This window comes from Microaerobacter geothermalis, assembly GCF_021608135.1.
In the GTDB taxonomy this organism is placed as follows: domain Bacteria; phylum Bacillota; class Bacilli; order DSM-22679; family DSM-22679; genus Microaerobacter; species Microaerobacter geothermalis.
This window is the reverse complement of record NZ_JAKIHL010000001.1, coordinates 1-115343: the sequence shown is the minus strand read 5'-3', so window position 1 is coordinate 115343 and position 115343 is coordinate 1. Positions and strand designations below refer to the sequence as shown.

The window sequence follows — 115343 nt, the reverse complement described above, 5'->3', positions numbered from 1 at the left end:
CCCAAATGGGAAACCATTCCTCTATATTGACATTTGAGAGGATACCCATATTATACCACCTTTTTAACATTCCCATGAAGAGTGTCAAATGAACTGGTTATGATTTCTCCGTCTTTTTTGACCAACACCCATTCAAGGAAAGGTGCCCTTTCTTTTATATACTTTGTTCCTTCCTGTTCACCTAATATGCAAAAAATTTTTGCCCAAACCTCTGCTTCTGTTACAGAAGAAGCATATACAGTAGCTTGGATTATATCCGTATCTGCAGGCATTCCTGTTCTTGGATCAAGAATATGATGAACCTTCATTCCCTGATGTATCCACTGCCTTTGCAAACAAGAGGAGGTGGCAACCCCTCCATTTGATATTTGAATGACTGCAATGATTTCCTCGGTAGAGTAGGGTGATTTTATTTCTATATGCCAATCTTTACTCTGGTTGTCCCATACCTGAAGATCTCCCCCTGCGTTAATATAGCCAGAGGGAATCTGATAGGTATGCTTTAACATATCAGAAAGTTTCTCACAAGACCATCCTTTGGCCAATCCGCCAAAATCCAACTGGTAGGAAGAGGATAACTTCAATGCTTTCATCTCGGGATAAAGGGTAATGGGAATAGAAGATGACAAGACCGAAGGATTGGTATTTACTCTCACTTCTTCTTGATACGGGTATTCCTTTAACTGTTCAAAACTGCAGTTGTACCCCAAATTCACTAGATGTTTCCCCAGAAATGGACAAAATAGTGAATGGGTCCTTTTCCAATAATATATTCCTTTTTCAGCTACTTCATAAAACAGTTCTGAAACAATCATAGGTTTTGATGGGGAATGATTTAGAAAGGATAGCTCACTTCCCGGTAGGAATCGGGACAACTTTTGCTCTACATATTGAAACCAGTCCCTTCCTAATGAGAAAAGTTCAACCTCTTCTGTATCCAATACAAGCTCCACTTCAGTGTTCATGGCAAAAAAACATATTTTCCTCATTACGAACCCCTAGTTCTTGTGACTCTAGAGTATTTTTCCTTTATCTCCGTTGGTTCTTCCCAATCCCATTGAGCAAAAATCTCCCCTCTGTCACTGGTTTGATTAAAAACTTTCGACTCCCTTGTCCTTTGCCATTCCCAGATTGTTGGATCGATGCTATCCTGTTTCCATTCTCCCTTTGGAACCTTTACTAATTGTTCTGAACCAGGAGTCGTTTGATCTTGTTTCATCCATCCCAGAAATCCTAAAAACATGGCGATTCCCGTTAAACCGACTACCCATTTTAGCCAATGTTTCATATTATTTCACCTTCTTTAACTCCAATATTTTATAATTGTCAGCCCATTTTACTTCCATTTGCATACCCTTCGTAAGAAAAAGAATGGGAACGTAAATATCCCCTTCAAACAAAAGCGACCTTTCAGGCAAGTAGTATTTGATCCGATTCACATAACCAACCGCCCTATCTGCCCTTACTACTAATTGTTGATTGTCTAAATTAATCTCCATAATCTCATATTTCTCAAACCAATTTACCTGGGCATTTACAATCTCTGCTAATTTCTTTGCAGGTGCCAGGATCTGCCCACCAACGACCTTCACCTTCATGGGGTATATGGTATTTTCATACCTAAGATTTATCACTGCTGATTCAATAAATTGACTTCTTTCACTTGTATACTTGCTTTCATTTTCTCCGTCGTCCTTGCTTTCACCCTCACTATACTTTTCATCATCATTTTCTTCATGTTCATCTTTTTCTCCATATTCTTCGTATTGCTCATCCCCTTCAGTCCATTCGTGTTTTTCCTTTCGGTCTTCACTTTCATCAAACGCCCAAACCGAGAAAGAGAGTGCCATGAAAGACAGAAAAAATATCATTGGTACAATAACCCATTTGTTACTACCTAATTTAAATCCTTTTTTCATTTGATCCACCTTCCTTTCATCCATAACATAGCCATATAAAATGAAAGGAAAATGAAAAATAGCGGATTCATGCAATATTCTAAAAAGGCTTGATTTTTTCCCCGGACAACGGTATGATGAGATTAAAATAATTGATTGATCAAGGGGAGTAGCTTTTACGATAAAGTCGTCAGGTCAGGGGAAACCCTCGGCTTTATCGGCAGCTTAAACGTTGTTAGCAAGACCTTAACCAATATTGGGTTAAGGTCTTTTTATATACAATGATAAAACCTGGAGGGGATGAATATGAGAACATTACCGATCTCTGTAAAAAATGAGTTAGTGGAAAAAAACAAGGAAGAAATTTTGCAGAATAAGGACATTCTAAAGGAGATAGAAGAAAAGGTGGAAAACAACATTATGAAGAAAAGTTTTGCGCCTCATCCAAGAAATACGAATAATCACGCATAATGGAGGTGTTTTCTTTGGAATGGTTTTCCGCTGAATTTTTCACTGCGTTGCTATCCATCATCATCATTGACCTGGTTTTGGCAGGAGATAATGCCGTTGTTATTGGTATGGCGGCCAGAAACCTGCCAAAAGAATCCCAGAAAAAAGCCATCTTCTGGGGGACCTTTGGAGCTATTGGAATAAGAGCAGTTGCGACACTGCTTGTAGTTTATTTGTTAAAAATACCTTTTCTGTTATTGGCCGGAGGTCTGGTATTGATATGGATTTCATACAAGCTCCTTGTGGAAGAAAAAAAACATGAGGAAGTTAAAGCAGGAAAAAATCTTGTCGAAGCAATAAAAACCATCATGATCGCCGATGCGATGATGGGATTGGACAATGTTATTGCCGTAGCAGGTGCAGCCAAGGATTCCTACTTCTTGGTTATCTTGGGTCTTTTAATCAGCATCCCTATTGTCGTATGGGGAAGTACTCTAATCCTCAAATGGATGGAGCGATTCCCCTTCATCATTTATTTTGGCGCGGGTGTTCTGGCTTTTACTGCAGCAAAGATGATTACTGATGAGCCCTTCTTAATCAATTTTTTTGAAGGGAATCCCATCATCAAGTGGATGATCATCCTGGTTATTGTTGCAGGGGTGCTTCTTACGGGGAAAGTCGTCAATCAAAAAAGAAAGTTCAAGTCACCTGAATTGACTTGAACCTTTTTCATTACATCCGTACAATTTATCGCCAAACTCGACATGCATACGTGCAAATCCCCTTGTTCCATTCTTAGAGGCACTTAATCATCGGATAAACGGTGAAAAAATGACATCCATGGTGTCCAAAACCATCGGAATAAAGGTCCTGAAAATTGGTTGAATGGTATACTGATCCAGAGGAGTAATCACCAAAAACAAAAAGAGAAATATTCCATAGGCTTCATATTGGGTCATTCTCGCCCTTATGTCTTTTGGAGCCAGGTCCTCAATCATCCGATATCCATCCAAAGGGGGAAAGGGAAGCAAGTTGAAAACAAATAAAACCACATTTAAGTAGATCAGTATGTTAAAAAATTGATACAACACTTCATTCATTTGGGCCGACAAATTGTCTAATACCCCCGTCCCTGCTAAACCATAATAAACCGCCATTCCCAGAGCAGCAACAAACAAATTGCTTACTGGTCCTGCCGCTGATACCAAAAATCCAGCCAAACGGGGATTTTTGAAAAAGAAGCGATTGACCGGAACCGGTTTCGCCCATCCAAACCCGGCAATAAAAATAAACAACGTACCCAATATATCCAAATGGGCCAGTGGAGATAATGTTAATCTCCCCTGATTTTTTGCCGTAGGATCACCAAACTTCCAAGCCACATAGGCATGGGAAAACTCATGTACAGAAAAGGCAACGGCAAGTGCAACAACCACATAGGGAATCTGCTCAAGGGGAAAAGCTAAAAAACGACTGAAATCCATCTCTAATCTCCCATCTCAGTGATTTCCAATCGAAGGAACTTATTTTTTCAATTACTTTTTTAATTTCATTATAACCTTTCTTTTTTCCAATAAGTGATTTACGATTATATTATACCATCAAACGGTTGAAGGAGAAATGTGCAGTGGGAATCCTGATTCGTGTTCTTCTTTTTATCGCTATCATTTATTTTGCCTATCGCTGGATACGCTATCTGTTTGATCCTAAACGGAAGCTTGAAATTGCCCTAGACAAAAAAACTCCTTTTTTTCTTGACGATCCAAATCATGTCCGCAAAAATTTTTCAATTGCATACAAAGGAGTTTTGTTCGAAGGCGAAAAGTATCTCGGAACAACTGAACGGGCTTTTACCGTGGTTTCCGTTTTTGTTTGGGTGAAAAATCCCAATAAATTAAAGGGGTTTGAGAAAGAGGATTTCTATGAAATCGAAAAAATGATTACAGAGCATTACCCCTATGCAGATATTGAATGGAAGAATCCCATAAAAGATTTTTTACATGGAATACACTCATAATCACGACTCACTTTGACTATTATTGACCTTTATGGTTCTTTGGAATATAATAAATACTGGAGATCAATCTATAAGGAGGAGTTTCTATGAGTCGTGATTTTTTCCCCATGCGGCCCTTTCGTTCCGGCTCTTTGCTGGATGAAATGAAAAGGGAGCTGAATGAATTTTTCAATGAGGACTTGATGGGTTTTAAGGGAGCTAAGCAACCCAAGGTTGATGTGTTGGAAAGAAATGACGCCTATGTAGTAAAGGCTGACCTTCCCGGCATGAAGAAGGACCAGCTGGAAATCTCCTTTGATCACGGTATTCTGACCATTAAAGGAAATCACAATGAAGAAACAGAGACCTCCGGCGAAAGATTTCTGTACAAGGAAAGAAAGGCATCCAGCTTTATCCGTCAACTTCCCATCGGAGAAAATGTAGTGGAAGAAAACATCTCCGCCTCCTATAAAGATGGCGTTTTGGAAATTGTCCTCCCAAAATCAAGCAAAAAATCACGGCAACGAATCATCAACATCGACTAAATCTTAGTTTATCTGAAAGAGGAGTGTTGGAAACACTTCTCTTTTTTATTAAAAATTTCCATTTGCATCAACTGACCACCCTTGTATATAATAGAAACAAATGTTCGGTTATCAGGGGTGGTTATTATGGAGCTTTTACCGGAGGATTTGGTCCGGGATCATCTGATATTCCATCTTCTCGTCAAGGTTTTGGATAGAGATTTTCATGTATTGAAACGTTCTGCCGTCAAATTCCCCATTGTTTATCTTCATCTTGCCGATTCTCTCCGAGAGCAACTGATTCATAAAATAAGGTCCACACGTGAACAGATGAGGAAAGTTCAACTCAGAATTTTGCAAGAGGAAAAAAATAAAGATGGATACACCATTCTTTATAAGCATAAAGGATATATCCATCAGGCCAATTATTCTTCCGAATTCTTGCGTTCCCTGTGTGAGGAGACTTTCATGAATTTGCTGCACCTTTCTTATAAAGAAGACTTAGTTTAGATGGAGTTTAGTTGAACTTATCCAGGGAATTTAAAAAAATGAGTCAAAGAAGATGCAACATAAATGATCTTACATTGCATCTTCTTCCAAAAATCGATCACCCTTTCGTTCCAGTTTCTTTTCAAACCCCTTGGATCAGAAGCTATAGATGAACTAATGTTTGTTCTAGCATTGAACAATAAAATTCAATAAATTTTGTGAAAAAAAGATGATGTATTTTTGTTTTTGAATAATGCTTAAACTCCTCTAAATATGGTAGAATATATTTTTCAATTACCTGTTGTTGTAAATTTTTAATTTGTTGAGCCAGCTTCTGATCACCATTTTCAATTGCCTTGATTTCTTCTTGAATCGATGCTGTTAAAAAAGCAGTGAGAATTCCGATATGATCTGGAAACTCCTCTTTTTCTATCGGATAGTAAAATCCTACTTTTTCATAGACTCCAATTAAACAGAGGAGTTCTTGCTTAAATTTCTCCGTGTCTTCATTTAGCTTCTTTGCATAGAAAGAAATATAAGGTGGTACATAGTACTTGCCAGGGATGAGAAAATAATTTTCATACCATAATGAAACTTCCTCTCGCTCATAATGTTTATGGAAAGAAAATTGATCTCGTAGTGAAGCTGGAATTTCCCGAAAAATCGTTTCATACTCTTTCCAATTTCCAAACCAAATTTGAGTGAATAGATTACATATCAACCGTTTACCGTATACTTCCTCTAACTTTTCATTCATAACATGATCCCTTCCTTTGGGTCGTGTGTGCTGAGAGCTGTCTTCATTCCGCTTTGAAAGTAAGTAAATCGAACGTTTTACTGGTCAACTATGCTTTCGATATTTCGACATACAAATCTAGTTGACCTGGTGAACCACCGATTAAGTCAACAATCACACCGTTTTTATAACTAATATCCTGTTTCAACAAATAATTTACGGCAAATCCTTCACCACGGCCACCTGGTATGCCTGATTCTTCATGCATTGGTTCCTTGAAGGCAAATGGCGTGTGATTATAAGTTGGTAAAGGATTCTGCATGACATTGTCGATTGTATTAGGATTAACGCCATATCCTTTTTGTCCGAAATTATATGCTGCCCCGACAACTCCTGGACGGATACCTTCGGTAACAAGCACGGTGCCTTCAGCTTTGTAATCAGGAGCCGTGATAACAATTTTATCTCCATTCTTTAGACCCCTCGATTTAGCATCAATCGGGTTCATCCAGACGTAATTGTCTGATCTAATTTCTCGAAGCCACGCACTGCTAATGGTCCGATAAGTGCCAATATTACGGGACTTCCAGTTTACAAATTGTAGCGGAAACTCAGCCTTTACCAATTCTCCATTGTAATATTTGATTTCCTCATGTTTAGGAATTCCGTCAAAATAGCTACCATCGTAGGAATTTTTTCCTCCTGCTACCCCCTCATCATAAAAGTTCACCTGACCGCCAAATTTATATTTTAAATGTTCCCCTACATAACCTGTATTGCTTGCTTCAAATCTTCCTCCGCGGTTAAGAACATATACTACTTTTGCCCACTCCTCGGGTTTAACTGCTTTTTTCCAACGGTCTAAATCAAAATATTTCCCCAGTCCTAATTGCCGCGCTTTAACAAAGGTGTCCATTTCCTTTTTGGACGCATCTGGAACAGGAGTCTCATCATACGCAATATTTGCTACTCTTTTTAGATAAAAGTCTTCTTCTGAATGAAGTGAACTTCCATCAACAAATGCCCCTTCCCCAACACCAGGAAGCTTCATTGCCTTTGCTAATTCAATCAAACTATTTTCAAATGACCGCACATCGGGAAATACTCTTGTTACTGGCTGATATATTCCGGCAAATTTAGTTGTAATGTTCGGATAAATGGCTTCACGTCCCCAACGCTCCAAATACGTCGTATCAGGTAATATATAATCAGCGTACTGTGAAGAATCGCTTATCGTTACATCTGAGGCAACATATAAAGGAAGAGATTTTTGATCTGCTAACACCTTTGCCTGTATTTCCCCAATTGGATTTGATAACACTGGTGAAAAACGGTTAATAAATAGTGCTTTTAATCCATAAGGATACTTTTCAGCCGCACTTGGAAGCACTTCGTAAACAGTGTGTGAACTAAACGGCAACCAAGGACGTTTTGCCGGATAACCGTCTTTCTTAAATAAAGATGTTTTTTCATACTTCACTTTATAACGGGCTAAAGGAATACCCCATGCTTTGTTTGCATTTGGAACAGACATCAAATCATATCTTCCTTCAAATTCCTTATAAAATGCCCCGGTTGTAAGACTGCCGCCTTTCCAATCATAGTTTCCTATCAGATGGTTCAAGATCGCAATGGCACGCTGACTGTAATACCCGTTTACATGCATGGCAGGCCCACGATATGCGGTAATGGCCGCACGCTTTCCATAGGAAGTAAATTCTTTTGCTAGTTTAATAATTTGCGATTTATCAATCTGCGTAATTGCTGCATATTCTTCTAGTGACTTTTCCATTACCCTCTCTTTATAAAGAGTAAAACTTGATTTCACTTTAATCCCATTGATCGTTGTATCTACCTCTAATTGTCCTTCTTCCGCTTGATCATGAGGGACAGGTATTCCATTTTGAAGAACAACAAACTGTTTATCACTGCCAAGATTTAAGTCGCTTGCTCTAAGCTTCGGACGTCTTGGATCACTCATATTTACAAGGTGTGTTGCATCACTCCAAGTTGGCTCACCATCTTTTTCTGCTGCCTGCTTATTCGGATTAAGCAGATAGTCTTCATCATAACGACGATTTTCTACTATCCAACGCCCAATCGCAAGGGCAAGAGCTCCATCGGTTCCTGGTTTTATTGGTATCCACATGTCTGCTTTTTCGGCTGTCTTGCTTAGCCGAGGGTCAATCACAGCCATTTTCATTCCCCGTTCAAGTGCATTCATAATTTTGGGGGCAAGCCAGGTTGGTCCTTTATTGGCTACCAAGGGATTTGATCCCCATACGATTAGAAATAGTGCATGATCAACATCAGCATACTGTCGCTTCTTTTTCTTACCATTTGAATAAGAGCGAACATTCCCAATTACACTACTAACACCGCAAACTCCTCCATGATGCTCATAGTTAATACTTCCGAAACTATTTAAGATAAGGCGGCTAATGAAATCACGGCGATCCCCCAGCATAAATGCAATTTGATTTGCCTTTGGGCCAAAATCAGGATGTTTCGTATCTATTAAAACATCTTTATATTTTTGATCAAACTCGGAAAATGTCATATCTCCATTTTTTACCTTCTCCCAATCATCCATCACCGGTTTTTGGGGAATATATGCCCAGATATCCTTTAGACCAGGTGTATTCAAATCTTTGCTACCGTTAATAATTTCATCATACGCTTGTTCCCAAGTAATTGTTTTCCATTTCCCGCTTCCCCTAGGGCCAACACGTTTCAATGGTTTACGAACTCGATAAGGATCATATGCCGTCTGAATTCCAGCCTGCCCTTTAAGACATGTACGTCCTCCGCGAAAACCACGTCCCTCTTTTGCAACATCACCTGTCCCTTTAACCGCAACATCTATTGGAGTATCATATGATATTTGGCCATAGGGTTCCATGTTGAGCGGACTATATTGATTCCCTGCAATTTTTCGTACGATTGAACTGTAAGGACCGGAATTAGAACCCTTCATAACATAAGCTTTAATCGTACAGTACGTGTTACACTGCTCACATGAGGTAAATATAACATTTTCAGCCGTATAATCCTGATAAGAAGTTCCCACTCCATGGGGTTCATCAAACCAAACTCCGTTCATGACCTGTTTTACCGGACCAACAAAGGCCGGCCCAACAAAGGCAATGGCTCCAAGGGTTCCCAAAACCTTTAAAAATCCCCTTCGATTCACTTTCTTATTTTCCATGTTCGATCACTCCATTTTCTGAATACTCCACTTCTTCGATTGGTAATAACTTTTCACCTAGCGTATAGAGCAAAAGAAACATCGCAATTAAGCCGAACGTAACAACCCATTCCGATAGGTTAGGATAATAATTTGGCGTCGGCATTCCCTCGAACGGTGGCACTATAAAGACCGGAACAACCATGTTAAAACGAACACCCACAACCCCGAGAATGGTTAGAATCGATGCTGTTAATATCCAGTTAACAGATGTGCGAGTCCTTTTCAAAAATAGGATGCCTAGTGGAATGATCATGGCAAAACCCATTTGAAAGATCCAAAAACTCCACCACCAAGGACCTGTTGTCATATGACCAATCGTTTGCATTTCTTCATATTGCAACCCGTAGGTTCCCACCAAAAATTCGTACCATTCCATAATCAACTCGATTGCTAGAAAGAGTGCCAACAAACTTCCTAAAGATCGGACCATTTCTGTATCTATTGGTTTTTTCAACACCTTGTTTTTAATTACATAAAGCGAAATTGATAAAGCGGTCCCCGAAACAAGTGCAGACATAATAAAGATAATAGGGAACAGACCTGAATTTAAGAACGGGTGAGCCTTTAACACTGCAAAAATAGAACCTGTACCACCATGTACCCCTAAGATTGCCAGCGGAATCCCAATAATTCCTAATATTTTCATGCGTTTTTTATCACGTTGTTCATCTTCTTTTGTCATTTCTTTTTTACCGAAGGTTAAGAATTGGTAAAATTTCGCTAACCGATTCTTCTTTTTTGCAAGTTCAATTAAATCCCCTCGCATGGATAAATACAGTTCCACTATGAGAAAAAGAATGTAAACGATGTAGAAGTGGATTTCCCAAGCCATTGTACTTGTGATATTCCAATAAATAATAGAGTTAAATACGTGATCCGGACGGCCAATATCTAGGAAAATAAACGTAATTGCTGTAATCATACTGACGATTGCTGAAAGCAGTGCTGCGCGCCCTATCTTTTCGTATTTTTTCATCCCAAAGCCATATATGAGAGTCGATAATAAAAAGGATCCCGCACTCATTCCAATAAAGTAGATGTAAAACGCCACCCATGCCCCCCAAGGGACCTCATCTGTCAGGTAAGTAGAAGCCATACCCTCCATAAAAAAGCCTTTAATGATAAAGTAAACGCCGATCAAAAAAACGGGAAGAAGGGTCCCCCACCAAACTCGTTCCATTTTGTTTAGGCGAGACGACGGAACTTTCATTTTTTCTGTATATACAACAGGTTCATTCATTACCCAACTCTCCTTTGTCTCGTAAGTTATTGTTCAAAGATAATCAGACAATTAATACGTTATTTCAAATAAATGACACTCGGCCCAGTGCCTAAATCTTCTTTTAAGCGAAACGCACGTGGACTTGCAGCAAGTTTTGATACTTTGCTGTTTGGATCATTTAAATCACCGAAATATCGAGCATCCCCGATGCAGGTTTCTACACAGGCAGGCTCTTCTCCGCGTTGTAAACGGTGGTAACAGAAACTACACTTTCTCACGGTACCTTCAGGGAGCTTCCCCTTTTTTCTTTCCCCACGGTCTACTCCATATTCAGGACTGGTAACGTCATTAAAACCGATCATTTCATCCTCATAGGATTTTCCGAAATCGAAGGAACGTGCACCGTATGGACACGCTACCATGCAATAACGACAGCCAATACATCGGTCATTGTCAATTACAACAATCCCATTATCTAATTTATAGGTTGCTCTTGTAGGGCAAACCTGTGCACAGGGTGGTTTTTCACATTGCATACAAGGTCTTGGTAAGTTGATCCTCGCTACATTCGGGTATTGACCAACCTCAGTTTCAAGTACGATATTGTAACTCATTCCAGGTGGCGTTCGATTTTCTGCCTTGCACGAGACGGTACAAGTATCACAACCCACACATTTTCGCAAATCAATCACCATTGCCCACTGTGGACCCTTTCCAGTTCTCCTCGGTGGCGTTTCAGAAACATATTCCTTACCAAACTCTTTTACTAAAGAAGAGGAATATTTCTTATGAAAATCCTCAAGACTTAAAGATCCATTAATAACCCTTCTGGCATCCTTTGCCATATTAAAGCCTAATTCGCTATCATAAGGCGATTTGGCCATTTCCTGTTTTGCATCCGGCAAAGCACGATCAAGCAAATGATTCCAATCTTTTTCGGTGAATTCACCCTTTGAGAAAATTCCCATTCCCCTCACCCCTATTTCCTTATCTTTCTTGCGTCATTTTCTGTTTTGTTTGGAAATCATCTGAAATCTCATCTACCACATCACTGGTCAACTCACGAGCTGACTTTTTAAATTCTTTCAACGTTTGTCCAAAGGCTCTCCCAATTTCGGGAAGCTTCTTAGGACCAAAAATAATAAGTGCTAACACCAAAATTAAAATAAGACCCGGAATGCCAATATTAGATAACATGGTTCATCCTCCTTTCGATAAACATAGATATTGCAAATGCCATGCCAAACATCCTGTACGGTTCTTTGAGTCTAACTCTCGGGATATCATGACATGTCGGCATAAAAAAAAGCATGACTTTTTGTCACGCTTATGACATCCTGTCACGCTTCCCCTTCATATTCATTAAGCTTTCGATATAAGTTTCTAACGCTTATTCCTAAAATGTCAGCAGCTTTCTTTTTATTACCTTCCGTATGATCTAGTACCTGCAATATATATTGCCTTTCAATTTCTCGTAATGGAAGGAATAAGTTATCCTTTATTTGATGAGGTAGAGCTTTATTTTTGGAGATTTCGGTATTTGAAAAGATATGATCTTCTTTAATGGTTTTTTCTGGAGCCAAGATACATCCTCTTTCAATCATATGTGACAGTTCCCTTATATTCCCAGGGTAATGATATTGAAGGAGAGCCTTCACCGCTTCTTCGGAAAATACCTTGGATGCATCATATTTAGCTAAGAAATAATGGGCTAAAGGTAGGATATCTTCCCTTCTTTCCCGGAGAGGTGGAATTTCAATTTTAAACACATGAAGACGATAATATAAATCAGAACGAAACTGTTCAAGAGCAACTTTTTCTTCCAAATTGACATTGGTTGCTGCAATGATCCGAACATTTACCTTTAGAACCTGATTCCCTCCAACCCGCCGATATTCTCCTGCTTCCAAGAATCTTAATAATTTGACTTGCAAGGGTAGAGGCATATCTCCAATCTCGTCTAAAAATAACGTTCCCCCATCTGCTAACTCAAAAAGACCTTTTTTTTGGTTCATGGCACCGGTAAATGCACCTTTTTCATGTCCAAACAGTTCACTCTCCAATACAGTTTCCGGTATAGCACCCATATTGATGGGAATAAAGGGTTTGTTATTTCTCAAGCTCTCCTCATATATGAATTGAGCTAAAACCTCTTTTCCTGTTCCGCTTTCACCTAATAAGAGGACAGGTGAATCAGTTTTCGCCACCCTGGTTGCCATGAACAAAATCTCTTTCATGAATGGACTTTCAGCAATAATTCCCCGCTCCCGTACTTTCGTTCTCATCAAATCCTTTAAATGCTGATTCTCAACCGTTAATCTGCTTTTTTCGGATGCTTTTTCAATTAAGGCTTCTAATTCCTTCATGTTATAGGGCTTCGTCAGATAATCATACGCCCCTTTTTTCATCGCTTCAATGGCTGTTTCCACACTGCCATGGCCAGTAAGTACGATGACCTGAACGGATCGTTTATTCTTTTCGAGAAAAGTCATCCCATCCATTTCCGGCATTCGTAGATCCAGTAAAACCACATCAACAGGATGGGCCTCAATGATTTCTAAAGCTTTTCTTCCATCAGCAGCTTCAAAAACGTGATAGCCCTTTCTGGAAAGTCGGGAGCGTAATAAGGTTCGAAATTCTTCTTCATCATCAACAACTAAAATAGTGATGTTATCTTGATTCATCTTTATCCCCCTCCCTCCAATGCGGAAATTCTAATCGAACTAAAGTCCCCTTTTTCCAAGTGCTTTCAAGATAGATATTCCCACCCAGATTTTTAATCAAACCATAGCATACCGATAAGCCTAACCCTGTTCCTTTACCCGGCGGTTTTGTGGTATAAAAGGGTTCAAATACCCTTTTTCTCTCCTCTTCCGTAATTCCTATTCCGTTATCCTTTATTTCAATATAAAGCTTTCCTTTCGCATCATAGGTGGAAATTTGAATGACTCCCTGTTTACCTTCTACAGCATCAATGGCATTAGTAAGAATGTTTAAAATCACTTGATGGATTTCTCCTGACTTTGCTAAAACAAGAGGATCCTTCGATGCGAAATTCTGTTCCAACAATATATGATTCTTTTTAATCTTATGGTGTAAAAGCACCGTTACTTCATTGATTGTTTCATGAACAGAAACTGGCTCTAGTTCCTTTGTGCTTTTTCGTGAAAAGTTTAATAGATTTTGAGTAATTGTTTTACAACGATCAATTTGTTTTTGTATGGTTTCTAAATACCGCTCAATTTCACCTGATTGATAAAGTTGATTAACGTCTTCTTCCTTTAGTCTGTCTTGCAAATCCTCGCTATAAATAGATAAAACTCCTAATGGATTATTGATTTCATGAGCCAATCCGGATGCCAACAACCCGATGGCAGCCAATTTATCCGCCTGATGAACCATTAGCTCCATTTCTCTTTTTTCGGTAATATCTTCAATCACCTCAAGATAAGAGGAATGTTCCTGTTTTGAGGAGTGCAGCACAAATACCTGATGCCTAAAATATCTTGTCTTGCCACGGATGACTCGGGTGGTTACAATCTCCTTGCTGTCTTCAAGGACAATTTCCTTTGTCAAGGCTGGACATGACTCACAAAATCCACAATCACGACCAATGGTTTGCCCACAATGCTTTCCAATTAAATAATCGGGATCACCAAACCAGTTTTCTATTGTTTTATTAACCCATCTTAACTTAAAATCGTGATCAAGAAGAATTAATCCCATACCAAGCCCACTAACAACAGTATCCAGGCGCTTTTTTTCCTCAATTAGCCGATCAGAATTTTCCTTTAATTTTCTCATCATACTGTTAAAGGAATGGGCCAAGCTTCCGATTTCATCACTGGTCTGGATATCTATCTCAGTATTCATATCTCCTTCCGTAACATTTTTTACGCCTTTTTCAATCTTTTCGATGGGCTTACTAAAAAATAATGCAAAGATAATGCTGATGACTGAAACGACCGAAGCAGTGAGAAGTGTATATAAAGTTAAATTCATGACTAATTGACGGCCTGATTGGAAAGCGTCTCTTTCATACTGCTCCAATACAACCATCCAATTGGTTAATGGAACGGTTTGAATGGTTCCAACCACTTCCTTCTCTTCCAAAGAAACATACGATTGAAGAAATACCGGTTGATTCTTGGTGAGATCCTTCTTTTGAAACAAATTTCTATAAAGGCTATCCTCTGAATGATTATCAAAGTAAAGAACTTTGCTAAAATCTTTATGTCCAATGAGACGATAATCTTTATCTAAAATATAAATATAAGCATTTTCCCCTATGGGCTTGGAAACGATTTTAGAGAAAAGACTCTTTAGATTAATGTTTACAATTAATCCCCCATTGCCCTGATTCACACGATGGATGGGTACTGCCAATTGCATGGTTAAACCAGTTTCGGATACCTGAACGTCTCCTAAGTAATCCTTTCCTTCTGCTAACGTGTTTAAAAGTTCCTGATTATTGATCATGTTATTATTTTTAGCCGTTATTACACTTCTTCTTTCTAACCTAAAATTGATTTCTCCATCTTCATTAATCCATATAATGCTGTCTGCCATCGGAACATTTTTTAAAAACCCCCCAAATAAAAAATACAAATCATCATTTTGGTGATGAACTAATCCCGTATCCCTCAACATCTTAAGCTGATTCAAAACATGATAAATTGTCATTTCCAGCTTTTCTACAGAGTTCTGGATAATCACCGAATGTTTGGTTTGCAGGAATTCTTCCATTTTTTCTTGACCGGAATAGATATTAAGAATACCTAAAAGAATAAAAGGGATAATGGACATGGATAGGCCAAAGACGAGTATTTTTACCTTTATCTTGTTCCAGGGTATCACTTGCTGCCAAAAGGATTTCATTCTCATTTTATGATTTCTCCTAAATAAATAATTTCATCAAAGATGGATTGTTTTTTCTCATCCAGCTCCCATCCAATGTCTAACAGGGAATTGTAATTGGCCTTCAATAAATATCTTTCCGGATGTTCTATCGGAATCGATGTAACACTGGAACCCCACAAAACCTTTGAAACAAGATGTGCCGCTTGGACTCCTTGTTCGTAAAAGGAAGATCCGTAAGCCATATACATTCCCTTCTCCACTTGTTCCGGGTAGGCTCCCATAACAAATATTCTTTTTTCTTTTAATAGAGGGAGTTCATTGACTAAAACTTCCTCAAGGACGAAACTGGGTAAAGGAAGTATTGCTTGATAATCAAAATTCTGATCACTTATTAGCTCCCTTACTTCCTGAGAATTTTCTATAGAAACAATATCATAGTTAAGATCTAATAAATGGATTGAAGACAAGGTCTCTGAGATGGCAATTGATGTAGGTGGAGCTTTTTTATCCGTTAAGACCATGATTTTTTTTACTTTCGGATTTATTTTTGCTAATAATTCTAGCCTTTTCCCGATCACATCAATTTGGCCATTATCAATTCCTGTGATATTGGATCCTCCTTTATGTCCCGCCACTAATCCCCATTCTTCAGGAGAGGCTACCCCAATAAAGACTACGGGAACATCAGGATTTAGATTTTTAATAATCAGTGTTTCTACTCCACCTGCGGTAACAATAATATCCAAAGGGTTAGCAAGAAGTGTTGAAGCTTGATATACTATATCCTCTCCGTATTTTGACTGATATTCATGATAAACCGTATTCTCACCTTCATAGAACCCCAAGGTTTCCAGTTCATCCTTTAATCCTCTTACCTTATCATATCTACTATCGTTTGCAATTAATATGCCAATATGATATACCTGTTTCTCCTCTTCCCAATTTACGTAAATAATTAAAGAAATCAGCAATATAAAGACAGCTATTAGAAGAAGTAGGTTTTTGTTCACATATTTCTCCCCATTTCATGTAGCACTCTTTTTACAAACACTCTTTTTACTATTGTAAAGGAATGATCCGGTGTTACATTGAAGGATTCGTGAACTTTTTATGAATTTCGCGAAAAAAAAAGGTTCTGGTAACATTTTCTTCTCCAAAACCTTTTACATAGACATGTGTGTTATTCATGACCCTATTTGTATCCAAGGACGATTAAATTTCCACTCCAACTGCAAAGGCAGCTGAAAAATACGTGATAATATCCCTTCTGTTAATACCTCTTTTTTCTCTCCCGCTGCTGCCACTTTCCCATCTTCAAGCAAAAGAACATGGCTGATCACAGGAAGAATTTCTTCTACGTGGTGAGTGACATAGATAATGGTAGGTCCTTCTGGATCTTCTCCTAAAACCTTTACCATATCCAAAACCATTTCCCTGGATAATATGTCCAAACCAGAGCAGGATTCGTCCAAAATAAGAAGCTGGGGAGAAGCCATTAAGGCTCTGGCGATAAGAACCTTTTGTTTTTCACCCTGGGAAAGAAACCGATAGAATTGGTTTGATAGTTTGATCAGTCCAAACTGTTCCAGAAGATTTTTCACTTTCTCGTGATCCCGCTCATCGGTTTCTTCATATATCCCAATAGAAGCAAATTTTCCGCTTAAAACAACGTCATGGACCAAATCCTGACCATAAATTCGTTCCTGGAAAGAAGAGCTTACCCATCCTATAGATTTACGAAGCTCTCTTACATCACATTTTCCAAATTCCTGCCCCAGTACAGAAACCTTCCCCTTAGTTGGCCATTCATATCCCACGATCATATGGAGCAGAGAGGTCTTTCCGGATCCATTAAGTCCCACTATAGCCCAATGTTCTCCCCGATTCACTTGCCAGTTTACTTGATTCAGTATGGTCTTATCTTCTCTAACCCACGAAATATTCTGAAGTTGAATCACGGACATTATTTCCTCTCCCTATTGATGGTATTTATCGCCATTTCAATCACCTTATGATAGGAATCAGTACAAATCCCATCACTCCCCAACAACTTAAATAATGCATAATTATCGTTATCCGATAAGGTTCTCCTCAAGAAGAAAATTCGTGCTTTCACTATACACTTTAATAAAATACTCCTTTCGGGGAATCTTTGTTTCCACCATCCTGTTATCTCCCCACAGCCAATCTTCCTGCTGAAATTGGGTTAAATGTTTTTTATATGCCAACACCTTCTTAGTCCATGTTTTCTCAATATTTACTGCTACAATACTCTCGGAAGAAATTTCAATCAACTTGGGATCCAGTGCTTCATACTGAAAAAGGGGATAGTACAATTCCTTCGCTGTTTTAGCTTTATAAAAGGCAGCTGTTGCCGCACGAGAAATGGCGCGATGGTCGGGATGGTAAGCAAATCTTCCCATTAACCCGAAGGTAATGACGATTACCGGTTTTATCTCCTGTATGTAAGAGATCAATCGTTCTTCAAGATCCCTCTTCTCCGCTTCCTCCACTTCTTTATCGGGAATATCCAGAAAAATAGGGTTACTCACCCCTAATACCTCACAGGCCTTCTTTAATTCCTGCTCTCTGACAAATGGAAGCTGTTCTCTTGTGGTAAAAGGAGGCTTCCCCATTCGTCTTCCTTTCTCCCCTCGGGTAGCACATATTAATGTTAGATCCCATCCAGACTCTGCTAATAGGGCTAAGGTTCCTGCACATGAAACGGTTTCATCATCAGGATGAGCGAATATGGCCAGGAGTTTGTTTGTTGCCATGCTGTATCCCTTCCTCTAAGTTAGATTGATGTTATTCCACCATAATCCCGTCTTTGAAGTTTCTCTTTATAACGAATCCAAGTATCTTTTGATTCTTTTCACTGCTTCTTGAAGCTGCTCCATGGATGTGGCATAAGAGCAACGAATATGGCCTTCTCCACCCTGTCCAAATACATTACCTGGTACAACGGCCACCTTTTCCTTCATGATCAGTCCTTCCGCAAACTCTTCAGAGGTTAATCCGGTACTTTCAATGGAAGGAAACATATAAAATGCGCCCTCGGGTTCATGGGTAGACAATCCAATCTCTCGCAAGGCCTTTACCATATAATTTCTTCTTTGACGATAACTGTTCACCATTTCATCTTTTTCCCGCATTCCATTTTTCAAGGCTTCTATGGCAGCCATCTGTCCCATAATGGGGGCGCAAAGAATGGTGTACTGATGGATTTTGATCATCGCCTGTATCACATCCGGAGGACCAGCTGCAAATCCGATTCGCCATCCGGTCATGGCAAATGCTTTGGAGAAACCAGAAATTAATATGGTTCTGTCAAACATTCCCTTGATGGCCGCAAAGGAATCATGTTTCCGGTCATAGGTTAATTCTGCATATATTTCATCAGAAATCACCAACAGATCATGTTTAACCACTATTTCCGCTACTCTCTCCAATTCTTTTCCAGTCATAATGGCTCCGGTTGGATTATTGGGGTAACAAAAAATAACGGCTTTAGTCCTTCTGCTGATCTTTTCTTCAAAAGCTTCCGGCGTTAACTTAAATGAACTTGTTTTATCTGTGGCAACCGTTACCGGAATCCCCCCCGCCAAGGAAACCACTGGAGCATATGACACATAACTGGGTTCAACCACGATTACTTCATCCCCCGGGTCTAAGATTGCCCTTAAAGCAATATCAATGGCTTCACTGGCACCGACAGTCACCACAATCTCCTTCTCAGGGTTATAATCTAAACGAAATTCCCGCTGCAGGTATTTACTAATTTCCTTCTTTAATTCGGGAAGTCCGCTATTCGCGGTGTATGTGGTATACCCTCTTTCCAATGCTGAAATGCTGGCTTCTCTCATTTTCCAGGGGGTGACAAAGTCCGGTTCTCCAACCCCTAAAGAAATCACCCCTGCCATGGACGAAGCCAGGTCAAAAAAACGCCGGATACCTGAAGGAGGAATAGATTGAATGGTCTTAGATAACCGCGGATTTAGAATAAATGTGTCTATCTTATTCATGGCGTAACAACCATCCGTTTATCATCTTCACGATCATCAAAGATCACGCCATCATGCTTGTATTTTTTCAGGATAAAATGAGTAGTTGTTGAGATAACCGAATCCAAAGTAGAAAGCTTTTCCGAAACAAACTGGGCTACCTCTTTCATCGTAACCCCTTCGATCACTACGGAGAGATCATAGGCACCGGACATCAAATAAACGGATTTCACTTCTGGAAAACGGTAAATCCTTCTGGCAATGTCGTCGAAGCCCACTTCTCGCTTTGGAGTAACTTTTACGTCAATCATTGCGGTGATATGGTCATTTTCTTCAACTTTATCCCAGTTGATAATGGAAGAATATTTAAGAATAATCCCAGATTGTTCCAATTTTTCAACAGTAAATTTCACCTCATCCAAGGGAAGATCCAGCATCTCGGAAAGAACCTGTGGCTCCAGCCTGCTGTTCTCTTCCAGGATGCGCAGTAATTCCTTTATCTTTCCTTTTTCCATTCTCTCCAACCCCTTAGTTTTTTACCTTAAATTTTATCACAGGAAGGGAAAAACAAAGTATCTTTTTCTAATTTTTTTCTGAAAAATTTCCTGAAAATTATCAATTGCACGATGATCATAGTTGGTCCCAGATTCCAAAACAGATTAACCTGGCATTTTTTTAATATTTTTACTGTGTAAATATGCATTTCTATGTGGATTTTTTCTGAATATTAGAATATTATGAATATAGATGTATGAAGAAGGAGGAAAAAACCTATGTGGAAAGCCATTATTATTGCAGAAACCATATTTGCCATGAGCATATCCCTTGCCACTATATTCATCCCAACCATTTTTAAACGGATAGAAAATAAAAGAAACTGATCTCTACTTAATCCCTATGATCCAGAAGATGGACCAGTGCCTCTTCCAGATTTTCAAATGTAAAGACGAAACCAGCATCCAATAACTTCTTCGGATAAACTCTCTGTCCTTTCAGAAGAATTTCTGACATTTCACCAAAGATCAGCTGCAGTACAAAGCCAGGAACAGGGAGCCAGTGGCGAGTTTTCAGCACTTTTGAGAGAATGCGGCCAAACTGATCATTGGTTACCGGATTGGGAGCAACAGCATTTACGGGTCCTTCGATATTCCTGTCTTCTATGCAAAGCTGAATCAGTCTGATCATATCCAACACGTGAATCCAGGATAACCATTGTCTGCCGGAACCAATCTTTCCGCCAATTCCTAATGTATACGGCAACAGCATTTTCGGAAAAGCACCTCCAGTTAAACCTAGTACAATTCCCGTCCGTAATTTCACCACTCTGGTTCCTTTGATTTTGTCAGCCTCATTTTCCCACTGTTGGACAACCTTTGCCAAAAAATCACATCCATATCTTTGCTGATTTTCATCAAATGTGTCGGTTTCCGAATATCCATAAATACCAATCGCAGATCCGTTTATCACGACCTCTGGTTTTTCAGTCAATCTGGATACTAAGTGGGTGACATTTCTGGTCGCATCAAGCCTGGATTGGAGAATCACCCTTTTTCTTTTTTTAGTCCACCTCCCGGTGCTAATCGATTCACCTGCCAAGTTAACCAAAGCATAAATACCTTCCAATTGATCTAGTTGACGGTCTAATTGCCCCCACGTAACACATTGAACATTAGGAAATTTTTCCTTTGCATAGGAACGGTTGCGCGAAATCAGAACAACCTCAATTTTGCTTTTTAACCATTCCTCAACGAGATAACTGCCTATGAATCCCGTTCCTCCACTTATGGCAATCTTCATTGAAAACCCTCCCGAAACGATTCCTGTCATTACTAATATGTTATCATTTTTTTGGTTATAAAAAAATTTTGGAAAAGCCATGACAAATTGATGACACATCGCCCTGTCAGCGTCAAAAAATAAGGGAGTTTCGTTGATTTTATAAACATGGTAAAGTATATTGAAGAAAAAGCTTGTCAGTACATAGAAATGAGGGAAGAGAAGAATGAATGATCGTTTTTTGCGCGCGTGCAGACGGGAGACCGTTGACACCACTCCCGTATGGTATATGAGACAGGCGGGGAGGTATCAACCGGAATATCGGGAAATTCGCAAAAAATACAGTTTGATTGACATTGTGAAGATTCCTGAACTATGTGTTGAAGTCACCACTTTGCCCGTTCAGCAGTTAAATGTGGATGCCGCTATCTTGTTCTCGGACATTATGGTTCCATTGGATCCCATCGGGATGCCCTTTGAGATTCGCTCAGGGATTGGACCGGTGGTTGACCATCCGATACAAGCCCTGGCTGATGTTGAAAGACTTCATGATCTTGATCCCAACGATTTATCCTTTATGACAGAAACCATAAAAATCCTGTCCAGAGAATTACCTGTTCCTCTCATCGGTTTTTCCGGTGCTCCCTTTACATTGGCCAGTTATATGATTGAAGGAAAACCGTCCCGGGATTATCTGAAAACAAAGGCCATGATGTATAGCGATCCTAAAACATGGTTTGCATTGATGAACCGATTGGAGAAAACAATCATCGATTACTTGGAAATTCAAGTAAATGCGGGAGCAAAAGCCTTGCAGATTTTTGACAGTTGGGCCGGAGCATTATCTCCCGATGATTACCGTGAGTACGTGTTACCTACTGTTCAACGGATATTCCAGGGCATTTCCCATCTTGATGTGCCAAAAATCTATTTTGGAGTAGGTACAGGGGAGCTGTTATTTGATCTGAAACAAACGGGTGCCGATGTGCTTGGGGTGGATTGGCGGGTTCCCCTGAAAGAGGCCTCCCCCAGAATCGGCAATGAGATCGCGATCCAGGGAAACCTTGATCCAGCCTTATTGTTGGCGCCATGGGATGTGCTTAAGCAAAAAGCAATGGAAATTATTGATGCAGGAAGAGAGCATTCCGGTCATGTTTTCAATTTGGGGCATGGCGTATTTCCAACCGCATCGGTTGATACGTTAAAACGTTTGACCGAATTTATACATGAATACGGACAACGAGTGTAAAGGTGGTTAATATTCATGGAGAAACCCATTGGGATTTTATTAATGGCCTATGGCACCCCACGAAGTCTTGATGAAGTGGAAGCTTACTACACGCACATACGCCGTGGGCGAAAACCTACTCAAGAACAACTGAATGAACTCATCAGCCGCTATGAGGCGATTGGCGGGCTTTCCCCTTTGCGAAAAATCACCGAAGCCCAGGCTCAAGGATTAGAAGAACTTCTAAACGAGGCAGGGGGAGGATATCGGGTATATCTTGGAATGAAACACTCTTCTCCTTTCATTGCCGATACCGTGAAAAAAATGGCTGAAGATGGAATAACAAGGGCTGTTGGTCTGGTTCTGGCCCCGCATTATTCGGTGATGAGTGTCGGTACATATATCCAGGCTGCTTTGGAAGCGGCTCAGTCTTATCCGTCTTTACATTTGACTTTTATCAAAAACTGGCATGTCCAACCAAAGTATTTGCAAGCTATTTCAACTCGGATTAAAGGTACCTTGAAAAGATTTCCAACTGATGTACAAGATCAGGTACGGGTGATTTTTTCAGCCCACAGTTTACCGAGGCGAATCTTGGACATGGGAGATCCATATCCGGCACAACTTGAAGAAACAGGGAATGAAGTAGCGAAGATGGTACCATTAAGGCATTGGCTGTATGCCTGGCAAAGTGCAGGCCGTACGCCAGAACCCTGGTTGGGTCCTGATATTTTGGATGTCATAAGAGAAGAGCATTCAAAAGGAAATCGTTACCTTATCAGCTGTCCCGTGGGGTTTGTCAGTGATCATCTTGAAGTCCTTTACGATATTGATATTGAGTGTCAAAAACAAAGTAACGAACTTGGAGTTCATCTTGAACGGACACCCATGTTAAATGCCGACCTGGATTTCTTGCAAGGACTTAAGCATATCATTTTTACCCATTTAACAGGAGAAGAATAATGGAAACAAAACATGTGGCTATCGTTGGTGGCGGTATTGCCGGTCTAAGTGCTGCGTTTTATCTTAAAAAATCTGCACGAGAAAAGGGCTTAAACATCTCCCTTAAGGTGATTGAAAAAGAGAATCACTTTGGCGGGAAGATCAAAACTTCTTATGCAGAGGGACTGATTATCGAAGGAGGTCCCGATTCTTTTCTTGCCCGAAAAACTGCTGCGATTCAATTATGTGAAGACCTGGGGATTGCCGAACAACTGGTGGGAACCAATCCGGCAGCCAAGAAGAATTATATTTTGCACCGGGGAAGATTACGTTCCTTCCCTCCTGTATCCGTGATGGGAATCCCGGCCAAGCTGAGCTCTTTTGCCAAAACTCCTTTAATCTCTCCGATTGGAAAAATAAGGGCAGGATTGGATCTCTTTCTCCCAAAAGGCAACACCAAAGAGGATGAATCTTTGGGTAAATTTTTACGAAGAAGGCTTGGAAACGAGGTTGTGGAACGAATTGTGGAACCCGTTCTGGCTGGGATTTATGCAGGAAGTGTTGATGAGTTAAGCTTGAAGGCTACCTTTCCCCATTTTCATGCCATGATCGAAAAATACGGAAGCCTGATAAAGGGGTCAGCGGCACAAATTGCCATGGGCAAGTCCAAAAAACCTGGACAGACAAATACAACATCCGCTAAGCCTGGTCAAAGAAAACTTCCAAGTAGTATCTTTTTGTCACTGGAAAAGGGGCTCCAAACCCTGCCAGAAGCCCTTGTTGACCGGCTTAACGGTGATGATGTGACGTTAAGAAAAGGAACAGGGGTAGAAGGTTTACACCTGTCCCAAGAAAATAAAAAATATCAACTGCTTCTGACTACCGGAGAAACGATCTTTTGTGATGCCGTTATCCTTGCCACACCAAACTTCGTCACGACCCGATTGCTTCAATTTGATGAGGTTTTGGGTGAAAATCTTGAGATTCCATATGTATCGGTAGCCACAGTTGCCCTCGCATACCGCAAATCAGACATTCAATATCCCCTTGACGGCAGCGGATTCGTGGTTCCAAGGGGTGAAAACCGCTTGATTACGGCTTGCACATGGGTCTCTTCAAAATGGCTGCACACTTCCACCCCTGACCAGGTACTCCTGCGATGTTATGTTGGACGGGCTGGGGACGAGAGGCATTTGAAAATGACAGAAGAAGAAATCATTGAAGGAGTCCAAAAGGATCTGAAAGATATTATGGGAATTGCCGCATCTCCTGTCCATGCAGAAATATTTGAGTGGAAATCTGCCATGCCCCAATATACGGTCGGGCATCTGGAACGAATGAAAAAGGTAGAAGACCGGTTGTCCGAAGCATATCCCGGTCTATTCTTGACAGGTGCAGGATATGACGGGCTCGGAGTACCTGATTGTATCCGTCAAGGAGTAAGCACTGCCGACAATGTCACTCAATATCTCAAAAGAACTTGACTTTCGCCAAGCATGAATTCAAAAAACCTAGCCCATTTTTGGCTAGGTTTTTCTGTATCGTTTATAATGAATATGGATTTTATTTCAAGAATATTGTTTCGGTAATTCCATTCCATTTGATTGTTACTTTCGTGGTTTCGTTATAGGATTCAACGGGGCCGCTTGAGGAACTTCTATGTGAGAATTCTTTTTTATCTGGACTCATAATAAAATTTATTTCACTATTCCCACTACTTATGGAATTATCATACGAAAATTCCAACTTTTTGACAGAAGAAATTTCTGATAGTTCGCCTTTGTAAGTAATCGTTAATTCCCTTTCGAAAAAACTTTTATATCCTGAAACTTGGTATTCCGCTTTCCAGTTTTCACCCTCACCTTTAAATGTTAAATATATAGTCTCTTCGCCATAATTTATCATTACAATACTGACAAAAATCAAGATAAAAATTGTGATAAATATGAATAAAATGTGTTTCGCTTATCTCGCCCCTATTAAATTCCTAATATCATCACCGCAACAATAGAGCATGGTCTACTTTAATACACCTGTTCATCACCACAAGAAGGCCATGTTCTATTGCATATTGTGCTGCTTTCTCATGATATACGCCCTGCTGCATCCATAATGCCTTTGCACCAATCTGGACGGCATCTTTAGCAATGGGTTCTACAAACTCGCTTCTCCGAAAGACATCCACAATGTCAACGGATTCTGGGATATCCGTTAATCTGGGATATGCTTTTTCACCTAAAACCTGAGTAACATTGGGATTTACTGGAATAATCCTGTATCCAGCATGTTGAAGAGCCTCCGCAATCATATAGCTGCTTTTTTCGGGATTATCGGATAAGCCAACGACGGCGATGGTCCTGGCAGATTTCAATAGCTGCCTCCGTTCTTCTTCTGTCGGATTTTGATACATGATCTCACCCTCCCCTTTCGTCACCCTTTATTTTCCCAAAAATCCTGTTCTTCAAACCATTCAATCAATCGGGCTAATGTCTCTGAAGAGAATCATTCCTTCTTAGCTTAAAGGTTCCTCTTGCAGTTGAAGTTGAATGGCTGGAAAGGGAATCTTTTTTACCTCTTCTAGGGAAATGCTGTCTTTTTCAGGGAGGACCGATAAACACTGATCAATAAATTGAATCACTTCATCAACATTGACCCCCCAATAGAAAGGCCTGTAGGGTAAGAGATACTGTTTGCCTGATTCCAACATCAAACGGGCTCCCTTTATATTGCCATATTCAAAATGATAAATGCCTACAGTCATTTGAAGCATCCCCTGAAGATACTTGTTCTGCTTTTGTCCCATCCATATCTCTTCAAGAAGATCATGGCACTCATAGTACTCTCCTTCATTAAATTTCTGAAAAAACAAATAATACTCCTCTGGGAAAGACATGATTCACCACCTATTTTTAATCGTTGTCTTCCATTATTTTACCACCACTTTCCCTATAGCTAACCGCGACCAAGAATGGAACAAAAGAATTGAGTGCAATCGCGATTCATGTGGTAAAATAATGGATGAAATCATTTAGAAAGGAAGACATCCATGTCATTATTCAACAATTATCCCTTATGGGCTTCATTATTGGCTATTTCCCTGGCCCAAGTCGTAAAAATACCAATCCATTATTGGGGAACCAGAGTTTGGAATGTGGGGCTGCTCTTTAGTACAGGGGGAATGCCTAGTTCACATTCCGCTGCTGTTACATCCCTATCTACAGCGATAGGACTTACTGAAGGATTTCAATCCGGACTATTTGCCGTCAGTTTAATTATAGGCCTTATTGTGATGTATGATGCTGCCGGAATTCGACGTCACGCCGGTGAACAAGCAGTCGTGCTTAATAAGTTGGTAGAAGAGTTTAATCATTTGGTAGAAGGCATGAAGACCTGGACCGTAAAGCCCAAAAAGGAAAAAAAGAAAAAATTAAAAGAATTATTGGGTCATCAGCCTGTTGAAGTTCTTATAGGCGGATTGTTAGGGATAATTGTAGCATTAGCTTTATACCCCATTACTTCATAATTCTTATACCCCATTTTTCAATAAACTAAAAAGAAACATAGTTTAGTGGGAATCTTAACTCCAACTGAAACTCTAGTTGTACCGCACAGGACGTGCAAATGTTGACAGTGCAACAGGACAAAGAAAAACCGTGGGATTTCGCCCATGGTTTTAGTTTATCGTCGGTAAAAAAGCCACTTGCCTTTCATTCAATTCTTCCAACATTTGATCCGTTACCTTCCCATTCCCCCGTTGAATAACCCATACGTTTACTTTTCTTTTTCCCCAAAGATTATATACATCTTCCTTGGTTTCAAAATATAGGTCTATCTTATTCCCTTTTATGGCAGATCCGATATCTGTTACAACGCCATATCCATAGTCAGGAATATAAAGAATCGTTCCTAAAGGAAATACAGATAAATCAGCGGCAATCGTTGAGAACTGATCCCTCTTAACCCTGACACCCGAATAAGTAATTCCATATTCAGGATGGGTGGGATCCTTTCCTGTGGATTCTACTCCAGCATAATAACCGGTTGCTACCACCTCAACCACAGGGAATCTCGATAATTCCTCGTCAGTTGGATGGGTTATGATAGGGATTGCCGATGTTTTAACTGACGCGAGACCCACAGGACTTTTGAAATCTTTTTTGTTCTCCTTGACAACGGCTATACTTTTATACGAATTGATTTCTTCTCTTCTTTTCTGTTCTTTTAGGGGTAGTAATTCCTTTTGTTCTACTTCCTTGTCACTTATATTCAGGGTGTACTTTTCTTTTATTATCTGTTTCATCGGAGCTATTTCTATAGGGTTGGCAAAAACATATACCGCATATAACAGTACTCCCCAAAAGATAAAGCTGGAGAAATACTTGAAACGGTATGCAAGATTTGACATTAAAAAAACCTCCTCTCCTTACTTTTCTCTCCAAAAAAGAGAATTTCTATACATAAGGAGAAAAAGGATTTTGTTAAAACATGCGATAACCCCTTACCCGAAGCATTCGAATAGCAATTCCGCTAAATAATGCGCCAAGGAGTCCTGATGATAAAATAATTACATCCACCGTAAGGAATGACCCCTTCTTAATAAATAATCCCAATACGATTGCTGCATAAATGATTAAAGGAAGCCAAGTGGTTTTTACCAGCATATTTAAAATAAATCCGACTCCAAATGCCAAAATAAAAAATAGTGGGATAGAAATAATTAACTGGATCACATTCATGAAATCACCTCACCCGTATCCTTGTTCATTCTCTTCTTCAATAGTGTACTTCATTGTGCAAATATGGTCAATTTCAACATTTCCACAGGGGAATTGTTTGATATCCAGATCATTTTTCGTTAAAATGAATCTGTTAGTATAATTTAAGGAGGTATAGGTGATGCGTCCACAAATGGGCGGAAGACCTGCCATGACCGAAAAGCAGCAGCACGGAAGTCTTCCCACACAATACGTAAATTTCGTTTTTTTCAAAGTTGATCCAGCTTGGCGAAGGCTCCCCACGGAGGAGCAAGAAATGGGAAAAAAAGAATTTGCAGACGTGATCCGTCTCTACCAGCAGCGCGAGGGAATGATGATTTTAAGTTACTCCTTAGTAGGGATACGCGCAGATGCAGATTTCATGCTATGGAGAATTTCCAAAGAGTTGGATCTTTTTCAGGAAATGATGACAAAGCTTTTACATACAGGATTGGGTAAATATGTAACCCTTTCTTATTCATATTTATCTTTAACCAAAAGAAGCGTCTATGTCGATAAAATGGATCCGCAGCACCAAAATCCAAGGGTTTATATTGTTCCGGGAAAGGGGAAATATCTTTTTGTTTATCCCTTCATTAAAACCAGAGATTGGTATCACCTGACATTCCCGACAAGACAAGGGATGATGGATGAACATATTCAAATCGGTGGCAAGTATCCATCTGTCAAGTTAAATACTACCTATTCATTTGGAATCGATGATCAGGAGTTTGTCGTTGCTTTTGAAACGGAGTCACCAAAAGACTTCTTGGAATTAGTACAGGAATTGCGTGAATCAGAAGCCAGCAAGTATACATTGAGAGATACCCCCATGTTTACTTGCATTCACCATCCTGAAGCAATGGATATGTTAAATACCCTGTAATACGAAAAAGAAAACTCGCCAATGGCGAGTTTATTTCTTGATATTATTTTCACATGGTGAATAATTTGTCTTTTTTCCGGTTCCCTGGCAAGAAGCACAAGTTTCTGAACCGCCCAATAATAATTGATAATATCCATTTCCGTTGCAATATTCACAAAATTCTTCGGCCAATCCCTGGTTTTTCATTTTTCTCACCCCTTTGCATCCTAGTATCTATAAATTCGAAACTTATTTCAGGTAATATATCAATTATACTGAAAATATGCAAAATTGTTTTTCGCCCGAAATTAAGCGAAATTTAATGATGTAAGCGAATACATATGCTTTTTTCGCCTATTTTCATTCACTTTCATCAAAAAAATAACCGCTGAAATCAACGGTTATTTGCGCTATTGTTAAAATTTACCTTTCTTTAGCACAAGAGGTATTCCGCCAATCATATATAAATAGCGGTGATCAATTACTTTTTTCATCACATATGCTGTAAATCCGAATAATTTCCTTTTTCCTACCACCCCAACCGCTTCCCCTCTGCCAAGGGATGCGACCGTTCCACGAATATGAGGAATAAATGGAATCAATTTGCCTCCTCTGATCTGAGCCGTTAAGTTCTTCCCACAATTTTCTCCCTGCTGGGTAGCAATTTGGGCTGTTGGCGGATAAGGACGCCCTTCTTCATTAAAAATTAAGGAACAATCCCCTATGATAAATATATTCTCATGTCCTGGAGGACGTAGAAAATCGTCAACCTTTGCCCTTCCCCTTTTGGTTTCAAATCCTGATGTTTCAATCAGTGAGTTTCCCCTAACCCCTCCTGTCCAGATCACCGTTCCCGCTTTGATCTCATCTCCATTTGCCAAAATGACACCTTGATCCGTACACTCTTTTATAGCCGTATTTACTAAGAATGTAACCCCTTTTTTCTCCAAAAGATCAATGGCATATCTCACTAGTTCCTGGTCAAAACCAGGCAATGCAGAAGGAGAGGCTTCAATATTAATGATTTTTACTTTTCCCGGGTCTACATCAAATTCTTCACATAATGCAGGGATTCTGTCTGCCAATTCTCCGACGAATTCTATCCCGGTAAAGCCCGCACCACCTACTACAAAGGTAAGACATTCTTCACAATCAGGTTCATTGTTATATTTAGAAAACATGTACTCAATATGCTCTTTTATCATTCGAACGCTGTCGATGTTTCGAATACTTAAAGCATGTTCCCTTAAACCCTTGATTCCAAAGGTTTCTGGTTCACTTCCCAAAGCAATGACTAAATAATCATAAGAAAGCTCCTGTCCGTCTTCAAGCAATACAAGATTTTGATCGGGCTTAATTTCCTTTACAATCCCTTCAATAAAATTCACTTTTTTTTCATCAATCAATTCTTTAATGTCAATCTTTATTCGTTCATGATGTGCAGTACCTGCTGCCGGTTCATGTAAATGGGTGGTAATATAATGATAATCATGTTTATTTACAAGGGTAATTTCCGCTTCATTATAACTAAGTTCCCTTTGCAAATGAACCATCGTCATAAGTCCGCCATATCCTGCTCCCAAAATCAAAATTTTTGGAACCATCATCTCCATCACTTCCAATCTAAAATTTTTCCCTTCCGATATCTTTACGGGTATTTTTCCATACAAACCGATTAACCAAACTGGTGTCCTTTTTCCTATTCTAATTCCCCAAACTTTTAAGTTTTGCAAATTTTTTCTTGTGAAAATTATCACAATCACGGTAGCAATCTTTCCCGTAATTGGGATAAAAAATATTAAATGTTCACAAAATGTTCATATTCTACTTCTAGTATAGGGGGTTTAACACTATATTGCAAGTGAAAAATAGCACAAATTTGTTTGAAAACATCAATTAAAGGAAAAATCTTTAGAATCATCCTGAAAAATCACCCTTTTATTCCTCGTCCGGTACATTTATAATGATAAAGGATTATCTTAACGGCAGATAAGTTATAGGAGGTGGAGTGATATGTCAACACAGTTGAACCGTGATGAAAAAGTGTATGATATCACCATAATCGGGGGAGGTCCTTCAGGGCTTTTTGCAGCTTTTTATGGAGGAATGCGGCAATGCAGCGTAAAAATCATTGAAAGCATGCCACAATTGGGCGGACAATTATCTGCTCTTTATCCAGAAAAATATATTTACGATGTGGCTGGCTTCCCAAAAGTACGCGCTCAAGAATTAATTAACAATTTAAAGGAACAAGCTCTACAATTTGATCCTGCCGTCGTTCTGGAGGAAAAAGTATTAAATGTGCAAAAAAACGGAGAAATATTTGAGCTTACTACGGATAAAGGAATCCATTTATCGAAAGCCGTTATTATTACTGCAGGATGCGGAGCCTTTGAACCAAGGAGACTGGAACTGCCTGAAGCAGCAAAATATGAAGGCGTAAATCTCCATTATTTTGTTGATGATCTTAATTCCTTCAGCGGCCAAAGGGTTCTTGTTGTCGGCGGCGGAGATTCGGCTGTTGATTGGGCCCTGATGTTGGAGCCTATTGCAAAAGAAGTCCATTTGATCCACAGAAGAGACAAATTCCGTGCCCATGAACACAGTGTTGAACAGCTGATGAAATCAAGAGTAAATATTTTGACCCCATATGAAATTGAATCCTTAGAAGGGGAAGAAAAAATTGAAAAAGTGACTGTCTATCATAATAAAACTAAGGAAAAACAAGTATTAGAACTGGATGCAGTCATTGTGAATTTCGGTTTTATTTCTTCCATAGGTCCGATCAAAGAATGGGGATTAGAGCTGGACAAAGGTTCTATTGTCGTAAACTCCAAGATGGAAACCAACATCCCTGGCATTTATGCAGCCGGAGATATTGCCACTTACCCCGGTAAAATTCACTTGATTGCCGTAGGATTTGGTGAAGCACCAACAGCAGTAAATAATGCCAAGAGCTACATTGATCCAGACGCAAAAGTGCAGCCAGGACACAGCTCAAGCATGAAGATGTAACCATACACCTTTAAAACCCTCTGTTGAATTTAGCAGAGGGTTTATTTTTTTTCATCTTTGACACACTATAGATGTACAGATGGAACTAATGAATTTACACGTCTGCCAGTCGAGTTCGGCGAGAAGTTATTAAGTCCGCTTTGACACTAAAGAACGAACCCCCAAAAACATCCGGGTAACTCGATGATGGAGTCAGTTTGAGGGCTAATTCCCGTTCTTTAGCCTCTCCGCTTAGCACGAACTCGAAGGCTGTCCTTAGTAAATTCATTAGTTCCATCCATCGATATTTTTGGGAGATAAGTAGCAGTTTTGCAGGGCATTGGAAACTTGCTTTTAGGTGGAGGATGATCATTGATGAGAACAGCGATAAACACTTTGTATACAATTGGATTGGTTCTGGTTACCTTTATTGTTCCTGCATCCCTGATTATGGCTTCGGCAGGAACGGACTGGTCCCTTATTGGACTGATATTCGGAATTGCCAGCTTTCTTCTTTTGGGAGGCTATGTGGCGTATACTTTATATTTGGGCAACTTAAACAGTTAGGGTGGGAGGGAATAAACGGTGACTACCTACCTATGTCCTCTTTGCAACGGTCTGATTGAATTACATCATCGCTGTCCCAAATGTCAGAAGGAGATGTTGGATAAGGGGAGATTGGGAGATTTTTTTGGTCCATACAGCGCTTATTTAGAAATAGATACAATAAAAAATTCAAATGGCCATCTTGATCTAATGAATCATCAATGTATTCATATTGCTGCTTGTCCGAACTGCCATTATACTCAGCAAATCGCCATGAATGAACAACTTTTTATATAAACAGCAATCCAAACTCATGGTATACTCTAAAGTATATATCATAATTTTTTGAGGATGGGATTATACCATGACGCGTATTGCTGTGATTGAAGATATTCTTCTTGTTCGTTATTATGTAAAAGAGATTTTGGAAAGTGTTGGATACGAAGTGGACGATTATCCATCAGCAGACATTTTTTTTCTACAAACGTCACCAGAATACTATGACTGTATTATTTGCGATATTTTCATGCCTGGATTATTAGGTTGGGATACAATAAAAAGAATTAAATCAAGCAGCCATTCCCATACTCCAATCATCGTCATGTCTGCGAAATCAGACCGAGAAACAATTCTAAAAGCCATTTCCCTTGGTGCTTCAGATTTTATTGTGAAACCCATTCAAAAGCAGCCATTTCTCCACCGGGTAAAAAAGATTCTGGATCTTTCACACAAATTAAAGAAGAAGATTCCTAGAAGGGTAACCCTAAGCCTCGATCAATTGCTTGAAATGGAAAAATTCAGATGCGATCGCAGCAGTGAACCTTTTTCGCTGATTAATATGGATATTACAACTATAGAAGATAAATTGACTAATGAAGAAATATTTTTATCCAAACAGGAATATTTCGAGAAAATCTATGAACTCATTCAACCTAAACTAAGGAGGATTGATCTTATTCTCCAATTTGAAGATGAATTATTCATCCTGTTACCGATGACCGATCATCAGGGAGCCCAGGTTGTTATAGAGAAATTGTGGCATACGGTTTATGTATTTACCCAGGAACATCCATATTACCTTATGGAAATAGGAGCTGCTTCTTATCCTACTGATTCGAAAGAGATAGATGATTTGGTTAGATTTTCTAAACTTTCAAGAAAAACAAAAAGAGAATGAAAACAAAACGCCGGAATTCGGCGTTTTTAACATTCTGTAGGATTACCTGCTTCTTCTTTTGTTCTAAAGGAACTTCCACAACCGCAAGTAGCAACGGCATTTGGATTATGGATGGTAAAACCCCCACCCATCATGGATTCCTTATAATCGATTTCTACACCTTCTAAATACTTAGCACTGGATGAATCAACTAGAATTTTTACTCCCTGCTGCACAAACTCTTGATCATCATCTTGCTTTTCATGATCAAATCCCATTCCGTATGAAAAACCACTGCATCCTCCAGCCTTCACACCAACTCTTAAAAATAAGTTTTCTCCCTCTTCGGAAGCCATTAATTCCTTAATTTTTCGTCCTGCCTGTTCAGTAACTGTAATCATAACCTTCCCTCCTTCGGGTTATTGTTAGTGTAAAACCCCTCTTATAAAGTATACAAGGAAATTTTTTGTTTCACAAGGTTAAAACCTATTTGTACTATTTATATGCTGTTATTCGTTTTAACTCATAAAAGGAGGGATTTTCCTTTATTTTGTCTGTCCATCGCAAAGAATTTTTGGGTTTAACAACTTTCCGTCTTTGTGAATGTTGTATGTAGAGAAGCATATTGTGAAGCTTATCGATTTGCTTGCTATATTTTAATACTGTTGGATCTGTTAGCCCCTTTTCCTTACCTAAATATTCCATCTTCCGACGCAATATTTCAATTTTCTCCATAATAAATTTCTCCAACTTATTCCCCTTCTATCGATAACCATAATTTTACTAAATCACAGATCATTTGGAAATAGCAAAAATTGGCGAATTTTGTCAACGAATTGCCCATTTCACCATAAGAGTTTTATAATGGGTTTAGACATGGTTGATTTTATATAAATCGCCTGATTTTATTAGGGTTTGAGGAGGAATAATAAAATGAATATCTTCACGAAAGAATGGGCACCCACCAAAGAATTGTCCGCGATCGCTGAAAAGGTGGCAAATGGAGAACGGCTCACCATAGAAGACGGAATGACTCTTTATCAGTCATCTGATTTATTAACTATCGGACAACTGGCTAATCAAATCAACCTGAAAAAAAATGGGGATAAAGTTTATTTTATTCAAAATATGTATATTAATCCGACCAATGTTTGTGAAGCAAGCTGCAAATTCTGCGGATTTAAGAGAAGGCCGGAAGAGGAAGGGGCCTATACCATGTCTCCCGAGGATGTGCTCCATTATGTAAAGGAACGCTGGAACGAACATATCCGAGAGTTTCATATTGTGGGAGGCCATAACCATACCGTCCCCTTTGATTATTACGTGGAAACTATTCGTGTACTGAAACTAAATTATCCAAGTGCAACGATTAAAGCATATACTGCTGCTGAGATTCAATTCTTCTCTAAAATTTCTGGACTAACGATACAAGAGGTTCTTTCTGCACTTATTGACGCAGGATTGGAAACATTGCCTGGAGGAGGGGCAGAAATTTTAACGGAGAACTATCGAAAAAAAATGAGCCCCGATAAAGCAAGTACCCAAGAATGGCTGGATGTTCACAAAACAGCCCATCAAATGGGCTTAAAAACCCATGCCACGATGTTGTATGGGTCTATTGAATCCCTTGAAGAAAGATTGGAGCACATGATCCGATTAAGGGAACTTCAAGATGAGACTGGAGGATTTATGGTTTTCATTCCTCTTGCGGTACAACCCATGAGCAAGTCTGCATCTATTAAAAGAAGAACTTCTGCTGTTGATGATTTGAAAACCATCGCCATCAGCCGTCTCATGCTGGATAATTTCCCTCATATCAAATCTTACTGGATTAACATTGGAACTCAATTAGCCCAATTATCCATGTCATTTGGTGCTTCAGATATCCACGGAACACTTGTTGAAGAAAGAATCAGCCATGCGGTTGGAGCTTTAACTGATTCTGCCCTTACAAGGGATGAATTGATTTGGTTAATCCAAGGTGCAAACAAGATTCCAGTGGAGAGGGATACATTTTATAACGAACTAAAAATTTACGACAAATAATTGGGGGTGCCCATGCAGAAAAATAACTTTATCAATTCGATTCCCTTCTTTGCTGATCTACCCGAAGAAAAAAGGGAGGTGATTCAGCAGCTAGTCGTTGAACAAAAAGTGGAAAAAGGAACGATCATTTTTTCAGAGGACGATCCAGCTGAAGCCATCTACTTCGTTATCGAAGGGAAAGTTCGTTTAACCAAATCCACCCCTGACGGAAAAGAAATTATCCTTAATATTCGTCGCCCAGGAGAGCTATTTGCTGAGGTTGCCTTATTTGCAAAGGATAAGGCAACCTATCCGGCGACTGCCCAAATGATGGAAACCGGTGTCATCTCCTTCATCCGAAATGCCTCCTTAGAAAAATTAGTATACGAAAATCCTGATTTGGCTATTACTCTCATCCAGGTAATGGGAAATCGGCTGCGTACCGCACAAACCATATTACGGGATGTGGCCTTATACGGTAAATTAGGAGCTTTTTCAGCCACTCTCCTTCGTTTGGCAAATGACTATGGAATAACAACAGATGAAGGTCTTCAAATAAACCTCAATTTGACTCATCAGGACTTAGCCAACTTTATTGGGACATCCAGGGAAAATATTAACCGGATGGTGAGCGATTTAAAACGGAATGGTATTCTCGAAATGAAAAAAGGAGTCCTAGTGATTAAGGATATGGAGAAGCTTAAGGCATTTATAGAATAATTGGGTATGGAAGGATCCATGATTAATAAAACCGGGAATTCAACTCATACAGTTGAATTCCCGATTTATTGGAGCATTTAAATGATGCAGCAATTTTTACGCTGCTATCTTTTTTGTCTACATTTCCATAGAGCAACAATTAAAGAGATTACTCCCAATGCAAAGAGATAAGCACCCGTTAAAAATCCCGTATAAGTTACGAAATTTGCAAGTTGGTTCTGTCCAACCATCGGAGGAACAAAGGGCGGGATTTTAATCGGCGCAGTTGGAGCCAGATTGGTTCCAAAGGTTTGCAACCAATGATAAATATCATAAAGTCCATAGATACCAAAGATGGTGATAAGCACCAAAGAAATCATTCCCCAGCGGACTTTTCCTATCAATGAGGTAATCAAAACCATAAAGGCTAAAAGACCTATAAGAATTGGAAGAAACTTAAATTCCGGAAACTGTTCCTCGGTAATTTCTTCCATACCTATATAATGATTTAATGTGTTAATAATATCAATTTGTCCATCCAATTTGGTCGGATATACCAAAATCTTGAGTCCATCGGGATATTGTGGTGCGGTTAGCGTCATTCCCCACCAGGGGAAGAAAATAGACAAAACAAGAAATATGGCACTAACCGCAATTACCCATCTGCCCGTTCCATTCAACCTCTGTTTTAAAAACTCCATTAGAAGTTTTCCTCCCTTCAACCTGCTTATGCATCGTGAATCGACTCATGGATCTGTCAATCTTAAGTTCCGCTTCTATCACCAAGAAGTAAGAATCCTTAAGGTAGTTAGCCACCGGATAAATGGAAAAGAAGAAGGAATCCCATACAAGATTCCTTCTTTCTCCTTCACATCACTTAAAACATTACTTGGGTTCAACCAACAAAAATCCTTGCATTTCTTGATGCAGAGCGGAACAGAAGTTGGTGCAGTAGTAGGGGAATACTCCTGATCTATCTGCTACAAATTCCATGGTCTTGGTTTCGCCAGGCTGAATTTCCATGTTCAGATTATATAACGGAATACCGAAACCATGGGTAATGTCTTCGTCAAGGTCAATGTTAGTGACGTGAACTGTAACTTTATCCCCTTGTTTTACACGAATGACATCTGGTTCTGTTTCACTCTTTCCATTAAATACGAAGCGACTTCTGACAGCATATCCATAGACGTGAACTTCATCACCATTGCGTTCAATCCGTGCATCTTCCTTCTTCCAAACGGAGTTAGGTCGATTCACATCTTTTTCAAATACTTCTATGGTCTTGATCTTATCTGCCTTGATCATCTGAGCATAGTGAGGTTCTGGATCCACTGGAGCACTATAAAGCACTTCCATCTTTTCTCCTCTTAGATCAATCAGTTGCATACTTTCGGGGTGGGAGGGACCCACTGAGAGATAGCTATCTTTGGCAATTTTGTTTAGTGCAACAATATAGTTTCCATCTGGTGATACAGTATCTCCTTCAGCAGCTACTGAATGCCCAGGTGCATACTGTACTTGAACCTTATCCGTTACTTTCCATTCGCCAATTTTCCACTTTGCGATGGCGCTGTCCAAGAACAGAGTGGTAAGAGCAACACCATCAGCGCCAAACTGGGTATGGAGCGGCCCAAGTCCAACTTCTACCTCTGCTTCTTTTACCGTATCGTAGTCAATCACTGGCAACCCTCTGACTTCTCCGGTAAACTTCTTGTTCTTGATAGCTTCAAAGGTCTTTTCAAAACTGTATACGGTAACCGTTGGAGCTAATTTTCCACTTCCAACATAGTATTTTCCATCAGGAGTCACATCAACACCATGGGGGCTCTTAGATACAGGTACCAAAAATACATAACCGGGATTTTTCACCGGATCAAATACTTTGGCCCCGCCAATTTCTTCAAAATTGCCATTGGCAACTTCCTTCTCAATTCCTCTCCAGTTTAAAACAACGATATAGTCACGGTCATTTTGAGATGCGCCCACTTCAATGGTTGTATATGCTTCTTCGGTGTTGTAGGTGGAAAGAACAGCCCATCCATCAGAAGATTTTTTACCGGCATCGGAAATATCATAGGACCATGGGGGCAGCATCACTTCCCAAGCTGTACTCAATTTTTCAGTTTTCTCATCAAAGGAAATGGCAGCAAGGACTCCTTTATATTTCTCTTTAAATTCTTTGACATCAGCATATTGTCCGTCAACTGGAGCCGCAAAACGGGATGGCATAAAGAAATATTCTGTATTCGGTGTTACGAAGGCTGCACAGTGTGGCCCCATTATATTAGGAATCGGACCAAGGATGTCTTTGGTTTGAAAAGTCTTCAAATCGATGACAGCCGCTCTGTTATTGGCATTATCATTGGCAAATAGCCACTTGCCGTCATATTCTCCATCGGTTTCAGAAATAGCGGGGTGATGTAGGTCTCCCCATGTATATCCACCCAACATTTCCTTGCTGTCCTTATCAAAACCATAACCAGTGGCTGATTCTGGAGTAAACACCGGAATAGTTCGAATCCTTCTCATGGAAGGTACGCCATACACATAAAGATTACCCGAATGACCTCCAGAGGCGAAAATATAATATTCATCCAACTGCCCAGGGGGTACATAGGTTTTTTCAGCCGCAGTATTGGCTGCCGTTGTAGAAGATGTAATATTATTCGTCACTTGATTTGGACTAACGAAAAAGATGCTTGCGATCAAAATTCCAACCAGCAACCCGGATACTAATGGGAATATCCAACCCTTTTTCTTTTCCATACTCACTTTTCCCTCCCATTTGGGTTTTTCACTTGCATTTCTACCATTATTTTTCTACTTCACTAAGCAATTTTACAATCGTGTTCTTCTCTTCTTCTGTTAACTGAATAGCTGAACTTAATACAGCAGACATAACCACACTATCGGGTTTATCCAGAAAAGCTTTTAAGTCTTTTCCATAGGCACTTTCCACATGTTCCACAGCACCAGATAAATCAGGTCCCTGTTTTCCTCCAGTTAATCCATATGCATTAACAGAATGGCAGGTCGTGCATCCCTTGTCGGCAAAAATTTGAGCTTCAGGCACCGTAGCTTTTTGTGCCACTTCCGTTGCTGATTCTTTAGCCGGTTCTTCTTTTGCCGGTTCTGTTTTTTCTGCAGGCTGTTCATTTACTACCTGAGTGGTTGTCTGAGTATCCTTACCGATATACTGACCTAACCCCACAGTAACGACTAAGCCTACAATGAGTCCAATGGCAAAAAATCCAAGCCATCTACCCACTCTCTTCACCCCCCCAAAAAAGTAGTATATTAAATTCACTTAAAGTAGCACCAATGTATCATCTTTTCGATACTGTAGCAGTACTACTTCAGTACAAAAAATAGTAGCACCTTAAACAAAAAGTTTAAATATATTTGTATCAATGTTCACAATATATTCATCATTTGAATTAATTACAAATAAAGTATCCTTTTGTTTTTGCATGCATTCACCGGTATTGGATCGTCATCAAAGAAAGCGATATATCAGCTTCAATTCTAATATTAAATACCGGTTTTTAATAAAAGTGTGATATATATCACATTGGTGATGGTGTTCACAATTTGTTCATAAACTATAGAGAAACTATTTTCTTTTCTTAAATAGTGAAAACTCACCCTATCAATAACAAATGGGTATATCCATTGGAATATACCCATTTCCCATTTTGACCTTTTTTTGAACTTTTATGATTTAACTTTATTATAGATCTGGAATTAAAGATTTACACGTCCGCTTGTCGAGTTCTTCAGGAAGTAATTCAGATCCGCTTCAAAGTCTAAAGAACGGAGCCCTCAAAAACATCTGGGTATTTCAAAGGTGGAGTCAGTTTGAGGGCTAATTCCCGTTCTTTAGCTTCTTCGCTTAGAACAAACTCGAAGGCTGTCCGTATAAATTCTTTTATTCCGTCTATATAGCTAATAAGAAAGGGCTCGCCAATCGGCGAGTTTTCTTTATAAGCTATCTTTGTATCCCTTGGGGATGTAAGTGCAGAATGGCTCACTTTCCAAATAATCTCCTGACATGGCATAAGCCCTAGCCCTAGACCCACCGCAGATATTTCTATATTCGCAAACTCCGCATTTTCCTTTAAATCCACTGGGATTTCTTAGTGCCTGAAATACGGGGGAATCCCTGTAAATGGAAGATAAACTTTGTTCCCTTACATTTCCGCAGTTAATAGGAAGTAGGCCACTGGGATAAACATCTCCAATATGGGATATGAAAACAAATCCATTCCCATCATTCACCCCTTTCGGAGCTCTTCCCAGTCCGTCTTTTGTATGCTGTTTACCCGTCATCACTTCAGAAAAGGTACGTTCAACCCCAGGGTTTTCTTCTTTCTTGCGCTGCAATACAACTCGTCTGTAATGTTGAGCCGCCGTTGTTTTAATGTCAAAGGGAACCCGTTTGCTTAAATCGTATAACCAGTTAAAAACCTGTTCATGCTGCACGGGTGAAATCATGTCTCCTTCCTTCCCCCTTCCTGTCGGGACAAGGAAAAAAACACTCCACAACACGGTGCCCATATCTTCCAGTTTTTGAGCAATGTTGTCCAAATCATCAATATTGTATCTGGAAACCGTTGTATTAATTTGTAATGGAATTTCCAATTCTTTCAAATATTGAATCGCTTTCATCGTTAAATCAAAGGAACCGCTCGTCCCGCGAAAACGGTCATGGATTTCGGCAGTGGAGCCATCTAAACTGAAGGCCCATCTTGAAAGTCCCACTTCCTTCGCCCGCTCAATGGCTTTTTTCGTTACCTTGGGAGTGGCACTTGGAGTCATTGACACCCTTAAACCGATGTCGATGGCATATTTGGCCAAATCATAAATATCTTCTCTCATAAGGGGGTCTCCACCGGTAAATACTAGGAGGGGATAATCCATGGCAGCAATTTCGTTCAGCAACTTCTTTCCTTCTTCAAAGGTAAGCTCCCTGGGGTCTCTATTATATTGTGCTTCCGCTCGGCAATGGAGGCATTTGAGGGCACACGCCCTCGTCACTTCCCAAATCGCAATAAAAGGAGACTGATTATAATCTCTGTTTCTATTTACACCCTTTATATCAGGAAACTCTTCTTGACCATCAAAAAAAATATTAGACATATCCAGACGACCTCCTTTTTACACTATTTTAATGTGAAAAAATTCATCAAACTATGACATAAATCACAGATGATTCTCGCAAGTTATTTTACACTATGATTAAACAATGTTTCTATGTTACTTAACTAAGGAACACCCAAGGAGGTGATATTAGCTGGAACCTGTGCTTGATTTTCTGAAAAGATTACCAATTTGTAAAGAATTAAGCCATGAAGACGTGGAGCGCATCGCCCAACTCACCACACCGCAGGAATATAAAAAAAGGCGGCAGGTTTTTTTGGAAGGTGATCCTTGTACCCATCTTTTTTTCGTCCAAACCGGTCTGATCAAAATTTACCGGATTGATGATAAGGGAAGGGAGCAGATTTTATCCTTTATTCCAAAGGGGGACCTATTCCCCCATACCGGTCTTTTCTTCAAGGAAACCTATCCGGCTAATGCCGAGGTTCTGGAAGACGCTGTTCTTTTATCTTTTCCGCTACTATCTTACCAGAAACTGATGGCGGAAATTCCTCAATTATCGGTCAATGTGACAAAAATTTTGGGGAACAAAATTTTGATGCTACAGCGCCGGGTCACAGAACTTACCCACAAAGATGCGGTACAACGAACAATCTCCGCATTTATTCATTTGGCCATTGATCATGGTAAAAGAAACGATAATCAAGTCACTTTACAGCTAAATGTGACCAACCAGGAGATTGCCGACATGATCGGCATATCTCGGGAAACGGTAAGCCGAACCTTAAACCAGCTAAAGAAGATGGGAAAAATCGATATTCGAAACGGTCAATATATTATTTATGATATTGAGGATTTAAAAGAGATCAATTAAAAATGAAACGATCTAACGTATTGGAGGAATGATCATGGAACAAAAGAATGTTGTTGAACTAGATGTGCGTCCGCTATTAAGGGAGAAAAAAGAACCCTTTCAAGTGATTATGGAAACCGTAAGTCAGCTAAAACCAGAAGATACCTTTATCCTGCATGCCATCTTTAATCCGGTCCCCCTTTTGGGAGTGATGAAAAGCAAGGGCTATGATTCTAAGGTAGAGCAACTGGAAGAGGATCACTTTGTAATTACCTTTACAAAGGCAGGGTAAGATGATGGCTCATTATGTTTTGGATAACCGGGGCTTAACCCCACCGGAGCCGATGATTAGGACTTTACAAAAATTGGATGAAATCAATGCAGGAGATACTTTAACCATTATAAATGACAGACAGCCGATGTTTTTGTATCCGGAATTGGATGAAAGAGGCCATACCCATGAAACGGAAAAACAGGAGGATGGCAGCTTTAAAATTACCATTACGAAAAGAGGGTAAATGATGATGTTTCCAGCTGCTTCATCAGCAAATTCCCCAGATATAAAATTGCCGCTTAAGTTTCTGGTGACCGGAGTCATCGCCTTTTTCCTTTTAAATTTTCTGTTCTTCTGGGCAATTCCCGCCTTTGGCACCGGCAATTTTCGAGGGCCTGTGATGTGGACAGTTGCCCACCTTACCCTCCTTGGTTGGGGAACCATGATTGCCATGGGGGCCATGTATCAGTTGGTCACTGTGGCTTTTCAAGTCCCTTTATACAGTGAAAAATTAGGCACAATCCAATATTATATTTATACCATCGGGGTCCTTGGACTTTTATGGGGATTTTTTTCGTTTAACCCTTTCATCCTTAATTTATTTGGTTTCCTCGCCTTTCTAGGGGCACTGTTGTTTATCTACAACATATTTAAAACGATTGGGAAAATGAGCAAGCAGACCTATATTTCCGCCTTTGTTTTGTCGTCAGTCAGCTATCTTTTCCTAACCGTTTTATTAGGGCTGATCCTTGCACTAAATTTAAAATGGTCTTTTTTAGGCTCTTTGTACAATCGGTTATTTCCTATTCATATTCTTCTAGGTCTGATTGGTTGGTTTACCCTTTTGATCATCGGGTTTTCATTTAAGATGGTCCCTATGTTCACCCTATCCCATGGTTTTTCAGAGAAATGGCCCCGCTGGATCCTTACCCTATTCCATGGAGGGATTATTTCCACCTCTATATCCCTTATCTTGGAGGAGAAATTTTTTATCGTGATTGGCCTTATTCTGATTGCAGCAGCATTTTTCTTTTTCGCTGTCCATGTGAAGGGTATCATAAGTAAAAAAATGAAGAAAAAACTTGATATCGGAATAGAAACCTCACTTAAGGCCATCGTGATTGGTTTGATCCTTTTTATCCTCTTTCCTGTTTCATTGATATGGTATGGGGAAAACAAACTGATCCTCACCTTGATTTATTTGTTCATTTATGGATGGATTTCTCTAAGTATATTGGGATATCTGTATAAGATTATTCCCTTTTTATGGTGGACAGCCAAATACAGCACAGAAATCGGGAAGAGCAACGTTCCCCAATTAAAGGATTTGATCAGCGAATCCTTAGGAAAAAAAATCTTTTTATTGGTTATCATAGGAACAATCGGCTTTTCCATTTCAATCCTCACAGGGTATTCGTCCATTCTTTACCTGATGCAGTCCATTACAATGGTCGGTGTCATCCTCTATACCTATTCGGTTCTAAATGTTTTTCGAAAATAGTTTGGATGAAATCCGTTCGTATAGAATTTTTTTTGGGAGGTTATAATATGGTTACAGAAGAAATGGTCCGGGAGAAATTGTATGACGTATATGATCCGGAATTGGGAATTAATGTGGTGGATCTCGGTTTAATCTACGGCATTGATTTAGTTGAAGACGGAAAAAGTGTAAATATCACCATGACCCTTACTACACCCGGATGTCCCCTCCATGATAGTATTAGCAGGGGAGTTCAAAATGCGGTACAGCAAATTCCCGGGGTGGAATTGGTTCATGTCGATCTGGTCTGGTCTCCCCCATGGACGCCAGAGCGAATGTCAGAAAAGGCAAAACAGCAGCTTCAAGGCTGGTAAAAAGATAGCGGAATCACGATTTGTAGAAAAAGCGGTGGTTGTTGGGAATAAGACTGGCACAAAAGAAGACTGCCCCTCAGTAGAATTCATATGCCTATGGGGCAGCCTCTTTTTCTCTATTATGGTTGTAAAGGAGTGTAATCTACATTTTCCGTGTAATTATTCCCTGCATTCCAAATCAGAAACTCTTTAATTCCCGCCTCATTTAAAGCGCGAATCTGAGCCTCTACTTCACGTTTTCCATAGGAAATGTAATTTCCCTGCCCAAGCCAAGAAGCGGTGAAATCTTGAATCCACGGCCTTGAAATCGGCGGATCAGACAATTGACTTAACTTTTCTTTTTCCACCTTCGCATATTCCTGAACCAAACGATAGGGTTCTTTATCAGGTTTAGCAATTCCAAAATAAGAGGTCCAATGGCTTGGATAAATCATGGATGAAATCACATCTACTTGATCACTGATCCTCACAAAGTCTTGGCCAATGCCAGGAGCCCCGGCAGGTAAGGTGGCAGTATAACCAAAGATATCAACGGAAACCTTTACACCCAAAGGCTCGAGCTCCCTTTTGGCATAGGCAACAAAATCAGTAACCGCGTCAACCCTTAGCTGAACCAGACGTTCTTTATTGCTGAAGTTGGGTTCCTTGGGTTTGCTCTTTTCAAGATTTTTTAAATCTTCCTCTGTCTTATCCCACGCTACTTTCGCTTCCTTTATCTTTTGTTCAATTGCTTCAAGTTCATTCTGATCTTTGTTGCTTTCAGTTTCAGCAGACTGATTTCCACTCGGTGTATTATTATGAACGTTTGCATCTTCCGTATTACTTTGATTGTTTGCCTTCGCAGCATTTAATTGACTCACTGCTTCATCATAGATTGCCTTGGCTTTATCCCGTTTTTGAGACAATTGGGCAAACTGCTTCTGGTAAGCCTCCATCTTTTCCTTATACTCAGCTTCCAATTTTACAAACCTTGTAGGGGTCTGATTTTCATAGCTCCCTAGAGAGTATGTAAGAGATTCATCCCGTCTTTCAAATCCTTCAGGAAAACGAACATAATCGAACTGAATTTCTTGGAAGCCCAACTTTGCCGCTTCCTTGGCTATTCCGATATTATAATCCCAAACTTCCTTAAGAAAAGGATTCACAAAGGCTTCACCCCTGCCATTGGTCCATAAAGCTCCATTGGAAGAAATATAGGAAAGGTCCGGTCTCTTCTTGGCCAATACCGTATCCTTGAATACAACAATCCTTGCGATTGGATAGATGTTATTTTCCGAAAGAGTTTTTAACACAGATTCAGGATCTTTGATCAATGGCTTTCCCGCATCAACATAGGGAGTCCCCTCTGGAATATAGGTTACATTTCCCCAATCATCCTTTATATCAATGACCATCGCATTTAAATCTGATGATTTTACCAACTGTACCAACGTGTCAAATCTTGACCCTCCTGCCGAATTGCCAGTTACATAGATCCCCCTTACGGCATCCGGATAAGTAAATTTTAACGATGGATTGGCTGGACCAGCAGGTTCAGAAACAGGTTGTTCATCTAGTGGGTCATTATCCGGGTTGTCAACTGTATCGTTCTCTGCAGATGTTTTGTCTGATCCGTTATTATCCGGATTCTCCTCGGGCTGTTGATTGGCTGGTTCAGAAGGGGAAGCCGGTTCTTTGCCCGCAGAAGGATTTTCTTCTACAGGTTCCGAGGGGGTGTTGGCGCATGCTGCAATGACAGAAAATACCAGAACAAATAGAAGTGGAAATAATAAGGTGGTCCATTTTTTTCTCATTCTGTTCTCTCCCGTTAGTAGATTCCTTTTTATTTTACATGTTTTTCGCAAATAAAAAATATATTTTTACAAAAAGAAAAAAATGGATCTGAAATTTCCACTTACAACCGGTCCCAAAATAGTAATTCCATTTCATTGCTGTACTTCATTCAATCTTTAAAATGCGTTTTTTGTTCCCTGTAATGACTTATATCTCCGTGGAGTAAAATTGAAGAGATTCCATTAATGATCTCGACCTTACTTAAACAAGCTGGGTGAATATAAGGGGGATTCCATAAATCTTTTATGCTTCTCTTTTCAAAATGTGCCATAAGTAACTTTACAACAACTGTATGAGTGGATGCTTTTCCCACTGTTAACTTCCACGATATCAAATAACTTATTCAAGCAGCGATTTCTTATCTCTGTGAACTACTCACCACTTAACGTGTCCACTAATATCTGCATTTATCAGTTGATTTTGATTGGTGCGAAATAGTCCTCTCTCTATTCGTCTGTTTTTGTTGTAATATTCATCTGTACAAAGCGTTGAATTGGAATTTGGACAAAGGTTTTTATTGGATTATGCTGTTTGATCTCTTTGATCTCGCCAATGACGATTTTCCCCACTTGATAGGTTTTTGCTAGCTCGATTATTATTCTGCTTGCTTGATGGAGATAATTCTGAAGGATATGATGTCGTTTGATTCGTAATTTCTGAATATGTTTGTAATCAGTCAGCATTCATCTCCCACTTATAGAAGATGGGAGTCTTCTGCTAAGTATGGAAACATGAGATTAGAAATAAGATAGAAAGAAATATGTTGGCAGCACTAGCGGAGAATTGGCTTTTCCCTATTTAAATAGAGGGTGGATTCATACTGTCCTCCCAAGCGGATATCCTTCTTCTTTCGGTCCATACTCCAATATGAATAACTGATGTCCAATTCTGTCATCGTTTTTATCAAATGAGGCGATTCTTCAAATAATTCCTGTCTCAATGAATGTTCCTTTACCAGATTCATTCTCTTCTCCCTCCCCCTCATATTGATATACTTTCATTATATATTATTTTTTTCAAAACTATCCAATACTTTGCGAGAATTTTGTTAAAATTTTTCGACATTTTTGTGATTGGAAAGTTTTGCTCGAAATAAAAAGGTCCGGATCATCTCCAGACCTTCTTAGGGGAAGGTATATGATGCTAATTTTCAGGATTAACTCCTTAATCCCTAGTATACGGAAAATTTTATATGAGAAAGTGATATATATCACAATGTCGAAAAAATTTTTACACTATACTCACCTTATAAAAGGTATATACCTTGTGCGCGCGCATAACTTTGTGAAAATGAGGACATTAACAAAACTGGAGGGAAAACAAAATAATGGCTCCACATGTTAAAACCATTACTCCTACAACAAAAAAAACACTTTTGAAACAGGTATTGATCGTTACACTGATTCTCTCCTTTACCGTTCTTATCGCCGGAGGACTTTGGATCTTTAAAACCATGGCTCCACAGCCAGGAACCATTCAAACGACAAATGGCCAGGTTGTAAGTACGATTAAAGAAATTAAGGGAGGCCAGGCGGTTTGGCAAAAATATGGATTAATGGACTACGGGTCCGTACTTGGACAAGGCTCCTATTTAGGACCTGATTATACCGCTGAAGCTCTCCATATTCTAACTCAATCCATGCAAAACTATTATGCAAAAAATGATTTTGGAAAAAGCTCCTTTAACGAACTTACAGAAGAACAAAAAATAACGGTAAGAGAAAGGGTGATCGAGGAAATAAAAGAAAACCGTTATAATGAGGAAACCGATGCGTTGGTCATCACCGATGCACAGTTTTATGGTCTTCAAGAAATCAGAAAATATTATGCAGATATATTTACAAATGGGAATGGGAATGGCATTTTACCTGGGCTGATTAATGAAGGGGATATACCTGAAACTGACAGAGCTTGGGTAGCAGAAGGGGACCAGTTAAAGCAGATCTCTGACTTCTTTTTCTGGACTGCTTGGCTTTCTGCAGCAAAAAGACCAAATGACACGATTACTTATACCAATAACTGGCCTTATGACTTGGATGCAGGAAATACCATGCCTTATTCTGCCATCTGGTGGAGTGCGGCAAGTACCGCGCTTCTTATCCTATTAACTGCTGTTATACTATATTTCCATTATCGTTATCACTTTGGAATGCAGGAGGCTTATGAACCGGATAAATTTCCAAAAATTAATCTGCAGAAACTACCCCTTACTCCAAGTCAGGTGAAGTCAGGAAAATACTTTACTATCGTTGCATTACTGTTTTTGATCCAAGCTGGTTTGGGAGGACTTTTAGCCCACTATTATATTGACCCCGATTCATTCTACGGACTTGATTGGATTGTTAATCTGTTACCTTTTAACATAGCTAAAACCTATCACCTGCAGCTAGCTATTTTCTGGATTGCAACGGCTTGGTTAGGAATGGGCGTGTATGTCGCTCCGATCATAGGAGGAAAAGAACCAAAAAAACAGGGGCTATTGGTTAATATTCTCTTTTGGGCCTTAATAGTTCTGGTAGGCGGCAGTGTCATTGGAGAGTGGTTAGGTGCTAAAGGTTATCTTGGGAACTTGTGGTTCCTCCTTGGTCACCAAGGATGGGAATACCTAGAGTTAGGGCGTCTATGGCAAGTGGTTCTCGCTGTCGGTATGTTGATCTGGCTATTCATTGTTTTCCGCGGAATGAGAAGCGGCCTTCGTGCGGAGACTGATAAGGGTGGACTCATTCACCTGCTCTTCTATGCTTCCATTGCTGTCCCAGCCTTTTATGTATTCGCATTCTTTTACAATCCTGGCTCCAACTTTACCTACTCCGATTATTGGCGTTGGTGGATTATCCATCTGTGGGTAGAGGGAATATTTGAAGTATTTGCCGTTGTGGTGATTGGCTTCCTGATGGTCCATCTAGGATTAGTTACCAGAAAATCAACCCTTCGTGCCCTTTATTTCCAGTTAACCATACTTATGGGAAGCGGTGTCATCGGAATCGGTCACCACTACTACTACAATGGATCTGCAGAAATATGGATTGGTTTGGGGGCCGTATTCTCAGCATTGGAAGTGATTCCGTTAACTCTCCTTATTCTTGAAGCCTATGACCAATATAAAATGATGAAGGCCGGGGGCGTTGATTTCCCTTATAGATCAACCTTCTGGTTCCTGATTTCAACTGCCATTTGGAATTTGGTGGGTGCCGGTGTTCTCGGTTTTCTCATTAATTTACCAGCAGTGAATTACTACGAACACGGTTCCTATTTAACACCAGCCCACGGCCATGGATCGATGATGGGTGTATACGGGATGTTTGCGATTGCCGTTCTTCTCTTCTGTCTGCGAAACATCGTGAAGCCGGAAACATGGAATGACAAACTGCTCAAGATCTCATGCTGGGGACTTAACATTGGTTTAGCCGGCATGATTATCGTCACCCTATTGCCTGTGGGTATGATTCAGATGCAAACGGCCTTTGAAAGTGGATTCTGGGCTGCCCGTGCAGCAGACTTTTATAACATACCAATCGTAAATAAACTTCTTTGGATCAGAGTTATCCCAGATACCATCTTCATCTTGTTTGGTGTGGTACCACTCGCCTACTTTGCTGTTAAATCTTTGTTTCACCTTCGTAAGCCCAATAGAAAAGAAGGAGAAAATCTGTAATAGAACAATGATCATACCCACACTTACAATGATCATTCAATGACTCTAATCAGGGATCGTATCAGCGATTCCTGATTTTTTATTTCAGCTTTTTTCCATCTCTTTTTAAACGATTATTATTTTTATTTAATTACCACATTCAAGTAATTTTCTTATTAGAATTGTAACAATCTGTTCACATTTATGCCCTCCCTTTTAGTGGCCGTCTATGTCTATCATCCAATTTTCTTTAATATATTTTTTAATTTTATCCAACAGTTCATCGGGAGTACTGGCAGAAATGAGTTCGCCTTCAACGAGGGCATACGGATTTTGAAAACATTCGCCACAGTTTCCCAAACACCCGTATTCCAAAATGTCCACATCTAGATCGGGATCATTCTCCAAAGCCTCTAATACTTTATACGTCCCTAATGCTAAATTACTTTGGCAAATTTCCACAAGGGGTTTCATGATCTCACCTCAAATTTCGTAACTGCCTAAATCTTCTTTTCTCCAACTACTATTATAGGTGATTTTCCTTATACCCTCAAAACCAAATAATCCCCCGTTGACAATTGAGTAACGTCCCCTTTTAAGGCCTTGGCAATGTCCAGCGTTATATTTTTTTTCTCTTCTTCATCCTTGGCTAAAATACATAATGCCTTTCCATTTAATATCCTATTTTTCTCAGTAGTCACGACCGCCAAAATTTCATAATTGGGAAACACAGAAGATTCACGGCCCATACTACTTCCCTCCAAACAGATTGGTTTTCATAACCCTGTGACTTTTTTTAATGGTTTCCAATAGAGGGGATTTTTTTACCACCTCGATCAATGCATCAATATCCTTCTTTATAGGTACCAAGGTAATAATGATCCTTCCCTGTTCATATTCTTTCCTTGAAAAATGATAACGCTTCACACCCAAAGCCTTAGTCGCCTCAAATAAAATGGCTTGACGCTGCCCGAAATGATCAAGGGCAATGCGAAAATGATCCTCCCTTGGGTTAATAACCACTGCCATCCCTTCTTTTTTAAACATTTCCTGGGCATTATCGGTACCTAATAAATTGCTGACAAATACTCCGTTTACATAAAGTTCGGTTCCTTTTACTTCCACTTTTCCCTCTTCAACATCAGCGATATCTCCAACAGTTTTCCCTTTTGAAAATCTCTTAAGGATATAAACCAGAAGCAATCCTGTCACCACACCCACCGATATGTTGATCCAGTCTTCTTCGCTCGTTGTAAGCTGCATGCTAATCGCCGTACCCAAGGATACCAGTAACGAAAAATAATTTCTTGATTCAAAGGTTTTGGCAATTCCATCAATATATGCATCGCCGCGAAACGTATACTCGGTACTTTCCAGATCTTTTAAACTCTCTTTTTCCATCTTCCGAACGTCCCGGAATTGTTGAATGGCAAGGGTGAGAAAGGTAACCGCCACAAAATTTTTGGTTAATAGTGCCGGGATGGCAACCGCACCCAAGGCCGAAGCAATAAATCCGGTAACTAGATGAATAAGGTATCCATTCGGATAGGTAGGATACTGTCTGTAATCTTCTTTAATCGTCAACCACCTGGCCAGGGTGCCCATGATGATTGCCGTCAAAATAAGAACCAAAGATTCGTGGTCCAGCATCCCCTCTGGCTTCACGAAATATCTCCTCCTTTTTGTTTGACTAAAACGATATGTCCACATATTTAGTATGTCTTCCAAAGATAAAAAAATAAGCCCGATTCATCGGACTTAAGCAAGGGCCTGTTCCAGATCTTCAATGAGGTCTTCTATATCTTCAATCCCAATAGAAACGCGGATTAATCCATCACTGATGCCTAGTTCTGCCCTTCTTTCCGGAGGAATAGAAGCATGGGTCATTTTAGCCGGTACGGAAATGAGACTTTCGACGGCACCCAAGCTTTCAGCAAGGGTGAAATATTTAACCCTTGAGAGAACTTTCTCAGCCCTCTCTCCACTTCCTACATCGAAAGAAATCATACCTCCAAAACCACCGGCCTGTTTCTTGGCAATAGCATGACCGGGATGACTGGAAAGCCCCGGATAGTACACTTTGCCAATATCCTTTCTATTGGAAAGCCAGTATGCTAGATCACGGGCATTTCTTTCGTGCTCTTCCATCCTGACACCAAGGGTTTTTATTCCTCTCATGAGTAACCACGAGTCTTGAGGACCTAGCACAGCACCTACAGAATTTTGCAAAAAGTGAAGTTCATTTCCCAAAGACTCATCCTTTACGGCAACCAATCCTGCGACCACATCGCTATGACCTCCCAAATACTTGGTTGCACTGTGAATCACAATGTCTGCCCCTAATTCCAACGGATTTTGCCAATACGGAGTCATGAACGTATTGTCAACCCCCAGCAGCAGTCCCTGCGAACGGGTAAGTTCAGCAACAGCTGATATATCTGAAATTTTTAGTAAAGGATTACTTGGTGTTTCCAAAAATATGGCCTTCGTATTTGGTGTAATCGCTGACTTCACGGCATCAAGGTCACTGGTGTCCACAAAGGTTGCATTTAAACCTAAACGGGAAAATACTTTGGAAAGTAAACGATAGGTTCCCCCGTAAACATCATCTCCAACCACAAAGTGGTCCCCCTTGTCGAAAAGCATCAGAACCGTGGAGAAGGCCGCCATCCCTGAGGCAAAAGCAAACCCCCTCGTTCCTCCTTCCAGTGCGGCAATATATTCTTCCAAAGCAAATCGGGTCGGATTTCCCGTCCGTGAATATTCATATCCCTTATGCTTTCCGACACCCTCTTGCTTATAGGTGCTTACTTGATAGATGGGAACAGAAACAGCCCCGGTATGGGGGTCCCCCTGAATCCCTCCGTGGATTAATTTTGTTTTCCGTTTCATTTAGATTCCCCCCTGATAAATTTTCTTGCTTAAATATCTTTCACTGCCGTCAGGAAAAATGGTAACAATATGAGTACCTGGTTTCGCCTTTTGAGCCTCCTTTAACGATGCAGCCAGAGCCGCTCCAGAAGAACTACCTACTAAAAGCCCTTCCTTTAGAGCCAATTCCTTCACCAAATCGAAGGCCTCCTCATCAGATATCGTATAAATTTCATCAAAATAAGATGTATCCATATATGGAGGAAGGAATTCCATACCAATCCCTTCTGTTTTATGGGGTCCTGCTTCTCCCCCTCCAATAATTGACCCTTCCGGCTCTACAATGACAGTTTTACAGTCAGGATTCCTTTCCTTTAAATATCTAGCAATACCCATAAAAGTACCACCCGTCCCAGCCCCGGCAACAAAGATATCCACATGGCCATCCAGCTGCATCCATATTTCCGGGCCGGCAGTCTTATAGTAAGCATCCGGATTGGCCGGATTGGCAAACTGCTGGGGAACAAAGCTGTCGGGAATTTCTTTTGCCAGTTCCTTAGCCTTGGCTATGGCTCCGGTCATTCCATCTTCTGTAGGCGTATGGATAATGGTTGCTCCCAAAGCTTTCATTAACTCCTGCTTTTCAAGGGAAAATTTCTCCGGTACGGTAAAAATTACCTTGTATCCTCTGCCAACAGCAGCTAATGCAATACCAATGCCGGTATTTCCTGCGGTCGGTTCAATGATGGTTCCACCTGGCTTTAATTTGCCGGAAGCTTCCGCATCAGCTAACAGTTCCAATCCCAGCCGATCTTTAATACTTCCTCCTGGATTAAAAAATTCCAGTTTGGCAAACAGACGCACCCGATTTTGAAGAGGAAATTGGGTAATTTCCATAAGAGGAGTATTACCAATTAATTCTTTAACATTTGAGTAGATCTTTTTCATCCATCCCAACTCCTATTACTCCCTAAGGTCAATTGATCTTAATATTTTACCATGATTTATCAGTTATCAACAAATGTGTAGTTAGACATGGATTTATTGTAGAAAGGATATTATAATTAGGAAAGAAAGGAGTGTATGAATCATGTCAATGACTGAACAAGTTCAAGAAGTTTTAGACAAACTTCGTCCATATATTCAACGTGACGGCGGAGACGTCGAATTAATGGGTGTGGATGAAGGAATTGTTAAGGTGAGATTGTTAGGTGCATGCGGAAGTTGCCCCAGTTCCACCATTACCCTTAAAGCTGGGATTGAGCGTGCCCTAATGGAAGAAGTCCCAGGAGTCAAAAGTGTGGAACAAGTGTTCTAAGAACAAAAAACCGCGAAAATGTTAGTTCAGGTAGTTCAGAAGTGAGAGGCAAGAGAAAAAACGTGGGATCGTTTTATCCCACGTTTTTCATTAGCCATTCTATTTTGGGAAATGAAAGGGTTCCTTGATCCATGATATAAGAGATCATTCGTTTTAATTTTTTTTCTTTCCTTTCTTCCGATAAGACAAAATCATGCAATCTTCTTTCATCCATCAGTAAAATATCCCTGGGGTAGATGAATTGGGCAATGATCCTCTTCCATTCCGCCTCTGAAAAAGAAACCCCGTATCCCCTTTGATAACTTTCAATAAACAGGGCTACTTCTTCCAATTCATATGATCCGTATAAATAAAAGTCCTTAACAAAGGAAGCGATATCCTCTGTTCGATCTCCTATCCACCAATCCATGGGATGATTTAGGTAATATAGTAGTCCATCCCAACCAATCCTCTTATGTTCAGATAGAATAAGTGCCTTCTCCCCTATCTCTTCCGATTCGCCAACAATCGATATTGCCGTATCTATCAAGGTGGATACATAAGAAAAGTGCTTCACCAAAATGATTTCATTTTCAGATAACCTGTTTTTTAATTCAACTTTATCTCGCCAAGCAAGTAATCTTTTTCGCCTGTTTAGCCAGCTTTCACTTCTTGTTCCATCCTTAACAAAAATCTTTTCCAATCCTGAGTCTTCAGTAAAAATCTCCTGGCTAAAGCGGTGGAACAAAGCTAGCTGTTCTCCCCATTTCTCCGGACAAATATTGTCTGTGTAAGAAGAGTGAGGGATCTTCCATAACATATAATTCAGACCCTGTTTTTTTATCATGGCTTTCCCATTTTTGCTAAAACAAACGGAGGGAATTTGAAATTGAGAAAAAGCCTCGCTGCACTTTTTTACAAAACGAGAGATCAATTGTCCCTTCATCAGCTCTTTTCTCTTTACTCTTTTTAATTCAAAAAAGAAGCCACCATCTTGATGTAGGTACTTACCCTCTTCAATGACTTCCAGTTCAGATACATCAATCCCGTATGCCTGATGAAAAATAGCTTCCTCACGATTTAAGCTAGACATCATCCCAACCTCCTACTTCATTCAAATCTTGCCCGTTAGCAATTAAATTATGCTCCTTTAATAGTCTATGCAGGGTGTTGGGGATCTGCCTATCATTCGTTCCCTTTTTCCATCACCTTTTTCCATAAATACTGAAATACATCATCCTTTACAATAAAACTAAATTTCGGCTCTTCTACTTGGGGTTTATCATGAAATATTTCATATCCCAAGGCTTCGGAATCCGGCGGAAGGGGCATGAAATATTCCACCTGTCCCAAATAAATGGACTTAATAAGCAAACCTTCACCATTTCTTTGATATACTTGATACTGTCCTATCCACTTAATTTCCTCTAAAACAGCCCCTGTTTCTTCGAAGGTTTCACGGATTGCTGCCTGAACAGGGATTTCCCCCTCTTCCATTTTTCCTCCCGGAAGCTCTAATCCTCGGATTTTATGATTTGTCATTACCACCCCACCCAGATACAAGGGAAACACTAACACATGACCTGGCTTTCTAGAAGCATTCTCCTTTAAAAATGTAAGTTTCACCAAATTACCTTTAAAATCAAAAAATTGATACTCCAATCCGTCTCTCCCTTTCAATATTTTATACCGGACTTATGCCAAACCTTTGGTGAAGTCGGTTATTCATAAATCCTGTCTGTGTTTACCCAACACATCTCTACCCCCGGTTACTTCCACCACATTTCCCGTAATGAAATCTGAATCAGGATGGCACAAAAAGGAAATTACCCTGGCAATATCCTCTCCAGTTCCTGGTCTTCCCACCGGTACTTCCCGATCCTCCATTTTGCGAACACGTTGAATGGTTTCTTCTTTGAAAGGATCGATAATATCACCTGGGCAAACCATGTTTACCGTTATCCCATTTTTTGCCTCCTCTAAAGCCAATGTTTTGGTTAATGAGACTAATCCTACCTTGGCCGCTGCATAAATCGAGCGAAATGGCCAGGGAGGTGCCGTTTGGGCACGGTCAAATCCCATTGAGATAATTCTTCCCCATTTTTGGCGCCTCATATGGGGTAGAACTAGTTTAGCTAGATGAAAAAAACTAAAAAGATTACCGTTTATCACCTGATTCCATTCCTCAATGGTATATTCTGTCATTTTTTTCTTTGCAAATATGTATGGTCCGGCATTATGAATCAGGATATCCACCTTTTCAAATCGGTTAAGGACTTGTTTTATTAACTCTTCATTGTCCTTTTCGCTCCCGACATCTCCTTTAATGGCCACAGCAACAATTCCATATTTCTCCAATTGAATGCATATTTGCTGCGCTCTTTCTCTATCATGACGATAATTAACCACAATATTACAGCCATCCTTGGCCATTTGAATGCACGTCATATATCCAAGCCCTTTTGCTCCCCCTGTCACTAAAGCCACAGGATGTTGTCCCATATAAATCTCCTTTCACAATATGCTTATCATTATTTTCCCTCTTTATTTATTAATAAACCCTTTCATCTCGGGAGAGAATATTCGTTGATACACTATACAAGTTGAACTAAACATCCACCGAAGGATCTCAAATTGATATAAAAATGTGGGCTAGAGAACGGGAATTAGCCCTCAAACTGACGCTCCGCGACAAATGAACGGAGCCATCAAACCACGGAAGGGGAAGAATAGATATGGGAATGGTTAAAGAAAAAGATGTAAAAGAAAAAGCATTGGAACTGTTGTCAGAGCGAGGAGTAACCATGGACCATTTGGTAGAACTGGTTCAATTTCTGCAACAGGATTACTTTCCTCAATTAAGTGTCGAAGACTGTATCTATAATATCGATAAAGTCTTAAATAAGCGAGAAGTGCAAAATACGATTATTACTGGAATCCATCTGGATCTGCTGGCTGAAAATAATCACTTGGACGAACCCCTTTTATCAATGGTCAAAAGAGACGAGGGGCTTTATGGAGTGGATGAAACCATGGCACTTTCCATTATTAACATATACGGAAGTATTGGCTTTACCAATTATGGCTACATCGACAAGGTGAAACCAGGAATACTGGAAAGATTAAATGATAAATCCACAGGAAAAGTAAATACCTTTTTAGACGACATTGTCGGAGCGATTGCTGCGGCTGCTTCCAGTCGCCTTGCCCATTCGAAATGGGGGAACCAAGATTAGCCTCGATCCATCTTCTCCATCCATTCACCTAAATGATTGACTATATAATTTGGAACAATTCCATACTTATCAATATCTTCTACTTTGCTGTAACCGGTCAAAACAAACAAAGTATCTATGCCGGCCCGAATTCCTGAGAGAATATCTGTATGAAGATTATCTCCTACCATGAGAGCCTGTTCCTTTATTCCTCCTATTTGCTCAAGCGCATACTTGATCATTGTGGCTTCAGGCTTGCCAATAAAAACAGGTTGAGCATCCGACGCCTTTGCTATGGCTGCTGTTAGCGAACCATTTCCTGGCAACATTCCCCTTTCAGTGGGAAGGACCGCATCCCCATTGGTGGAAATAAATTGGGCTCCCTTTCTGATAGCCAGACAGGCAATGGCCATTTTTTCATAGGTGAAATTCCTGTCAATCCCACAAATTACATAGTCAGGATTTTTCTCATCCCAGATAAATCCCTCTTTACGCAATGCTTCCATCAACCCCTCTTCTCCAATGGCATACACCCGACTTCCCTTCCCTCCAGTTGAAATATAGTGGGCCGTTACCATGCTGCTTGTGATTACTTGCCGGGGCTCACAGGGAATGTGGAAACGATTCAGATCATCTGCTACTTGATCCGGTGTTTTGGATGAATTATTGGTTAAAAAAATGTAATCATATTTTTTTTCAATCAACCAATGAACAAAAAGAGGAGCTTCCGGTATTACATCTTTCCCCCTATACATCGTTCCATCCAAATCAATGATGTACTGTAAATATTGTTTCATCCTCATTGTCCTTTCTCTTTAAGGATTTCATTCTATAGAAGTTGAACATAAAACTTTCTTTTAACTTCTCTATGAACGGAACTAAAGAATTTACTAAGGACAGCCTTCGAGTTCGTGCGAAGCTGCGGGGCTAAAGAACGGGAATTAGTCCTCAAACTTACTCCATCATCGAAATACCCTGATGTTTTTGAGGGCTCCGTTCTTTAGTCTCGAAGCGGACTTTAATCACTTCTTCGCCAAACTCGACTCGCGGACGTGTAAATCTTTAGTTCCGCTATAAACTATACATTTTTTTATAAGAAAAAAGGAAAAAGAATCATTTCCATCGAATAACATTGATTGAAAGAGGCTTGTTTGATATTGCCCGAAGGGAGTGAATGCCGTGGATTGTAATCTAAAATGGCAATCTCTGTACCAAATCGCCAACCGATTGGTTTCACAATATGATCTTCAGGAAATTTTTTCAATGTTTAATCAGGAAATCATACGAATTGGACAATATGATCTATGCGCCGTTTACATGTATGAAGGGGAGAAATTGGTTCTTAAGGATAGGAAAGGAACTCAACAGCGTCAAATTCCTGAAAATCATACGATTCACTTTGGAGAAAGTGTTTTGGATGAAGTGATCCATGAAAAAAGAACCCTTCTCCTAAAAGAAATTACAGATCAGCCAAGTCTCCTTGGTATTGACCAATTAGCTATTTTAAACCTTTTTGCCGCTCCCATCATTATTCATGAGCAGAGCTATGGTGTTGTAATGATTGGATCATCTAAGGAAACCGCATTTCTTCCCGACGAGATTCAATTTCTTACATCTATTGTACAAAGTTTAACGATTGCGGTAAACCATTCCATTCAATTCCGCCACCTTATGATACAAAACAAAATTTCTTCATTAGTTGCTTCCCATCGAAATTTGACGGAAATATATCCTCAACTCGTAAACGAATTGAAAAATCTGGTTCAGTTTGACGGTTTGCTCATTACCATTCCCCATCCATACCGGGAAGAAGAAATTATTTGTTACCCCCTTTATTTAAATCACCAATTATTAGTCCTGAAAAAATCCTTTTTGCCTGCCAAAGGCTCCGCAACGAAAAAATTATTGGAATCGAATTCGTATATGCTTGACAACCAACTAAATGGAAGTATCCATTATTATGAGGAGTCCTTTTTCTGCAATGTTTGCTTTCAATCTGTTCTGCGTCTTCCACTAACATTGCATAACAAACCAGTGGGTGCCATTCACTTATACGCGGAAGATTGTCATCATTTTAACCAAACCCAAGTCAAACAATTAAATAACTTGGCAGTCCAGCTGAGCCCCCTGATTGAACATGTTATCCGTTATAATTTCGAAGAACAGAAAAGAAAAGCGAAAAAGATGGTGAAGTATATCGGTGAGCATTTATTAAGGGACAGGGATATAGAGGAAATTTTAAGGATCTCTTCAAAGGTGATGGAAAGATACCTGGAGCTAGATCACGTTTTCTTCTTTATTATGAATGATGAGGAACTTACGTTAAAAATGATCAACCATCAAACTTATGAAATGCCTCCATTTCCTTTAACGGACCATTCACCTTTGATCACTTCTTTTATTCAAAACAAAACACTAACCTTCCATTCGATTGCTGATCTGGGAGAAGTTCACTCCAATTTAAAACAATTGCAGGTGCAATCAGCAGCGATAATACCCTTGATGGACGCCATCGAAAGGAGAGTGAATGGAATTTTGTTGGTGGCTGACAAGAAAAATAGAAATCGATTTACTCAGAAATCTTGTGAAATTAATTTTCAACTCTTGAGTCAATTGGGAACATACATTAATCGAAAAATAAAACAGAAAGAATTGGAAAGAAGCAATCTGGCCATTGTTAAAGCATTAACCGCTGCTTTGGACAAAAAGGATTCTGAAACAGAAGGGCACTCTGAAAGGGTTGTTGCTTATAGTATGGCCATTGCCGATGCCCTTCATTTAAGTGAAGGTGAAAGAACAAAACTTCGTTGGGGGGCCTTGCTCCATGATATTGGGAAAATTGGTATCCCTGATGCGATCCTCTTAAAACCTGGAAAATTAACCAAAGAAGAGTGGGAAATCATGAAGAAACATCCTGAGATTGGTTTTGACATGATCAAAGGGATTGAATTTTTGGAAGGAGCGACGGATGTTGTCCTTTATCATCATGAACGGATAGATGGAAAAGGTTATCCAATGGGTTTAAAAGGAAATGACATACCCTTGGCGGCCAGAATATTTGCCATTGCCGACGCCTTTGATGCCATTACCAGTGAACGGCCATATAAAAGAGCCCTTCCTGTGGAACATGCCATTGAAGTGATCAAGGAATGTTCCGGTAGCCAATTTTGTCCCAGCTGTGTAAATGGTTTCTTAACCATTCCTTTGGAAATCCTGTATGAAATCAAGGATTCCGGTAGCCAGAATAATCAGTCATCGAAACCCTTTACTAAACTTTACATTTAAGATCCAAAAAATAAGGGGAAACCATGGTTCTTGCCAGATGGTTTACCCCTTTTCAATAATATAAATACAACAGTCCCCACCCTTTGCCAAACACTCTGCTCTGGTTATTTTGGCATCCAGTACCTTTTCAAAGAGCGACAGTTCACTTTCACATGCCTGATTAAATTCCTTAGCCACATGGGATATGGGACAGTTAAATTCACGAAGGATATAGTTTCCTTTTTTATCGCTTTCCCATTCAGCCATATATCCTTTTTCATTTTGAATACGGGTTAATTCATCAATCTTGGTTCCCAAATCTTTCCCCTTTATTTTCGCTGCATATCTTTGCCTTAATTTTTCCTCCCGGCGGGAAAAAAGAGCTTCAATCTTTTCCGGTCCTTCTATCTCCTCTAAATCCATCAGCATATCAAGGGCGAAATCATGGTAGTTCTTTGGAAATAAATGATCTGCCTCATTCGACAGGGAATATAAATGAATGGGGCGACCCATGGCCTGCCTGATTAATTGGGTTTGAATCAATCGATCCCTTTCCAAGGAATGAAGATGACGACGAACCGCCATTTCCGTAATTCCCAGCTCTCCCGCCAATTCACTGACGGATAATTGTCCTTTTGTCTTAAGTAGATGCAAGATGAGACTTCTAGTGGAATCCCCACGTTGTAGAGTCATGTTTCTCACCACCTTTATCACCAGTTTACCCCATTTTCACTAAATAGTAAATTATTAAACATATTTGTTTATAAACCGTGATAAAGTTATTTTCTGCTGTATTTTCCTCTTGGCAAAAATGAGATGCAACATTTCATTCATTCACTTCGTCTTATTCTATAAAGATGAAACAAACTCGACTTGCAGACGTGTAAATCTTTGATATGAAAATAAAATTTTCATCCGAATTTGTGACCCTTCGGGTTATGCGTGTTTAGTTCCACTTCTTTTGAGAAGTGAGAGTCTTAGTCGCACTTAGCTATCGGATAAAGCGGAACTAAAAAATTTAACATTTAAACGTGGGAGGATTGAGGATGAAAGAAATGAAAAATCGGAATCGATTGTCAAAAAAACGACTTATAGCGCTGGGCTTATTTTTAACCTTTGTGTTGATCCTTTCGGCTTGCGGCTCCGATTCGGCCTCTAAAACAAGTGAAAACCAGTCTGCTTCAGAAGGATTCCCTTCTAAATCGTCTATTTCTGAGCAGTCTAAAATGGAGATTGCTGACCAAGCGCAAGGTGCTCCGGCTGAAAAAGCAGAAGAAAGATCGGCTATGGTATTATTCCCCTCTGGATTTGGTGGAGAAAAAAATTAAGGAATAAAACAAACAACATGCCAAATGATCCATCTTAAGATAACAATTAATTCATTTCCTCGATAAGATTGTATGAAATATACAATGAAGTATCACAATATAGATTAGATAAACCAGAATCTATAGAAGCGGAACTTAAATAGTTCCATCCATATAGGAGGATTTATACATGGGAAAAAGAGAGAAGTTTTCAGATGTCCCCGTTGTGGAATCCCAGCATCAAGTATTGATTCCTGAAGAGTTCCCTGATGGGCCGTACGGTCATCCCATTGATCATAAAATCGTTCTAAAGAGCTCTCCATGGGAAGCAGGGCAAAGAAGAGCATCTGCATTTACTTATGAAAATAAACAGCTACATGAGGGAATACCAAGACAGGACCCGGAATCCCACCCACCCCATGATGCTTTAGATTAACTCAAAAAAACGGGAGAATCAATTTCTCCCGTTTCCTCTTTTATCCTTACCCAAAGGACGTATTTTTTTTAGAACAAAATAAGCACATCCAAAGTTACAATATTCCTGAATATATTCATCAACGGCACTAATCCGATTTTCAAAGGGAACACTTTTTTGCTTGTCGTCATAAAAACCCTTTAAACGAAGCTGTCCATATCCCCAATCTCCCACGATATAATCGTATTTATCCAGCACATCACTGTATCTGTCCCGGAAAGCTTCCGCATTCCAGCCATTTTTAAAATCCTTAATGATCTCAAATTGATGGCCTAATAAATGAATCAACTTGTTTCTCCCCTTTAGCTGATTTCACCTGATTGTGTGCATGATAAGAGCTGCGAACCAGTGGTCCGGATTCCACATGCCGAAAACCCCGCTTCATCCCTTCTTTCTTTAATTGATCAAATTCTTCAGGATGATAATATTTCTCCACCTTTAAGTGTTTTCTGGTTGGTTGTAAATATTGTCCTATTGTCAAAATATCACAGTCAATCTCCCTTAGATCATCCATGGTTTGCAAAATTTCATCCCATTTTTCGCCTACACCGATCATGATACTTGATTTTGTAGGAATATCTGGCTGCATTTTTTTTGCATTCCTGAGAACATTCAAAGATCGATCATATTTTGCTTTTGAACGAACCCGGTCAGATAATCGCCTTACGGTCTCGATATTGTGGTTTAATACATCCGGTTTAGCATCCATTACCACCTGAAGAGATTCCTGATTGCCCTCAAAATCTGGGATAAGCACTTCCACGCTGCATAATGGGGTTCTTTTTTTTACGGCTTTAATGGTTTCGGCAAAAATGGAAGCTCCCCCGTCCGATAAATCGTCACGGGCAACAGAAGTAATCACCACATGGGATAAACCCATCTTTTCCACCGTTGCTGCTACTTTTTCAGGTTCCTGTCTATCCAGTTCCGTCGGCAGTCCTGTTTTAACGGCACAAAAGCGGCATGCTCTGGTACATATATCTCCCAATATCATGAAGGTTGCCGTGCGATTTGTCCAACATTCGTAGATATTGGGACATTTTGCTTCTTCGCAAACGGTATGTAGCGTTTTGCTTCTCATCATTTTTTTTATTTCTGTAAAGTTGTCGCCTGTGGTGAGGCGCACCTTTAACCATTCTGGTTTTCTTTGCATGTAAAATACCTCCGGCAGGAAATATGGTTATGATACCTTATTATAAATTTTTCTTTAACAAATAGCCAATCAGAGATGCACATAAAGAAAAAGTGCCCTTTATCCAGTGATCACCAGAACAAGGGCATCTATATATTCCAGGAAATGTAAATGGATTACCGCTTAAAGTGCATTAGATTATATTACCATCTAAAGGTGTGAAACTAACGCTCATGACCCTTCGGGTCATGGATTTTTAGTTCCGTCTATCTAGTATCCTTTTCGAATGGTATTTGTTAATCTTCCCAATTTTTCAATCTCAACGGTCACCACATCACCATCTTTTAACCAGACTCTTTTTTCTTCAGGATAGCCGACAATCACTCCTTCCGGAGTTCCTGTTAGAATAACGTCACCAGGCTGAAGTGTCATATGTTGGGAAATATAGCTGATAATTTCATCACAGTAGAAAATCATATCACTGGTATTGGAATGTTGACGAATCTCACCGTTGACTGTGGAAGTAATCTTTAAATCATTGGGATTGCCCACTTCATCTGCACTTATAAGATAAGGTCCAATCGGACAGAATCCGTCACATGTTTTTCCCAGAAGCCATTGTGAGCTTTTAAACTGAAGGTCCCTCGCTGAAAAATCATTGGCATTGCAATAGCCATAGACATAGGAAAGGGCGTCTTCTTTACTTACATTCTTCGCTTGCTTTCCAATCACGATGGCCAATTCTGCTTCATAGTCTACTTGAGAGGATTTCGCAGGAATAAAGACATCTTCTCCATGACTGGCAAGGGCATTATTAAATTTACTGAATAGAAGGGGCTCTGGAGGATAGGCTAGATTACATTCATCCGCATGCTTTTTATAATTTAAGCCGACGCAGATAATTTTTTGCGGTTCAGGAACACACGGTCCAAAATATAATGATTCTTCTTGTAAAAATAAAGAATCCTCCTGATTAGTTTGATTTATTAATTGCGTTAGTGCCTGTTTGCCTTCTTCGCCTTTCCAAATTAATTCTCCAGCAGAGGTTGGCACTTGCTGAAGTCCCTGCAGATAAGCAACGGCCCTTTCTACATCTAAAATCCCCTTATCCGTTTTTATCCCCAATGCCAGTCGATCACCCTTTTTAAAAGTTAATGAAATCATTTGGTGGACACCTCTTTTGATTAAGATTGTCTAAGGTTTAACAAATACCGTTTTAATCGCTGTAAAAAACTCAATGGCTGCTTGCCCCTGTTCCCGGGAATGGGAGCTGGATTGCTTCATGCCGCCAAATGGGGCTTGCAATTCCACCCCTGCACTTTCCGCATTAATCCTGACAAGTCCAGCATCAATTTCTCTGATAAAGGAGAGCATATTGCCAATATTTTGAGTGAAAATGGAGGCGCTGAGACCAAATCTTACATCATTGGCAATCTCTAAAGCTTCTTCCAGAGTTTCAACCTTAATCAGTGCAAGTACAGGGCCGAAGATCTCTTCCTGGGCAATGGTCATTTCTGAGGTCACGTTTTCAAATACAGTGGGATAAACATAAAATCCATGTTTGAGTTCAGAATCTTCACATCTCTTGCCACCATAGATGAGATCAGCCCCTTCCGCTTTTCCCTTTTCGATATAGGAAAGAACCGTGTTTAACTGGCTTTCGCTGGCACACGGACCCATCCAGGTATCCCCGTGTAAACCGGGGCCAATTTTGATTTCTTTAATCTTATTAAGCAGCTTTTCTTTAAATGGTTCATATACTTCCTTTTGGATAATGACACGGCTGGTTGCTGTACATTTTTGTCCGGTGGAGCGAAGCCCACCGCTGATGGTTGCATCCACAGCCAGGTCAAGATCAGCATCTGCAGCTACAATAACCGGGTTTTTTCCACCCATTTCAAGCTGGTACTTTGCTCCACGAGCAACGGCTCCTTGAGCAACCATTTTTCCCACCTGATCAGAACCGGTAAAAGTAATTCCGTTGATATCAGGGTGATCGATGATTCCCTGACCAATCACAGAACCGGGACCTGTTACCATGTTTACAACTCCTGCAGGTAATTCAGCCTCGGCAAAACATTGGATCACTTTGGCCGCGGTTACCGCAGTTTCCTGGGCAGGTTTTAAGATGACCGCATTCCCATAGACGAGAGCAGGCGCGATTTTCCAAATTGGGATCGCTACAGGAAAATTCCATGGCGTAATGACCCCTACCACCCCAAGGGGCACACGGCTGGTAAACATGAGTGCCTCACTGTCTGTAGAAGGAATGACTTCTCCGATTTTACGCATCCCTTCCCCGGCATAATAACGAAGAATAGCAACTCCCCGGGCCGTTTCTCCCTTTGCTTCCGGCAATGTCTTTCCCATTTCCTTCGTCATCGTTTCTGCAATCTCATCAAGATGGCTTTCTAATATATTCGCAACTTTGTAGAGATATTCTCCCCTTGCTGGGCCTGATAATTTTCTCCACTGGACCTGGGCCTTTTTTGCTGCAGCAACGGCTTGATCCAGATCCTCTTTCGTTGATTTTTGAATATACCCTACCACTTCATTTTTATTTGCGGGATTTATACTGGCATCCACCTGATTTCCCGATGAGGAAACCCACCGACCATTGATATAGTTTTGATAAGTTTTTGGTTCTGTTTGTAAAGTCATTTTAAATCCCCTTCCTTCCTAAGAAGTTTTTATCGAATATAAAAGCGTCAAAAGGTCGGACCAATTCTCCAGATCCCAAAATCGTGCTGTTTAAGTATTTCCGCTTTTGTTAACTTACCTGATGCGACCAATCCAATTTCTTCAAAAATACGCTGGCCCACAGATTCTATGGATTCAGTTCCATCAATAATGGTTCCAGCATTCAGGTCCATGTTATCTTCCATTTTTTCGAAGATAGGTGTATTGGTGGCAATTTTAATCACAGGTGCTATCGGTGAACCGGTTGGTGTACCTCTTCCGCTGGTAAACAAAACGATCTGGGCTCCTCCTGCCACCATACCTGTCAACTGCTCTATATCATGTCCTGGTGTATCCATCCAAACCAATCCTTTTTCTGTAGGAACCTGCGCATAGTCGATCACCTGTTGCAAGGGTCTGGTACCTGCTTTATTAGCCGCTCCCAATGATTTTTCCTCCAAGGAACTTAAACCGCCTTTCATATTCCCTGGACTGGGATTACCCGTACGAATGTCCACTCCCATCATAAATGCCCGGTTCTCCATAGCCTCGATCACTTCATATACACGCTTTCTCACTTTATCGCTGACAGCACGGTTGGCCAGCAAATGCTCAGCTCCAATTAATTCCGTCGTTTCGGCCAAAATAGCTGTTCCTCCCTGATCAACAATCATGTCACTTACTACGCCAACTGCCGGATTAGCGGAAAGACCGGAACAAGCATCAGAGCCTCCGCACTCGGTACCCACAATAAGCTCACTAAAATCATAGGGTTCTCTAAATTGAGCCGATGCATCCCGTACCATTTTGGCGGCAATTTTGGCACCTTCAGCAATAGCCATCAGTGTTCCACCCTCATCCTGTATGGATACCACTTCTACCGGTTTTCCGGTTTTGGCCAATTCCCCTGCTATGATTCTTGCTTGATGGGTTTCACATCCAAGCCCCAATACAATGACACCATAAACGTTCGGATTGGCGCCCATACCAACATATGTTCGGAAGGTTTGATCGTAATCTGCTCCTACTTGGGCACATCCGTGCTGATGGATAAATGTGACCGTCCCCTGAACCAATTCAGTAATCTGTTTCGCTACCTGCACAGCACATGTGATGGTCGGCAGGATCAGTACATGGTTTCGCACTCCCACACGTCCATCAGGACGCCGATATCCCCAAAATTTACCCCTCTGCAGATTTGGCAATCCGATCACCTCTTCCCCTTTTTCCTTCTAAATTATGAATATGAACATGCTCCCCAACCTGTATATCTTTAATGGCAATTCCTATAACTTCCCCATATTTTAAAATATCTTCCCCGCAAGGGATGGGCTTTACCGCAAATTTATGACCAAAATCGATGTCGTTTCTCATTTTTACCATATAGCTTTGACCTTGACACACAACAGTAACTTCCGCTCCAGCCGGTATATGTTCCAAGGCTACGGCAACTTTATCCTGAGGCTTCATCATGACGTTTTTATAGTTTTTTCCCAATTAGGTCACATCCTCAGATACTCTTTATTACACTGGATTGACTTTTTACCACATTAATTAGAGTTCCGATCCCAGATATCTCAATCTCGATTCGATCTCCATCCACCAGAGTAAATTCATTAGGAGGAACAATACATGTACCGGTTAGAAGAACCGTTCCATCAAATATCTCATTGTCTCTTACAAGGTAGGATACTAGTTCATCAAATCTTCTCTTTAACTGACCGGTACTTGCTGTACCTTCTACCACTAATTTTTCATCCCTGTATATACGGCAAGTGATCTGGAATTGATAAGGATCTTCAACGGTTTCTGCTAGGCGAATAGCAGGACCAATTGCACATGAATTCTTCCATATTTTAGCCTGCGGAAGATAAAGGGGATTTTCTCCTTCGATATCCCGGCAGCTCATATCGTTACCTACAATGTATCCCAAAATTTTGCCCACTTTATTAATAACTAATCCAAGTTCCGGCTCAGGAATTTGCCACTTTGAATCACTGCGCAAAAATACTTCCTGATTGGGACCAACAGTACGGGCTGCCGTTGACTTAAAGAAAATTTCAGGTCTAACGGCATTATAAACCTTATCATAAAATGTGGTAGCATCAAGCTTTCCTCCAGTTGCTTCATAGTTTCTGGCATCTCTACTTCTCTCATAAGTTACTCCAGATGCCCATACCTCTGGTGCTTCAATGGGTACAAGCAGATCTAATGATTCACAGCTCTTATCAAGGGGAGCTGAATTGGAAATGATTTCTTCAATCAAACGAAGGGATGTTATTTTTTTTGCATCAGCCTCTTGTACAAGCTGCATAAAATCCTTCTGTGGCAAAACATAAACCATATCATCATCTGTTAATGCCCCAAGAGTCGGAATTGATTGTTGTAAAAAACGTATAATACGCATATTGTCTCATCTCCAAGTTTTATATTATAAAAATAAGTTTTGTTATATAAACATAATTAAGACGAATAGACATTCTAAACCATTCATATCTGCCAACTAAACGATACCGTATCCCATCTGCCTTGATATTTCATTTCCCACTTCCATTAACATGCCAATAAATCCTTCCAATTTTTGATCATCTACACGAGACACGAGAGTAGACATACTAATTGCAGCAATAGGGGCTCCGGAATGGTCCCTTATAGGTACGGCGATACAGCGAACATCCGGTTCATTCTCTTGATTATCGACAGCGTAGCCAACTTGTCGTACTTTTTCCAGTTCATCCAGAAAATCCTTCTCATTACTAATCGTATTTTCCGTAGACTTCTGATAGACATAGTCCTTTAAAATACTTTCGATTTCTTCTTTTTTCCTAAATGCTACTAGAGCTTTCCCTACCGCACTGCAATGAACAGGAATTCTTCGCCCAATGCGAGAGTATAAAACAACGGCTTGTGGGCCTTCTACCTTATCGATGTATACTCCTTCCTTTCCATCTAGAATGACCAAGTGAGTGGTTTGCCCTGTATTCATCGACAGGTCCATCAAATATGGTTTTGCAATTTTTCGTACATCCAATCCATAGATAACAAAGCTGCCCCGTTCAAACAATTTCATGCCCAGCTTGTATTTGCCATTCTCGGGATTTTGCTGAATATAGCCATGAATCTGAAGAGTTTTCAACAAAGAATGAACCGTACTTTTGTGCAGATTTATCCGCTGGCTAATATCCGTGATTTTTAATTCAGTTTCATTTTCATCAAATAAATCTAATATGCGAAGTGCTCGATCTACCGCTTGAATAATTGGCATTTCACTCACCCTTTAATATCAATTCAAATATCTTTTATTTTATCATAATCATAAAATTATTCATTCAGCTTTTTGATCGAGCTACTTGAACGGATGTTACATATTGTTCGGCTATATGGGTAATTTTATTAAAATCGGAGTTGTCAATCGCTTTCCGATCCAACAGATTTCCACCTATCCCCACCGCAGCTACGTCCGCTTCAAAAAACGAGGCGATATTGTTCAAATGAATACCTCCAGTTGGTATCACTGGAATATGGGGAAATGGTGCTTTGATATCTTTAATATATTTCACCCCAAGGGTTGCGGCGGGGAATAATTTAACCAAATCCGCCCCCCATTCGATCGCAGTAATCATTTCCGTTGGAGTCATCACTCCGGGAACAGCAACTTTTCCATAGCGCAGAGCGGTACGGATAACACCCTCATGAAGACTGGGGCTAAAAATAAATTCTGCACCGTGATGGATCGCCAATCGTGCTGATTCACTGTCAATAACTGTACCGGCACCAACAAGGGCACGACCTTTCAATTGTTTGGAAATTCGATGAATGGTTTCAAAAGCCCCTGGGCTATCTACTGTTACTTCAAGGGCAGTTATGCCTCCCACAACAAGGCTTTCCGCAACCTTGTCAACTTTATCTTCAGGGATATGACGGATAACGGCAATGATCCCGCTTTCCACCAATTTTTGTAATAAGACCATCTTTTTAAGCATTCCTTTTCTCTTACCTCCAGATTTTTTTGTAGGATATGTTAACGGTAGATGGTTTGCTGGTCTTTTTCCGGGTTAATCTGTGACCAGAAGGGATACCCTTCTACATCACCAATCACCGTTAATGCATACGCACCAATCCGATTGCCTAGCTCAACAGAATCGCGATAGGACCAGCCGCGAAGAAGTCCTGACAGAAGTCCGGCAGCAAACCCGTCGCCAGCCCCGATGGGATCTACAATTTTTTCAACAGGATAACCAGGAACATATTCCTCTTGTTGGTTTACAGAGTAGTAAGCTCCATGTTCACCCAATTTTATAACCACGGCTTTTGCTCCATTCTGCAGTAATGAGTCTGCTATTTTTTCCGGTGCTGATTCTCCAGTTAAGATTTCTCCTTCTTCCAGTCCTGGAATGACAATATCACATAGGCCGGCAATATCAAAAAGAACTTCTTTTGCCTCTTCCGTTGACCACAATTTAAGACGAATATTGGGGTCAAACATAATCTTTAATCCATGTTTCTTCGCTAATTCTATAGAACGATATACAGCATCCCGACAGCTTTGACTTAATGCAGGAGTTATCCCGGTGATATGCAAATATTTTGCTTGCGATAGATAGGATTCATTTATATCATTCGGACTAAAATAACTGGCTGCAGAACCCTTTCGGTAATAGTAAACCTTCGGTTCCTGCATCACTTGCCTCTCTTTAAAGAAAACCCCGGTTGGATGCTTCTCGTCAAATTGAACCTGCGTTGTATCTACTCCCTCACCTCGGATGAAATTGCGAACAAACAGCCCAAATTCATCATTCCCTAAACGACTCATCCACCCAACCCGATGACCTAAACGAGCCAAGCCAATGGCTACATTTGATTCAGCACCACCGATGGTTTTTTCAAATAAGGTGGTATATCGAAGAGGACCTGTTGAAAGAGGATTTAGAAGCACCATCGTTTCACCAAAAGTTACAACATCCATTTATTATTCTCCTCCAATTGCAACAGGAACACCTAAGCCCGCAGCACCTTTTTCCGATGTTTTAAGATGCGGCGCATATCTTTTAATCATATCAAGCCCAATCCTTGCCCGTCTTACTCGCTCCTTGCATAATGCAATGGATGTGGACTCTAAATGGGTTCCTGAGGGATAAATATTCGGTGAGTTCCTTAATCCGAATTTGATATAAACAGGTGCAGCCACACGAATAATCTCAGGTATATCATAGTGACGAATAAATCCTCCGATATCATCGGGAGCCTCTACATAAATATCTATGGGAATATCCAGTACTTGTCGGATAGCAGCCAAGCGGGCCAAGGTTAAATCCGTTGGGACATTAAAAGTGTTAGCTCCAATCTGCTCCATCAAACGAATGGAAACAGGATTGGATGGCCCCATTTGCACAGAAATTTTTACGACCAAATCATCCGGCAGTTCCCTGTGTTTCTTACATTCATTTACCAGCCATAAAAGACCTTCATCGGCAACTAAAATACCACGAATTCCTTTATCACAGGCCCTTTTAATATCTTCAATGGAATAAACCAGCTGGTCCATCCCTTGAACCCGAAGGCCTGTAATTTTACCTGCACTTGCCCACTGCATTGGAGTGATGTCCCATGTTCCCCGGGGCCCTACAAACAGGCTTACTTCAAGCTTTTCTCTGCGTCCAATATCAGCCATTTGAACCAATTCTTCATCTGTCAGCAGCATGATTCCGCTTCCCTGTGAAACACGGTGGATGGTAACATCATAATGCTTGCAAGCTTCAATTACTGCTTCCAAAGAAGCAGGACCTTCCACACTTGGAATTTCCACACGATATTGCGCCCCATCAGGAAACGTTTTCGAAGAAGTGGGCAAATGGTGGCAGTCCCTGCCGGGGAACCCTAACTTTTCTATGAATTCCCTTGTTTTTTCCATATTATTACCCTCCCAGGTTCATACACTATTTTGTTGAAGGATATATAACATCCCGTTTATAATCGAGCACTGCTTCCTCAAATACGACAACAGGAACCACTCCATGAGCAGCATCTGTATGAGCAATCATTCTGTTACTGGCTGCCACTTGACGCTGCCGCTTTCGAATTGCGGCCATTCGTTCTTCCGCCAATCCTTTTCGTTCTTCCTTTATATGGTCAAACTTAAATTGAATGACGCCCTGCTGGAAATATGCTTCATTTAAAAATTGGATTTGGCGTTCCCTAAGATTGAGATAGAGAAGATCACCTGTTTTCAGATATAGAATACCTCCATGATGGTAAGCCTCAGGAGTCATATGTCCGATGGCGGCTCCATATGTGACTCCCGAATACCGGCCATCGCTGATTAGAGTTACCAGACGTTTCAATTTATGGTTTGCATTGATATGCTGCATCGGGGTGAACATTTCCGGCATTCCAAATGCCGCAGGTCCTTGCCCGGAAACAATAACCGCAATCTTTAAAATCCCCCTATCAACCATAATGTCAAAGAGTTCATCATAGCTTTTTTTCTCTAGTTCTTCATATTGTTCTGGCCCATTCTGTTTCAGCATGGCCAGCAAGTTCTTATAATGAAAACTTTGCTGCTGCTTTAATTCTTCAAGAAGATTGACATTTAGCAAGCTGCGGTTTGCATCATCCTCATTCTCATAGTAAAGAACAAAGGCCGCCTTTTTATCAAACTGATCCAGCTGGTCTGTCGTCATTCCGCTAATTTTTACAACGGCACTTTCAAAAAAGTTTCCCGTTAACACATCAACCCCGCTAAACGGGCGACGAGGTTTGGTGAGTATGATAGGATTATCTACTACATGCTTCGCTGACAAACCTTCGGTACTGATCAGACGATCCCGCCAAGTGGTTCCTGTAACCGTTGGGGCATCAATATCCATAGGAACCCCGTTTTCCATTAATTCAAAGAACAGTGTCTCCATCCCTCTGATCTTCCCGCTGCAGCACTGCATCGCCAAAGCAAAAATATCCCGACCTTGAGTTAAGCTGTAATCAAACAAATCTGGAACAGGCACCTCATGATGAATACGGTCAAGTTCCGTCAAACTAAACTTAAAACCACCATATAACATCGCTGCCACCAAATGCATCATGAGATTAGTTGATCCCCCTGATGCACTGTGAATTCGAATGGCATTTCTTACATTCGCTGCTGTGATATTGGATGCTCCAAATACGGGATCATTAATCATCGTCGCTAGACTATCCAGTGCTTGATTTATTTGCTCTTGAGTTGGAGGACCTGTCAAAAGCTCCAAGGCTGGATGGACAAGCCCCAATCCTGCTACAAGATGACGAGAGCTATTTCCTGTTCCGTTAAAAGCACAAACTCCTCCCTTCCCATCACAGGTTGCAATAGCCAAACGTTTTTCATAATCTTTGTGTTGCTCCTTTGTGATAATACCTCTCTCCCTTGCCCTCTCCAGTACACCTTGAAAAGCCGTATTGGATGAACACTGCAGGATATAAGCCATTGCATCGCGAAGGTCATATGCAATGTCATCATATCCCTGCTCTTCACATTGATTGGCAACTTCCTCTAATTCTTTATAAAGATCCTCCGGTATCGTCCCACCCTGTAATACATGGGCAGGAGCAAAGGTTGCAAAAAATGGAGCCTCTCCACGGTATTGACGGAGCCGGTCAATATGGGCTAGTGCACTGACTACCCCTAATGGCTGCTTATCGCAGCCTTGGATGATGAATGCCCCATGATAGCCATGGGATTCGACCTGGTTGATAATCATTTGGGCCACAGCATTGCGGCTCTGCAGGGAATAGCTCATCCCCTGGGTACTTTGGGCCGTTCCATCACACATCACTGGAGTAGAAAAGTAAAAGGGAACTCCCCCATTCTGCCAAATACGAATGGCGGCTCTGGCTGATGTTAGGTAGTCCATAATATGTGCGGGATGATCAGGTGAGCCGCCAATAATAGCAATACGTGGAGCATTGCTTTCCAATCGATCATAAATGGCATCCAAAGTCCAATCCGGTGATGGCCCTTCATATGAGGACCCAAGTATTTGTTTGGAACGGTCAAGAAATCCGGCCACACAAATCGGTTCATTTGCTTTCCCCTGGACATTGAATTCATACGGGTTTACTGAGTTCATCAAAGGATATTGCGGCATGTACATCTCTCCCATCTTCACTAATACTTACCATTCCGCTACTGTGCCATCTTCATTTCTCCAAACCGGATTTTTCCAATCGTGTCCGATCTTTGCTGCTTCTTTCACCTTTTCTTCATTGATTTGGATACCTAATCCAGGCCCATTTGGAATTTTGACAAACCCATCCGTATATTCAAAAACCGTTGGATCCGCTAGATAGTCCAACAGATCAGTTCCCTGATTATAATGAATACCCAGGCTTTGCTCCTGAATAATTGCATTTGGGGTACAGGCATCCAATTGCAGTGAAGAGGCTAAAGCAATGGGCCCAAGAGGGCAATGGGGAGCTACTGCGATATCAAAGGCTTCGGCCATGGCGGCAATCTTTTTCACCTCTAAAATGCCACCTGCATGGGATAAATCCGGTTGGATAATATCAACATATCCATCCATTAACAGCTGTTTAAAACCCCAACGGGAATATTGTCTTTCCCCGGTTGCTATGGGGATGACTGTATGTCTGGCAATTTCCTGAAGTGCCTCATTATTTTCCGGTAATACGGGCTCCTCGATAAACATGGGACGGTAAGGTTCCAATTCCTTCACCAGAATCTTGGCCATTGCTTTATGTACCCGACCATGAAAATCAATACCAATACCTACATCCTTGCCCACAGCCCCTCTCACCATTGCAATTCTTTCAATCACTTCATCAACTTTTCTAGTCGTATCGATATAGTTTAATTCTTCAGTTCCATTCATTTTGACAGCAGTGAATCCAGCATCTACCTTATCCTTGGCTGCATGGGCTACATCACTTGGCCGATCCCCGCCTATCCATGAGTAAACCCGAATTTTATCCCTAGCAGCACCTCCCAGCATTTCATATACAGGAAGGTTGTAGTATTTTCCTTTGATATCCCATAAAGCCTGCTCAATCCCGGAGATCGCGCTCATTAAGATGGGCCCTCCGCGATAAAAGCCGCCTCGATAAAGAACTTGCCAGTGATCTTCGATCCGCAAGGGGTCTTTTCCGATCAAATAATCGCTTAACTCTCTCACACAGGCTTCCACTGTACCCGCCCTTCCTTCAACAACGGGTTCACCCCAACCGGAAATTCCCTGATCTGTTTCAATCTTTAAAAACAACCAGCGGGGCTGTACTTTGTATAGATTTAATTGGGTTATTTTCATGAGGCTCCCTCCTATCTCAATTGAATTGGAGCAGGTTCAGACAAGATTTCTATATCTTCTCTATTTGTTCCCTCAGAAAGCAGACTTTCTGAAATCCAGATCTCCTTCAAATGGAGGGTATTTTGTATACGGACCACCCGTACTTTATTCATATCAAAGGTATTGCAGGTTTTAATGGCTGCCTTCACAGCTAATTCTTCTGTCTCCATAAACATCGGAACTTTAACTGTGCCTACAACCGTACTTGTTAAGGCGTTGGCATATCCTTTTTCCCACTCAATCTGTTGAAATACTTTTTTGGTTGTGATATCTGCTAAACCAATTCCATTTGCATTTCCATGGGTTTTCTCTGTGAGACCAAGCACAACGATTCGAGTTACCTCTGGTCCCCCGCTGGCATATGGAGTTGCGTATCGCCCCGTGATATTTGGGTCCATTCCATCCCCTGAAATGTCCTTTCCAATTTCATCTACAATTAAAACATCAATGGGATCAAACAATATTCGCGGCATGAGCCGTTTTGCTTCAAGAAGCAGTTCAGGTTCCACTTGTTCAAATTTTTCGGCCGGAACTGCCACAATTTTGGCTGGGCGATCATAGGCATTCTCAATCGTTCCTAATCCGAAAATAATCGGAACCTTCGATAAAGTGATTTTTGCCATCTCCGGAACATGTTCCGCCATGTATTTAAAACTATATGCATGAGCTGCTTCTGCCCCTTTCTGCTTACCTAGCCCAATGGTAATCATTTTCATTAAACCGCTTTCCACCCGTCCTCTAAAAGCAGTATGGGGTTTGATGCGATTAATCACAATCACCTTATCCGCTTCATAAGCGTATTTGTCGGTATAAACGGGAAGGCCGTTAGGCAGCCTTCCCACTTCCACCACATCCATGCTTGAGAGGATAGGAGCTTCAACAAAAGACTCTGTTACACCCAATTGTTCCAGAACCTCAATTTGTCCCTGGGCCGTTGCACCACCATGACTTCCCATGGCAGGAACGATGAAGGGATTCCCGCCAACGGATTTTACAGCATGTACAAGTTCTCTTGTAAGAATAGGAATATCAGCAACTCCACGGCTCCCCACAGCAATAGCAACCCGGTCACCAGTAGAAATGCGGGATAATACTCCAGCATCTTGAATCGCCTCATGTACTGCTTTTTCAACATCCATAATTTCCGGAGCAGGGAATTTTTGTTTCACTTTCACCATATTGGGAAGCGGGATATCTTGAAGTAATTCCTCAATGATTTGCATGATTATCCTCCTCATCAAGCTGAAAAACAATAAAGAAACTGATTATTTATTTCTCGCTTTTTTAACTTCAGAATAAAGTTCATTGACCAAGTCTTCACCAATTTCCTTTGCAAACTTATCAATAACCGGCTTAATGATTTCATTCATTTTTTCTTTTTCCTCAGGGCTAACCTCATTTACCTTCATTCCGTAAGACTTCAATCGTTCAAGTGCTTCCCCATTTACTTTACGGTTTAGTTCACGCTGGTACTTACCAGCTTCTATTGCCGAATCCCTTAAGATTTTTTGTTCTTCTTCTGAGAGTTGATCCCAGAACTTTTTGCTGACCAAGAAAACGAAAGGTGTGTATACATGATTCGTTAAACTCAGATACGGTTGAACTTCATAAAACTTATTGGACTCAATGGTTGCAAAGGGATTTTCCTGCCCATCTACTGTCTTGCTCTCCAATGCGGTAAAAACTTCAGAGAAGGGCATTGGTGTCGGATTAGCACCTAATGCAGCAAAGGCTTCCAAATGAACTTTATTCTGCATGGTGCGAATTTTTAACCCTTGAAAATCTTCAGCTGTAGCAACAGGACGCTTACTGTTGGTTAAATTACGGAACCCATTCTCCCAGTAAGTGAGTCCGATCAAACCGAACTCAGGTAATTTTTCAAGAATTTTTTGTCCCACAGGACCATCGAGAACATAATCTGCTTCTTCTTCATTATTAAAAACAAACGGGAAGTCAAAAATACCAAACTCTTTAATCATCCCTACCATTGGTGAAGTGGACGGGATGGTAATCTCCTGTAATCCGCCCTGAAGGGCTTCAATCATTTTTTGGTCATCACCAAGCTGTGCAGAGTAGTAATTTTGAACCTTAAGCTTACCACCGCTTTTTTCGGCAACCAATTCAGCAAACTTCTTTAATCCTTGCCCTTGTGGATGATCTTCATTTAATCCAATCCCTGCTTTAATCACACGCTCCTCAATTCCAGATGCAGCTTTTTCAGAAGAGGTTTCAGTACTTTTACCGCCACTGCCACATCCTGCAAGGACAATGAGGGAAAGAACAATAAGTCCCATCGATAATGCTTTAACCCATTTTTTCATAAAAATCAGCCTCCTAATTTTTTTATTTAACTACAGTGAAAAATAGCGTTCTGGTTGATTGGAGGAAAGATGAACGATCTCCTTCACTTTTTGATTCACTAAATATTTGGGATACTCTCCGTGCAACAGCACATCGACAACTCCCATGGCTGCTTTGGAGCGCATTTCCTTTGCAGACTCTTCTGAGTACCATGCAACATGGGGAGTAAGAATTACATTCTCAAAAGTAAGTAAAGGATTGTTCGATTGAATCGGTTCGGTTTCCACTACATCTAAACCCGCTCCAGCAATCTTTTTATTCTCCAATGCTTCAATCAATGCACCCTCATCTATAACAGGACCTCTCGAAGTGTTAATGATAAAAGTACCCTTTTTCATCAAATCAAACTGCCTTCTTCCAATCATGCCTCTGGTTGACTCAGTGAGGGGAGCGTGAACAGAAATGATATCTGCTTGCTGACACAATTCATCTAAAGATACCAGTCTAGCTCCCTTTTCTTGTACTACCTCCTCCGGTATATAAGGATCAAAAACGATGACATTTAAGCCTAGGGGCTTAACTTTCTCGCTTAATGACTGCGGAATCATCCCAAAGCCAACCAATCCTATAGTTCTTCCCCTTAGACGATAGATTGGCTGGGATATTTTAAAGTCCCAAACTCCGCTTTTAACATGATGATTGCATTTCACTATTTTTCGTGTACAAGCCATTAACAAAGCTAATGCATGGTCAGCCACTTCATCTTTACAGTAGTCCGGAACATTGGCTACACAAATCCCTTTTTCCGTTGCTGCATTGAGATCAATTGTATTCACTCCTACTCCATAACGAGTGATCACCCTGCACTTCTCAAGGGATTCTAGCACTTTGCGAGTAATTGGAGCATATTGATTAATGATGGCATCCGCATCTTTACAGGCAGCAATCACTTCCTCTTCTGTCCGGCATTGTGCCGGAACCAGTTGAATGTCTTTATGGTGCAAAACTTTTTCTTCATAACGCAAATCCGCATATTCCCAATCACTAACGACTACTTTCCACTTAGCCACTTCTGACCCTCCACGCTGTTAAATTTTAAGTAAACCATTGCAACGGTACCGTAATAATGCTAGGGAAAAATATAAGCAAGTATAGAATAATGACTTGTACGATGAGGAACGGCCAAACTCCCTTAACGATGTCCACCATTCCAATTCTGCTAATCCCGCATCCCACATATAACACGGTTCCTACCGGCGGAGTAATTAATCCGATACAGAGGTTAATAATCATCACGATGCCAAAGTATACAGGATCAATTCCTGCCATTTTTACGATCGGTAAAAGCACAGGTGTAAAAATCAGAATGGCAGGAGTAAGATCCATTACTACTCCAACGGCTAATAGCAAGATATTGATCACTACCATTAAAAGAACAGGGTTCTCAACCAATCCCCCTAATAGCCCTGCCATATCATCAGGAACATTGGCAACTGTGATTAGCCAAGCTGATACCATAGCCGCGGAGGCTACAAACATCACGACGCTGGTCATCTTTCCAGAGGATATTAAGCATTCATAAATATCTTTGATTTTGATTTCTCGATAAACAACAACAGCCACAAACAATGCGTAAAAAGCTGCAACAACGGCTGCTTCAGTAGGAGTAAACACTCCGCCACGCAATCCGCCGATAATAATTACCGGAAGAAACAATGCCCAGCTTGCCTCTTTAGTAGCAGTTAAGATTTCTTTCACACTTTTTCTCTTAGGCAATTCACTATGATCCCGGCGAGCAATAAATGACCATACAACGATTAGTCCAATGGCCAAAAGTATTCCAGGGACAATTCCACCCATAAACAATTGAGTGATAGACACACCGCTTACCACTCCAAAGATAATCATCGGTATACTAGGGGGAATAACCGGAGCAATGATACCCGCAGAAACAATAACGCCCGTCGAAAGATTTTTATTATACCCGCGAGCCACCATCATCGGAATAAGAATAGCGCCTAAGGCTGCTGTATCTGCGACTGCTGAACCCGATAGTCCAGAAAATAACACGCTTGCAATTATGGCAACATACCCCAATCCACCACGGATATGCCCTACCAAAGACATGGAAAAATTAACAATTCTTTTTGATATCCCCCCAGCATTCATCAATTCCCCTGCAAGAATAAAGAAAGGAATTGCCATCAAAGGGAAATTATTCGCACCATTAATCAGATTTTGAGCAACAATTTGACTATCAAATATATCCATAAAAAACATTAAGGCAACACCGCTTAACATTAAGGCAAAAGCAATGGGGATCCCTATTGCCAATGCTGCGAATAATGACCCTAAAAAAACTGCCAGCATCATCTGTTATGCCCCTCCCTTCTTTTGTTCTTCTTGTTCTGCAGGAATGATGTCCTGGGAAATATCCGGTGATAAAGAAAGATCTGTTCCCTTTATTTCCCCAAAAAAAGCCTTGTACACATTCTTTAGAATGATCATGGCCATTGCAATACTCATCAAAATTCCAATCCCATAAACAAAGGAGAGAGGGAGGCCAGTTGCAGGCGCTTTACTTGCCATATTTAAAATGGTCATCTTCCAACTGCCATCTAGAACAAGCCATAAAACATACAACACCATTAAATTACTAATGACAAATAAAAGCTTTCTCCACTTCTCAGGCAGAAGCTTTACAAAAACATCAACCCCTAAGTGCATATTTTCTTTTAGCGCTGCAATTGCTCCTAAAAAAACCATCCATACAAATAAAAAACGGGACATTTCCTCTGACCAAGTAATCCCTGAATTGAAGACATATCGAAGTACAACGTTCCCAAATACAAGAATAGACATGGACGCCAAGGAGACGGCAATTAGAATATTAACGAAACCAGAAAGAACTTTTGATGTCTTTTTCACTCTGTCTCCCCCTTGTTTTTAATGGGGGCCTGTTCAAGCCCCCATTTTTTACTTTGCTTCAGCCTTAATCCTTTCTACAATATCCTTTGCCCAAGGATATGTCTGATAAATTTCATCATAGAGAGGTTGAACTGCCGCCTCTAAATCGGCGCGATATTTATCATCTACAGGAGTGAATTTAATTCCCTTTTCCTCTAAGAATTTTTTATCATCCTCATAACTTTTTTCCATTAGTTCCCATTCATAGCTGGCAGATGCCTTTGCTGCTTCCTGGATCACATTTTGCTGTTCAGGTGTCAGCTTGTTCCAGAAATTTAAATTGATAATATAAAGGTTCGGACTAAACATATGACGGGATTCAAGAACATCGGTTTGAACTTCATACCATCCCGAAGCCTTTAAGGTTGCAATCGGATTATCCTGGCCATCGACCACCTTTTGTTCTAGTGCAGTAAAAACCTCAGAGAAGGGGAGTGGAGTTACATTGGCACCCAGTAATTGCCCTAACTTTATGTAGTTAGGAATATTGGGCATCCGTAAACGTAACCCCTTAAAATCCTCTATGCTAGCAAGTGTTCTGTTGCTGGAAAACATTCTAAACCCATTGGCACTCCAGGCAAGGGCCTTTACTCCATGGACCTTTTCCAAATCTTCCGTTAATTCTTCACCGATTGGCCCATTCAGCACTTTTTTCACATGTTCGTAATCTTTAAAGAGAAACGGCCATTCACCAACCGCCAATTTAGGAATATCCGACTGCATGATCATCCCCGGAATACCCATTTCGATGGTTCCGTTACGAACACCATCATAAAATTCTTTTTCTGCTCCCAATTTGCTATTGTCATAAATTTGCACCTTTAATGTACCGCCAGACATCTCTTCTACCATCGGCTTAAACTTTTCTCTTAGTGCAATATTTTGCGGGTGATCTGTTGCAAAATAATTGGCTACCTTGATCGTATAAGTTTTTGCTTCTGTAGGATTTTCACTACTAGTACTGTTTTCTGCTTCTTTGCTTCCACATCCAGCTAAAAACAAGAACGACATCAATACAAGACCTGATAATACCCATAACCCTTTTTTCACTTTCATATAGAGCCCCCTTACTAAACTTTTTACTTGTTTTATAATATAAAACATCGTTTTATATATGTGACAAAAATTAAACTAAAACAACTAGAACCGATACATGTTTTATATTATAAAACTAAGTTCTAAAATTTTTAACTTATAAATATGTTAATCGATATTGAAAACGGTGTCAATTCATTTTTTTGTTTTTTTTCGAATATTTCATTAAGGTTTATTTTTAATATTATGATTGTTGTTATTTGTAGAAGTTTTTTCGATAGCATTATATACTATGTAGATAAGAAAGCCATCGGTTAAATTCAAATTTGGGAGAGGATTTTGATGTCACTTGTTGAAAAAAATAAAAAATTAGAAGAGATTATACGGGATATGGGCAAGATTTTAATCGCTTTCTCCGGAGGCGTAGATAGCACCTTTCTTGTTGCCAAATCCAAAGAAATCTTGGGCGATCAAGTGTTAGCAGTTACCGCTTCTTCAGAAACATTTCCGCAAAGGGAATTTCAGGCAGCTGTTACCCTCGCGAATCAATTGGGGGTTTCTCATCAATCGGTCCAGATTGAAGAACTTACCAATGAAAATTTCGTAAGAAATAATCCTGACCGATGCTTCCATTGTAAAAGCGGACTGTATCATACACTAATTGATATAGCGAAAAAATTGGGATATCCATACATCTGTGACGGCTCCAACATGGATGATATGGGTGATTACCGTCCCGGACTTAAAGCGACCCGATCATTAGGAATACGAAGTCCCCTTCAAGAAGCCAATTTGTTTAAAAAAGAAATACGCATGCTTTCTAAAGAGATGGGGCTTCCTACCTGGAATAAACCGTCTTTTGCCTGTTTATCTTCACGAATTCCATATGGAACCCGAATCACCCAATCAAAGATCAATCAATTGGATGAAGCCGAAAACTTTCTCCTGCAGCTTGGCTTCCATCAGATCCGAGTAAGACATCATGAAAAGATTGCCCGGCTGGAGGTTCTTCCTCAGGACATGGAAAAAGTATTACAATACCGGGAAACGATTGACCAAAATTTGAAGAAATTGGGGTTCTCCTATGTGACTTTAGATCTTTGCGGTTATCGCGCCGGAAGTATGAATGAAGTGTTGCGAGGAGCCGTTAAAAATGAACATTGAGGACCTGGGATTTGCTAAATTGGATTTAGGAAGAAAAAAACGGACAGGATTTCCTGAAGTCATTTTCGGACAAGGAAAAACAGCTGATCAACTTGTGAAGATTTTCCATTCATTAAAGAATAAAGAAAGCAGAGTACTGGCTACCCGAATTACCCGGGAAATGGCGGATGCCGTAAAGGATATCCATCTCGATGTCCATTATCATGAAATTGCAAACATTTTATATTGGTCCAAAGAACCGCTACCTAATCCCCACGTTAAGGGATATATCGCCGTTGTCTGTGCCGGTACTTCAGACCTTCCTGTGGCGGAAGAAGCGGCGGTTACCGCAGAGGTAATGGGTTGTACCGTCCAACGTTTCTACGATGTGGGAGTAGCTGGAATTCATCGCCTCTTTACTCATATTGATCCTATTCGTGAAGCAGATGCCATCGTCGTGGTAGCAGGTATGGAAGGAGCCTTGCCAAGTGTGGTTGGTGGATTAGTGGATAAGCCCATCGTTGCTGTACCTACCAGCATTGGATATGGGGCTCATTTTTCCGGACTGGCCCCACTGCTTACTATGCTTAATTCCTGTGCACCTGGTATTGCCGTTGTTAATATTGATAACGGCTACGGAGGAGGAAGCTTTGCTGCGCGGATTCTCCATAACAAGTATTCATCATGAATTACGCTGGACATCATTTTTATCCCATGGCTAACCGCCACTAAGATTGGAACAAAGGAATTTATACGTCTGCATGTATAATTAGGTAAGTGGTGTAAAAAATTGTAAAGGATGTGAATTATGTCAGTCTTATATCTTGATTGTTTCTCAGGAATTAGTGGAAACATGGCCCTGGCAGCCCTCGTTGACGCCGGAGCAGATCCCCATCAGTTGGAGAAGGACTTAAAACAATTGCCAATTGAGCCTTTTTCCCTCCATTGGGAACGTGTATTGAAACGGGGCGTAACCGCCCTCCATTTAACCGTTAAAACAGATGAAAACATTCCTTCCAAATCCCATCGTCATTATCATCAAATTGAAACCATGATTAAAGAGGCTCATTACAGCGATCAGGTGAAGGAATGGGCCATTTCTATCTTCCGCCCCATTGCGGTGGCAGAAGCAAAAATCCATCATACAACCGTTGAGAAGGTGCATTTTCATGAAGTGGGGGCTGTTGACTCTATCGTAGATATTGTGGGATTTGCTTTGGCATTGGAGCAATTAAACATCAGCGAAATTTACTCTTCCCCGATTCCCGTCGGAGGAGGGTTCGTTGAATGTGCCCATGGAACATATCCGGTACCGGCCCCGGCGACCCTGGAAATTCTTAAAGGGATACCCCTTTCTCCCTCATCCATCCAGGGGGAGATGACCACACCTACGGGGGCTGGAATCATTGCCGGATTAAGTAAATCATCGGGACCCTTGGTTCCCATGGTTGTTGAACATATCGGATATGGTGCAGGAACAAAAGACTTTCCTGATCAACCCAATGTTTTAAGGGCAATTCTCGGATTCTGCCAATCGTAACGCTTCCCGATACACTTCTTTCAGGGGAATTCCCTTCTCTCTTGCAATTTTGGCACAGTCCTCATATTCGGGGGAAAACTGTACGGTCTTCTCCCGGAAAATTCCAATCTTTATCCTCACCGGTTCTCCCCATTTTGTATCAACCGTTATCCAACTCCTTCCCAGCCGATAACAGGAAACCGGATAATATCTTAATCCGAATGTGGTGGTTTCCTCAAAAACGATTTCCATCATTTTTTCCAATTTGTCCCGATGAACCAGAATATGAAGCAAAACAGCAGGTCGACTCTTTTTCATATAGATAGACGAATAATAAACATCATTTGCCCCTGCACAAAACAATTTCTCCATTACTATCCCCAGCCATTCGGGATTCATATCATCCAGATTCACTTCAATTTTCATCATTTCATGATCATCATGTTCACAATAATGATTCATCGCCATTGTTCCCCTCGTTTCCTATAAATTCTAATGCATGAAGCTGTTTCTCCAGTTAAAAACTATAGATGCGAAACTATCGGAGCCCTCAAAAACATTTGGGTATTTTCAACAATGAAGTTTACGGTCCCTGCACGAAGGTACTCGATTCCCTTACGATACAGATTCATGGCTCCAATTCGATCATTATTGGAAGTATAACCACACGTTCTACAAGTAAAATTTGCTTTTTTCTTGTTGCGATTCGCTTTTTCCGTAATCGCAAATCCCTATATGTTTCATCGTGCAATTTTCTTTGCACGAAGTTTTTCGTTCTAAACACGATTTCAGAAACAAAATTACAACCATCACAAGTTTGGTATAACTTTAATTTTTGCCGTAATCGTTTCCACGCTTTCACCTCCTTTTCACTAGGAAAATTATACCACTTTCTAAAGTGAAGAGGAAATATTTTAGAAAGGAGGACGACAGGAAATTGTCGTTCTAATCATTCCCATACTAGATACCGAACTACGCCACCATTCCTCGCCCACTTAAAGAGGATAGGCGTCTCCTGTCGGCAAACGATGAAAAAAATACGCATCAACCAAAATATCACTCTGATTTTGCTTGTCTTCATCCTATCCTTCACTTTCACTCCACTCCATGCCTTTGGGGAAAAAATTGAAGACCCCTATGGAGAACGGCAATACCTTTTTGAAAAAATGGAAAGTCTATTTGGCATTCCTTGGTACTATTTGGCAGCCATTGACCAATATGAAAGAAGTATAGCAAAGGTAAGAAAAGATATCCCAGTTAAAGAAGGACTTATCGCGATCTATATTCCTCCTTCAAAATGGACAGGATTTTTAAATCCAAATCCCAATGATGTGGAACCGAAATCCATCCAATTTTTTAATGGGATGGGCTTAGACGGGAATGGAGATGGATTGGCAGACCCAAAAAATGATCTCGATGTTTTATTTACCATGACTCAATATCTAAGCAGCTACGGGTTTAAAGAAGAGGATATCCGGATCGCTCTTTGGGAATATTATAAAAGAGAAAAAACGGTGGAACAAATTTCACAGTTTGCAAAAATTTATCAAAAATTTGATACTATTTTCTTAACCAAACAATCCTTCCCCATATCCAAGGGACTACAGTACAGCTATCGAAGCACCTGGGGAGATGCCAGGGGTTGGGGAGGACGACGCATGCATGAAGGAACCGATATTTTTGCATCATATGGAACTCCGGTTAAAAGCGTCTGCTACGGATATGTGGAAGTGATGGGATGGAATATCTACGGAGGATGGCGAGTCGGAATTCGCGGATTAGATAATATTTATTATTATTACGCCCACTTGGCAGGCTTTGAGAAAAGCATGCGAATCGGAGATATTGTTGAACCTGGCCAAATTATCGGTTATGTAGGAAGCTCCGGTTACGGAAAACCGGGCACCCAGGGAAAATTCCCTCCCCATCTTCATTTCGGCATGTATATAGACAACGGAAGAACAGAGTGGGCCTTTGATCCCTATCCTTACTTAAGAAAATGGGAGAGACAGCGAAAATAGCCCACTGTCTCTCCTGTTTCGAGTTTTACCCTTTATTTTGTTTGGAAACACGGACAGCCCGATAGATGCTGGCCGCCAAGCCTCCCCATAGAATCACAATACCAACAATCATCATAAAGATCGCACTTCCGCTCATTTCCCTTCAACCTCCTCATGTATCTCAATTTGAGTCGGCCACTTCTTTGCCGCCAAAACAAAACCTAGAACAATGACGGCAATGGCAACCACCCATCCGTATGAGATTACAAAAGATGTCGAGTATCCGCTGTAGTTCTCAGCAATATTGGTACGAATGTTGTCAAACATCATGTATCCCAAAACAGCCGGGGTGATAACACCAAGGCTGATGGTCCACCAAGAACCCAGGCGAATATCAGACAGTTCATTGGCATGATCCTTCAGTGTTCCAAGCTTACGCAAGAACCAGGAAATAATAATAACCTCAATTAATCCGGCAAAGGCAATCCCAAAGTTGTTAATGAAGTAATCAATTACATCCAGGAAGTAGAGTCCGCCTTTGGTTGCAAACAGAATGGAGATGATCGCTGATAAGCCGCCAAAGTAGGTAACGGCTTTATTACGGGATATTTGAAATTTTTCCTGGGTTGCGGCAATATAGGTTTCTACTATGGAAATCAAGGATGAAAGTCCTGCGAATATCAATGATCCGAAGAAAAGGACACCGAAAAACTCATTTAATCCCGGGAAAGTATTAATGATTTGTGGGAATACCACAAAGGCGAGCCCAACACCCCCTGCAACCACTTCAGAAACAGGAACTCCCTGGGCGGTAGCCATAAATCCTAAAATGCTAAATACCCCGATACCAGCCAGCAGCTCGAAACCGGAGTTGCTAAATCCGGTGATAAAGGCGCTGTTGGTAATCTCCGCTCTCTTAGGCAGATAGCTGGAATAGGTAATCATGATGGCAAAGGCAATGGATAGGCTGAAGAAAATTTGGCCATAGGCCGCCACCCATACTTTACCGCTGAAAATGGTGTCCCAGTTGGGTTTAAAGAATGCATCTAGGCCAGCGGCAGCACCTGGTAGGGTAATGGCGCGGATCACAATGATCAGGAACAAGATGCCCAATGCAGGAATAAAGATTTTGTTGGCCACTTCAATTCCTTTTTTAACCCCTTTAAATAATACGCCAAGGGTAATGGCCCAAACAAGAATCAATGGAATCAAAATACCAGGAACGAGACCTCCCACTTGTCCAGGACTCTCCGCAAGTTTTAAATAATTAGAAAATAGAAATCCTTCAGTATCATCGCCCCATGTCAGATTAAAGGAAAATACGGCATAGGACATTGCCCAGGCAATGATCACGGCGTAGTAGGTAGAGATGACGAAAGAAATGAGTACCTGCCACCAACCGACCCACTCCGTATTCTTATTCAGTCGGAAAAAGGACAAAGGTGCAGAACCGCGATACTTGTGCCCCATCGTGAATTCCAAAATCAACAGCGGAATTCCTGCGGTTAATAAGGCAAATAGGTATGGAATGAAGAATGCCCCTCCGCCATTTTCATAAGCGGTGGCTGGAAATCTCCAAATATTCCCCAATCCAACGGCAGAACCTATTGCGGCAAAGATAAAACCCGCCCGAGTTCCCCACTGCTCACGCTGATTCATTCAAATCCCTCCAAATAAAATATTAATATATGATGACTTCCGCTGATTTTCAGCGGAAAATGAATGACGCGAAGTAGGCAAAATAGTTTTTCACTATAAACTATATTCAGAAAATTATTTCCGCATACATGCTTATAATTTTAATTTATTCAAAATTTTCTATCTAAACTCCTGCAATTTTCCGTATTTTTTATATAGATACCCTTGGTATCAATATGAATGTCACATCCTGTCCAATCATATCATGTTCCTTTAAAGAAATAAAGCGTTTTCTTTTTCCTAAGAAATGTTGTACTATAAACTATTAAATCAGATTGAATATATATTCATTCAATTATTGTTTCATTTTTGGATCCAGAGCATCTCGTAAACCATCTCCCAATAAATTAAATCCTAGAACCGTTAACATGATGGCTAAACCAGGAAATATGACAGTCCATGGTGCCAATCTCATAAACTGTCTTGCATCGGATAACATTTTTCCCCATTCAGGTTCAGGCGGTTGAGCACCAAGACCTAAAAAACCGAGGGCTGCTGCTTCAATAATGGCCGTAGCAATACCCAGTGTTCCTTGGACAATAATTGGAGTTAAACTGTTAGGAAGAACATGATGGGTAATAATTCTCCAATTTTTCATCCCTATGGCCCGGGCTGCCATCACGTACTCCTCTTCTTTTACACTTAGCACTTTCGAACGAACCAACCTCCCGAAATTGGGGATATTTACAATGGCAATGGCAATTAAAGCATTTCCCAAACCTGGACCTAAGATGGCTACAATGGCAATGGCTAACAAAATGCTAGGAAAAGCCAGCATAATATCAAATAGGCGGGAAACCAGCATATCTACCCAACGACCATAATATCCAGCCATCAGTCCCAAAAACGAGCCGACAATAATGGAACCCATCACCGAGAAAAAACCCACCCATAAAGAAATACGTGCCCCGTAAATCACCCTGGTAAAAATATCTCTTCCCAGATTATCTGTTCCAAACCAATGCTCTGGTGACGGCGGTTTTAAACGATTACCCAAATTACTTCCATCATAGGGCTGCGTGGTAATAAGCGGAGCAAATATGGCGACTAACACAAATACAAAAATGATGGTACCGCCAATTAACGCCATTTTTTGCTTTCTCAATCGATGAAATCCTTCATACCATGGGGAAACTGTGAGAGATTTCTGGTCTTCTATTCTATCTTTTACGGCAAGCTGGATTTGATTCACCATTTTCCCCTCCTATTTATAATGAATTCTGGGATCGATATATGCATATAAAAGATCAACGATCAAATTGATAAAAACAAAAAGTGTAGCAATTACGAGAATACCCGATTGTATGACCGGATAGTCCCGATAACTGATGGCATTGTATATATATTGGCCAATTCCCGGCCAGCCAAATATCGTCTCAGTCAATACAGCTCCACCCAATAGAAGGCCTGTTTGCAATCCAATGACCGTTAGAACAGGAATCAAAGCATTCTTCAAGGCATGCTTATAAATGACCCAAAAATCATGGAGCCCCTTCGCCCTTGCAGTACGAATATAATCGGAACGCATTACCTCCAGCATGCTGGAACGGGTGATACGGGCAATGATGGCCATGGGAATGGTTCCCAATGCAATTCCAGGGAGGATAAGGTGCTTGACAATATCCCACAACCTTTGCCAGTCCCCCTGAATCAGGGAGTCAAGGACATAAAACCCAGTAATCGATTCAAAACCCATTTTTGCATCAAACCGGCCAATTGAAGGAAGCCATTGAAGTTTTTGTGCAAATATCCATTGCTCCATCAAACCTAACCAAAATACCGGCATGGAAACGCCAACAAGGGCCAGGAGCATACTTCCGTAATCAATCCATGAATTTTGCTTCCAGGCAGCAAAAATTCCGATATTCACCCCAAAAAATACGGCAATTATCATGCTGACGAAGGTTAATTCAAAGGTAGCTGCTAAATAGGGCCATATTTCCTGGGCAATGGGGACCTTTGTTCTTAGCGACGTCCCTATATCTCCCTGTAATATATCGGACAAATAACTCCAATATTGTATATACCACGGGTTGTTTAAACCAAGGTCCTCCCTAAGTTGAGCCAAGGCTTCCGGAGTGGCCTTTTCACCCAGTATTGTACGGGCCGGATCTCCAGGTATTGCATGGATAATAGAAAATACAATAATCGACATGCCCAGAAGAACAGGTATCAGCATGAGTAAGCGTCTTGTCGTATAAGAAAGCATGTCTTGTCACCTCAGTTTTTTAATATAAGGGTAGCATTGCACAATGCAACACTACCCTGTTTCTAATCTTACTCGAAGTACACTTTGGTCATCTTGTCTGTTCCGGTAGAATGGGGTACAAAGCCCTTGATATTCACCTTTCCTGCCAATGGAGGAGTAGAATGAACCAACGGAATCCATGGGGCATCATCCTTGATGATTTCCTGGGCTCTTTGATAGAGCTTTGCCCTTTCTCCCTGATCGCTGATTTGCTGAGCCTGAATCAAAATATCGTGAAGTTCGTCATTCTTGTAAAAAGCAATATTCCCAGCATCAGGACCTTTGGCATTATCTTTGTCCAAAAGAACATACAAGAAGTTATCAGGGTCTCCATTATCTCCTGTCCAACCTAACAGGGCCATGGAATGCTCTCCTTTTCCTGTTTTCTCCAAATAGGTGGCCCATTCATAGGAGACGATATTTGTTTTTACACCAATTTCAGAGAACCAAGCCTGGATCGCTTCAGCAATTTGCTGTCCCTGTGGAATATAGGGACGAGGCACAGGCATTGCCCAGAAATCCACCTCAAATCCATTGGGATAACCGGCCTCAGCCAACAGTTGCTTTGCTTTTTCTAGATTAAATTCATAATCCTGAATGTCATCATTATATCCCCACAAAGAAGGTGGCATGGGATTTTTGGCCGGTTCAGCCAAACCATTATAAAATGCATCAATTAACGCCTTTTTATCTACGGCGTAGTTTAATGCCTGACGCACCTTTTTGTTATCAAACGGAGGCTTTTCCGTGTTAAAGGCAAGATATCCCACATTCATACTGGGACGCAAAAATACCTGTAGATTGGAATCTTGCTTTGCAAGGGTAACATCATCCGGATTTAACCCATCCATCAAGTCAATCTCACCGTTTTGAAGAGCGATAAATCTGGCAGAATTGTCCGGAATGGAACGGTAAATTAATTTATCCAGTTTCGGATACCCTTCCATCCAATAGTTGGGATTTTTCTCTAAAGTAATGCTATCATTTCTTTTCCATTCTTTAAAAATAAAAGGTCCTGTACCCACTGGATTTTCACCAAATTTGTCTCCATATTTCTTGACCGCCTCCGGTGAAGCAATCGCGAAGGCAGGCATGGCGATCGTATTGATAAACGGAGAATATGGGCGGTTTAATGTAATTTGAACGGTATAGGGATTTACCGATTTTACTTCTTTAATGATGTGCCCTTCATCCCCCTTAAATCCGCCAAACATATAACTGTAGTAAGGAAAGTCCCCCTGATGGTATGGATTTTCCTTATCCATCCACCGCTCAAAATTAAATACCACGGCGTCTGCATTAAAATCAGTGCCATCATGGAATTTAACTCCCTGACGAAGCTTGAACGTCCATGTTAGTCCATCTTGAGAATCCCACTCTTCAGCCAGAGCCGGAACCACATCGGTACTGTCATCAGCATAATCAACAAGGGTATCAAAAACCTGCTTGGTAACCACCAGGGATTCCCCATCGGTTACATCTGCAGGATCAAGAGAAACAGAGTCACCCCCGCGTCCAAATACAAGGGTTCCACCCCCATTAGGTAATGAACTCCTGTTATTGGTTGAACTATCTGTACCAGAACTTCCTGAATTTTGATTTTCAGATGCAGGTTGACTGGATGTATTTGTTTCTTTACCTCCACAACCAACGATAAAAATTGAAAATGCAAAGAGAAGAACAAAACCAATCAATGTCCATTTCTTCATAGAATAGACCCCCCTTTGAAATAATAAATCGACTGATTATTCATTCACAAATATTTTTTAAATATTCGCACCCTCCTCCTTCCTGTCCTTTATTATTTATACAAGTGGCAGGCTACATAATGACTTCCACCTATATCGCGATACTCGGGAATTTCTCTCTTGCATATCTCCATACATTCAGGACATCTTGTATGAAACATACATCCTGAAGGCGGATTTGCCGGACTTGGCACATCACCCTGCAGGATAATTCTTTCCTTTCTCTCTTCCGGATTGATAGAGGGAACTGCAGATAATAAGGCCCTGGTATAAGGGTGTTTAGGAGATTGGTACAGCTCATATTTATCCGCCAGCTCAACCAGTTTTCCTAAATACATCACCCCGACTCGGTCGCTGATATGATGTACGACACTTAAATCATGGGCGATAAAGATATAGGTTAAATGAAACTCCTTTTGCAAATCTTCCATCAAATTAAGGACTTGGGACTGTATAGACACATCCAATGCTGAAACAGGTTCATCAGCAATAATTAACTTTGGATTGACAGCTAAAGCACGGGCGATACCTATTCGCTGCCGTTGTCCCCCGCTAAATTGATGGGGATAACGCTTGGCATGATCACGATTTAATCCAACGACCTCCAAAAGTTCATGCACCCGTTTTTTCCGCTCCTTTGAAGTCATGCCCAATCCATGAACAATCAAAGGCTCCTCCAAAATTCTCTCCACGGTATGCCGGGGATTTAAAGAGGCGAATGGGTCCTGAAAAACCATCTGCATATCCCTTCGTATCCTTCTCATTTTCTCTTTATTTAAAGAGGTGATTTCTATTCCATCAAATAAGATTTGACCATCTGTTGGTTCTATCAGTCGCAAAATGGTACGGCCCATGGTAGATTTTCCGCAGCCGCTTTCCCCCACCAACCCCAGAGTTTCTCCTTGTTTTACTGTAAAAGAAACCTCATTGACTGCTTTCACCTGTGAAATTTCTTTTCCAAAAATCCCCCCTCTGATAGGGAAATATTTTTTAAGTTTTTTAATTTCCAACAAATCCTGATGCAATACCCCCTGCCTCCTTCTTGTCCTGATATAACCAACATCGACAGAGATGATCTGGCTGCAACATCATTAATTCTGGCATTTCTTCAAAGCATTGTTCCATGGCTTTATCACATCGGGGAGCAAATCGGCAGCCCCTTTTAATAGACCCAGGAATGGGAACATTGCCTGGAATGGAGAATAGCCTTTTCTGTTTTTTTGCGATTTTTGGAACTGATTCCAGCAATCCAATGGTATAGGGATGCCGCGGATGTTGAAATATGGTTGGCACATCCCCTTCTTCAATCACTTTCCCTGAATACATTACCACTACGCGATCACATATTTCAGCGACGACTCCAAGATCATGGGTAATTAACATAATGGATGTTCCCGACTCTTGATTCAGTTTTTTCATTAAATCCAAGATTTGAGCCTGAATGGTTACATCCAGGGCTGTTGTCGGCTCATCTGCAATTAACAATTGCGGTTGACAAGACATCGCCATGGCAATCATGACCCGTTGTCTCATACCTCCGGATAACTGATGGGGATATTCACGGACCGTTTGTTCGATTCTTGGAATACCTACCTTTTTAAGCATATCAAAGGTATGTTCCCTGGCCTCTTTTCTGCTTACATTTTTGTGGAGCATAATCGCCTCATCAATTTGATCCCCAATGGTATACACAGGATTTAAGGATGTCATCGGCTCCTGAAAAATCATGGCAATATCATTTCCACGAATTTGTCTCATTCGCTTCTCAGAAACGTCTAACAAATTCTCTCCATTAAAAAGGATTTTCCCATTTACTATCTTTCCTGGCGGCTGGGGAACCAGTCTCATAATCGACAGGGATGTAACGCTCTTTCCACAGCCAGATTCCCCAACGATTCCAAGAATTTCACTCTTTTTTACATACAGATCAACTCCGTCGACCGCAGGAATTACATCACGATCAGAAAAAAAATAGGTGTGCAAATTTTTAATTCTGAGGATCGGCTCATTCATCTCTATCTACCTCTTCATCTATTCAATGCTGACTTTATTGTCTTTCTACAAAGGACAAGAAAATCCTTCTAAAAAATTTAAATTTATTCACATTTCATAATAATTTTGTTTCAGTTTAATTAGTTGGGATTACGATACTCGGGGGAGGAGCAATATTTTGTGTCCCTGTCGTTCCCGAAGTTCCTGTCGTTCCAGTCACATTTCCATTACCGTCATAATAAACTTGGGGGACTTCTCCAACCACCAGCGCATAGGAAATGGGAACCTGGGTACTAACCGTTGCCGGTTCCGAAATAAATGGGATCACAACAGACACTTCTGCTTCAATGATGACATAGACTGTCCATAATACCATGTTAATCCCGGCGTTTTCTGTTTTAATATTTACATTGACTTGGGCATATCCGATAGGAACCAATGTAATCGGAACCTCAGGACCCAACTGTGCCAAAATATTGCTGTTTAATGCCTGGCCTAAAGGGATCGGCTGAATTTCCTTGCCTAAGTCATCAAGAACTCCTTGTACCCTTGCCGTCGTCTCCCCCTGTAGTCTGGCAATTTCTTTATAATTGTAAATAGCCGCTACAATTTTTCCATTTCCATCATAGCGAAATTCAATCAATTCCTTAAAATCGGTTCCCATGGCTATTTTTTTGCTAATGGCATCATTTATGGCTTTGGTCGCATACTGTTTTACCTTTGTTTTAGCAATGGCCATTAAGGTGGGCTGCAGATTTTTCTCCACATATAAAAATCCCTGGGTTGAAATTACAACGATAATAACCAAAGAAATAAATAAAACATTCTTGCCGGATAAGGGTCCCTTCTTCCTCTTTCCAAATCTGGCCATGGACACACCCCCTCATCACAATTTATGCTGGGGGCGTACAAAAAATCTTAACTTCTCAAAATAAAAAAAAATGTTATGATAGACGGGAAGGGGGAATATCAATGTTTGATGTTAAACTGATCCGTTATTCTGATCCAGACAGAAAGTATTTAGCCCACGCAGCAGCTGTTTATTTGGGAAAACCGGATATTGATAATATTAAAAGGCCCTTAAATATTATGAAAAAAGGAGATACCTTGGCAATATTCAGAGGTGAGAGTGCCAGATTTGAATTCAAAACATCAAAAGTTGTCTATGACCACCTGATTACATATACCACCCAAAACATGAGAGCATGCGGAGGACTTCGGGCAAATGAGGCTACTGTCTTTGTGCCTCCTGTTGAAGATGATGATCCCATTTATACACAAATTGGTGAAAAGCATTTAGATAATTACCGGAACCTTATCCACGGGATAGATCCGCAAAGCAATGATCCCATCAAGAAAAAAAAATTACAGGCAGCCCGTTCTGTAGCCCCTGTATCTGTGCAGCTTCATTATATTTTTGAATTTAATTTTTGCACCCTTATCGAAGCCATATTTCCGCAACGGATTTGGACACCTGGCGCCCAATTGGATACGAAACAAGTGGTACAAAAAATGTTTGAGTTAGTACGTGAACAAGACCCCGAATTATGGGATCTCGTTTATGAGTTATATGGACCAGAAGCTCAAGGTTGGAAAAAAGCAAGACAAAAGCTAAAAAAAGAAAATCCCGAGTTATATCATGAAATTATGGATAAATATGGCAAAATGACCTCTATGTGGGAATCATAAGTAAAGGCTTTCCTCACTTTCTTCCTACTCATGATTGGCGTCCATATGACATAGGGAGGGACTGGCTAAATAAATTTATCCATTCAAAATCAGATAAATGATGATGATTAGCGAAAGCATCCAGGTGTAATATGAGAAATAATGAAGTTTGACTCTTTCCAGAATTCCCATCAGCCATTTAATCCCTAAAATCGCTGAAAAAAAGGATGAGAGGATGGCAAGCAGATAGGGCCCTTCAGTCAAGCTTCCTTTCACACCTGACTGCAACAGATCAACCGTCGTTAGGATGGCACCACCTGCAATAATCGGAATGGCCATGATAAAGGAATAACGAATAGCTAGTGGTTTTTCCATTCCCAACCATAATGCGGCAACCAAGGTTGATCCTGACCGTGAGATGCCCGGGATCAAAGCTATGGTTTGGGCAATTCCCATCCCGATGCTGTCCCAAAAAGTTAGTCTCTCAATGGTTTTCCTGCCGGTTGCATATCTCTGGATGATCCAAAGAAATATACCGGTTGCAAAAAAAGCCAAGGCAATAACCAACAGGGAATTTTTTATTTGATTTAATAGATCATCAAAAACAACATAACCGACAAAGGTAATAAATGTGCTTATGATGATATAAAGACCAAATAAAAATCCAATTTGATCCTGTTTGTTCCGCTTCATGATATATCGAAAGAATTGAATTACGATGGATGAAATATCCTTCCAAAAGAAGATCAGCACCGCTAACAAAGAACCAAAATGAAGCATTAACTCGAATGTTAAATCAGCCTGTTCAAAATTAAACATTTTCTCAAACAGAACAAGGTGTGCCGAAGAACTGATCGGCCACCATTCTGTCAAGCCTTGAAGGACACCGATAAAAATTGCAAATAGCCACTCATTCATTTTCTTTCCCCTCTTCTTTATCCCATCTTAAACTACATCATTTACTATACACCTTAGTGAACCCTATTGGAATATCCCTTAGAATTGGGGGAACCTCCAATCCCTTCCTTTGCCAGCTTGATTTTCATCAACTCCAACATATATAAAGATAGCATTTGGAAGATTTCCTCCTCATTCATTTCATGAATAATTTTAAGCAGATGTTCCCGATCCTGTTCTTGTAGAATCCCGACCACTATCGCTACAGCATCTTCCTCATCTCCAGTCAACTGATTTTTATACAATTGATATAAATCATCCAAAAACTTCACAGCAATCAACTCCTTTGATGGTAAAGAAAACTTATATTGAAATCCAGCGGGGTTCCCTAAACCGCGATAATGATTGATAACGGTTTAATTCTTTCAGTAATACGTCTCTTATAAATTCAGGCAGCAAGTATTCCACCTCAACAGCTTCAGTAAAAGCAGGAAAAATGGCTCCAAAGGTAAACATGTCAATAGTTGCCACCGTGTACATTTGATTCGGCTGCAAAATTTCGCCATTCACTTCTGCCTGTATAACCTTTTCCCCTTCCGGACGTTGTGGATCATAGTGAATATACAATCCATCCACACACATCCAGCCTAACACTTTCCCTCTGAATCCAAATCCTCTGATTTCCCTTTGAATATTCCTTTGTAACAGGGATTCCTCTAGTATAGTAAGGATTTGCTCGCCGGTCAACTTTAACCGGCATGGATTGATGGGATGAGGACACATTTGAAGAAGCTTCTTCCGTGAGATCTCTCCCCTTGGCAACTCCTCAAGCAGCACCCCCGAATTAACCATACTGATTTCTCCCTGTGCGTAGTTCCTCAATCCTTGTGCCAAAACATTTCCCAATGGTGATTCTTTATCCCAGTAAACAGGGAGATCTTCATCTAGAACCGCCACCCTTTCCCCCATCTCTTCTTCCACCTGTTCAGTGGATAGACGCAAAAAATCTAATATCCTTGGGTCAGGTAACATGGTTGAAACTTCATGCAGTGAGGCGGAATAATGAAAACCTTCTTCTGTTTGTTCAATGGTAATGTGACCCACATATTCTCCGAATTTCCCCGCTTGAGCAATCAGACAATTTCCCTCTCTAATTCCTTCCGGTAACGTATGATGGGTATGAGAGCCTATTATCAATCGGATTTCAGGGAAGCGTCTGGCGATATCCAAATCCCGTTGGAAACCAAGGTGAGACATCAAGATTAATATATCCGCTTGATTCTTCAGTTGCCTCACTTGATCCGCAATGATTTCTAATGGAGACAAAACATCCCATCCAAGTAAATGGTAAAAACTTTGATACGGGGCAGTTACACCCAACAATCCAATGGATAAATCACCAATCCTGACCATATGGGATGGAACCATCCAATCGGGAGCACGCTTGGAATCAAGATGAAAAAAATTACTGCAAATCACTTTAAAATTTGCATGTGCGTAGAGTTTCTCCAGCTTTTCTTTAGGAAAGGTAAGTCCCTCATTATTTCCAATGGTAACAAACTGATAACCAGTTAAATTCATCACTTCAATATTCGTTTTTCCCCAGGTTCCTTCTGTTAACAGACTCATGCGATCCGTATGGTCACCAAGGTCCAGAACGAGGACCGTTTCTCCTTTTTCTTCTAAATCCCTTTTTAACTCATGAATGCAGGAAGAAATGTAGGGCATTTGTGAGAAATGGCTATGAATATCATTCGTATGGAGAATATGTACCTTATTCATCATTACAATCCGCTCCAAATCATTTTAGCCGCCAAAACGATTAAGATAATCTGCAATGATATGACTAATCCTTTGGCGGAAAACTTACCAGATAAATAGGCTCCCAATCTTCCGCCTATCCATGCGCCCGGAGCAAGAATTCCGGCGTACATCCAGTTTATACTGCCTATCAGCAAATGGGTGAGGCTTCCTACCAGTGCTGACAACAATATAATAAACATGGAGGTGGCTGTGGCTACATGGGGGGGGAAAGAGAATAAGACTACCATTGCCGGAACCATTAAAGATCCCCCGCCAATTCCAAACATGCTTGAGATCATCCCAACAAAGAAGGAAATCAGGAGAGCAACTCTTCTGCGATATCCATATTTATAGGGTATTCCATCCTGACCCATGTATTCCTTCACAACACTCCACTTCATTTCCCTCTTTTTAAATCCATCTCTCTTCATCATGATGAAAAACAGCAACAGAAGGAGTAATCCAAACAGAATATTGAAGCTTTTCACGTCCAGAAGCCCTGTAATATAGGCACCGACAATGGCACCGGGACCACTGGCCAAAAAGAATAAAAGCCCACTCTGAAAGTCTACCCGGTTTTGCTTTTTATAAGAAATCGTAGATGATAGTGCAGTAACAATAATGACGAAGAGGGATATACCCACTGCTTCCTGTGGAGAAATGGAAATCTTTCCAGATGTCATTTCTGTCAAAAACAATAAGGTGGGAACGATAAAGACTCCGCCGCCCAACCCAACAAGACTTCCAATCGTACCTGCAAATACTCCTAAAAAAGCGATAAATATCCATTCCATGTTGTGACTCCTTTGCCTGTTGCTAACCGATACTAAGACTCTCACTTCTTTGCAAAATCTACTTGGGATATATATTCATGATATACTTAATAAAAACGAAGAACAAGGGAGTGAGCTGCTTTGAGATTAGGAAACCCATTCCAACATTCTCCACTCATAATCTTACATCAGGAAGTTTATCAGCAAATTCTAACCTCGGCCAGTGTAGGATACCCCCATGAGTTTTGTGCGATTTTGGGCGGTGAAAAAGCTGAAATCACCCGTCTTTATCCCTTAAAAAATATAGCGGCTGAGCCGGAACGATTCTTTAAGTGGTCGCCGCAAGAATTCATTCAACAATGGAAGAGAATCATGCAGGATCAATTGGAATGGGTGGGTGTCATTCATTCCCATCCCCATGGCAAACCATATCCATCACATGCCGATCATCTAAATTGGCACTATCCACAGCTTAGCTATTGGATTCTTTCTTTCCCACAAAAAGCAGAACCAAAACTTCTTTTATTCCAATGGAGCAAAAACGGGTTTGTTCAACAGAACTATACGATACAAGAATAAATTCACGAGTTCAACTTTTTTTAGAAGTAAGAAGTAAAAAGCGAGCCCCTCGGACTCGCCTTTAGCTGTTTTCACCTTTATCTCCACTTTTATTAAATTCTCAATTACCCAATGGAGCCTTCCATCTCGAACTTAATCAAACGATTCATTTCTACGGCATATTCCATCGGAAGCTCTTTAGTAAATGGTTCGATAAAGCCCATGACAATCATCTGAGTAGCTTCTTCTTCCGATAAGCCGCGGCTCATCAAATAGAAAAGCTGATCCTCACTTACCTTAGAAACCGTTGCCTCATGTTCTAAAGTAATGTTGTCATTTAACACCTCATTATAGGGAATAGTATCTGACGTGGATTCCTTATCAAGGATTAAGGTATCACACTTGATATTGGCTTTGGAACCCTCTGACTTCCTTCCAAAATTGGCTAGACCGCGATAAGTGGTTTTCCCTCCATCTTTACTGATGGATTTGGAAACAATGGTAGATGTGCAATCAGGAGCCAAATGAACCACCTTTGCTCCCGCATCCTGATGCTGTCCTTTACCAGCCACTGCAATGGACAATACATTGGCCTTCGCCCTCGGCCCCTTCATGATGACGGCAGGATACTTCATGGTTAATTTGCTTCCTATATTCCCATCCACCCATTCCATGGTGGCATCTGAATAAGCGACGGCCCTCTTAGTCACCAAATTATAAACGTTATTGGACCAGTTTTGGATGGTGGTATACCGACAGCGTGCACGATCCTTGACGATAATTTCCACCACTGCACTGTGAAGGGAATCCGTGGTATAAATCGGTGCGGTACACCCTTCCACATAGTGAACAAAACTGTCTTCATCGGCAATAATCAAGGTTCTTTCAAACTGCCCCATGTTTTCAGAGTTAATACGGAAATACGCCTGCAGCGGAACCTCACACTTTACACCCTTGGGAACATAAATGAAGCTTCCACCAGACCATACCGCACTATTTAAAGCGGCAAATTTGTTATCTGCAGGAGGAACAACCGTTCCGAAATATTCCTTCACCAGTTCAGGATATTCCCGGACTGCGGTATCGGTATCACAGAAAATAACCCCCTGTTCTTCCAACTCCTTCTGCATATTATGATAGACCACTTCCGATTCATACTGGGCAGATACTCCCGCCAGATATTTTTGTTCTGCCTCGGGAATTCCTAATTTATCAAAGGTTTGTTTAATTTCAGAAGGCACTTCATCCCAGCTGCGCCCTTGTTTCTCAGAGGGCTTTACATAATAAGTGATACTGTCAAAATCAAGCCCAGACAAGTTTCCTCCCCAATCTGGCATCTGCTTTTGGAAAAATAGTTCCAAAGATTTTAAACGAAAATCCAACATCCACTGGGGTTCACCTTTAATACGAGATATTTCTTCTACAATCTCCCTAGAGAGACCCCTTTTTGTTCGAAATATAGAAATATCAGGATCATGAAACCCGTATTGATATTCTTGTAACTCCGGTGCTTTTCCAGCCATCATAAATCCTCCTTTACTCAGATTTTAGTTTGCACTCACCACAACCCTTTTCCATGGCTTTCCACGCAAGGGTAGCGCATTTAATTCTTGCGGGAAATTTAGAAACACCTTGCAAAGCTTCGATATCGCCAATATCTAGACCATAACTTTCAGGATCAATATCTTTCCCTTGCATCATCAGAGAAAATAACTCTGCCATTTTCATGGCATCATCCAAGGATAATCCCCTGACCGCCTCGGTCATCATTGAAGCGGAAGCCATACTGATGGAACAACCCTCTCCCACAAATTTTGCCTCAGCAATTTTTTCATCTTCTATGCGCATTTGCAGTTGGATACGGTCTCCGCAGGTTGGATTATTTAAGTTCACCGTGACCGCTCCATCTTCGATGGTCCCACGATTTCTCGGTTTTTGATAATGATCCATGATCACACGACGGTATAAGTCATCCAAGGACATGGCTAAAATACTCCTTTGTCTTTATCAGTGCATTTATGAATCGGTCAATATCTTCTTCTGTGTTATATAAATACATGCTTGCCCGGGCAGTTGCCGTTACATTTAACCACTTCATCAAAGGTTGGCAACAATGATGTCCTGCCCGTACCGCAACCCCTTCAGCATCCAATACGGTGGCTACATCGTGAGGATGTACGTGATCCAAATTAAAGGTAATCACTCCGCTACGTCCTTTTCTCGGACCATAGATGGTGATTCCGTCAATCCCCTCCAATTTCTCAAAGGCATATTGGACAAGCTTCCTTTCATGGGCAGCAATTTCATTCATTCCGATCTCCTGAAGAAAATCAATGGCTGCACCAAGACCAACGGCCCCCGCAATAATGGGAGTCCCTCCTTCAAACTTCCAAGGAATCTCCTTCCATGTGGAGTCATACAGATCGACGAAATCAATCATTTCACCGCCAAATTCAACGGGTTCCATTTTTTCCAACCATTTTCTTTTCCCATATAAAGCACCAATTCCTGTAGGGCCAAGCATTTTATGTCCGGAAAAGGCGTAGAAATCACAATCCAGTTCCTGAACATCCACCTTTAGATGGGGGGTAGATTGAGCCCCGTCAACAACAAGGATCGCTCCATGCCCATGGGCAATATGGGCAATTTCCTTAATAGGGTTGATGGTTCCCAAAACATTGGAAACATAGGCGATGGAAACCAGTTTCGTGCGATGGGTGATCGTTTTCCTCACATTTTCAAGGGATACCGTTCCATCTTCCTGAAGGGGAATATATTTCAACGTAGCTCCGGTGGCTTTTGCCGCCTGTTGCCACGGAATTAGATTACTGTGGTGCTCCGCAGGAGTGATGACGATTTCGTCTCCCTCTTTTAGAAAAGCCCTCGCATAGGATTGAGCCACCAAATTTAATGCAGTTGTTGTTCCCCTTGTGAAAACAATCTCATGTGATGAACCAGCATTGATAAAAGAAGCCACTTTTTCTCGGGCTCCCTCATAGGCTTCTGTGGCCCGGTTGCCCAAAGTATGGACACCGCGATGGACATTGGAATTATTTTTTTTGTAGTAATTTTCGATGGCCTCAATCACCTGGATTGGCTTTTGAGAAGTAGCAGCATTATCCAGGTAAACTAAGGGATGTCCGTTTACTTCCTGATGAAGGATGGGAAATGATTTTCGAATCTCGTGTTCATTCATCTTCCTAATTTCCTTTCAATAACCTGTTCTAATCTATTTTTTACCCCTTCGATGGGGATATTGGAGACTACAGGGGCCAAGAATCCACGAATGATTAGGCGTTCCGCCTCTTCCTTCGGTATTCCTCTTGACATAAAATAAAACAGCTGAGAAGCATTAATCTGTCCCACACTGGCTGCATGACCTGCTTTGACATCATCTTCGTCAATAAGCAAAATGGGATTGGCATCACCCCGAGATTTATCGCTGAGCATCAGGATGTTTTCCGTCTGTTCCCCATTGGCTTTCTGCGCACCTTTTTTTATTTCGGTGATCCCGTTTAGAATGGCAGTAGATTCCTCTTTCATGACTCCCCGGGAAAGAATGCTGCTTTCTGTATGGGTTCCAATATGAATCACTTTAGAGGTATAGTTTCCCCTTTGATTTCTTGTTCCGATCATGACAGATTGGGTATTTACCGATGAACCCCTTCCTTTTAACAGTGTCACATTTTCGGAAACGGTGTTCCCATTGTTCATTTCACCAATGATCCACTCCATGTGACCATCATTCTCAACAATGGCTTTTCGATGGGTAATATCAATAAAATCTTTGGGAGCATGATGGACAGATGCAAAGGTAACTTTGGCATTGGCACCTACAAAAACCTCTGTCACTCCATTATAAACACCTTTACCTTCAGAAGTGGAGATTACATTTTCTACGAAAATGAGGGAGCTCCCCTGTTCAGCTATAATTAAAATGTGAGGTAGCATGCTGCTCCCCTTCCCATCCACCCAAAAAAGCCCTTGAATGGGAACCTTCACTTCCACGTTTTTCGGAACATACAAGAAGACACCGTTATCCCACGCAGCCCCATGTAGGGCAGTTAATTGGTTTAAGCCAGTAGATACGGCTTCTGTCATAAATTTTTTCTCTATTAATTCAGAATGGGAAATCATCGCTGTCTGAAGATCCGTAAAGATCACACCCAGTTCTTTTAATTGATCTGAAAGATGTGAATAGACCGCTTGATGATTTTTTTGAAGAAACAAAGTGGGCAAAATTTCTCCTTCATCACTTAAATAAGAAAGAATTTCTTTTGGCAATTGAGTAACCTCGTTCACTCTTTCTTCTTCTTGATATTCTAATGAAGGATACAACTCCCAATTGTCTATCTTTGTTTTCTCCAGTTTAGGCAACGGCAGCTTTTCAAATTGCTCGAATGCATGGAGACGCCTCTCTTTCATCCAAAAAGGTTCTTTGGTCCTTTCAGAATACTGGATGATTTTTTCCCGATCTAATTTCGCTTTTGTATCCAGACCCATGACCACACCTCCTATGCCTCTTGCCCAACAGTTACATCTTCTATGCCCAATTCTTCTTTAATCCAGTCGTATCCATCTGCTTCCAATCGCTCGGCCAGCTCAGGACCACCGGAACGAACAATTTTCCCATTCATCATCACATGGACAAAATCAGGTTTAATATAGTTAAGCAAGCGTTGGTAGTGAGTGATAATCAATACTCCCAATTCAGGTTTGCGCATGCTGTTTACACCGTTGGCTACTACTTTCAGGGCATCGATATCCAGCCCGGAATCAATTTCATCCAATATAGCGATCCGGGGGTTTAGCATCATCATTTGCAGAATTTCATTTCTCTTTTTTTCTCCGCCGGAGAATCCTTCATTTAAATAACGCTGAGACATGGAAGAATCCATTTCCAAAACAGCCATCTTTTCATCCAGTTGACGAATAAATTTCATCAAAGAAATTTCATTGCCTTCTCCCATTTTGGCATTAATGGCGCTTCGCAGAAAATCGGCATTGGTGACTCCGCTTATCTCACTTGGATACTGCATGGCAAGAAACAAACCTTTTCTGGCCCTTTCATCTGTAGTCATTTCCAACAGATCTTCTCCGTCCAATGTTACCCTACCACTGGTAATTTCATATTTCGGATGCCCCATTAAGGCAGAGGCTAAAGTACTTTTCCCCGTTCCGTTTGGTCCCATGATGGCATGAACTTCCCCGCCCTTAATCTCTAAGGTTAACCCTTTTATAATTTCCTTCTCATCGATAGAGACATGCAAATTCTCTATTTTTAAGTTAGGTGTACTGGTTGACATGATTATCCCTCCATTTGCAAAAGATATATATGATTTAAAAGGAATCAGCTTCCTTTAGCATGAGATAAATCCTTAACTATCACTCATTTTTTATACTTCTTCATTATTGTTATACTCTATGGAGAAATAGTCAAGCTAATTTATTCTCATTTGATTATCAATTCCTATTTTATACTATATCACCGATGTAAATCAAGGAAACAACTATTTTTATATTTTTTATATGTTTATGTTTATAAAATGTTTTTGTATATAACAAAAAACCAGAGTCTTCTCTGGCTTTTATCCGATGGCTATAGAAGCCAATGAATCATCTACTTTGGTTACCACTTGAAATTATTTTGCTTTATAAAACACATCAAAGGTACCCCACAAGTCTTCCAGTTCTTTTAACCTCTTTTTTACCTTTGATTGTTCCTTTTGCGTAACCGCTGTAATGAGTCCGTTGATAATACTGAGGGGAGCGGAGAAGGAATCGATAATGGAGGTAATGTGACTAGAAGCAGTTAATACGATGTCAGAATGGGGAATAAGGGGGGACATCAAATTGTCGGTGATGGCCATGGTTTTTGCCCCCTTTTCCTTGGAATATTTCATCACTTCAACCGTTCTCTTGGTGTAGCGGGCAAAGCCGATACCAATAACCAAATCCCTATCGGTGATTCCCAACAAATGCTCTGAGATCCCATCCGCTTGTCTTACCAATTCTGTGTTTTGAAGAATCAGATCAAGATAAAATTCCATAAATGTCCCTAATGCTACAGCACTTCGATACGCAATAATATATATATTTTTGGCTTCAACGATGGCCTTTACCGCTTCCCTAAATTGGGAAGGGTCTAACTGCTGAATAGTATTCTGTAAGTTTTCGATATCATTATTCAGCACTTCATACACAATTTTTTCTTCTCCATCATACTCATCAAGATATTGTTCCAGACGTTCAACCGTTGAGAGCTGCCGTTTTATCGCTTCCTGAAGGTGGGACTGAAGCTCCGGATATCCGCGATATCCCAGAAAATTGGCAAACCTCACAACTGTGGCCTCTCCTACTTCTGCTTTCTTGGCCAGTTTTGCAGCGGTTAAGAAGGGGGATGTATCGGGGTGCTGTATAAGATATCGGGCGATCTTTTGCTGTGCTTTGCTCATCTCTGAAGTCTTCTCGCGAATGCGTTGAAAAACATCGGAGTGATACATATCAATCCTCCCTTCTAAATTTATAGATGTGAATCTAAAGATTGACGCGTCCACTAGTCGAGTTCTGAAAATACATTTTCATAACAATTTGTGACCCTTCGGTCATGGATGTTTAGGTCCGTCCAAAAAATAATTCTACAAAGTGAAAAGGAAATCCTTTTTTCTTCAAAAAATCCCTCTCCTTTTCATTCTTTTCAAGGCCATATCGTACGCATCAATGGTATATTGAATCTCTTTTTCCGTATGGGAAAGGGATACGGAGTAACGATTCAGGGGTTTTGTATAAATTCCCAGGTTCAACAATTCATAATCCAGTTCTTTTCGAAGACCGATTTGGCTCTTTACCATATCTCGATAATTTTGCACCGGATGATCGGTAATAACCACATTAAAGATACTTCCTAACCCAATCGTTTTCCCGGGTACCCGATAGGCATTAAAGACATCATTGATGCCATTTTTTAATCTTTCGGTAGCAAGAATAATTTGCTGGTAGGAATCAGTTTCTTCCAACACCTCTATGGTTGCCAATCCGGCAGCCAATATAGAGGGATGTCCATTATAGGTTCCGCTGTGAAACAGAACATCGGATTTGCTTGGTTTTACGTTGGCTGAACTAATGTCAAGGGCATCTCTCTTCCCCTGGGGAGAACTGATTTCCATGATTTCTTTTTTTCCGCCAACGACTCCAATGGGGAACCCTCCGCCCAGCACTTTACCCAGGGTAGTAAGATCAGGTTTGATCTGGTAATGTTCTTGAGCCCCTCCTAATGCCACGCGAAAGCCAGTTTTTACCTCATCAAAGATGAGAACAATGTTTAATTCATCCGTGATTTTCCGCAAACCTGCAAGGAATTCCTTCTTTGCCGGAATGAATCCGCCTTGCACCGGTTCAATGATCACGGCCGCCAATTCATCGGCATTTTTTCGCAATATTTTCTCGGTCGCTTCCAATTGGTTAAATGGAAGGGAAATGGTGTGCTGCAAATGATAATCGGTCACTCCTGCTGATTCAGGAATGGATTGGGGTTCTTCCTCCTCTCCGGCCAGATCTAAAGGAGGATTGACACTAACCAGTACCTGTTCATATCCTCCATGATAGTGGCCCTCAAATTTGGCGATTTTGTCCTTACCGGTATAGGCACAAGCCAATCGAACCGCCAACAGGGTTGCTTCTGTGCCGGAGTTTGTGTATCTGACCTGTTCTATTCCCCGATATAAATGAATCAACTTCTTGGCCATTTCCACTTCTAGCTCATGGGGGGTCCCAAAGATGGTGGTCCCCTTATTCATCATCTGCTTTAGAACGGCATTGGTGATTCGGAAATGGCCGTGTCCCAGCATTAATGCACCATAGCAAAGCAGATAATCGATATATGGATTCCCGTCAATATCTCTTAACCTGGAGCCGTTTGCTTCGCCCATGATGATTGGATACGGATCAAAATACTTAATGTTTGCCGTTACTCCTCCAGGCATCACCTGTTGCGCTTCTTCAAAAAACCTTTTTGATCCTGGTGTTTTCCTTATTAGTGCCTCCTTAGGATCAATTTCCAACACCTCAATTGCCATCTCTCCATTTCCCCCTTCAAGGTAATTTCATCTCGCAATTCATTTGAAGGAATATATCCTTCTTTATTACTTAATTATGAAATATATATTTCATAATACACCTTTTCATTATTTTTTAAAGGGTTGCTCACCTCTATATTTCTTGATATTTTGGCAAATTTGCAAAAAAATGCAGAGATAACTCTCTATTTAAGAGTTTCTCTGCAATTATCTCCCGATTTTTAACATTTTCATATTCTTTCGAAAATTGGGCATGTAAAAGGATCGACTTGTGAAATGAACAGAAAGAAGAAACACATCCCGTGAACCTACTGTTACCCGCTACGGGATGTCTCATGTGGTGTTTTCTCTGTTTCTGAAAAGCTTTTGTTACTCTAATCAATCTGATTTGAGCTGATTAACCTGCTTTAAATTCAAAAAATGAAATCCACCTAAATGCAACGGATAGTGAAGATGGTTAAGATTAACCGATCCATATTCATTAAAACAATCAGGCTGCCAATAGGTTGTGATGATATCCCCAACAAACCAGTCATGGTCCCCGCAGGGAATCATTTGGTGAACACGGCATTCATACGCTAAAAAGGATTGGGCGAGAATAGGGACTCCTGTCTTTTCCCCTGAAATCAGGTCGATGGATTGAGATGTTAGTTTGTCTTGATCTCTTTTCGATATGGTTCCGCTGATTTTTATCCAATGGGAATGGGAGTACGGTAAAAAATTAATGGCAAAAGCTCCCGATTGCTTGACAAGAGAATAGGTATATCTCTCCTTGGAGATGGCTACTCCAAACCGTAAGGGATGGGCTGACACTTGTGAATACCACGAGGCTGCCATCATGTTTTCTTCCCCTTCATATTGACTGGTCACGACAGCCACCAAATTGGGCAAATAACAGGATGTTCCTTCCTTTGCGATCTGCAGCATTTCCCTCTTCCTTTCATTAAAAAACTTTCTTCAAGAGACTTTCTTCACATGGAACTTTTCCGGGTAAAGAAAACTCGCCGATTGGCGAGCCCTTGGGCGAAGACAGAGGCGTAGTTGCCCTTATGCGACATAAGAAAGTATAAATAAAAGATTTATACTTTCTTATTAGCCAAAAAAAAAATGGTAAGCTCCATTTGTAAGCTTACCATTTTTGCCTTCACTGTAAAATTGTTATTTCACAAATTCAGGTCATCTATTCGTATTTCTTTTGGGCAGGAACAACTGCGCCAGCATATTTTTCTTCGATAAAAGTTTTTACTTCCTCAGATAACAAAACTTCAGCCAGCTTCTGGATGCGGGCATCTTCTTTGTTGTCTGGACGTATAGCTAAGACATTGACATAGGGAGAATCTGCATCTTCCAGAATGAGAGCATCCTTGGCTGGTACCAAATTAGCCTGAAGGGCAAAATTGGTATTAATGACCGCCAGATCAACCTTCGGATCTTCAATGGCACGGGGAAGCATAGCCGGATCAAGCTGGGTAAACTTTAGATTCTTTGGATTTTCAACAATATCTGTTAACTGACCGTTAATTCCTACTCCATCCTTTAGTTTAATCAAACCATTGGCTTCCAATAGCGCGAGAACACGACCAATTTCACTGGAGCTGTTTGTAACGGCAACTGTTGCACCGTTCGGAAGTTCATCAATGGACTGATAGGCTTTTTCCTTATTGGAATACGCACCCATTGGTTCAATATGAACACCTACAAGAGGAATTAGATTTAATCCCTTCTCCTTATTTGTATTTTCCAACCAAGGAATGTGCTGGAAGTAGTTTGCATCCAATTCTTTCTCGGCCAGCATGGTATTTGGTGTCACATAATCCTGCAAAACAACCACTTCTAACTTAATTCCCTCTTTCTCCAATGCCGGTTTTACCACTTCATTCAATACTTCCGCATGGGGAACCGCAGTGGCTCCAACTTTCAAAACTTCCTCTTTTCCTCCACAACCAGCTAAAACAACGGTTAATGCAAGTACCAATACAGCGAGTATACCAAACTTTTTCATCATGTTCCTCTCCTTGTCCTTAAATTTATATATAAGTTATCGCTTATCCACTAAGCGGGAAAGCCAATCACCAATGGATTGAAACAACTGAACAATCAAAACCAACAGAATGGTTGTTACCAACAAAATATCTCCCTGGAATGAGTTGTATCCCAAATTGTAGGCCATACTTCCCAAACCGCCAGCACCGATAATTCCAGCGAAGGCAGAATAACCGACCAGCCCCACAGAAGTAACGGTAATGCTGGAGATAATCGCCGGAAGGGCTTCCGGTATCAACACCTTTCGTATAATTTGCCAATTGTTCGCCCCCATGGATTGAGCCGCTTCGATGACACCTTTATCCACCTCCCGAATGGACGTTTCTACCAGTCTTGCCAAAAAAGGGGCAGAGCCTAAAATAAGCGAAAAGAGAGCGGCAGTCGGTCCAATGGATGTTCCAATTAACATCCTTGAAATGGGAATGACCCACAAAATCAGAACGATATAGGGAACCGAACGGAAAATATTAACCACCGTACCAAGAATGGAATTTAACCATTTAATCGGCACCATATATCCGGGACTAGTAATAACCAGCAAAACTCCTAAAGGGATTCCAAGAAGGGAAGCAAAGAATAGAGAAACAATCACCATGTATAAAGTTTCCCCTGTCGCTAGAAGAACTCCATCCCAATTGGTCATCACATTCTGAAAATATCCTGTGATCCATTCCATCACCTATTCCCCTCCCTTCTGGGCCAGATGTTCCACTTCCACCTTCTCTTCACGGAGAAAGCGAATGGCTTTCTTCTGTTCCTCTTCCGGACCGATCAACTGCAGGAACAAAGTACCATAGGAATTTCCTTGTATCCGGTTGACATGTCCATGAAGAATATTAACTTCTACATCAAACTTTTTAATTAAACGATTTATGAGCGGCCTTTCTGCCGAGTCCCCAAGAAATGACAGCTTCACCAGAGAACCATCCTTTAACAGTTCTTCCCAATCATGAAGTTGTTCCAATGTATCATCCGGTTCTGTCACCTGTTTTACAAAACGTTTTGCGATTTCTGTTTTTGGATGGCTGAAAACCTCAAGGACCGTTCCCATCTCAACGATTTTCCCATTTTCAATTACCGCGACCCGGTCACAAATTTTTTGGATCACGTGCATTTCATGGGTAATGAGAACAATGGTTAGCCCCAATTTTTCATTAATTTCTTTTAACAAATCTAGAATAGAATCGGTCGTTTTCGGATCTAAAGCTGAAGTGGCTTCATCACAAAGCAAAACCTTCGGATGATTGGCAAGAGCCCTTGCAATGCCTACCCTTTGTTTCTGTCCACCGCTTAGCTCAGAGGGATAAGCATCTGCCCTTTCTTTTAGGCCCACCAATTCAACCAACTCATTCACCCTTTTCTCAATATTCTCCTTAGAAACTCCGGCAATCTCCAAAGGAAAAGCGATATTTTCCTTCACCGTTCTAGACCAAAGCAAATTAAAATGCTGAAAGATCATTCCGATTTCCTGCCGGGCTTTCCGCAAGTCACGGACTGAAAGCCGAGTCATTTCCACATTAGACACTTGAATGCTCCCAGAGGTAGGTGGCTCAAGCATATTGATCGTCCTGATCAATGTGCTTTTTCCTGCACCGCTGTAACCAATCACTCCAAATATTTCTCCCTTTTGAACTTCAAGATTGATATCAGATAAGGCTTTCACCTGCTTTTTTCCCGATGAAAAGACTTTTTCCAATTTCTTAATCCTTATCATAATGGCACACCCCCTCACTAAATAATAAAAACCTTTCCTGAGACAGAAAGGTTTTTGAGCGAACCGACCCCTCTTATCTCTCAGGAAAAATCCTGCAGGAATTGGCACCTTCCCCTGATTTAAAATCCAAGGGGGTTGCCGGGCTTCATCGGGCCAGTCCCTCCACCTCTCTGAATAAGAGATATATTATTCATATCATTTTTGACATGATTACAAGTTACCACGCAGACATGTACATGTCAATAGGAAATTGCTTCTTGATACATGTCAAAAGCCTCTTTTCTTTCTCCCGAATTTTCTTTGTCTTCAGCCTTATCCCATAATTCATAATTGATCTGTAATGCAAATAAATAAAGCTCTTTCATCCAAGCAAGGGCTTCTTGCCACCATTCCATTTGGCGATAAAACAGTGCCAATTGATGAATGGCATAACACAGGGAAGGTCCAACCGTTGATTTCGCTTCTTCTTGTGATGAATAAGAATAAAATTCTTCCTTCTTTTCCTCAATCAGCCTTTTACACATGGTAATCGCCTTTTCTTGTTCACCCTTGTGAAAATAATAGTCGCACAAGTACACCTTGAGATGCTCAATACTCATCATATATCCCATTTGCGGCGGATATTGGGAAATGGCCTCCTCCATTTGTTGGATCGCCAATTCATAATTTCCTCTTGAGCCGTTGATTTCGGCCATTTCTGCCAAGGAACGGACATAGGCAAAATGCTCATTTTGATCTTCCTTAGGTCCTTCAACGGCAATGGTATGAAAGATATCATAAGCCAAGTCATGATGATGATATCTGAGGGCCATGACAGCCACCATCATCCGAGTATTGGGTTGGGAAAACTTGCGAAATGTATCATTTGGAAGAAATCGTCCTACTAATTTTTCGGCACGTTCAGCCAATTGATTCACCATTTCATCATGTGAGATCGGATTCATTGAGATTCTCCTTTCTAAAAATACAATAACGGAAGTAAACATGCATGACCGAAGGGTCACAAATTGATCATTTCTTTAGTTTAACAAAAAGAGCCAATCGGTAAAAGATTGGCTCTTTTTTTGTTTCCTGTCTTTATTTGTTACGCTATATGAATTTTGAGAGGATATCAATTTATGGGGGTTAATCTTCATCTACTTTTCCGTTTTCTTTATCTTTTTCTTCCTTTTTCCCTTTAAACTGACTTTCATCGTCATCCTTTTCATTTTTTTCTAGATACTTTAGTTCTCTTTCATTTTCCTTATTTTCCTTATTTTCCTTATTTTCCTTATTTTCCTTTTTCTCCTCTTTCTCTTTCTCCTCTTTCTCTTTCTCCTCTTTCTCTTTCTCCTCTTTCTCTTTCTCCTCTTTCTCTTTCTCCTCTTTCTCTTTCTCCTCTTTCTCTTCTTCTTTACCCTTGAAGATTCCTTTGCCGATGTCACCTGTCTTTTTTTCGATTTCCTTTTCCTTTTCTTTTTCCTTTTCATTTACTTCTTCTGCCTTTTTCTTTACTCCATCCTCTACCCTATTAAAAATTTCATCTGTTAGTTTCTCAGTTTTTTCTTCTTTATCATTATCGTCTCCCTTTTGGTTGCCTTTCTCCCGATTCTCCTGCCGTTTTTCTTTTATTTTATGTTCCTTTATTAACTTGCCAATACCATTTGATTCTTTGGCAAGATCAGCGATGGTTTTCTCTTTTATCGAATCAAGGGAAACTTCGATTCCGCTTTCCTTAGCCATTAAATAGATGGCATATTTTCCTGGAGACACTTCCTGATTTTTCGCCTCTTCCCTCCATTTGGATTCGCTTCTGATCAACGAAAGCTGAATATTTTCTTTTTCCAGTTTATCTGAAAGCTGATCTTCAATGTCGTTGGCAAACTGAATACTATTTTCATCTGATGCAACCAAGGTAGTAGTTACGAGAATTTCTCCTTCCCCTTTGAGATATCCCATGTCCTTAGCAAACTGAATCAGTTGAGTGGCAACTAGTTCCAATGATTCTCCTTTCCACTCTCCCTGATTCAGCTGATCTACCAATCTCTCCCCGTCTTCATTATAGGCAATAACTTCTGTTACTCTTTTCTCTTTATCTACACCTAACTCAACACTCGGATTAATATCCAGTGACACATAGGCATAAACCGGATTTTGTTGAAGTAAAAAGAATGGAATAAATAGCAAAATGAAAACAATACTGGCTACCAGCATCGGCATCGCTTTCAGCTTGACGGAAGGGGGGTGAACAATAATTTCTTCTCCTACTTGTATATCCTGGTTTCTGCGACGCACCTTTAAAAATTCTCCATCAGGTGTCATAATGACCATTGATCTTGTTCCTAATTGCATGACAATACCCTTTTTCATCAGGCTCCCTCCTTTCTAGCTTCTTTCCAGACCTGTCAGATAGGATCTTAAATATGGAAAGTCTCCTATCTGAATGAGTGCCAGTGCTGTTATATACTTTCGATTCCTTTCAATGGTTTTTCTACTTAGTTCTACTTTTTTCGTTAACTCTTTTAATGGCAAACGCTTTTTATGAAGAAACGTTTGCTTCAATGAGTGATCCTCAACTAATAATTTCGCAATACTAAAGGCATTTTGTCTAGCATCCACATGTCTAGGGGCTTCATCCACCAGATCCATAAAAGAAACACCATAATCCTTTAATTTCTCCTGGAGGAGAAAAATTTCTTCCTTTCTTTTAACCGTATCACTATCCATCTGATATTGAAGGATTGCCGCTCGAATCTCATAGGGACGATATTCTTCCCCTTCTTCTCCTTCCTGATGAAATAGGGAGATGGATTGATCGTATTTACATTCCTTCCGTATGTAATCAATGACTCGTCTTTTGATTACCATATCTGCAAAGGTTAAAAAAGATTTCCCTTTTTCCGGTGAATATTGGGAAATGGCCTCGTTAAAAGCTTCAAGGCCAACGCTAAACTCATCATCAACGGAAGGATCAATATAACGTTGACATACCCTTGATACGCTTTTACTTATAAATGAGCGGTATTTCTGGAGCAGATGATTCCTCAGCTCATCCATCTGATGAATCTGTATCTCCATTACCAATTCTTCAAGGGTTTTTTCTTCCGTATCCCTGGTGGTAAACTGAAATTTAAATAAGCTAAACAGCATTCGGGATCACCTCCCCAAATAGATCTATTCGAAACAGTTTCTTATTTTATGAGGGTTCGATTCCAGATTGCGTGCGTTTCGGTACTGCTTTCCTTAGCCTTTGCCAATGATTTGGCAAAGTTCTATATTTTCCTGCAGTGCAAGAAAAAATTCCCCGACTGTTCACGGGGAATCCTTCATGTCCATCAGTTCAATTCAAACTTTTCCATTCAAAAAATTTGTCCATTCAAATGAAACTTTATAAACGTAACTAAACTTACATGACCCGAAGGGTCACAAATTCGCATGAAAATAATTCCATCCAGTAGTTACCTAGTTACTGTATCATCGTTATCTTTCCATAATTGAAATTGAACAGGGGAATGGGTAAGTCGTAAATCTTTATGGTGGTAGCAATATCAGACCCCGCGAACTAAACGGACAGCATCGATCATTGAGCACAAATTCCTGTTGCTGCGAGCACGAATATCAAATTACTGTTTGTCTCTGATC

General features: G+C 40.6%; 123 protein-coding genes, 1 pseudogene and 1 riboswitch (1 of these 125 running past the window's edge). Of the genes and pseudogenes, 33 read left to right on the top strand and 91 right to left on the bottom strand.

What is annotated here, in order from left to right; all coding sequences use genetic code 11:
- The 4 genes in view from L1765_RS00620 to L1765_RS00605 are tightly spaced (at most 1 nt apart) and all read right to left on the bottom strand, a layout consistent with a single transcriptional unit that may run on beyond the window.
- A protein-coding gene (locus L1765_RS00620) for a ferric reductase-like transmembrane domain-containing protein (RefSeq protein ID WP_236403238.1) crosses the window boundary here: on the bottom strand, nucleotides 1–49 show its 5' end (the start). 542 nt of this gene lie to the left of the window's left edge; the window shows 49 of its 591 coding nt (coding positions 1–49); it begins with the start codon at nucleotides 47–49; its stop codon lies off the left edge, out of view.
- 1 nt (nucleotide 50) lies between these two features.
- Nucleotides 51–989, bottom strand: coding sequence for an FAD:protein FMN transferase (locus L1765_RS00615; protein ID WP_236403236.1), 939 nt, complete (start codon nucleotides 987–989; stop codon nucleotides 51–53).
- A complete protein-coding gene (locus L1765_RS00610) occupies nucleotides 989–1288 on the bottom strand; it encodes a hypothetical protein (protein ID WP_236403233.1) in 300 nt (99 codons plus the stop codon). Before L1765_RS00610 ends, L1765_RS00615 begins: the two co-directional genes overlap by 1 nt.
- A 1-nt stretch (nucleotide 1289) precedes the next feature.
- A complete protein-coding gene (locus tag L1765_RS00605; RefSeq protein ID WP_236403230.1) occupies nucleotides 1290–1919 on the bottom strand; it encodes a stalk domain-containing protein in 630 nt (209 codons plus the stop codon).
- Nucleotides 1920–2204: 285 nt separating this feature from the next.
- On the opposite strand from L1765_RS00605, the gene L1765_RS00600 reads away from it, so the two are divergent.
- Together L1765_RS00600 and L1765_RS00595 are read left to right on the top strand one after the other, a co-directional pair.
- Nucleotides 2205–2369 (top strand): FbpB family small basic protein, encoded by a 165-nt coding sequence (locus tag L1765_RS00600; protein ID WP_236403228.1) that lies wholly within the window; start codon nucleotides 2205–2207, stop codon nucleotides 2367–2369.
- A 14-nt stretch (nucleotides 2370–2383) separates the two neighbouring features.
- Nucleotides 2384–3070, top strand: coding sequence for a TerC family protein (locus L1765_RS00595; RefSeq protein WP_236403223.1), 687 nt, complete (start codon nucleotides 2384–2386; stop codon nucleotides 3068–3070).
- 87 nt (nucleotides 3071–3157) lie between these two features.
- On the opposite strand, the gene L1765_RS00590 is transcribed toward L1765_RS00595, so the two are convergent.
- The gene (locus L1765_RS00590; protein WP_236403220.1) at nucleotides 3158–3832 is read right to left on the bottom strand and encodes a site-2 protease family protein; all 675 of its coding nucleotides are present in this window, start codon (nucleotides 3830–3832) and stop codon (nucleotides 3158–3160) included.
- A 143-nt stretch (nucleotides 3833–3975) separates the two neighbouring features.
- Here L1765_RS00590 and L1765_RS00585 point away from each other — a divergent pair, with 143 nt between their 5' ends.
- The 3 genes from L1765_RS00585 to L1765_RS00575 all read left to right on the top strand — a co-directional run bounded on the left by L1765_RS00585 (nucleotide 3976) and on the right by L1765_RS00575 (nucleotide 5378).
- Nucleotides 3976–4365: a sigma-w pathway protein ysdB gene (locus L1765_RS00585; protein WP_236403219.1), complete on the top strand. Its 390-nt coding sequence runs from the start codon at nucleotides 3976–3978 to the stop codon at nucleotides 4363–4365.
- 86 nt (nucleotides 4366–4451) lie between these two features.
- Nucleotides 4452–4889 (top strand): Hsp20/alpha crystallin family protein, encoded by a 438-nt coding sequence (locus L1765_RS00580; protein WP_236403218.1) that lies wholly within the window; start codon nucleotides 4452–4454, stop codon nucleotides 4887–4889.
- 126 nt (nucleotides 4890–5015) lie between these two features.
- Complete coding sequence (locus L1765_RS00575; RefSeq protein WP_236403217.1) at nucleotides 5016–5378, top strand: hypothetical protein; 363 nt, start codon at nucleotides 5016–5018, stop codon at nucleotides 5376–5378.
- A 142-nt stretch (nucleotides 5379–5520) separates the two neighbouring features.
- Here L1765_RS00575 and L1765_RS00570 read toward each other — a convergent pair whose 3' ends face one another.
- The 13 genes from L1765_RS00570 to L1765_RS00510 all read right to left on the bottom strand — a co-directional run bounded on the left by L1765_RS00570 (nucleotide 5521) and on the right by L1765_RS00510 (nucleotide 21226).
- The gene (locus L1765_RS00570; protein WP_236403216.1) at nucleotides 5521–6114 is read right to left on the bottom strand and encodes a molecular chaperone TorD family protein; all 594 of its coding nucleotides are present in this window, start codon (nucleotides 6112–6114) and stop codon (nucleotides 5521–5523) included.
- An 88-nt stretch (nucleotides 6115–6202) separates the two neighbouring features.
- Complete coding sequence (locus L1765_RS00565) at nucleotides 6203–9301, bottom strand: molybdopterin-dependent oxidoreductase (RefSeq protein WP_236403215.1); 3099 nt, start codon at nucleotides 9299–9301, stop codon at nucleotides 6203–6205.
- Nucleotides 9291–10583: an NrfD/PsrC family molybdoenzyme membrane anchor subunit gene (gene nrfD / locus L1765_RS00560; protein ID WP_236403214.1), complete on the bottom strand. Its 1293-nt coding sequence runs from the start codon at nucleotides 10581–10583 to the stop codon at nucleotides 9291–9293. The genes L1765_RS00565 and nrfD overlap by 11 nt, the downstream gene beginning before the upstream one ends.
- Before the next feature lie 59 nt (nucleotides 10584–10642).
- Nucleotides 10643–11533 carry a 4Fe-4S dicluster domain-containing protein gene (locus tag L1765_RS00555; protein ID WP_236403213.1) on the bottom strand — a complete coding sequence of 297 codons (891 nt, stop codon included), beginning with the start codon at nucleotides 11531–11533 and terminating at the stop codon, nucleotides 10643–10645.
- 19 nt (nucleotides 11534–11552) lie between these two features.
- Nucleotides 11553–11762 (bottom strand): twin-arginine translocase TatA/TatE family subunit, encoded by a 210-nt coding sequence (locus tag L1765_RS00550; protein WP_236403212.1) that lies wholly within the window; start codon nucleotides 11760–11762, stop codon nucleotides 11553–11555.
- Nucleotides 11763–11905: 143 nt separating this feature from the next.
- Complete coding sequence (locus L1765_RS00545) at nucleotides 11906–13249, bottom strand: sigma-54-dependent transcriptional regulator (RefSeq protein ID WP_236403209.1); 1344 nt, start codon at nucleotides 13247–13249, stop codon at nucleotides 11906–11908.
- On the bottom strand, nucleotides 13236–15449 hold the full coding sequence (locus tag L1765_RS00540) for a sensor histidine kinase (protein WP_236403201.1): 2214 nt from the start codon (nucleotides 15447–15449) through the stop codon (nucleotides 13236–13238). The genes L1765_RS00545 and L1765_RS00540 overlap by 14 nt, the downstream gene beginning before the upstream one ends.
- Nucleotides 15446–16435 (bottom strand): ABC transporter substrate binding protein, encoded by a 990-nt coding sequence (locus tag L1765_RS00535; protein ID WP_236403198.1) that lies wholly within the window; start codon nucleotides 16433–16435, stop codon nucleotides 15446–15448. Before L1765_RS00535 ends, L1765_RS00540 begins: the two co-directional genes overlap by 4 nt.
- Nucleotides 16436–16609: 174 nt before the next feature.
- Nucleotides 16610–17389: an ABC transporter ATP-binding protein gene (locus L1765_RS00530; protein ID WP_268928592.1), complete on the bottom strand. Its 780-nt coding sequence runs from the start codon at nucleotides 17387–17389 to the stop codon at nucleotides 16610–16612.
- Nucleotides 17390–17497: 108 nt separating this feature from the next.
- On the bottom strand, nucleotides 17498–18202 hold the full coding sequence (locus tag L1765_RS00525; RefSeq protein ID WP_236403195.1) for a PIG-L deacetylase family protein: 705 nt from the start codon (nucleotides 18200–18202) through the stop codon (nucleotides 17498–17500).
- 66 nt (nucleotides 18203–18268) lie between these two features.
- Nucleotides 18269–19450: an aminotransferase gene (locus L1765_RS00520; RefSeq protein WP_236403189.1), complete on the bottom strand. Its 1182-nt coding sequence runs from the start codon at nucleotides 19448–19450 to the stop codon at nucleotides 18269–18271.
- Nucleotides 19447–19944, bottom strand: a complete 498-nt coding sequence (locus tag L1765_RS00515; protein ID WP_236403186.1) for an Lrp/AsnC family transcriptional regulator — start codon at nucleotides 19942–19944, stop codon at nucleotides 19447–19449. Before L1765_RS00515 ends, L1765_RS00520 begins: the two co-directional genes overlap by 4 nt.
- A gap of 373 nt (nucleotides 19945–20317) precedes the next feature.
- The gene (locus tag L1765_RS00510) at nucleotides 20318–21226 is read right to left on the bottom strand and encodes a TIGR01777 family oxidoreductase (RefSeq protein WP_236403185.1); all 909 of its coding nucleotides are present in this window, start codon (nucleotides 21224–21226) and stop codon (nucleotides 20318–20320) included.
- 205 nt (nucleotides 21227–21431) lie between these two features.
- Here L1765_RS00510 and hemE point away from each other — a divergent pair, with 205 nt between their 5' ends.
- Genes hemE through hemG form a run of 3 tightly spaced genes read left to right on the top strand, consistent with a single transcriptional unit; the run spans nucleotide 21432 to nucleotide 24859 of the window.
- Nucleotides 21432–22454 (top strand): uroporphyrinogen decarboxylase, encoded by a 1023-nt coding sequence (hemE, locus tag L1765_RS00505; RefSeq protein ID WP_236403179.1) that lies wholly within the window; start codon nucleotides 21432–21434, stop codon nucleotides 22452–22454.
- A 15-nt stretch (nucleotides 22455–22469) separates the two neighbouring features.
- Entirely contained in the window at nucleotides 22470–23396 is a 927-nt protein-coding gene (gene hemH / locus L1765_RS00500) for a ferrochelatase (protein WP_236403175.1), read from the top strand.
- On the top strand, nucleotides 23396–24859 hold the full coding sequence (gene hemG / locus L1765_RS00495) for a protoporphyrinogen oxidase (RefSeq protein WP_236403172.1): 1464 nt from the start codon (nucleotides 23396–23398) through the stop codon (nucleotides 24857–24859). Before hemH ends, hemG begins: the two co-directional genes overlap by 1 nt.
- 79 nt (nucleotides 24860–24938) lie before the next feature.
- Here hemG and L1765_RS00490 read toward each other — a convergent pair whose 3' ends face one another.
- The 3 genes from L1765_RS00490 to L1765_RS00480 form a co-directional block, all read right to left on the bottom strand.
- Nucleotides 24939–25301, bottom strand: a complete 363-nt coding sequence (locus L1765_RS00490) for a hypothetical protein (protein WP_236403168.1) — start codon at nucleotides 25299–25301, stop codon at nucleotides 24939–24941.
- A gap of 70 nt (nucleotides 25302–25371) precedes the next feature.
- Entirely contained in the window at nucleotides 25372–25785 is a 414-nt protein-coding gene (locus L1765_RS00485) for a CoA-binding protein (protein ID WP_268928591.1), read from the bottom strand.
- Nucleotides 25786–25887: 102 nt separating this feature from the next.
- Nucleotides 25888–26268, bottom strand: coding sequence for a DUF309 domain-containing protein (locus L1765_RS00480; protein ID WP_236403163.1), 381 nt, complete (start codon nucleotides 26266–26268; stop codon nucleotides 25888–25890).
- A gap of 153 nt (nucleotides 26269–26421) precedes the next feature.
- On the opposite strand from L1765_RS00480, the gene L1765_RS00475 reads away from it, so the two are divergent.
- A complete protein-coding gene (locus L1765_RS00475; protein ID WP_236403160.1) occupies nucleotides 26422–26898 on the top strand; it encodes a divergent PAP2 family protein in 477 nt (158 codons plus the stop codon).
- A gap of 150 nt (nucleotides 26899–27048) precedes the next feature.
- Here the strand turns inward: L1765_RS00475 and L1765_RS00470 are convergent, their stop codons facing one another.
- Complete coding sequence (locus L1765_RS00470) at nucleotides 27049–27780, bottom strand: 3D domain-containing protein (RefSeq protein WP_236403153.1); 732 nt, start codon at nucleotides 27778–27780, stop codon at nucleotides 27049–27051.
- Nucleotides 27781–27853: 73 nt separating this feature from the next.
- Nucleotides 27854–28111, bottom strand: coding sequence for a YuiB family protein (locus tag L1765_RS00465; RefSeq protein WP_236403151.1), 258 nt, complete (start codon nucleotides 28109–28111; stop codon nucleotides 27854–27856).
- A gap of 160 nt (nucleotides 28112–28271) precedes the next feature.
- On the opposite strand from L1765_RS00465, the gene L1765_RS00460 reads away from it, so the two are divergent.
- Nucleotides 28272–29015 carry a chlorite dismutase family protein gene (locus L1765_RS00460; RefSeq protein ID WP_236403149.1) on the top strand — a complete coding sequence of 248 codons (744 nt, stop codon included), beginning with the start codon at nucleotides 28272–28274 and terminating at the stop codon, nucleotides 29013–29015.
- A 30-nt stretch (nucleotides 29016–29045) separates the two neighbouring features.
- Here L1765_RS00460 and L1765_RS00455 read toward each other — a convergent pair whose 3' ends face one another.
- Entirely contained in the window at nucleotides 29046–29201 is a 156-nt protein-coding gene (locus tag L1765_RS00455) for a YuiA family protein (RefSeq protein WP_236403965.1), read from the bottom strand.
- 209 nt (nucleotides 29202–29410) lie between these two features.
- On the bottom strand, nucleotides 29411–30601 hold the full coding sequence (locus tag L1765_RS00450; protein WP_236403958.1) for an NAD(P)/FAD-dependent oxidoreductase: 1191 nt from the start codon (nucleotides 30599–30601) through the stop codon (nucleotides 29411–29413).
- A 406-nt stretch (nucleotides 30602–31007) separates the two neighbouring features.
- Between L1765_RS00450 and L1765_RS00445 the strand changes: the two genes are divergently transcribed.
- The 4 genes from L1765_RS00445 to L1765_RS00430 all read left to right on the top strand — a co-directional run bounded on the left by L1765_RS00445 (nucleotide 31008) and on the right by L1765_RS00430 (nucleotide 33711).
- A complete protein-coding gene (locus L1765_RS00445; protein ID WP_329609970.1) occupies nucleotides 31008–32009 on the top strand; it encodes an NAD(P)/FAD-dependent oxidoreductase in 1002 nt (333 codons plus the stop codon).
- A gap of 351 nt (nucleotides 32010–32360) precedes the next feature.
- Nucleotides 32361–32555, top strand: coding sequence for a hypothetical protein (locus tag L1765_RS00440; RefSeq protein WP_236403147.1), 195 nt, complete (start codon nucleotides 32361–32363; stop codon nucleotides 32553–32555).
- 18 nt (nucleotides 32556–32573) lie between these two features.
- Nucleotides 32574–32831 carry a hypothetical protein gene (locus L1765_RS00435; RefSeq protein ID WP_236403146.1) on the top strand — a complete coding sequence of 86 codons (258 nt, stop codon included), beginning with the start codon at nucleotides 32574–32576 and terminating at the stop codon, nucleotides 32829–32831.
- A gap of 67 nt (nucleotides 32832–32898) precedes the next feature.
- Nucleotides 32899–33711: a response regulator gene (locus L1765_RS00430; RefSeq protein ID WP_236403144.1), complete on the top strand. Its 813-nt coding sequence runs from the start codon at nucleotides 32899–32901 to the stop codon at nucleotides 33709–33711.
- 26 nt (nucleotides 33712–33737) lie between these two features.
- On the opposite strand, the gene erpA is transcribed toward L1765_RS00430, so the two are convergent.
- Both erpA and L1765_RS00420 read right to left on the bottom strand, forming a co-directional pair.
- Nucleotides 33738–34091, bottom strand: a complete 354-nt coding sequence (erpA, locus tag L1765_RS00425; protein WP_236403142.1) for an iron-sulfur cluster insertion protein ErpA — start codon at nucleotides 34089–34091, stop codon at nucleotides 33738–33740.
- Between the two features lie 94 nt (nucleotides 34092–34185).
- Nucleotides 34186–34425 (bottom strand): aspartyl-phosphate phosphatase Spo0E family protein, encoded by a 240-nt coding sequence (locus tag L1765_RS00420; RefSeq protein ID WP_236403137.1) that lies wholly within the window; start codon nucleotides 34423–34425, stop codon nucleotides 34186–34188.
- Nucleotides 34426–34623: 198 nt separating this feature from the next.
- Between L1765_RS00420 and mqnE the strand changes: the two genes are divergently transcribed.
- Complete coding sequence (gene mqnE / locus L1765_RS00415) at nucleotides 34624–35736, top strand: aminofutalosine synthase MqnE (protein WP_236403136.1); 1113 nt, start codon at nucleotides 34624–34626, stop codon at nucleotides 35734–35736.
- 12 nt (nucleotides 35737–35748) lie between these two features.
- A complete protein-coding gene (locus L1765_RS00410) occupies nucleotides 35749–36435 on the top strand; it encodes a Crp/Fnr family transcriptional regulator (protein WP_236403135.1) in 687 nt (228 codons plus the stop codon).
- A 104-nt stretch (nucleotides 36436–36539) separates the two neighbouring features.
- Here L1765_RS00410 and L1765_RS00405 read toward each other — a convergent pair whose 3' ends face one another.
- From L1765_RS00405 to L1765_RS00390, 4 genes are all read right to left on the bottom strand, one after another.
- Nucleotides 36540–37115, bottom strand: a complete 576-nt coding sequence (locus tag L1765_RS00405) for a hypothetical protein (RefSeq protein WP_236403134.1) — start codon at nucleotides 37113–37115, stop codon at nucleotides 36540–36542.
- A gap of 184 nt (nucleotides 37116–37299) precedes the next feature.
- The gene (gene nosZ / locus L1765_RS00400; protein WP_236403133.1) at nucleotides 37300–39183 is read right to left on the bottom strand and encodes a Sec-dependent nitrous-oxide reductase; all 1884 of its coding nucleotides are present in this window, start codon (nucleotides 39181–39183) and stop codon (nucleotides 37300–37302) included.
- Between the two features lie 46 nt (nucleotides 39184–39229).
- Complete coding sequence (locus tag L1765_RS16045) at nucleotides 39230–39685, bottom strand: c-type cytochrome (RefSeq protein WP_236403130.1); 456 nt, start codon at nucleotides 39683–39685, stop codon at nucleotides 39230–39232.
- A 713-nt stretch (nucleotides 39686–40398) separates the two neighbouring features.
- On the bottom strand, nucleotides 40399–41556 hold the full coding sequence (locus L1765_RS00390) for a TIGR04053 family radical SAM/SPASM domain-containing protein (protein WP_236403128.1): 1158 nt from the start codon (nucleotides 41554–41556) through the stop codon (nucleotides 40399–40401).
- Between the two features lie 163 nt (nucleotides 41557–41719).
- On the opposite strand from L1765_RS00390, the gene L1765_RS00385 reads away from it, so the two are divergent.
- The 5 genes from L1765_RS00385 to L1765_RS00365 are packed head-to-tail and all read left to right on the top strand — an operon-like array spanning nucleotide 41720 to nucleotide 44498.
- Entirely contained in the window at nucleotides 41720–42391 is a 672-nt protein-coding gene (locus tag L1765_RS00385) for a Crp/Fnr family transcriptional regulator (RefSeq protein WP_236403125.1), read from the top strand.
- Between the two features lie 34 nt (nucleotides 42392–42425).
- Nucleotides 42426–42662: a DUF2249 domain-containing protein gene (locus tag L1765_RS00380; protein WP_236403124.1), complete on the top strand. Its 237-nt coding sequence runs from the start codon at nucleotides 42426–42428 to the stop codon at nucleotides 42660–42662.
- A gap of 4 nt (nucleotides 42663–42666) precedes the next feature.
- On the top strand, nucleotides 42667–42888 hold the full coding sequence (locus tag L1765_RS00375) for a DUF2249 domain-containing protein (protein WP_236403122.1): 222 nt from the start codon (nucleotides 42667–42669) through the stop codon (nucleotides 42886–42888).
- A 3-nt stretch (nucleotides 42889–42891) separates the two neighbouring features.
- Nucleotides 42892–44145 carry a hypothetical protein gene (locus tag L1765_RS00370; protein ID WP_236403120.1) on the top strand — a complete coding sequence of 418 codons (1254 nt, stop codon included), beginning with the start codon at nucleotides 42892–42894 and terminating at the stop codon, nucleotides 44143–44145.
- Nucleotides 44146–44192: 47 nt separating this feature from the next.
- Nucleotides 44193–44498, top strand: coding sequence for a metal-sulfur cluster assembly factor (locus L1765_RS00365; protein ID WP_236403118.1), 306 nt, complete (start codon nucleotides 44193–44195; stop codon nucleotides 44496–44498).
- Nucleotides 44499–44617: 119 nt separating this feature from the next.
- On the opposite strand, the gene L1765_RS00360 is transcribed toward L1765_RS00365, so the two are convergent.
- The 3 genes from L1765_RS00360 to L1765_RS00350 all read right to left on the bottom strand — a co-directional run bounded on the left by L1765_RS00360 (nucleotide 44618) and on the right by L1765_RS00350 (nucleotide 47295).
- Nucleotides 44618–46291 (bottom strand): putative glycoside hydrolase, encoded by a 1674-nt coding sequence (locus tag L1765_RS00360; protein WP_236403116.1) that lies wholly within the window; start codon nucleotides 46289–46291, stop codon nucleotides 44618–44620.
- A gap of 486 nt (nucleotides 46292–46777) precedes the next feature.
- Complete coding sequence (locus L1765_RS00355) at nucleotides 46778–47014, bottom strand: hypothetical protein (RefSeq protein ID WP_236403115.1); 237 nt, start codon at nucleotides 47012–47014, stop codon at nucleotides 46778–46780.
- Nucleotides 47015–47103: 89 nt separating this feature from the next.
- A complete protein-coding gene (locus L1765_RS00350; RefSeq protein WP_236403112.1) occupies nucleotides 47104–47295 on the bottom strand; it encodes a hypothetical protein in 192 nt (63 codons plus the stop codon).
- Nucleotides 47296–47658: 363 nt separating this feature from the next.
- On the opposite strand from L1765_RS00350, the gene L1765_RS00345 reads away from it, so the two are divergent.
- Nucleotides 47659–49986, top strand: a complete 2328-nt coding sequence (locus tag L1765_RS00345; RefSeq protein WP_236403110.1) for a nitric-oxide reductase large subunit — start codon at nucleotides 47659–47661, stop codon at nucleotides 49984–49986.
- Between the two features lie 195 nt (nucleotides 49987–50181).
- Here L1765_RS00345 and L1765_RS00340 read toward each other — a convergent pair whose 3' ends face one another.
- From L1765_RS00340 to cysK, 5 genes are all read right to left on the bottom strand, one after another.
- Nucleotides 50182–50439 (bottom strand): DUF1450 domain-containing protein, encoded by a 258-nt coding sequence (locus L1765_RS00340; protein ID WP_236403109.1) that lies wholly within the window; start codon nucleotides 50437–50439, stop codon nucleotides 50182–50184.
- A gap of 68 nt (nucleotides 50440–50507) precedes the next feature.
- Complete coding sequence (locus tag L1765_RS00335) at nucleotides 50508–50714, bottom strand: capping complex subunit for YIEGIA (RefSeq protein WP_236403107.1); 207 nt, start codon at nucleotides 50712–50714, stop codon at nucleotides 50508–50510.
- 1 nt (nucleotide 50715) lies between these two features.
- Nucleotides 50716–51630 carry a YIEGIA family protein gene (locus L1765_RS00330; RefSeq protein WP_236403106.1) on the bottom strand — a complete coding sequence of 305 codons (915 nt, stop codon included), beginning with the start codon at nucleotides 51628–51630 and terminating at the stop codon, nucleotides 50716–50718.
- Between the two features lie 93 nt (nucleotides 51631–51723).
- Nucleotides 51724–52857, bottom strand: coding sequence for a bifunctional cystathionine gamma-lyase/homocysteine desulfhydrase (locus L1765_RS00325; RefSeq protein ID WP_236403105.1), 1134 nt, complete (start codon nucleotides 52855–52857; stop codon nucleotides 51724–51726).
- On the bottom strand, nucleotides 52858–53784 hold the full coding sequence (gene cysK / locus L1765_RS00320) for a cysteine synthase A (RefSeq protein ID WP_236403104.1): 927 nt from the start codon (nucleotides 53782–53784) through the stop codon (nucleotides 52858–52860).
- A gap of 142 nt (nucleotides 53785–53926) precedes the next feature.
- Here cysK and L1765_RS00315 point away from each other — a divergent pair, with 142 nt between their 5' ends.
- On the top strand, nucleotides 53927–54154 hold the full coding sequence (locus L1765_RS00315) for a NifU family protein (protein WP_236403103.1): 228 nt from the start codon (nucleotides 53927–53929) through the stop codon (nucleotides 54152–54154).
- 73 nt (nucleotides 54155–54227) lie between these two features.
- Here L1765_RS00315 and L1765_RS00310 read toward each other — a convergent pair whose 3' ends face one another.
- From L1765_RS00310 to L1765_RS00300, 3 genes are all read right to left on the bottom strand, one after another.
- The gene (locus L1765_RS00310) at nucleotides 54228–55226 is read right to left on the bottom strand and encodes a hypothetical protein (protein ID WP_236403102.1); all 999 of its coding nucleotides are present in this window, start codon (nucleotides 55224–55226) and stop codon (nucleotides 54228–54230) included.
- A gap of 92 nt (nucleotides 55227–55318) precedes the next feature.
- Nucleotides 55319–55705 carry an NUDIX domain-containing protein gene (locus L1765_RS00305; RefSeq protein WP_329609975.1) on the bottom strand — a complete coding sequence of 129 codons (387 nt, stop codon included), beginning with the start codon at nucleotides 55703–55705 and terminating at the stop codon, nucleotides 55319–55321.
- Between the two features lie 153 nt (nucleotides 55706–55858).
- Nucleotides 55859–56635, bottom strand: coding sequence for an SDR family oxidoreductase (locus tag L1765_RS00300; RefSeq protein ID WP_236403096.1), 777 nt, complete (start codon nucleotides 56633–56635; stop codon nucleotides 55859–55861).
- 239 nt (nucleotides 56636–56874) lie between these two features.
- On the opposite strand from L1765_RS00300, the gene L1765_RS00295 reads away from it, so the two are divergent.
- Nucleotides 56875–57369, top strand: a complete 495-nt coding sequence (locus L1765_RS00295; protein WP_236403954.1) for a phosphatidylglycerophosphatase A family protein — start codon at nucleotides 56875–56877, stop codon at nucleotides 57367–57369.
- On the opposite strand, the gene L1765_RS00290 is transcribed toward L1765_RS00295, so the two are convergent.
- A complete protein-coding gene (locus tag L1765_RS00290) occupies nucleotides 57366–58145 on the bottom strand; it encodes a TIGR01457 family HAD-type hydrolase (protein ID WP_236403094.1) in 780 nt (259 codons plus the stop codon). The genes L1765_RS00295 and L1765_RS00290 overlap by 4 nt on opposite strands.
- A gap of 382 nt (nucleotides 58146–58527) precedes the next feature.
- Here L1765_RS00290 and L1765_RS00285 point away from each other — a divergent pair, with 382 nt between their 5' ends.
- Entirely contained in the window at nucleotides 58528–60633 is a 2106-nt protein-coding gene (locus tag L1765_RS00285; RefSeq protein WP_236403092.1) for an HD domain-containing phosphohydrolase, read from the top strand.
- A 42-nt stretch (nucleotides 60634–60675) separates the two neighbouring features.
- Here the strand turns inward: L1765_RS00285 and L1765_RS00280 are convergent, their stop codons facing one another.
- Nucleotides 60676–61305, bottom strand: coding sequence for a helix-turn-helix transcriptional regulator (locus L1765_RS00280; protein ID WP_236403090.1), 630 nt, complete (start codon nucleotides 61303–61305; stop codon nucleotides 60676–60678).
- 353 nt (nucleotides 61306–61658) lie between these two features.
- On the opposite strand from L1765_RS00280, the gene L1765_RS00275 reads away from it, so the two are divergent.
- Together L1765_RS00275 and L1765_RS00270 are read left to right on the top strand one after the other, a co-directional pair.
- On the top strand, nucleotides 61659–61940 hold the full coding sequence (locus tag L1765_RS00275) for a hypothetical protein (protein WP_236403088.1): 282 nt from the start codon (nucleotides 61659–61661) through the stop codon (nucleotides 61938–61940).
- 169 nt (nucleotides 61941–62109) lie between these two features.
- A complete protein-coding gene (locus tag L1765_RS00270; protein WP_236403086.1) occupies nucleotides 62110–62355 on the top strand; it encodes a hypothetical protein in 246 nt (81 codons plus the stop codon).
- Nucleotides 62356–62373: 18 nt separating this feature from the next.
- Here the strand turns inward: L1765_RS00270 and L1765_RS00265 are convergent, their stop codons facing one another.
- The 19 genes from L1765_RS00265 to L1765_RS00175 all read right to left on the bottom strand — a co-directional run bounded on the left by L1765_RS00265 (nucleotide 62374) and on the right by L1765_RS00175 (nucleotide 81864).
- Nucleotides 62374–62682 (bottom strand): YutD family protein, encoded by a 309-nt coding sequence (locus L1765_RS00265; protein WP_236403084.1) that lies wholly within the window; start codon nucleotides 62680–62682, stop codon nucleotides 62374–62376.
- A complete protein-coding gene (lipA, locus tag L1765_RS00260; RefSeq protein WP_236403082.1) occupies nucleotides 62654–63547 on the bottom strand; it encodes a lipoyl synthase in 894 nt (297 codons plus the stop codon). Before lipA ends, L1765_RS00265 begins: the two co-directional genes overlap by 29 nt.
- A gap of 249 nt (nucleotides 63548–63796) precedes the next feature.
- Entirely contained in the window at nucleotides 63797–64690 is an 894-nt protein-coding gene (locus L1765_RS00255; protein ID WP_236403080.1) for a fumarylacetoacetate hydrolase family protein, read from the bottom strand.
- Between the two features lie 30 nt (nucleotides 64691–64720).
- Nucleotides 64721–66187, bottom strand: coding sequence for an alpha-ketoglutaric semialdehyde dehydrogenase GucD (gucD, locus tag L1765_RS00250; protein WP_236403075.1), 1467 nt, complete (start codon nucleotides 66185–66187; stop codon nucleotides 64721–64723).
- Nucleotides 66188–66234: 47 nt separating this feature from the next.
- Nucleotides 66235–67401 carry a UxaA family hydrolase gene (locus L1765_RS00245; RefSeq protein ID WP_236403950.1) on the bottom strand — a complete coding sequence of 389 codons (1167 nt, stop codon included), beginning with the start codon at nucleotides 67399–67401 and terminating at the stop codon, nucleotides 66235–66237.
- Nucleotides 67388–67678 (bottom strand): UxaA family hydrolase, encoded by a 291-nt coding sequence (locus L1765_RS00240; RefSeq protein ID WP_407942174.1) that lies wholly within the window; start codon nucleotides 67676–67678, stop codon nucleotides 67388–67390. Before L1765_RS00240 ends, L1765_RS00245 begins: the two co-directional genes overlap by 14 nt.
- A gap of 37 nt (nucleotides 67679–67715) precedes the next feature.
- Nucleotides 67716–68612, bottom strand: coding sequence for a fumarylacetoacetate hydrolase family protein (locus tag L1765_RS00235; RefSeq protein WP_236403072.1), 897 nt, complete (start codon nucleotides 68610–68612; stop codon nucleotides 67716–67718).
- Nucleotides 68613–68708: 96 nt separating this feature from the next.
- Nucleotides 68709–69470 carry an IclR family transcriptional regulator gene (locus L1765_RS00230; protein WP_236403068.1) on the bottom strand — a complete coding sequence of 254 codons (762 nt, stop codon included), beginning with the start codon at nucleotides 69468–69470 and terminating at the stop codon, nucleotides 68709–68711.
- Between the two features lie 64 nt (nucleotides 69471–69534).
- Complete coding sequence (locus tag L1765_RS00225) at nucleotides 69535–70188, bottom strand: bifunctional 4-hydroxy-2-oxoglutarate aldolase/2-dehydro-3-deoxy-phosphogluconate aldolase (protein WP_236403066.1); 654 nt, start codon at nucleotides 70186–70188, stop codon at nucleotides 69535–69537.
- A 38-nt stretch (nucleotides 70189–70226) separates the two neighbouring features.
- The gene (locus tag L1765_RS00220) at nucleotides 70227–71171 is read right to left on the bottom strand and encodes a sugar kinase (RefSeq protein WP_236403064.1); all 945 of its coding nucleotides are present in this window, start codon (nucleotides 71169–71171) and stop codon (nucleotides 70227–70229) included.
- 3 nt (nucleotides 71172–71174) lie between these two features.
- On the bottom strand, nucleotides 71175–72116 hold the full coding sequence (locus L1765_RS00215; protein ID WP_236403063.1) for a U32 family peptidase: 942 nt from the start codon (nucleotides 72114–72116) through the stop codon (nucleotides 71175–71177).
- Between the two features lie 25 nt (nucleotides 72117–72141).
- Complete coding sequence (locus L1765_RS00210; RefSeq protein WP_407942168.1) at nucleotides 72142–74307, bottom strand: dihydroxy-acid dehydratase domain-containing protein; 2166 nt, start codon at nucleotides 74305–74307, stop codon at nucleotides 72142–72144.
- A gap of 45 nt (nucleotides 74308–74352) precedes the next feature.
- A complete protein-coding gene (gene dgoD, locus L1765_RS00205; RefSeq protein ID WP_236403060.1) occupies nucleotides 74353–75501 on the bottom strand; it encodes a galactonate dehydratase in 1149 nt (382 codons plus the stop codon).
- Nucleotides 75502–75512: 11 nt separating this feature from the next.
- Nucleotides 75513–76763 (bottom strand): nickel pincer cofactor-dependent isomerase, group 22, encoded by a 1251-nt coding sequence (locus L1765_RS00200; protein WP_236403059.1) that lies wholly within the window; start codon nucleotides 76761–76763, stop codon nucleotides 75513–75515.
- A 42-nt stretch (nucleotides 76764–76805) separates the two neighbouring features.
- On the bottom strand, nucleotides 76806–77861 hold the full coding sequence (locus tag L1765_RS00195; RefSeq protein ID WP_236403058.1) for a TRAP transporter substrate-binding protein: 1056 nt from the start codon (nucleotides 77859–77861) through the stop codon (nucleotides 76806–76808).
- 30 nt (nucleotides 77862–77891) lie between these two features.
- Nucleotides 77892–78911, bottom strand: a complete 1020-nt coding sequence (locus L1765_RS00190; protein ID WP_236403057.1) for a C-terminal binding protein — start codon at nucleotides 78909–78911, stop codon at nucleotides 77892–77894.
- A gap of 25 nt (nucleotides 78912–78936) precedes the next feature.
- Entirely contained in the window at nucleotides 78937–80214 is a 1278-nt protein-coding gene (locus tag L1765_RS00185; protein ID WP_236403055.1) for a TRAP transporter large permease, read from the bottom strand.
- Between the two features lie 3 nt (nucleotides 80215–80217).
- Nucleotides 80218–80769: a TRAP transporter small permease gene (locus L1765_RS00180; RefSeq protein WP_236403053.1), complete on the bottom strand. Its 552-nt coding sequence runs from the start codon at nucleotides 80767–80769 to the stop codon at nucleotides 80218–80220.
- Between the two features lie 48 nt (nucleotides 80770–80817).
- The gene (locus L1765_RS00175) at nucleotides 80818–81864 is read right to left on the bottom strand and encodes a TRAP transporter substrate-binding protein (protein ID WP_236403052.1); all 1047 of its coding nucleotides are present in this window, start codon (nucleotides 81862–81864) and stop codon (nucleotides 80818–80820) included.
- Nucleotides 81865–82185: 321 nt separating this feature from the next.
- On the opposite strand from L1765_RS00175, the gene larE reads away from it, so the two are divergent.
- The 3 genes from larE to larC all read left to right on the top strand — a co-directional run bounded on the left by larE (nucleotide 82186) and on the right by larC (nucleotide 84526).
- Nucleotides 82186–83007, top strand: coding sequence for an ATP-dependent sacrificial sulfur transferase LarE (larE, locus tag L1765_RS00170; protein ID WP_268928590.1), 822 nt, complete (start codon nucleotides 82186–82188; stop codon nucleotides 83005–83007).
- Nucleotides 82997–83674, top strand: coding sequence for a nickel pincer cofactor biosynthesis protein LarB (larB, locus tag L1765_RS00165; RefSeq protein WP_329609968.1), 678 nt, complete (start codon nucleotides 82997–82999; stop codon nucleotides 83672–83674). The genes larE and larB overlap by 11 nt, the downstream gene beginning before the upstream one ends.
- Before the next feature lie 120 nt (nucleotides 83675–83794).
- Complete coding sequence (gene larC, locus L1765_RS00160) at nucleotides 83795–84526, top strand: nickel pincer cofactor biosynthesis protein LarC (RefSeq protein ID WP_236403050.1); 732 nt, start codon at nucleotides 83795–83797, stop codon at nucleotides 84524–84526.
- Here larC and larC2 read toward each other — a convergent pair.
- On the bottom strand, nucleotides 84494–84967 hold the full coding sequence (gene larC2, locus L1765_RS00155) for a nickel pincer cofactor biosynthesis protein LarC2 (protein ID WP_236403049.1): 474 nt from the start codon (nucleotides 84965–84967) through the stop codon (nucleotides 84494–84496). The genes larC and larC2 overlap by 33 nt on opposite strands.
- Nucleotides 84968–85029: 62 nt before the next feature.
- A pseudogene (locus tag L1765_RS00150) lies at nucleotides 85030–85224 on the bottom strand (hypothetical protein); the annotation flags it as partial.
- A 309-nt stretch (nucleotides 85225–85533) separates the two neighbouring features.
- Between L1765_RS00150 and L1765_RS00145 the strand changes: the two are divergent.
- The gene (locus L1765_RS00145; protein ID WP_236403048.1) at nucleotides 85534–86526 is read left to right on the top strand and encodes a M23 family metallopeptidase; all 993 of its coding nucleotides are present in this window, start codon (nucleotides 85534–85536) and stop codon (nucleotides 86524–86526) included.
- Nucleotides 86527–86551: 25 nt separating this feature from the next.
- On the opposite strand, the gene L1765_RS00140 is transcribed toward L1765_RS00145, so the two are convergent.
- The 8 genes from L1765_RS00140 to yunB all read right to left on the bottom strand — a co-directional run bounded on the left by L1765_RS00140 (nucleotide 86552) and on the right by yunB (nucleotide 95062).
- Entirely contained in the window at nucleotides 86552–86662 is a 111-nt protein-coding gene (locus L1765_RS00140; RefSeq protein WP_236403047.1) for a methionine/alanine import family NSS transporter small subunit, read from the bottom strand.
- The gene (locus L1765_RS00135) at nucleotides 86659–88164 is read right to left on the bottom strand and encodes a sodium-dependent transporter (protein ID WP_236403046.1); all 1506 of its coding nucleotides are present in this window, start codon (nucleotides 88162–88164) and stop codon (nucleotides 86659–86661) included. Before L1765_RS00135 ends, L1765_RS00140 begins: the two co-directional genes overlap by 4 nt.
- Before the next feature lie 334 nt (nucleotides 88165–88498).
- Entirely contained in the window at nucleotides 88499–89398 is a 900-nt protein-coding gene (nikC, locus tag L1765_RS00130) for a nickel transporter permease (RefSeq protein ID WP_407942166.1), read from the bottom strand.
- Between the two features lie 9 nt (nucleotides 89399–89407).
- Entirely contained in the window at nucleotides 89408–90412 is a 1005-nt protein-coding gene (locus tag L1765_RS00125; protein WP_236403043.1) for an ABC transporter permease, read from the bottom strand.
- A gap of 68 nt (nucleotides 90413–90480) precedes the next feature.
- Entirely contained in the window at nucleotides 90481–92160 is a 1680-nt protein-coding gene (locus tag L1765_RS00120) for an ABC transporter substrate-binding protein (RefSeq protein ID WP_236403041.1), read from the bottom strand.
- 92 nt (nucleotides 92161–92252) lie between these two features.
- The gene (locus L1765_RS00115) at nucleotides 92253–93224 is read right to left on the bottom strand and encodes an ABC transporter ATP-binding protein (RefSeq protein WP_236403034.1); all 972 of its coding nucleotides are present in this window, start codon (nucleotides 93222–93224) and stop codon (nucleotides 92253–92255) included.
- Nucleotides 93199–94212: an ABC transporter ATP-binding protein gene (locus L1765_RS00110; protein WP_236403032.1), complete on the bottom strand. Its 1014-nt coding sequence runs from the start codon at nucleotides 94210–94212 to the stop codon at nucleotides 93199–93201. The genes L1765_RS00115 and L1765_RS00110 overlap by 26 nt, the downstream gene beginning before the upstream one ends.
- Nucleotides 94213–94327: 115 nt before the next feature.
- Nucleotides 94328–95062: a sporulation protein YunB gene (gene yunB, locus L1765_RS00105; RefSeq protein ID WP_236403031.1), complete on the bottom strand. Its 735-nt coding sequence runs from the start codon at nucleotides 95060–95062 to the stop codon at nucleotides 94328–94330.
- Between the two features lie 101 nt (nucleotides 95063–95163).
- Between yunB and L1765_RS00100 the strand changes: the two genes are divergently transcribed.
- On the top strand, nucleotides 95164–95880 hold the full coding sequence (locus L1765_RS00100; RefSeq protein ID WP_236403029.1) for an FAD-dependent thymidylate synthase: 717 nt from the start codon (nucleotides 95164–95166) through the stop codon (nucleotides 95878–95880).
- Between the two features lie 75 nt (nucleotides 95881–95955).
- Here the strand turns inward: L1765_RS00100 and L1765_RS00095 are convergent, their stop codons facing one another.
- Genes L1765_RS00095 through L1765_RS00080 form a run of 4 tightly spaced genes read right to left on the bottom strand, consistent with a single transcriptional unit; the run spans nucleotide 95956 to nucleotide 99353 of the window.
- The gene (locus L1765_RS00095) at nucleotides 95956–96777 is read right to left on the bottom strand and encodes an undecaprenyl-diphosphate phosphatase (RefSeq protein ID WP_236403026.1); all 822 of its coding nucleotides are present in this window, start codon (nucleotides 96775–96777) and stop codon (nucleotides 95956–95958) included.
- A 53-nt stretch (nucleotides 96778–96830) separates the two neighbouring features.
- The gene (locus L1765_RS00090; RefSeq protein WP_236403025.1) at nucleotides 96831–97088 is read right to left on the bottom strand and encodes a DUF6154 family protein; all 258 of its coding nucleotides are present in this window, start codon (nucleotides 97086–97088) and stop codon (nucleotides 96831–96833) included.
- Between the two features lie 31 nt (nucleotides 97089–97119).
- Nucleotides 97120–98538 carry a bifunctional metallophosphatase/5'-nucleotidase gene (locus tag L1765_RS00085; RefSeq protein WP_236403024.1) on the bottom strand — a complete coding sequence of 473 codons (1419 nt, stop codon included), beginning with the start codon at nucleotides 98536–98538 and terminating at the stop codon, nucleotides 97120–97122.
- A gap of 2 nt (nucleotides 98539–98540) precedes the next feature.
- Nucleotides 98541–99353, bottom strand: a complete 813-nt coding sequence (locus L1765_RS00080; RefSeq protein ID WP_236403023.1) for a sulfite exporter TauE/SafE family protein — start codon at nucleotides 99351–99353, stop codon at nucleotides 98541–98543.
- Nucleotides 99354–99473: 120 nt separating this feature from the next.
- Here L1765_RS00080 and L1765_RS00075 point away from each other — a divergent pair, with 120 nt between their 5' ends.
- The gene (locus L1765_RS00075) at nucleotides 99474–99911 is read left to right on the top strand and encodes a Mov34/MPN/PAD-1 family protein (RefSeq protein ID WP_236403021.1); all 438 of its coding nucleotides are present in this window, start codon (nucleotides 99474–99476) and stop codon (nucleotides 99909–99911) included.
- Nucleotides 99912–100015: 104 nt separating this feature from the next.
- Here the strand turns inward: L1765_RS00075 and sufB are convergent, their stop codons facing one another.
- The 14 genes from sufB to sigI form a co-directional block, all read right to left on the bottom strand.
- Nucleotides 100016–101413 carry a Fe-S cluster assembly protein SufB gene (sufB, locus tag L1765_RS00070; protein ID WP_236403019.1) on the bottom strand — a complete coding sequence of 466 codons (1398 nt, stop codon included), beginning with the start codon at nucleotides 101411–101413 and terminating at the stop codon, nucleotides 100016–100018.
- 13 nt (nucleotides 101414–101426) lie between these two features.
- On the bottom strand, nucleotides 101427–101873 hold the full coding sequence (sufU, locus tag L1765_RS00065; protein WP_268928588.1) for a Fe-S cluster assembly sulfur transfer protein SufU: 447 nt from the start codon (nucleotides 101871–101873) through the stop codon (nucleotides 101427–101429).
- Nucleotides 101860–103086: a cysteine desulfurase gene (locus L1765_RS00060; protein WP_236403018.1), complete on the bottom strand. Its 1227-nt coding sequence runs from the start codon at nucleotides 103084–103086 to the stop codon at nucleotides 101860–101862. Before L1765_RS00060 ends, sufU begins: the two co-directional genes overlap by 14 nt.
- Nucleotides 103083–104393, bottom strand: a complete 1311-nt coding sequence (sufD, locus tag L1765_RS00055; protein ID WP_236403017.1) for a Fe-S cluster assembly protein SufD — start codon at nucleotides 104391–104393, stop codon at nucleotides 103083–103085. The genes L1765_RS00060 and sufD overlap by 4 nt, the downstream gene beginning before the upstream one ends.
- An 11-nt stretch (nucleotides 104394–104404) precedes the next feature.
- Nucleotides 104405–105196 (bottom strand): Fe-S cluster assembly ATPase SufC, encoded by a 792-nt coding sequence (sufC, locus tag L1765_RS00050; RefSeq protein WP_236403016.1) that lies wholly within the window; start codon nucleotides 105194–105196, stop codon nucleotides 104405–104407.
- Nucleotides 105197–105532: 336 nt separating this feature from the next.
- Nucleotides 105533–106393 carry a MurR/RpiR family transcriptional regulator gene (locus L1765_RS00045; protein WP_236403015.1) on the bottom strand — a complete coding sequence of 287 codons (861 nt, stop codon included), beginning with the start codon at nucleotides 106391–106393 and terminating at the stop codon, nucleotides 105533–105535.
- Nucleotides 106394–106558: 165 nt separating this feature from the next.
- Nucleotides 106559–107965: an aspartate aminotransferase family protein gene (locus L1765_RS00040; protein ID WP_236403013.1), complete on the bottom strand. Its 1407-nt coding sequence runs from the start codon at nucleotides 107963–107965 to the stop codon at nucleotides 106559–106561.
- Between the two features lie 378 nt (nucleotides 107966–108343).
- Nucleotides 108344–108892, bottom strand: coding sequence for a flavin reductase family protein (locus L1765_RS00035; RefSeq protein WP_236403011.1), 549 nt, complete (start codon nucleotides 108890–108892; stop codon nucleotides 108344–108346).
- Between the two features lie 253 nt (nucleotides 108893–109145).
- Nucleotides 109146–109967: a MetQ/NlpA family ABC transporter substrate-binding protein gene (locus tag L1765_RS00030; protein ID WP_236403009.1), complete on the bottom strand. Its 822-nt coding sequence runs from the start codon at nucleotides 109965–109967 to the stop codon at nucleotides 109146–109148.
- Between the two features lie 36 nt (nucleotides 109968–110003).
- Nucleotides 110004–110684 carry a methionine ABC transporter permease gene (locus L1765_RS00025; protein WP_236403941.1) on the bottom strand — a complete coding sequence of 227 codons (681 nt, stop codon included), beginning with the start codon at nucleotides 110682–110684 and terminating at the stop codon, nucleotides 110004–110006.
- A gap of 3 nt (nucleotides 110685–110687) precedes the next feature.
- Nucleotides 110688–111722: a methionine ABC transporter ATP-binding protein gene (locus L1765_RS00020; RefSeq protein WP_236403008.1), complete on the bottom strand. Its 1035-nt coding sequence runs from the start codon at nucleotides 111720–111722 to the stop codon at nucleotides 110688–110690.
- Between the two features lie 70 nt (nucleotides 111723–111792).
- A riboswitch (SAM riboswitch) is annotated at nucleotides 111793–111903 on the bottom strand.
- A gap of 58 nt (nucleotides 111904–111961) precedes the next feature.
- Entirely contained in the window at nucleotides 111962–112666 is a 705-nt protein-coding gene (locus tag L1765_RS00015; RefSeq protein ID WP_236403005.1) for a tetratricopeptide repeat protein, read from the bottom strand.
- A 181-nt stretch (nucleotides 112667–112847) separates the two neighbouring features.
- Nucleotides 112848–114071 carry an anti-sigma factor domain-containing protein gene (locus L1765_RS00010; protein WP_236403004.1) on the bottom strand — a complete coding sequence of 408 codons (1224 nt, stop codon included), beginning with the start codon at nucleotides 114069–114071 and terminating at the stop codon, nucleotides 112848–112850.
- Between the two features lie 15 nt (nucleotides 114072–114086).
- Nucleotides 114087–114851, bottom strand: a complete 765-nt coding sequence (gene sigI / locus L1765_RS00005; protein ID WP_236402998.1) for an RNA polymerase sigma-I factor — start codon at nucleotides 114849–114851, stop codon at nucleotides 114087–114089.
- Nucleotides 114852–115343 lie beyond the last annotated feature (492 nt).

What these genes read in the sequence shown, in the direction of transcription:
- L1765_RS00615 (WP_236403236.1), bottom strand. Translation starts at nt 989, where the DNA reads ATGAGGAAAATATGTTTTTTTGCCATGAACACTGAAGTGGAGCTTGTA.
- L1765_RS00610 (WP_236403233.1), bottom strand. Translation starts at nt 1,288, where the DNA reads ATGAAACATTGGCTAAAATGGGTAGTCGGTTTAACGGGAATCGCCATG.
- L1765_RS00605 (WP_236403230.1), bottom strand. Translation starts at nt 1,919, where the DNA reads ATGAAAAAAGGATTTAAATTAGGTAGTAACAAATGGGTTATTGTACCA.
- L1765_RS00600 (WP_236403228.1), top strand. Translation starts at nt 2,205, where the DNA reads ATGAGAACATTACCGATCTCTGTAAAAAATGAGTTAGTGGAAAAAAAC.
- L1765_RS00590 (WP_236403220.1), bottom strand. Translation starts at nt 3,832, where the DNA reads ATGGATTTCAGTCGTTTTTTAGCTTTTCCCCTTGAGCAGATTCCCTAT.
- L1765_RS00580 (WP_236403218.1), top strand. Translation starts at nt 4,452, where the DNA reads ATGAGTCGTGATTTTTTCCCCATGCGGCCCTTTCGTTCCGGCTCTTTG.
- L1765_RS00575 (WP_236403217.1), top strand. Translation starts at nt 5,016, where the DNA reads ATGGAGCTTTTACCGGAGGATTTGGTCCGGGATCATCTGATATTCCAT.
- L1765_RS00570 (WP_236403216.1), bottom strand. Translation starts at nt 6,114, where the DNA reads ATGAATGAAAAGTTAGAGGAAGTATACGGTAAACGGTTGATATGTAAT.
- L1765_RS00565 (WP_236403215.1), bottom strand. Translation starts at nt 9,301, where the DNA reads ATGGAAAATAAGAAAGTGAATCGAAGGGGATTTTTAAAGGTTTTGGGA.
- nrfD (WP_236403214.1), bottom strand. Translation starts at nt 10,583, where the DNA reads ATGAATGAACCTGTTGTATATACAGAAAAAATGAAAGTTCCGTCGTCT.
- L1765_RS00555 (WP_236403213.1), bottom strand. Translation starts at nt 11,533, where the DNA reads ATGGGAATTTTCTCAAAGGGTGAATTCACCGAAAAAGATTGGAATCAT.
- L1765_RS00550 (WP_236403212.1), bottom strand. Translation starts at nt 11,762, where the DNA reads ATGTTATCTAATATTGGCATTCCGGGTCTTATTTTAATTTTGGTGTTA.
- L1765_RS00545 (WP_236403209.1), bottom strand. Translation starts at nt 13,249, where the DNA reads ATGAATCAAGATAACATCACTATTTTAGTTGTTGATGATGAAGAAGAA.
- L1765_RS00540 (WP_236403201.1), bottom strand. Translation starts at nt 15,449, where the DNA reads ATGAGAATGAAATCCTTTTGGCAGCAAGTGATACCCTGGAACAAGATA.
- L1765_RS00530 (WP_268928592.1), bottom strand. Translation starts at nt 17,389, where the DNA reads ATGTCCGTGATTCAACTTCAGAATATTTCGTGGGTTAGAGAAGATAAG.
- L1765_RS00525 (WP_236403195.1), bottom strand. Translation starts at nt 18,202, where the DNA reads ATGGCAACAAACAAACTCCTGGCCATATTCGCTCATCCTGATGATGAA.
- L1765_RS00520 (WP_236403189.1), bottom strand. Translation starts at nt 19,450, where the DNA reads ATGAATAAGATAGACACATTTATTCTAAATCCGCGGTTATCTAAGACC.
- L1765_RS00515 (WP_236403186.1), bottom strand. Translation starts at nt 19,944, where the DNA reads ATGGAAAAAGGAAAGATAAAGGAATTACTGCGCATCCTGGAAGAGAAC.
- L1765_RS00510 (WP_236403185.1), bottom strand. Translation starts at nt 21,226, where the DNA reads ATGAAGATTGCCATAAGTGGAGGAACGGGATTCATAGGCAGTTATCTC.
- hemE (WP_236403179.1), top strand. Translation starts at nt 21,432, where the DNA reads ATGAATGATCGTTTTTTGCGCGCGTGCAGACGGGAGACCGTTGACACC.
- hemH (WP_236403175.1), top strand. Translation starts at nt 22,470, where the DNA reads ATGGAGAAACCCATTGGGATTTTATTAATGGCCTATGGCACCCCACGA.
- hemG (WP_236403172.1), top strand. Translation starts at nt 23,396, where the DNA reads ATGGAAACAAAACATGTGGCTATCGTTGGTGGCGGTATTGCCGGTCTA.
- L1765_RS00485 (WP_268928591.1), bottom strand. Translation starts at nt 25,785, where the DNA reads ATGTATCAAAATCCGACAGAAGAAGAACGGAGGCAGCTATTGAAATCT.
- L1765_RS00480 (WP_236403163.1), bottom strand. Translation starts at nt 26,268, where the DNA reads ATGTCTTTCCCAGAGGAGTATTATTTGTTTTTTCAGAAATTTAATGAA.
- L1765_RS00475 (WP_236403160.1), top strand. Translation starts at nt 26,422, where the DNA reads ATGTCATTATTCAACAATTATCCCTTATGGGCTTCATTATTGGCTATT.
- L1765_RS00470 (WP_236403153.1), bottom strand. Translation starts at nt 27,780, where the DNA reads ATGTCAAATCTTGCATACCGTTTCAAGTATTTCTCCAGCTTTATCTTT.
- L1765_RS00465 (WP_236403151.1), bottom strand. Translation starts at nt 28,111, where the DNA reads ATGAATGTGATCCAGTTAATTATTTCTATCCCACTATTTTTTATTTTG.
- L1765_RS00460 (WP_236403149.1), top strand. Translation starts at nt 28,272, where the DNA reads ATGCGTCCACAAATGGGCGGAAGACCTGCCATGACCGAAAAGCAGCAG.
- L1765_RS00455 (WP_236403965.1), bottom strand. Translation starts at nt 29,201, where the DNA reads ATGAAAAACCAGGGATTGGCCGAAGAATTTTGTGAATATTGCAACGGA.
- L1765_RS00450 (WP_236403958.1), bottom strand. Translation starts at nt 30,601, where the DNA reads ATGATGGTTCCAAAAATTTTGATTTTGGGAGCAGGATATGGCGGACTT.
- L1765_RS00445 (WP_329609970.1), top strand. Translation starts at nt 31,008, where the DNA reads ATGTCAACACAGTTGAACCGTGATGAAAAAGTGTATGATATCACCATA.
- L1765_RS00430 (WP_236403144.1), top strand. Translation starts at nt 32,899, where the DNA reads ATGACGCGTATTGCTGTGATTGAAGATATTCTTCTTGTTCGTTATTAT.
- erpA (WP_236403142.1), bottom strand. Translation starts at nt 34,091, where the DNA reads ATGATTACAGTTACTGAACAGGCAGGACGAAAAATTAAGGAATTAATG.
- L1765_RS00420 (WP_236403137.1), bottom strand. Translation starts at nt 34,425, where the DNA reads ATGGAGAAAATTGAAATATTGCGTCGGAAGATGGAATATTTAGGTAAG.
- mqnE (WP_236403136.1), top strand. Translation starts at nt 34,624, where the DNA reads ATGAATATCTTCACGAAAGAATGGGCACCCACCAAAGAATTGTCCGCG.
- L1765_RS00410 (WP_236403135.1), top strand. Translation starts at nt 35,749, where the DNA reads ATGCAGAAAAATAACTTTATCAATTCGATTCCCTTCTTTGCTGATCTA.
- L1765_RS00405 (WP_236403134.1), bottom strand. Translation starts at nt 37,115, where the DNA reads ATGGAGTTTTTAAAACAGAGGTTGAATGGAACGGGCAGATGGGTAATT.
- nosZ (WP_236403133.1), bottom strand. Translation starts at nt 39,183, where the DNA reads ATGGAAAAGAAAAAGGGTTGGATATTCCCATTAGTATCCGGGTTGCTG.
- L1765_RS00390 (WP_236403128.1), bottom strand. Translation starts at nt 41,556, where the DNA reads ATGTCTAATATTTTTTTTGATGGTCAAGAAGAGTTTCCTGATATAAAG.
- L1765_RS00380 (WP_236403124.1), top strand. Translation starts at nt 42,426, where the DNA reads ATGGAACAAAAGAATGTTGTTGAACTAGATGTGCGTCCGCTATTAAGG.
- L1765_RS00375 (WP_236403122.1), top strand. Translation starts at nt 42,667, where the DNA reads ATGGCTCATTATGTTTTGGATAACCGGGGCTTAACCCCACCGGAGCCG.
- L1765_RS00370 (WP_236403120.1), top strand. Translation starts at nt 42,892, where the DNA reads ATGATGTTTCCAGCTGCTTCATCAGCAAATTCCCCAGATATAAAATTG.
- L1765_RS00365 (WP_236403118.1), top strand. Translation starts at nt 44,193, where the DNA reads ATGGTTACAGAAGAAATGGTCCGGGAGAAATTGTATGACGTATATGAT.
- L1765_RS00360 (WP_236403116.1), bottom strand. Translation starts at nt 46,291, where the DNA reads ATGAGAAAAAAATGGACCACCTTATTATTTCCACTTCTATTTGTTCTG.
- L1765_RS00355 (WP_236403115.1), bottom strand. Translation starts at nt 47,014, where the DNA reads ATGCTGACTGATTACAAACATATTCAGAAATTACGAATCAAACGACAT.
- L1765_RS00350 (WP_236403112.1), bottom strand. Translation starts at nt 47,295, where the DNA reads ATGAATCTGGTAAAGGAACATTCATTGAGACAGGAATTATTTGAAGAA.
- L1765_RS00345 (WP_236403110.1), top strand. Translation starts at nt 47,659, where the DNA reads ATGGCTCCACATGTTAAAACCATTACTCCTACAACAAAAAAAACACTT.
- L1765_RS00340 (WP_236403109.1), bottom strand. Translation starts at nt 50,439, where the DNA reads ATGAAACCCCTTGTGGAAATTTGCCAAAGTAATTTAGCATTAGGGACG.
- L1765_RS00335 (WP_236403107.1), bottom strand. Translation starts at nt 50,714, where the DNA reads ATGGGCCGTGAATCTTCTGTGTTTCCCAATTATGAAATTTTGGCGGTC.
- L1765_RS00325 (WP_236403105.1), bottom strand. Translation starts at nt 52,857, where the DNA reads ATGAAACGGAAAACAAAATTAATCCACGGAGGGATTCAGGGGGACCCC.
- cysK (WP_236403104.1), bottom strand. Translation starts at nt 53,784, where the DNA reads ATGAAAAAGATCTACTCAAATGTTAAAGAATTAATTGGTAATACTCCT.
- L1765_RS00315 (WP_236403103.1), top strand. Translation starts at nt 53,927, where the DNA reads ATGTCAATGACTGAACAAGTTCAAGAAGTTTTAGACAAACTTCGTCCA.
- L1765_RS00310 (WP_236403102.1), bottom strand. Translation starts at nt 55,226, where the DNA reads ATGTCTAGCTTAAATCGTGAGGAAGCTATTTTTCATCAGGCATACGGG.
- L1765_RS00300 (WP_236403096.1), bottom strand. Translation starts at nt 56,635, where the DNA reads ATGGGACAACATCCTGTGGCTTTAGTGACAGGGGGAGCAAAAGGGCTT.
- L1765_RS00295 (WP_236403954.1), top strand. Translation starts at nt 56,875, where the DNA reads ATGGTTAAAGAAAAAGATGTAAAAGAAAAAGCATTGGAACTGTTGTCA.
- L1765_RS00290 (WP_236403094.1), bottom strand. Translation starts at nt 58,145, where the DNA reads ATGAAACAATATTTACAGTACATCATTGATTTGGATGGAACGATGTAT.
- L1765_RS00280 (WP_236403090.1), bottom strand. Translation starts at nt 61,305, where the DNA reads ATGACTCTACAACGTGGGGATTCCACTAGAAGTCTCATCTTGCATCTA.
- L1765_RS00275 (WP_236403088.1), top strand. Translation starts at nt 61,659, where the DNA reads ATGAAAGAAATGAAAAATCGGAATCGATTGTCAAAAAAACGACTTATA.
- L1765_RS00270 (WP_236403086.1), top strand. Translation starts at nt 62,110, where the DNA reads ATGGGAAAAAGAGAGAAGTTTTCAGATGTCCCCGTTGTGGAATCCCAG.
- lipA (WP_236403082.1), bottom strand. Translation starts at nt 63,547, where the DNA reads ATGCAAAGAAAACCAGAATGGTTAAAGGTGCGCCTCACCACAGGCGAC.
- L1765_RS00255 (WP_236403080.1), bottom strand. Translation starts at nt 64,690, where the DNA reads ATGATTTCATTAACTTTTAAAAAGGGTGATCGACTGGCATTGGGGATA.
- gucD (WP_236403075.1), bottom strand. Translation starts at nt 66,187, where the DNA reads ATGACTTTACAAACAGAACCAAAAACTTATCAAAACTATATCAATGGT.
- L1765_RS00240 (WP_407942174.1), bottom strand. Translation starts at nt 67,678, where the DNA reads ATGATGAAGCCTCAGGATAAAGTTGCCGTAGCCTTGGAACATATACCG.
- L1765_RS00235 (WP_236403072.1), bottom strand. Translation starts at nt 68,612, where the DNA reads ATGCGTATTATACGTTTTTTACAACAATCAATTCCGACTCTTGGGGCA.
- L1765_RS00230 (WP_236403068.1), bottom strand. Translation starts at nt 69,470, where the DNA reads ATGCCAATTATTCAAGCGGTAGATCGAGCACTTCGCATATTAGATTTA.
- L1765_RS00225 (WP_236403066.1), bottom strand. Translation starts at nt 70,188, where the DNA reads ATGCTTAAAAAGATGGTCTTATTACAAAAATTGGTGGAAAGCGGGATC.
- L1765_RS00220 (WP_236403064.1), bottom strand. Translation starts at nt 71,171, where the DNA reads ATGGATGTTGTAACTTTTGGTGAAACGATGGTGCTTCTAAATCCTCTT.
- L1765_RS00215 (WP_236403063.1), bottom strand. Translation starts at nt 72,116, where the DNA reads ATGGAAAAAACAAGGGAATTCATAGAAAAGTTAGGGTTCCCCGGCAGG.
- L1765_RS00210 (WP_407942168.1), bottom strand. Translation starts at nt 74,307, where the DNA reads ATGAACTCAGTAAACCCGTATGAATTCAATGTCCAGGGGAAAGCAAAT.
- dgoD (WP_236403060.1), bottom strand. Translation starts at nt 75,501, where the DNA reads ATGAAAATAACCCAATTAAATCTATACAAAGTACAGCCCCGCTGGTTG.
- L1765_RS00200 (WP_236403059.1), bottom strand. Translation starts at nt 76,763, where the DNA reads ATGCAAATCATTGAGGAATTACTTCAAGATATCCCGCTTCCCAATATG.
- L1765_RS00195 (WP_236403058.1), bottom strand. Translation starts at nt 77,861, where the DNA reads ATGAAAAAATGGGTTAAAGCATTATCGATGGGACTTATTGTTCTTTCC.
- L1765_RS00185 (WP_236403055.1), bottom strand. Translation starts at nt 80,214, where the DNA reads ATGATGCTGGCAGTTTTTTTAGGGTCATTATTCGCAGCATTGGCAATA.
- L1765_RS00175 (WP_236403052.1), bottom strand. Translation starts at nt 81,864, where the DNA reads ATGAAAGTGAAAAAAGGGTTATGGGTATTATCAGGTCTTGTATTGATG.
- larE (WP_268928590.1), top strand. Translation starts at nt 82,186, where the DNA reads ATGTCACTTGTTGAAAAAAATAAAAAATTAGAAGAGATTATACGGGAT.
- larB (WP_329609968.1), top strand. Translation starts at nt 82,997, where the DNA reads ATGAACATTGAGGACCTGGGATTTGCTAAATTGGATTTAGGAAGAAAA.
- larC (WP_236403050.1), top strand. Translation starts at nt 83,795, where the DNA reads ATGTCAGTCTTATATCTTGATTGTTTCTCAGGAATTAGTGGAAACATG.
- larC2 (WP_236403049.1), bottom strand. Translation starts at nt 84,967, where the DNA reads ATGAATCATTATTGTGAACATGATGATCATGAAATGATGAAAATTGAA.
- L1765_RS00145 (WP_236403048.1), top strand. Translation starts at nt 85,534, where the DNA reads ATGAAAAAAATACGCATCAACCAAAATATCACTCTGATTTTGCTTGTC.
- L1765_RS00140 (WP_236403047.1), bottom strand. Translation starts at nt 86,662, where the DNA reads ATGAGCGGAAGTGCGATCTTTATGATGATTGTTGGTATTGTGATTCTA.
- L1765_RS00135 (WP_236403046.1), bottom strand. Translation starts at nt 88,164, where the DNA reads ATGAATCAGCGTGAGCAGTGGGGAACTCGGGCGGGTTTTATCTTTGCC.
- nikC (WP_407942166.1), bottom strand. Translation starts at nt 89,398, where the DNA reads ATGGTGAATCAAATCCAGCTTGCCGTAAAAGATAGAATAGAAGACCAG.
- L1765_RS00125 (WP_236403043.1), bottom strand. Translation starts at nt 90,412, where the DNA reads ATGCTTTCTTATACGACAAGACGCTTACTCATGCTGATACCTGTTCTT.
- L1765_RS00120 (WP_236403041.1), bottom strand. Translation starts at nt 92,160, where the DNA reads ATGAAGAAATGGACATTGATTGGTTTTGTTCTTCTCTTTGCATTTTCA.
- L1765_RS00110 (WP_236403032.1), bottom strand. Translation starts at nt 94,212, where the DNA reads ATGAATGAGCCGATCCTCAGAATTAAAAATTTGCACACCTATTTTTTT.
- yunB (WP_236403031.1), bottom strand. Translation starts at nt 95,062, where the DNA reads ATGGCCAGATTTGGAAAGAGGAAGAAGGGACCCTTATCCGGCAAGAAT.
- L1765_RS00100 (WP_236403029.1), top strand. Translation starts at nt 95,164, where the DNA reads ATGTTTGATGTTAAACTGATCCGTTATTCTGATCCAGACAGAAAGTAT.
- L1765_RS00095 (WP_236403026.1), bottom strand. Translation starts at nt 96,777, where the DNA reads ATGAATGAGTGGCTATTTGCAATTTTTATCGGTGTCCTTCAAGGCTTG.
- L1765_RS00085 (WP_236403024.1), bottom strand. Translation starts at nt 98,538, where the DNA reads ATGAATAAGGTACATATTCTCCATACGAATGATATTCATAGCCATTTC.
- L1765_RS00080 (WP_236403023.1), bottom strand. Translation starts at nt 99,353, where the DNA reads ATGGAATGGATATTTATCGCTTTTTTAGGAGTATTTGCAGGTACGATT.
- sufB (WP_236403019.1), bottom strand. Translation starts at nt 101,413, where the DNA reads ATGGCTGGAAAAGCACCGGAGTTACAAGAATATCAATACGGGTTTCAT.
- sufU (WP_268928588.1), bottom strand. Translation starts at nt 101,873, where the DNA reads ATGTCCTTGGATGACTTATACCGTCGTGTGATCATGGATCATTATCAA.
- L1765_RS00060 (WP_236403018.1), bottom strand. Translation starts at nt 103,086, where the DNA reads ATGAATGAACACGAGATTCGAAAATCATTTCCCATCCTTCATCAGGAA.
- sufD (WP_236403017.1), bottom strand. Translation starts at nt 104,393, where the DNA reads ATGGGTCTGGATACAAAAGCGAAATTAGATCGGGAAAAAATCATCCAG.
- sufC (WP_236403016.1), bottom strand. Translation starts at nt 105,196, where the DNA reads ATGTCAACCAGTACACCTAACTTAAAAATAGAGAATTTGCATGTCTCT.
- L1765_RS00045 (WP_236403015.1), bottom strand. Translation starts at nt 106,393, where the DNA reads ATGTATCACTCCGATGTTTTTCAACGCATTCGCGAGAAGACTTCAGAG.
- L1765_RS00040 (WP_236403013.1), bottom strand. Translation starts at nt 107,965, where the DNA reads ATGGCAATTGAGGTGTTGGAAATTGATCCTAAGGAGGCACTAATAAGG.
- L1765_RS00035 (WP_236403011.1), bottom strand. Translation starts at nt 108,892, where the DNA reads ATGCTGCAGATCGCAAAGGAAGGAACATCCTGTTATTTGCCCAATTTG.
- L1765_RS00030 (WP_236403009.1), bottom strand. Translation starts at nt 109,967, where the DNA reads ATGAAAAAGTTTGGTATACTCGCTGTATTGGTACTTGCATTAACCGTT.
- L1765_RS00025 (WP_236403941.1), bottom strand. Translation starts at nt 110,684, where the DNA reads ATGGAATGGATCACAGGATATTTTCAGAATGTGATGACCAATTGGGAT.
- L1765_RS00020 (WP_236403008.1), bottom strand. Translation starts at nt 111,722, where the DNA reads ATGATAAGGATTAAGAAATTGGAAAAAGTCTTTTCATCGGGAAAAAAG.
- L1765_RS00015 (WP_236403005.1), bottom strand. Translation starts at nt 112,666, where the DNA reads ATGAATCCGATCTCACATGATGAAATGGTGAATCAATTGGCTGAACGT.
- L1765_RS00010 (WP_236403004.1), bottom strand. Translation starts at nt 114,071, where the DNA reads ATGAAAAAGGGTATTGTCATGCAATTAGGAACAAGATCAATGGTCATT.
- sigI (WP_236402998.1), bottom strand. Translation starts at nt 114,851, where the DNA reads ATGCTGTTTAGCTTATTTAAATTTCAGTTTACCACCAGGGATACGGAA.